This is a genomic window from Paenibacillus sp. 01T443 (genome assembly GCF_056398325.1).
Genome location: NZ_JBFTPE010000001.1, coordinates 288,358 through 401,197 on the forward strand (window position 1 = coordinate 288,358; position 112,840 = coordinate 401,197).

The 112,840-nt window shown below is 46.4% G+C and carries 132 protein-coding genes, 1 pseudogene, 1 riboswitch and 1 other annotated feature (2 of these 135 running past the window's edge); of the genes and pseudogenes, 18 read left to right on the forward strand and 115 right to left on the reverse strand.

The genetic code is table 11. The features are described from left to right. From AC1DLI_RS01330 to AC1DLI_RS01450, 25 genes are all read right to left on the reverse strand, one after another. Positions 1–113: the 5' portion of an HU family DNA-binding protein gene (locus tag AC1DLI_RS01330; RefSeq protein ID WP_053376669.1), read on the reverse strand. Its footprint begins 163 nt before the window's first position; only the first 113 of its 276 coding nucleotides appear in the window; it begins with the start codon at positions 111–113; its stop codon lies off the left edge, out of view. 228 nt (positions 114–341) lie between these two features. Further along, a complete protein-coding gene (gene spoIVA, locus AC1DLI_RS01335) occupies positions 342–1,820 on the reverse strand; it encodes a stage IV sporulation protein A (protein ID WP_308996630.1) in 1,479 nt (492 codons plus the stop codon). Between the two features lie 295 nt (positions 1,821–2,115). Continuing rightward, entirely contained in the window at positions 2,116–2,868 is a 753-nt protein-coding gene (locus tag AC1DLI_RS01340; protein ID WP_477598967.1) for a hypothetical protein, read from the reverse strand. Between the two features lie 205 nt (positions 2,869–3,073). After that, on the reverse strand, positions 3,074–3,421 hold the full coding sequence (locus AC1DLI_RS01345) for a 2Fe-2S iron-sulfur cluster-binding protein (RefSeq protein ID WP_477598968.1): 348 nt from the start codon (positions 3,419–3,421) through the stop codon (positions 3,074–3,076). Continuing rightward, positions 3,421–4,023, reverse strand: a complete 603-nt coding sequence (locus AC1DLI_RS01350) for a nucleotidyltransferase family protein (protein WP_477598969.1) — start codon at positions 4,021–4,023, stop codon at positions 3,421–3,423. The genes AC1DLI_RS01345 and AC1DLI_RS01350 overlap by 1 nt, the downstream gene beginning before the upstream one ends. Positions 4,024–4,052: 29 nt before the next feature. Beyond that, positions 4,053–4,349 carry a 2Fe-2S iron-sulfur cluster-binding protein gene (locus tag AC1DLI_RS01355; RefSeq protein WP_477598970.1) on the reverse strand — a complete coding sequence of 99 codons (297 nt, stop codon included), beginning with the start codon at positions 4,347–4,349 and terminating at the stop codon, positions 4,053–4,055. A gap of 55 nt (positions 4,350–4,404) precedes the next feature. After that, complete coding sequence (locus AC1DLI_RS01360; RefSeq protein WP_183567793.1) at positions 4,405–4,584, reverse strand: DUF2768 family protein; 180 nt, start codon at positions 4,582–4,584, stop codon at positions 4,405–4,407. 140 nt (positions 4,585–4,724) lie between these two features. After that, complete coding sequence (locus AC1DLI_RS01365) at positions 4,725–5,000, reverse strand: stage VI sporulation protein F (RefSeq protein WP_308996635.1); 276 nt, start codon at positions 4,998–5,000, stop codon at positions 4,725–4,727. Between the two features lie 81 nt (positions 5,001–5,081). After that, entirely contained in the window at positions 5,082–6,116 is a 1,035-nt protein-coding gene (locus AC1DLI_RS01370) for an NAD(P)H-dependent glycerol-3-phosphate dehydrogenase (protein WP_477598971.1), read from the reverse strand. Between the two features lie 10 nt (positions 6,117–6,126). Then, positions 6,127–6,723 (reverse strand): glycerol-3-phosphate 1-O-acyltransferase PlsY, encoded by a 597-nt coding sequence (plsY, locus tag AC1DLI_RS01375; RefSeq protein WP_308996637.1) that lies wholly within the window; start codon positions 6,721–6,723, stop codon positions 6,127–6,129. 11 nt (positions 6,724–6,734) lie between these two features. Next, positions 6,735–8,057, reverse strand: a complete 1,323-nt coding sequence (der, locus tag AC1DLI_RS01380; protein WP_477598972.1) for a ribosome biogenesis GTPase Der — start codon at positions 8,055–8,057, stop codon at positions 6,735–6,737. Between the two features lie 77 nt (positions 8,058–8,134). Next, a complete protein-coding gene (locus AC1DLI_RS01385; protein WP_477598973.1) occupies positions 8,135–8,314 on the reverse strand; it encodes a capping complex subunit for YIEGIA in 180 nt (59 codons plus the stop codon). Then, positions 8,307–9,224: a YIEGIA family protein gene (locus tag AC1DLI_RS01390; protein WP_477598974.1), complete on the reverse strand. Its 918-nt coding sequence runs from the start codon at positions 9,222–9,224 to the stop codon at positions 8,307–8,309. The genes AC1DLI_RS01385 and AC1DLI_RS01390 overlap by 8 nt, the downstream gene beginning before the upstream one ends. After that, a complete protein-coding gene (locus AC1DLI_RS01395) occupies positions 9,224–9,871 on the reverse strand; it encodes a YphA family membrane protein (protein WP_477598975.1) in 648 nt (215 codons plus the stop codon). The genes AC1DLI_RS01390 and AC1DLI_RS01395 overlap by 1 nt, the downstream gene beginning before the upstream one ends. A 97-nt stretch (positions 9,872–9,968) precedes the next feature. After that, on the reverse strand, positions 9,969–11,204 hold the full coding sequence (gene rpsA / locus AC1DLI_RS01400; protein WP_308996642.1) for a 30S ribosomal protein S1: 1,236 nt from the start codon (positions 11,202–11,204) through the stop codon (positions 9,969–9,971). Positions 11,205–11,285: 81 nt separating this feature from the next. Continuing rightward, positions 11,286–11,864: a lysophospholipid acyltransferase family protein gene (locus AC1DLI_RS01405; protein ID WP_477598976.1), complete on the reverse strand. Its 579-nt coding sequence runs from the start codon at positions 11,862–11,864 to the stop codon at positions 11,286–11,288. A gap of 3 nt (positions 11,865–11,867) precedes the next feature. After that, positions 11,868–12,536, reverse strand: coding sequence for a (d)CMP kinase (gene cmk / locus AC1DLI_RS01410; RefSeq protein ID WP_477599352.1), 669 nt, complete (start codon positions 12,534–12,536; stop codon positions 11,868–11,870). A gap of 171 nt (positions 12,537–12,707) precedes the next feature. After that, entirely contained in the window at positions 12,708–12,905 is a 198-nt protein-coding gene (locus AC1DLI_RS01415) for a hypothetical protein (RefSeq protein ID WP_477598977.1), read from the reverse strand. Between the two features lie 54 nt (positions 12,906–12,959). Then, positions 12,960–13,613 carry a flagellar brake protein gene (locus AC1DLI_RS01420; RefSeq protein ID WP_477598978.1) on the reverse strand — a complete coding sequence of 218 codons (654 nt, stop codon included), beginning with the start codon at positions 13,611–13,613 and terminating at the stop codon, positions 12,960–12,962. A 59-nt stretch (positions 13,614–13,672) separates the two neighbouring features. Beyond that, a complete protein-coding gene (ypeB, locus tag AC1DLI_RS01425) occupies positions 13,673–15,028 on the reverse strand; it encodes a germination protein YpeB (RefSeq protein ID WP_477598979.1) in 1,356 nt (451 codons plus the stop codon). A gap of 105 nt (positions 15,029–15,133) precedes the next feature. Next, positions 15,134–15,295 (reverse strand): hypothetical protein, encoded by a 162-nt coding sequence (locus tag AC1DLI_RS01430; RefSeq protein WP_308996647.1) that lies wholly within the window; start codon positions 15,293–15,295, stop codon positions 15,134–15,136. Positions 15,296–15,369: 74 nt separating this feature from the next. Next, entirely contained in the window at positions 15,370–16,065 is a 696-nt protein-coding gene (gene prsW / locus AC1DLI_RS01435; RefSeq protein ID WP_477598980.1) for a glutamic-type intramembrane protease PrsW, read from the reverse strand. Between the two features lie 15 nt (positions 16,066–16,080). Continuing rightward, positions 16,081–17,331 (reverse strand): Glu/Leu/Phe/Val family dehydrogenase, encoded by a 1,251-nt coding sequence (locus AC1DLI_RS01440; protein ID WP_477598981.1) that lies wholly within the window; start codon positions 17,329–17,331, stop codon positions 16,081–16,083. Positions 17,332–17,468: 137 nt separating this feature from the next. After that, entirely contained in the window at positions 17,469–18,083 is a 615-nt protein-coding gene (locus AC1DLI_RS01445) for a genetic competence negative regulator (protein ID WP_308996650.1), read from the reverse strand. 202 nt (positions 18,084–18,285) lie between these two features. Continuing rightward, positions 18,286–18,609: a hypothetical protein gene (locus AC1DLI_RS01450; protein ID WP_477598982.1), complete on the reverse strand. Its 324-nt coding sequence runs from the start codon at positions 18,607–18,609 to the stop codon at positions 18,286–18,288. A 183-nt stretch (positions 18,610–18,792) separates the two neighbouring features. Between AC1DLI_RS01450 and AC1DLI_RS01455 the strand changes: the two genes are divergently transcribed. Further along, positions 18,793–19,659 carry a polysaccharide deacetylase family protein gene (locus AC1DLI_RS01455; RefSeq protein WP_477598983.1) on the forward strand — a complete coding sequence of 289 codons (867 nt, stop codon included), beginning with the start codon at positions 18,793–18,795 and terminating at the stop codon, positions 19,657–19,659. Here AC1DLI_RS01455 and AC1DLI_RS01460 read toward each other — a convergent pair. Both AC1DLI_RS01460 and AC1DLI_RS01465 read right to left on the reverse strand, forming a co-directional pair. Continuing rightward, positions 19,649–19,882, reverse strand: coding sequence for a hypothetical protein (locus AC1DLI_RS01460; RefSeq protein ID WP_308996653.1), 234 nt, complete (start codon positions 19,880–19,882; stop codon positions 19,649–19,651). The genes AC1DLI_RS01455 and AC1DLI_RS01460 overlap by 11 nt on opposite strands. Then, positions 19,879–20,472 (reverse strand): lysostaphin resistance A-like protein, encoded by a 594-nt coding sequence (locus tag AC1DLI_RS01465; RefSeq protein WP_477598984.1) that lies wholly within the window; start codon positions 20,470–20,472, stop codon positions 19,879–19,881. Before AC1DLI_RS01465 ends, AC1DLI_RS01460 begins: the two co-directional genes overlap by 4 nt. Positions 20,473–20,583: 111 nt before the next feature. On the opposite strand from AC1DLI_RS01465, the gene AC1DLI_RS01470 reads away from it, so the two are divergent. Continuing rightward, the gene (locus AC1DLI_RS01470; RefSeq protein ID WP_477598985.1) at positions 20,584–21,504 is read left to right on the forward strand and encodes a hypothetical protein; all 921 of its coding nucleotides are present in this window, start codon (positions 20,584–20,586) and stop codon (positions 21,502–21,504) included. On the opposite strand, the gene AC1DLI_RS01475 is transcribed toward AC1DLI_RS01470, so the two are convergent. Next, positions 21,505–21,831 (reverse strand): rhodanese-like domain-containing protein, encoded by a 327-nt coding sequence (locus tag AC1DLI_RS01475; protein ID WP_477598986.1) that lies wholly within the window; start codon positions 21,829–21,831, stop codon positions 21,505–21,507. A gap of 240 nt (positions 21,832–22,071) precedes the next feature. On the opposite strand from AC1DLI_RS01475, the gene serA reads away from it, so the two are divergent. Next, on the forward strand, positions 22,072–23,664 hold the full coding sequence (gene serA, locus AC1DLI_RS01480; protein WP_477598987.1) for a phosphoglycerate dehydrogenase: 1,593 nt from the start codon (positions 22,072–22,074) through the stop codon (positions 23,662–23,664). Between the two features lie 129 nt (positions 23,665–23,793). On the opposite strand, the gene AC1DLI_RS01485 is transcribed toward serA, so the two are convergent. The 36 genes from AC1DLI_RS01485 to AC1DLI_RS01660 all read right to left on the reverse strand — a co-directional run bounded on the left by AC1DLI_RS01485 (position 23,794) and on the right by AC1DLI_RS01660 (position 57,007). Next, complete coding sequence (locus AC1DLI_RS01485) at positions 23,794–25,257, reverse strand: HAMP domain-containing sensor histidine kinase (protein ID WP_477598988.1); 1,464 nt, start codon at positions 25,255–25,257, stop codon at positions 23,794–23,796. Then, a complete protein-coding gene (locus tag AC1DLI_RS01490; RefSeq protein WP_477598989.1) occupies positions 25,258–25,974 on the reverse strand; it encodes a response regulator transcription factor in 717 nt (238 codons plus the stop codon). Positions 25,975–26,001: 27 nt separating this feature from the next. Further along, entirely contained in the window at positions 26,002–27,261 is a 1,260-nt protein-coding gene (gene ccsA / locus AC1DLI_RS01495) for a cytochrome c biogenesis protein CcsA (RefSeq protein WP_477598990.1), read from the reverse strand. Continuing rightward, a complete protein-coding gene (gene resB / locus AC1DLI_RS01500; RefSeq protein WP_477599354.1) occupies positions 27,258–28,916 on the reverse strand; it encodes a cytochrome c biogenesis protein ResB in 1,659 nt (552 codons plus the stop codon). The genes ccsA and resB overlap by 4 nt, the downstream gene beginning before the upstream one ends. A 17-nt stretch (positions 28,917–28,933) precedes the next feature. Continuing rightward, positions 28,934–29,464: a thiol-disulfide oxidoreductase ResA gene (gene resA, locus AC1DLI_RS01505; RefSeq protein WP_477598991.1), complete on the reverse strand. Its 531-nt coding sequence runs from the start codon at positions 29,462–29,464 to the stop codon at positions 28,934–28,936. An 87-nt stretch (positions 29,465–29,551) separates the two neighbouring features. After that, entirely contained in the window at positions 29,552–30,298 is a 747-nt protein-coding gene (locus AC1DLI_RS01510) for a pseudouridine synthase (RefSeq protein WP_477599356.1), read from the reverse strand. A gap of 54 nt (positions 30,299–30,352) precedes the next feature. Continuing rightward, positions 30,353–30,856, reverse strand: coding sequence for a spore maturation protein (locus AC1DLI_RS01515; protein ID WP_183568153.1), 504 nt, complete (start codon positions 30,854–30,856; stop codon positions 30,353–30,355). 25 nt (positions 30,857–30,881) lie between these two features. Continuing rightward, positions 30,882–31,535: a nucleoside recognition domain-containing protein gene (locus AC1DLI_RS01520; RefSeq protein ID WP_477598992.1), complete on the reverse strand. Its 654-nt coding sequence runs from the start codon at positions 31,533–31,535 to the stop codon at positions 30,882–30,884. A gap of 64 nt (positions 31,536–31,599) precedes the next feature. Continuing rightward, the gene (locus tag AC1DLI_RS01525; RefSeq protein WP_477599359.1) at positions 31,600–32,784 is read right to left on the reverse strand and encodes a D-alanyl-D-alanine carboxypeptidase family protein; all 1,185 of its coding nucleotides are present in this window, start codon (positions 32,782–32,784) and stop codon (positions 31,600–31,602) included. A gap of 135 nt (positions 32,785–32,919) precedes the next feature. Continuing rightward, positions 32,920–33,405 (reverse strand): GerW family sporulation protein, encoded by a 486-nt coding sequence (gene ytfJ, locus AC1DLI_RS01530; RefSeq protein ID WP_477598993.1) that lies wholly within the window; start codon positions 33,403–33,405, stop codon positions 32,920–32,922. After that, positions 33,378–34,070, reverse strand: coding sequence for a DUF2953 domain-containing protein (locus AC1DLI_RS01535; protein ID WP_477598994.1), 693 nt, complete (start codon positions 34,068–34,070; stop codon positions 33,378–33,380). The genes ytfJ and AC1DLI_RS01535 overlap by 28 nt, the downstream gene beginning before the upstream one ends. 58 nt (positions 34,071–34,128) lie before the next feature. After that, a complete protein-coding gene (gene scpB, locus AC1DLI_RS01540) occupies positions 34,129–34,731 on the reverse strand; it encodes an SMC-Scp complex subunit ScpB (protein ID WP_308996667.1) in 603 nt (200 codons plus the stop codon). Then, the gene (locus AC1DLI_RS01545) at positions 34,700–35,479 is read right to left on the reverse strand and encodes a segregation and condensation protein A (protein ID WP_477598995.1); all 780 of its coding nucleotides are present in this window, start codon (positions 35,477–35,479) and stop codon (positions 34,700–34,702) included. The genes scpB and AC1DLI_RS01545 overlap by 32 nt, the downstream gene beginning before the upstream one ends. A 35-nt stretch (positions 35,480–35,514) precedes the next feature. Then, complete coding sequence (gene ribH / locus AC1DLI_RS01550) at positions 35,515–35,985, reverse strand: 6,7-dimethyl-8-ribityllumazine synthase (RefSeq protein WP_139994612.1); 471 nt, start codon at positions 35,983–35,985, stop codon at positions 35,515–35,517. A 23-nt stretch (positions 35,986–36,008) separates the two neighbouring features. Beyond that, positions 36,009–37,244, reverse strand: coding sequence for a bifunctional 3,4-dihydroxy-2-butanone-4-phosphate synthase/GTP cyclohydrolase II (locus AC1DLI_RS01555; RefSeq protein ID WP_477598996.1), 1,236 nt, complete (start codon positions 37,242–37,244; stop codon positions 36,009–36,011). Between the two features lie 189 nt (positions 37,245–37,433). Then, positions 37,434–38,093, reverse strand: coding sequence for a riboflavin synthase (gene ribE, locus AC1DLI_RS01560; RefSeq protein ID WP_477598997.1), 660 nt, complete (start codon positions 38,091–38,093; stop codon positions 37,434–37,436). 185 nt (positions 38,094–38,278) lie between these two features. Beyond that, on the reverse strand, positions 38,279–39,376 hold the full coding sequence (ribD, locus tag AC1DLI_RS01565; protein ID WP_477598998.1) for a bifunctional diaminohydroxyphosphoribosylaminopyrimidine deaminase/5-amino-6-(5-phosphoribosylamino)uracil reductase RibD: 1,098 nt from the start codon (positions 39,374–39,376) through the stop codon (positions 38,279–38,281). Between the two features lie 222 nt (positions 39,377–39,598). Then, a riboswitch (FMN riboswitch) is annotated at positions 39,599–39,808 on the reverse strand. A 33-nt stretch (positions 39,809–39,841) separates the two neighbouring features. Beyond that, a complete protein-coding gene (locus AC1DLI_RS01570) occupies positions 39,842–40,273 on the reverse strand; it encodes a peptidylprolyl isomerase (RefSeq protein WP_477598999.1) in 432 nt (143 codons plus the stop codon). Positions 40,274–40,326: 53 nt separating this feature from the next. Continuing rightward, entirely contained in the window at positions 40,327–41,658 is a 1,332-nt protein-coding gene (gene lysA, locus AC1DLI_RS01575; protein WP_477599000.1) for a diaminopimelate decarboxylase, read from the reverse strand. 130 nt (positions 41,659–41,788) lie between these two features. Next, positions 41,789–43,444 carry a spore germination protein gene (locus AC1DLI_RS01580; RefSeq protein ID WP_477599001.1) on the reverse strand — a complete coding sequence of 552 codons (1,656 nt, stop codon included), beginning with the start codon at positions 43,442–43,444 and terminating at the stop codon, positions 41,789–41,791. Positions 43,445–43,469: 25 nt separating this feature from the next. Next, positions 43,470–43,898: a stage V sporulation protein AB gene (locus tag AC1DLI_RS01585; protein ID WP_477599002.1), complete on the reverse strand. Its 429-nt coding sequence runs from the start codon at positions 43,896–43,898 to the stop codon at positions 43,470–43,472. Further along, positions 43,891–44,541 (reverse strand): stage V sporulation protein AA, encoded by a 651-nt coding sequence (locus AC1DLI_RS01590; RefSeq protein ID WP_477599003.1) that lies wholly within the window; start codon positions 44,539–44,541, stop codon positions 43,891–43,893. The genes AC1DLI_RS01585 and AC1DLI_RS01590 overlap by 8 nt, the downstream gene beginning before the upstream one ends. 114 nt (positions 44,542–44,655) lie before the next feature. Further along, entirely contained in the window at positions 44,656–45,411 is a 756-nt protein-coding gene (gene sigF, locus AC1DLI_RS01595; protein WP_308996678.1) for an RNA polymerase sporulation sigma factor SigF, read from the reverse strand. Between the two features lie 19 nt (positions 45,412–45,430). Further along, positions 45,431–45,877, reverse strand: a complete 447-nt coding sequence (gene spoIIAB / locus AC1DLI_RS01600) for an anti-sigma F factor (RefSeq protein WP_308996679.1) — start codon at positions 45,875–45,877, stop codon at positions 45,431–45,433. Continuing rightward, positions 45,874–46,227 carry an anti-sigma F factor antagonist gene (spoIIAA, locus tag AC1DLI_RS01605; protein ID WP_308996680.1) on the reverse strand — a complete coding sequence of 118 codons (354 nt, stop codon included), beginning with the start codon at positions 46,225–46,227 and terminating at the stop codon, positions 45,874–45,876. The genes spoIIAB and spoIIAA overlap by 4 nt, the downstream gene beginning before the upstream one ends. A 261-nt stretch (positions 46,228–46,488) precedes the next feature. Next, positions 46,489–47,640: a D-alanyl-D-alanine carboxypeptidase family protein gene (locus AC1DLI_RS01610; protein WP_477599361.1), complete on the reverse strand. Its 1,152-nt coding sequence runs from the start codon at positions 47,638–47,640 to the stop codon at positions 46,489–46,491. Positions 47,641–47,945: 305 nt separating this feature from the next. Beyond that, on the reverse strand, positions 47,946–49,274 hold the full coding sequence (locus tag AC1DLI_RS01615; RefSeq protein ID WP_477599005.1) for a pyrimidine-nucleoside phosphorylase: 1,329 nt from the start codon (positions 49,272–49,274) through the stop codon (positions 47,946–47,948). 32 nt (positions 49,275–49,306) lie between these two features. Further along, positions 49,307–49,468 carry an aspartyl-phosphate phosphatase Spo0E family protein gene (locus AC1DLI_RS01620; RefSeq protein WP_364148984.1) on the reverse strand — a complete coding sequence of 54 codons (162 nt, stop codon included), beginning with the start codon at positions 49,466–49,468 and terminating at the stop codon, positions 49,307–49,309. A 111-nt stretch (positions 49,469–49,579) separates the two neighbouring features. After that, positions 49,580–50,419: a purine-nucleoside phosphorylase gene (locus AC1DLI_RS01625; protein WP_477599008.1), complete on the reverse strand. Its 840-nt coding sequence runs from the start codon at positions 50,417–50,419 to the stop codon at positions 49,580–49,582. A gap of 56 nt (positions 50,420–50,475) precedes the next feature. Next, positions 50,476–51,669, reverse strand: a complete 1,194-nt coding sequence (gene deoB, locus AC1DLI_RS01630; protein ID WP_477599010.1) for a phosphopentomutase — start codon at positions 51,667–51,669, stop codon at positions 50,476–50,478. 47 nt (positions 51,670–51,716) lie between these two features. Next, positions 51,717–52,607, reverse strand: coding sequence for a site-specific tyrosine recombinase XerD (gene xerD, locus AC1DLI_RS01635; protein WP_477599012.1), 891 nt, complete (start codon positions 52,605–52,607; stop codon positions 51,717–51,719). A gap of 119 nt (positions 52,608–52,726) precedes the next feature. Beyond that, positions 52,727–52,960, reverse strand: coding sequence for a YqzK family protein (locus AC1DLI_RS01640; protein WP_477599014.1), 234 nt, complete (start codon positions 52,958–52,960; stop codon positions 52,727–52,729). A gap of 77 nt (positions 52,961–53,037) precedes the next feature. After that, positions 53,038–54,180: an alanine dehydrogenase gene (gene ald / locus AC1DLI_RS01645; protein ID WP_477599016.1), complete on the reverse strand. Its 1,143-nt coding sequence runs from the start codon at positions 54,178–54,180 to the stop codon at positions 53,038–53,040. A 302-nt stretch (positions 54,181–54,482) separates the two neighbouring features. Next, positions 54,483–54,956, reverse strand: a complete 474-nt coding sequence (gene fur, locus AC1DLI_RS01650) for a ferric iron uptake transcriptional regulator (protein ID WP_477599018.1) — start codon at positions 54,954–54,956, stop codon at positions 54,483–54,485. A 92-nt stretch (positions 54,957–55,048) separates the two neighbouring features. Continuing rightward, positions 55,049–55,669 carry a stage II sporulation protein M gene (gene spoIIM, locus AC1DLI_RS01655; protein WP_477599020.1) on the reverse strand — a complete coding sequence of 207 codons (621 nt, stop codon included), beginning with the start codon at positions 55,667–55,669 and terminating at the stop codon, positions 55,049–55,051. Between the two features lie 774 nt (positions 55,670–56,443). Next, complete coding sequence (locus tag AC1DLI_RS01660) at positions 56,444–57,007, reverse strand: NUDIX hydrolase (RefSeq protein ID WP_477599022.1); 564 nt, start codon at positions 57,005–57,007, stop codon at positions 56,444–56,446. Between the two features lie 96 nt (positions 57,008–57,103). Between AC1DLI_RS01660 and mciZ the strand changes: the two genes are divergently transcribed. Next, on the forward strand, positions 57,104–57,268 hold the full coding sequence (mciZ, locus tag AC1DLI_RS01665; protein WP_477599024.1) for a Z-ring formation inhibitor MciZ: 165 nt from the start codon (positions 57,104–57,106) through the stop codon (positions 57,266–57,268). Between the two features lie 137 nt (positions 57,269–57,405). Here mciZ and AC1DLI_RS01670 read toward each other — a convergent pair whose 3' ends face one another. The 6 genes from AC1DLI_RS01670 to lpdA all read right to left on the reverse strand — a co-directional run bounded on the left by AC1DLI_RS01670 (position 57,406) and on the right by lpdA (position 64,421). Next, a complete protein-coding gene (locus AC1DLI_RS01670; RefSeq protein ID WP_477599026.1) occupies positions 57,406–58,536 on the reverse strand; it encodes a M20/M25/M40 family metallo-hydrolase in 1,131 nt (376 codons plus the stop codon). 183 nt (positions 58,537–58,719) lie between these two features. Beyond that, complete coding sequence (lipB, locus tag AC1DLI_RS01675) at positions 58,720–59,427, reverse strand: lipoyl(octanoyl) transferase LipB (protein WP_477599028.1); 708 nt, start codon at positions 59,425–59,427, stop codon at positions 58,720–58,722. A 17-nt stretch (positions 59,428–59,444) separates the two neighbouring features. Beyond that, positions 59,445–60,767: a dihydrolipoamide acetyltransferase family protein gene (locus AC1DLI_RS01680; RefSeq protein WP_477599030.1), complete on the reverse strand. Its 1,323-nt coding sequence runs from the start codon at positions 60,765–60,767 to the stop codon at positions 59,445–59,447. A 110-nt stretch (positions 60,768–60,877) separates the two neighbouring features. Continuing rightward, the gene (locus AC1DLI_RS01685) at positions 60,878–61,861 is read right to left on the reverse strand and encodes an alpha-ketoacid dehydrogenase subunit beta (RefSeq protein WP_477599032.1); all 984 of its coding nucleotides are present in this window, start codon (positions 61,859–61,861) and stop codon (positions 60,878–60,880) included. Beyond that, positions 61,861–62,895 carry a thiamine pyrophosphate-dependent dehydrogenase E1 component subunit alpha gene (locus AC1DLI_RS01690; RefSeq protein WP_308996697.1) on the reverse strand — a complete coding sequence of 345 codons (1,035 nt, stop codon included), beginning with the start codon at positions 62,893–62,895 and terminating at the stop codon, positions 61,861–61,863. Before AC1DLI_RS01690 ends, AC1DLI_RS01685 begins: the two co-directional genes overlap by 1 nt. Before the next feature lie 98 nt (positions 62,896–62,993). Further along, a complete protein-coding gene (gene lpdA / locus AC1DLI_RS01695; protein ID WP_477599034.1) occupies positions 62,994–64,421 on the reverse strand; it encodes a dihydrolipoyl dehydrogenase in 1,428 nt (475 codons plus the stop codon). A gap of 216 nt (positions 64,422–64,637) precedes the next feature. On the opposite strand from lpdA, the gene AC1DLI_RS01700 reads away from it, so the two are divergent. Further along, entirely contained in the window at positions 64,638–64,931 is a 294-nt protein-coding gene (locus tag AC1DLI_RS01700; protein ID WP_308996699.1) for a DUF2627 domain-containing protein, read from the forward strand. Positions 64,932–65,012: 81 nt separating this feature from the next. On the opposite strand, the gene coaD is transcribed toward AC1DLI_RS01700, so the two are convergent. Beyond that, entirely contained in the window at positions 65,013–65,489 is a 477-nt protein-coding gene (coaD, locus tag AC1DLI_RS01705) for a pantetheine-phosphate adenylyltransferase (RefSeq protein ID WP_308996700.1), read from the reverse strand. A gap of 136 nt (positions 65,490–65,625) precedes the next feature. On the opposite strand from coaD, the gene AC1DLI_RS01710 reads away from it, so the two are divergent. Continuing rightward, entirely contained in the window at positions 65,626–65,793 is a 168-nt protein-coding gene (locus tag AC1DLI_RS01710) for a mechanosensitive ion channel protein MscL (RefSeq protein ID WP_308996701.1), read from the forward strand. A gap of 153 nt (positions 65,794–65,946) precedes the next feature. Here AC1DLI_RS01710 and spo0A read toward each other — a convergent pair whose 3' ends face one another. From spo0A to AC1DLI_RS01840, 26 genes are all read right to left on the reverse strand, one after another. Continuing rightward, positions 65,947–66,759 (reverse strand): sporulation transcription factor Spo0A, encoded by an 813-nt coding sequence (gene spo0A, locus AC1DLI_RS01715; RefSeq protein ID WP_477599037.1) that lies wholly within the window; start codon positions 66,757–66,759, stop codon positions 65,947–65,949. A 297-nt stretch (positions 66,760–67,056) separates the two neighbouring features. Beyond that, positions 67,057–68,385, reverse strand: coding sequence for a SpoIVB peptidase (gene spoIVB, locus AC1DLI_RS01720; RefSeq protein WP_477599039.1), 1,329 nt, complete (start codon positions 68,383–68,385; stop codon positions 67,057–67,059). Between the two features lie 123 nt (positions 68,386–68,508). Continuing rightward, on the reverse strand, positions 68,509–70,221 hold the full coding sequence (gene recN, locus AC1DLI_RS01725; RefSeq protein WP_477599041.1) for a DNA repair protein RecN: 1,713 nt from the start codon (positions 70,219–70,221) through the stop codon (positions 68,509–68,511). A 15-nt stretch (positions 70,222–70,236) separates the two neighbouring features. Then, positions 70,237–70,689: a transcriptional regulator AhrC/ArgR gene (ahrC, locus tag AC1DLI_RS01730; protein ID WP_477599043.1), complete on the reverse strand. Its 453-nt coding sequence runs from the start codon at positions 70,687–70,689 to the stop codon at positions 70,237–70,239. 20 nt (positions 70,690–70,709) lie between these two features. Then, positions 70,710–71,174: a hypothetical protein gene (locus AC1DLI_RS01735; RefSeq protein ID WP_477599045.1), complete on the reverse strand. Its 465-nt coding sequence runs from the start codon at positions 71,172–71,174 to the stop codon at positions 70,710–70,712. 185 nt (positions 71,175–71,359) lie between these two features. Then, positions 71,360–72,190, reverse strand: a complete 831-nt coding sequence (locus AC1DLI_RS01740; protein WP_308996707.1) for a TlyA family RNA methyltransferase — start codon at positions 72,188–72,190, stop codon at positions 71,360–71,362. 16 nt (positions 72,191–72,206) lie between these two features. Further along, on the reverse strand, positions 72,207–74,156 hold the full coding sequence (dxs, locus tag AC1DLI_RS01745; protein WP_477599048.1) for a 1-deoxy-D-xylulose-5-phosphate synthase: 1,950 nt from the start codon (positions 74,154–74,156) through the stop codon (positions 72,207–72,209). Between the two features lie 67 nt (positions 74,157–74,223). After that, a complete protein-coding gene (locus AC1DLI_RS01750) occupies positions 74,224–75,138 on the reverse strand; it encodes a polyprenyl synthetase family protein (RefSeq protein ID WP_477599050.1) in 915 nt (304 codons plus the stop codon). A 2-nt stretch (positions 75,139–75,140) separates the two neighbouring features. Beyond that, entirely contained in the window at positions 75,141–75,395 is a 255-nt protein-coding gene (gene xseB, locus AC1DLI_RS01755) for an exodeoxyribonuclease VII small subunit (RefSeq protein WP_308996709.1), read from the reverse strand. After that, positions 75,373–76,749, reverse strand: a complete 1,377-nt coding sequence (xseA, locus tag AC1DLI_RS01760) for an exodeoxyribonuclease VII large subunit (RefSeq protein WP_477599052.1) — start codon at positions 76,747–76,749, stop codon at positions 75,373–75,375. Before xseA ends, xseB begins: the two co-directional genes overlap by 23 nt. A gap of 8 nt (positions 76,750–76,757) precedes the next feature. Further along, positions 76,758–77,618, reverse strand: a complete 861-nt coding sequence (folD, locus tag AC1DLI_RS01765; RefSeq protein WP_477599054.1) for a bifunctional methylenetetrahydrofolate dehydrogenase/methenyltetrahydrofolate cyclohydrolase FolD — start codon at positions 77,616–77,618, stop codon at positions 76,758–76,760. A gap of 49 nt (positions 77,619–77,667) precedes the next feature. Beyond that, positions 77,668–78,111 carry a transcription antitermination factor NusB gene (gene nusB / locus AC1DLI_RS01770; RefSeq protein ID WP_308996712.1) on the reverse strand — a complete coding sequence of 148 codons (444 nt, stop codon included), beginning with the start codon at positions 78,109–78,111 and terminating at the stop codon, positions 77,668–77,670. Positions 78,112–78,247: 136 nt separating this feature from the next. Next, positions 78,248–78,478 carry a DUF2273 domain-containing protein gene (locus AC1DLI_RS01775; RefSeq protein WP_477599056.1) on the reverse strand — a complete coding sequence of 77 codons (231 nt, stop codon included), beginning with the start codon at positions 78,476–78,478 and terminating at the stop codon, positions 78,248–78,250. 14 nt (positions 78,479–78,492) lie between these two features. After that, positions 78,493–79,050: an alkaline shock response membrane anchor protein AmaP gene (amaP, locus tag AC1DLI_RS01780; protein WP_477599058.1), complete on the reverse strand. Its 558-nt coding sequence runs from the start codon at positions 79,048–79,050 to the stop codon at positions 78,493–78,495. A 101-nt stretch (positions 79,051–79,151) separates the two neighbouring features. Then, entirely contained in the window at positions 79,152–79,559 is a 408-nt protein-coding gene (locus AC1DLI_RS01785; protein WP_477599060.1) for an Asp23/Gls24 family envelope stress response protein, read from the reverse strand. A 135-nt stretch (positions 79,560–79,694) separates the two neighbouring features. Further along, positions 79,695–81,050, reverse strand: coding sequence for an acetyl-CoA carboxylase biotin carboxylase subunit (gene accC / locus AC1DLI_RS01790; protein WP_477599062.1), 1,356 nt, complete (start codon positions 81,048–81,050; stop codon positions 79,695–79,697). A gap of 53 nt (positions 81,051–81,103) precedes the next feature. Next, the gene (gene accB, locus AC1DLI_RS01795) at positions 81,104–81,595 is read right to left on the reverse strand and encodes an acetyl-CoA carboxylase biotin carboxyl carrier protein (protein ID WP_477599064.1); all 492 of its coding nucleotides are present in this window, start codon (positions 81,593–81,595) and stop codon (positions 81,104–81,106) included. A 240-nt stretch (positions 81,596–81,835) separates the two neighbouring features. Next, a complete protein-coding gene (locus AC1DLI_RS01800) occupies positions 81,836–82,453 on the reverse strand; it encodes a SpoIIIAH-like family protein (protein WP_477599066.1) in 618 nt (205 codons plus the stop codon). 31 nt (positions 82,454–82,484) lie between these two features. Further along, positions 82,485–83,117, reverse strand: coding sequence for a stage III sporulation protein AG (spoIIIAG, locus tag AC1DLI_RS01805; RefSeq protein WP_477599068.1), 633 nt, complete (start codon positions 83,115–83,117; stop codon positions 82,485–82,487). A 31-nt stretch (positions 83,118–83,148) separates the two neighbouring features. Then, positions 83,149–83,904, reverse strand: a complete 756-nt coding sequence (gene spoIIIAF, locus AC1DLI_RS01810) for a stage III sporulation protein AF (protein WP_477599070.1) — start codon at positions 83,902–83,904, stop codon at positions 83,149–83,151. A gap of 17 nt (positions 83,905–83,921) precedes the next feature. Then, positions 83,922–85,169, reverse strand: a complete 1,248-nt coding sequence (spoIIIAE, locus tag AC1DLI_RS01815) for a stage III sporulation protein AE (RefSeq protein ID WP_477599072.1) — start codon at positions 85,167–85,169, stop codon at positions 83,922–83,924. A 5-nt stretch (positions 85,170–85,174) separates the two neighbouring features. After that, positions 85,175–85,570, reverse strand: coding sequence for a stage III sporulation protein AD (gene spoIIIAD / locus AC1DLI_RS01820; RefSeq protein ID WP_477599074.1), 396 nt, complete (start codon positions 85,568–85,570; stop codon positions 85,175–85,177). A 39-nt stretch (positions 85,571–85,609) separates the two neighbouring features. Next, positions 85,610–85,813, reverse strand: a complete 204-nt coding sequence (gene spoIIIAC, locus AC1DLI_RS01825; protein WP_308996723.1) for a stage III sporulation protein AC — start codon at positions 85,811–85,813, stop codon at positions 85,610–85,612. A gap of 15 nt (positions 85,814–85,828) precedes the next feature. Next, positions 85,829–86,347, reverse strand: a complete 519-nt coding sequence (spoIIIAB, locus tag AC1DLI_RS01830; protein ID WP_308996724.1) for a stage III sporulation protein SpoIIIAB — start codon at positions 86,345–86,347, stop codon at positions 85,829–85,831. Then, positions 86,344–87,396 (reverse strand): stage III sporulation protein AA, encoded by a 1,053-nt coding sequence (spoIIIAA, locus tag AC1DLI_RS01835; protein ID WP_477599077.1) that lies wholly within the window; start codon positions 87,394–87,396, stop codon positions 86,344–86,346. Before spoIIIAA ends, spoIIIAB begins: the two co-directional genes overlap by 4 nt. Positions 87,397–87,499: 103 nt before the next feature. Continuing rightward, positions 87,500–87,766: a YqhV family protein gene (locus AC1DLI_RS01840; protein WP_169081913.1), complete on the reverse strand. Its 267-nt coding sequence runs from the start codon at positions 87,764–87,766 to the stop codon at positions 87,500–87,502. Between the two features lie 134 nt (positions 87,767–87,900). Between AC1DLI_RS01840 and AC1DLI_RS01845 the strand changes: the two genes are divergently transcribed. Beyond that, positions 87,901–88,614: a 2-phosphosulfolactate phosphatase gene (locus tag AC1DLI_RS01845; RefSeq protein ID WP_477599079.1), complete on the forward strand. Its 714-nt coding sequence runs from the start codon at positions 87,901–87,903 to the stop codon at positions 88,612–88,614. Positions 88,615–88,784: 170 nt separating this feature from the next. On the opposite strand, the gene AC1DLI_RS01850 is transcribed toward AC1DLI_RS01845, so the two are convergent. The 5 genes from AC1DLI_RS01850 to AC1DLI_RS01870 form a co-directional block, all read right to left on the reverse strand. Beyond that, complete coding sequence (locus tag AC1DLI_RS01850; protein WP_477599081.1) at positions 88,785–90,038, reverse strand: aspartate kinase; 1,254 nt, start codon at positions 90,036–90,038, stop codon at positions 88,785–88,787. Positions 90,039–90,167: 129 nt separating this feature from the next. Further along, positions 90,168–90,725 carry an elongation factor P gene (gene efp, locus AC1DLI_RS01855; RefSeq protein WP_053376760.1) on the reverse strand — a complete coding sequence of 186 codons (558 nt, stop codon included), beginning with the start codon at positions 90,723–90,725 and terminating at the stop codon, positions 90,168–90,170. Between the two features lie 28 nt (positions 90,726–90,753). Beyond that, on the reverse strand, positions 90,754–91,827 hold the full coding sequence (locus tag AC1DLI_RS01860; RefSeq protein WP_477599083.1) for a M24 family metallopeptidase: 1,074 nt from the start codon (positions 91,825–91,827) through the stop codon (positions 90,754–90,756). A 25-nt stretch (positions 91,828–91,852) separates the two neighbouring features. Further along, entirely contained in the window at positions 91,853–92,293 is a 441-nt protein-coding gene (gene aroQ, locus AC1DLI_RS01865; protein ID WP_477599085.1) for a type II 3-dehydroquinate dehydratase, read from the reverse strand. 89 nt (positions 92,294–92,382) lie between these two features. Continuing rightward, positions 92,383–92,892 (reverse strand): YqhR family membrane protein, encoded by a 510-nt coding sequence (locus AC1DLI_RS01870; RefSeq protein WP_477599087.1) that lies wholly within the window; start codon positions 92,890–92,892, stop codon positions 92,383–92,385. 215 nt (positions 92,893–93,107) lie between these two features. Here AC1DLI_RS01870 and AC1DLI_RS01875 point away from each other — a divergent pair, with 215 nt between their 5' ends. Together AC1DLI_RS01875 and AC1DLI_RS01880 are read left to right on the forward strand one after the other, a co-directional pair. Next, positions 93,108–94,070, forward strand: coding sequence for a DUF1385 domain-containing protein (locus AC1DLI_RS01875; protein ID WP_477599089.1), 963 nt, complete (start codon positions 93,108–93,110; stop codon positions 94,068–94,070). 32 nt (positions 94,071–94,102) lie between these two features. Continuing rightward, positions 94,103–94,420 carry a hypothetical protein gene (locus AC1DLI_RS01880; RefSeq protein WP_477599091.1) on the forward strand — a complete coding sequence of 106 codons (318 nt, stop codon included), beginning with the start codon at positions 94,103–94,105 and terminating at the stop codon, positions 94,418–94,420. A 73-nt stretch (positions 94,421–94,493) separates the two neighbouring features. Here AC1DLI_RS01880 and mntR read toward each other — a convergent pair whose 3' ends face one another. Next, entirely contained in the window at positions 94,494–94,916 is a 423-nt protein-coding gene (gene mntR, locus AC1DLI_RS01885) for a transcriptional regulator MntR (protein WP_053376766.1), read from the reverse strand. 285 nt (positions 94,917–95,201) lie between these two features. Here mntR and AC1DLI_RS01890 point away from each other — a divergent pair. Then, positions 95,202–95,451, forward strand: a pseudogene (locus AC1DLI_RS01890) (spore photoproduct lyase family protein); the annotation flags it as partial. A 25-nt stretch (positions 95,452–95,476) separates the two neighbouring features. Here the strand turns inward: AC1DLI_RS01890 and AC1DLI_RS01895 are convergent. The 9 genes from AC1DLI_RS01895 to AC1DLI_RS01935 form a co-directional block, all read right to left on the reverse strand. Then, positions 95,477–96,190 (reverse strand): cytochrome c biogenesis CcdA family protein, encoded by a 714-nt coding sequence (locus AC1DLI_RS01895; RefSeq protein ID WP_477599093.1) that lies wholly within the window; start codon positions 96,188–96,190, stop codon positions 95,477–95,479. Positions 96,191–96,211: 21 nt separating this feature from the next. After that, positions 96,212–97,021, reverse strand: coding sequence for a metal ABC transporter permease (locus AC1DLI_RS01900; RefSeq protein WP_308996734.1), 810 nt, complete (start codon positions 97,019–97,021; stop codon positions 96,212–96,214). Beyond that, complete coding sequence (locus AC1DLI_RS01905; protein ID WP_477599096.1) at positions 97,005–97,829, reverse strand: metal ABC transporter ATP-binding protein; 825 nt, start codon at positions 97,827–97,829, stop codon at positions 97,005–97,007. Before AC1DLI_RS01905 ends, AC1DLI_RS01900 begins: the two co-directional genes overlap by 17 nt. A gap of 58 nt (positions 97,830–97,887) precedes the next feature. Then, positions 97,888–98,904, reverse strand: a complete 1,017-nt coding sequence (locus tag AC1DLI_RS01910; protein WP_477599098.1) for a metal ABC transporter solute-binding protein, Zn/Mn family — start codon at positions 98,902–98,904, stop codon at positions 97,888–97,890. A 294-nt stretch (positions 98,905–99,198) separates the two neighbouring features. Further along, positions 99,199–101,202, reverse strand: coding sequence for a methionine--tRNA ligase (metG, locus tag AC1DLI_RS01915; protein ID WP_477599100.1), 2,004 nt, complete (start codon positions 101,200–101,202; stop codon positions 99,199–99,201). A 54-nt stretch (positions 101,203–101,256) separates the two neighbouring features. Beyond that, positions 101,257–101,538, reverse strand: a binding site (T-box leader). A gap of 65 nt (positions 101,539–101,603) precedes the next feature. Continuing rightward, entirely contained in the window at positions 101,604–101,843 is a 240-nt protein-coding gene (gene yidD, locus AC1DLI_RS01920; protein WP_477599363.1) for a membrane protein insertion efficiency factor YidD, read from the reverse strand. A gap of 17 nt (positions 101,844–101,860) precedes the next feature. Further along, complete coding sequence (locus tag AC1DLI_RS01925) at positions 101,861–102,298, reverse strand: Fur family transcriptional regulator (protein WP_477599102.1); 438 nt, start codon at positions 102,296–102,298, stop codon at positions 101,861–101,863. Positions 102,299–102,376: 78 nt separating this feature from the next. Further along, entirely contained in the window at positions 102,377–102,601 is a 225-nt protein-coding gene (locus AC1DLI_RS01930) for a hypothetical protein (RefSeq protein WP_477599104.1), read from the reverse strand. A 390-nt stretch (positions 102,602–102,991) separates the two neighbouring features. Further along, positions 102,992–103,480 carry an Hsp20/alpha crystallin family protein gene (locus AC1DLI_RS01935; RefSeq protein ID WP_477599106.1) on the reverse strand — a complete coding sequence of 163 codons (489 nt, stop codon included), beginning with the start codon at positions 103,478–103,480 and terminating at the stop codon, positions 102,992–102,994. 89 nt (positions 103,481–103,569) lie between these two features. On the opposite strand from AC1DLI_RS01935, the gene AC1DLI_RS01940 reads away from it, so the two are divergent. The 5 genes from AC1DLI_RS01940 to AC1DLI_RS01960 are packed head-to-tail and all read left to right on the forward strand — an operon-like array spanning position 103,570 to position 105,359. Next, positions 103,570–103,797, forward strand: a complete 228-nt coding sequence (locus AC1DLI_RS01940) for a spore germination protein (RefSeq protein ID WP_477599108.1) — start codon at positions 103,570–103,572, stop codon at positions 103,795–103,797. Next, on the forward strand, positions 103,794–103,997 hold the full coding sequence (locus AC1DLI_RS01945) for a spore germination protein GerPB (RefSeq protein WP_477599110.1): 204 nt from the start codon (positions 103,794–103,796) through the stop codon (positions 103,995–103,997). The genes AC1DLI_RS01940 and AC1DLI_RS01945 overlap by 4 nt, the downstream gene beginning before the upstream one ends. Before the next feature lie 39 nt (positions 103,998–104,036). Further along, entirely contained in the window at positions 104,037–104,705 is a 669-nt protein-coding gene (gene gerPC / locus AC1DLI_RS01950; protein ID WP_477599112.1) for a spore germination protein GerPC, read from the forward strand. Next, positions 104,705–104,914: a spore gernimation protein GerPD gene (locus AC1DLI_RS01955; RefSeq protein WP_477599114.1), complete on the forward strand. Its 210-nt coding sequence runs from the start codon at positions 104,705–104,707 to the stop codon at positions 104,912–104,914. Before gerPC ends, AC1DLI_RS01955 begins: the two co-directional genes overlap by 1 nt. 16 nt (positions 104,915–104,930) lie before the next feature. Beyond that, on the forward strand, positions 104,931–105,359 hold the full coding sequence (locus AC1DLI_RS01960) for a spore germination protein GerPE (RefSeq protein WP_477599116.1): 429 nt from the start codon (positions 104,931–104,933) through the stop codon (positions 105,357–105,359). A 110-nt stretch (positions 105,360–105,469) separates the two neighbouring features. Here the strand turns inward: AC1DLI_RS01960 and AC1DLI_RS01965 are convergent, their stop codons facing one another. Then, positions 105,470–106,498: a YeiH family protein gene (locus AC1DLI_RS01965; RefSeq protein ID WP_477599118.1), complete on the reverse strand. Its 1,029-nt coding sequence runs from the start codon at positions 106,496–106,498 to the stop codon at positions 105,470–105,472. Positions 106,499–106,693: 195 nt separating this feature from the next. Here AC1DLI_RS01965 and AC1DLI_RS01970 point away from each other — a divergent pair, with 195 nt between their 5' ends. Together AC1DLI_RS01970 and AC1DLI_RS01975 are read left to right on the forward strand one after the other, a co-directional pair. After that, positions 106,694–107,578 carry a LysR substrate-binding domain-containing protein gene (locus AC1DLI_RS01970; protein ID WP_477599120.1) on the forward strand — a complete coding sequence of 295 codons (885 nt, stop codon included), beginning with the start codon at positions 106,694–106,696 and terminating at the stop codon, positions 107,576–107,578. A gap of 104 nt (positions 107,579–107,682) precedes the next feature. Then, a complete protein-coding gene (locus AC1DLI_RS01975) occupies positions 107,683–109,551 on the forward strand; it encodes a squalene cyclase (RefSeq protein ID WP_477599122.1) in 1,869 nt (622 codons plus the stop codon). A 52-nt stretch (positions 109,552–109,603) separates the two neighbouring features. Here AC1DLI_RS01975 and gntK read toward each other — a convergent pair whose 3' ends face one another. Both gntK and gnd read right to left on the reverse strand, forming a co-directional pair. Further along, on the reverse strand, positions 109,604–111,142 hold the full coding sequence (gene gntK, locus AC1DLI_RS01980) for a gluconokinase (protein ID WP_477599124.1): 1,539 nt from the start codon (positions 111,140–111,142) through the stop codon (positions 109,604–109,606). Positions 111,143–111,248: 106 nt separating this feature from the next. After that, positions 111,249–112,145 (reverse strand): phosphogluconate dehydrogenase (NAD(+)-dependent, decarboxylating), encoded by an 897-nt coding sequence (gnd, locus tag AC1DLI_RS01985; RefSeq protein WP_477599126.1) that lies wholly within the window; start codon positions 112,143–112,145, stop codon positions 111,249–111,251. A 132-nt stretch (positions 112,146–112,277) separates the two neighbouring features. Between gnd and AC1DLI_RS01990 the strand changes: the two genes are divergently transcribed. Further along, positions 112,278–112,840, forward strand: the 5' portion of a protein-coding gene (locus AC1DLI_RS01990; RefSeq protein ID WP_477599128.1) for a MurR/RpiR family transcriptional regulator. The gene runs 283 nt beyond the window's last position; only the first 563 of its 846 coding nucleotides appear in the window; the start codon lies at positions 112,278–112,280; its stop codon lies beyond the right edge, outside the window.

Consider the following 112,840-nt stretch of genomic DNA (forward strand, 5'->3'; position numbering starts at 1 on the left):
CTTTGCAGCGCGTCGGAAATAGCATCAAAAACAGCATCAACTGCTTTCGTTGCGTCTTTCTTCGAAAGATCGGTCAATTCAGCTACCTTCGTAATCAAATCTGTTTTGTTCATTGTTTCACCTCCTCCAAAGTGCAGTTCTGCATTAATCTCATGGCTAGCATATAAAAGCTCATCTTATCCCTCTTATTAACGGAAAACTTCAAAAATATACCTTTTGACCGAACAAACCTATAGTAATACAGCCGTTTGCCAATTTCAAGTGCTAAGCTTCAATTCCTCCAAAACAAATAAAACCGCTCCCTATTTGGCAGCGGCTTATCTGTATACTATTTTTTTTACTTACAAGATGATTGCAATCAATCCGCCAGAGCCCTCGTTTATGATTCGTCCAAGCGTCTCTTGCAGCTTATAGCGCGCATTATCAGGCATCATTGCAATTTTTCCTTGGATGCCTTCACGCACAATGGAATGCAGGGAGCGGCCGAATATATCAGACTCCCAAATTTTGATCGGATCGTTCTCAAAGTCTTGCATTAAGTATCTGACCAGCTCTTCACTTTGCTTCTCCGTACCGATAATCGGAGCGAATTCCGATTCAACATCGACTCGGATCATATGGATGGACGGTGCTGTAGCCTTCAGCCTAACCCCAAAGCGCGAGCCTTGACGGATTAGCTCCGGCTCATCGAGTGCCATTTCCGCAAGTGTCGGCGCCGCAATGCCGTAACCCGTTGTTTTGACCATCTCGAGCGCTTCCGCAAATCGGTCATACTCCCTTTTGGCATGAGAGAATTCCTGCATCAGCTGAAGCAAGTGGTCCTTGCCCCGAATCTCTACCCCAACGACCTCCATAAGAATGCGGTCATACAGCTCATCTGGCGCATACAAGTCAATCTCCGCGACTCCCTGCCCCATGTTCATGCCGCTAAGGCCTGCCCTGGCAATGAAATCATATTCCATGAACTGAGTAACTACTCGATCGACGTCGCGTAATCGGCGAATATCCTTAACCGTATCGCGAACAGAGCTCTCATAGTTGCTGCGGAGCCAATGATTATCATTCAGCACCATAACCCAGCTCGGCAGATTTACATTAACTTCATGAACAGGGAATTCGTAAAGCACTTCCCGCAGAACGGAGATGACTTCTTCCTCGCCCATGGTCGCCACGCTAAGCGTCATAACCGGGATATCGTATTTCGCTTGCAGCTCATTGCGTAATTGCAGCGCTTCTTCACTCTTAGGGCGAGTGGAGTTAATGACGAGCACAAATGGCTTGCCGACTTCCTTCAACTCGTTGATGACACGCTCTTCTGCTACAACATAGGAGCTGCGCGGAATTTCTGCGATTGAGCCGTCTGTCGTTACAACAACACCGAGTGTCGAATGCTCTTGGATTACTTTTCGTGTTCCAATCTCAGCTGCTTCCTGGAAAGGAATCGGCTCATCAAACCAAGGAGTCGTGATCATACGTGGACCATTTTCGTCCTCATAGCCCTTCGCGCCTTCAACCGCATATCCAACACAATCGACCAATCTCACGTTTACCTCAAGTCCATCGGTAACCCTGAGCTGAACCGCTTGATTCGGAACAAATTTAGGCTCTGTTGTCATAATCGTCTTACCTGCGGCGCTTTGAGGAAGTTCGTCCACGGCTCTCACACGGTCTGATTCATTAGCAATGTTCGGAAGTACAACCGTCTCCATAAACCGTTTAATAAACGTTGATTTGCCCGTCCGGACTGCCCCTACAACCCCGAGGTAAATATCCCCGCCGGTTCTTTCGGCTATGTCCTTGAAAATGTCCACTTTCTCCACTGAATATCCCCTCCCAATTGATTTTTCCGGTTCGCCGCCATCCACCGGTCAATAGGGCAGGCCAGCGACGCAACTCGTACATGCTTTTGGACTAGTAACATCATATGTGCAGGCTTTCCGATTATGACGATTCCTTCTGCGAAAACTTTTTTTTCTTACGCTGCGGGCTTTCCTTCCAAGACTGAGTTATATGAGAAAAAATGCAAATCTATGACCCTTGAAAGCAAAAAAATCCTCTCCCAGATATTCGTCTCGGAAAGGATTAAAGCTGAATTTATTAATAAAACGGCATGTCCTATGGCTTTACGGCCTGCGGCTCTTGGTTTACCAAGTGGTATACAGGAGCCTTTACCGGAACAAAGTCTGATCCGTCTACAAGCAGCGCGCGCAAATCAAAATCTGCAGCATAATCTTTTTTGTCGCTTTTTTGAATGTATTGCATGATGTCTATGCCATAGTCGGAATATACGACGCCGTTTTCGTCAACGAGAGCCTGCAGGGTTTGCCCTGTAAAAACGCTTCGTATCGTGGGAGCCGACTTATTCATTTCTTTATAATCGATTTGAAAAAAACCGGGGTAGGTTTGCTCTCCCTTTGGCAGCACACTGTTCGTCTGAATATAAGTCGTTACCCAATTCTGAATATCGTTAATTTGCTGGAAAGCGAGGATATCCAGCAGCTTTACTCTTGGCGAAGTTTCCTCATCGATGACAAGAAAGCTATAGCTGCCTCCTTTTTCAAATGCAGCAGCTGGGATATCGCTTAAATAGCCTGTCCGACCAAGCTTTGCAAAATCCACATAAAACTTTTCATACTTAGGCGTTTCGGCTGTGCTGTTTTTGATCGGCAGCATGCCTGTTTCTGTTTTGTACTGGTCAATGGCTGCCTGCACGTTGCGGACTGCTTCTTTTGGGGCGGTCTGGTTTTGTTTCAACCGATCCTTAGGATACAAGCAGCCCGTCAATGAAATGAGCATAACACCAAGCGCAGTTAGCAATGCTAAAAGACGAATGCCACGCAGCGCACCACTCTTTGTATAACCGTTCACTCGAATAACCTCCCTTAAAGGTTTGTGTAACAAACCTTCTTCGTAAGCATGTGCTTAGGTTTGTGTAACAAACCTTCTTCGTAAGCATGTGCTTAGGTTTGTGTAACAAACCTTCTTCGTAAGCATGTGCTTAGGTTTGTGTAACAAACCTTCTTCGTAAGCATGTGCTTAGGTTTGTGTAACAAACCTTCTTCGTAAGACCTTCCTACCACAAATCGTCGTTTTCCTCCGCTTGGCGCGCGAGCTGTCGCGCTACCGCTGCCCTCAGCGGATCTAACGGTATTTCCACGTTCACCTTGCCCGCTACCCTTGCTTGGCAGGAGAGCCTAATATGGTCGCCATCTAAGCCGGATAGCTTACGTTCCTCATTATCCGCAATCGGCAATAGCTCGCTTCCTGGCCGCACTGTGACCTTGCACATGAAGCATGCGGCTTTGCCTCCGCATCGTGTGCGGATCGGTATATTCGCGCGTCTGGCGGCGTCTAGCAGCGTTGTACCCCGTTTAACCTTAACCGTCTTCCCAGATGGCCAAAAGGTTACCTCTCCTTCCATCACAAACCACCGGCCTCTCGATTTGATAATATAAGATGGAGACTACGCATCGCCTCTGCTGTGAACGAGTTCTTTGCTTCGATAGCGTGCATCGCACGCCCATGCAGCGCAGGTACCTCGGCAAAGGCTTGAACGATGAGATCAACACGGTCCATTCGGTCGCGCAAAAAATTAAACCACAGCTCATGCGCTAGCGGCACGATGGGCACAGTCACTTCAACATCGCTTAAATAGATATGGTCGGAAAAATCCAGCAGCACCTTTCGTACCATGGTCTCATAGTGGCAGCCGCTTGCCTTCACCTGGAAACCTCCGACCAACTCAACCTGTATATCATGGATCAGGTAATGACTCAGAATAGAGCGGTACATGCCGGTTTCGCTTATTGCCGGTTGGTCAAGCGCATAGGGCTCCAACGCCTTGTGGATCGCTGCGATATCCTCTTCATCGCAATATATATCCAAATCACGCGGCAAGGCTGATAATGGGAGGCCCCGAAGCATAAGGCTTGTGCTTCCGCCTAATACCCATTCCGAAGCATTTGCTTCTGTTGCTTTTTTCACGACGGCCAGCGCGTTATGAATGCGTGCATTTTCGGTCATCGCCGGCACTTCCTTCCACGGCATTAACATTAAAAATATGGCTTATTCGCAGCTGTAATTTTTGCGTCAGCGGTTTTGACAATTGCCTGGCAGCCTAGTCGATAGCCTTCTTCAAACTCCTCCGGCTCAAGGCGATCCCACTCTTCGTCCGTGATGCCTTCAAGCTGGTCCGCACCTTCCGTTATCAAGCAGCGACAACGGGCACAAGTTCCGCGTGCGCACGAAAAGCTCCAATCGATATTGTGTTTCATTGCAAGATCAAGCAGTGACAAGCCTGCTTCCGCCTCTACGACAGCCGTTTTGGTTCTACCCTTTAATTCAATCATTATATGTCTAAATCTCCATTTCCGTTAGTAATCTATCGTTCCTATGTAGATCCAGTTAAATAATGGATATTAGTCCGCAAATAAATCCAATTATCAAAATAAAAAAAGCAATGAGAGACAGTACGAATTTCAAAGCGCCTTTCGTTTTCATACGGGCAAACGTAATTAAAAGGGCCGCAATCGCCATCATCCCAATGCCGAAAAGCGAAACCCACATTTTTGTCATTGCATCCATAGTAATTCCATTCTCCTAATCTATATCATAATGAATTCTCATCCATTATAACATCGCATAAAAAAAAGGACAAAAGCTGACAGGACGCTGCACCGAATGATAAAATTCGGGTCGCCTATCGCTTTTGCCAAAACTGCGCTTTATTTTTTGATCATCATTTTCATCAGTGTTTCCATATTGCTTGCGTTCATGCCACTAGCTTTTACAGCCTTCACGATTTCATTGACGGTCGAATCAGCAACCTTAACCTTTGCCATTTCTGACACCTGCTTGATCAGCTTGCGAAGCTCCGCTTCGTCCTTCATCGTTTCTGGTGTAACTCCGCTAGCCAGCTTTTTGACAGAACTCTCGGAAATACCTTTGCCGGTTTTTTTGTTTATCGAGTTGAGAATATCTTTGGAAAAATCCTTCGCCATATCCTACACCTCCAGGATGCGCATGTGTCTTGCTCCATGCATCATATGAGAAGGGCAGATGTTTGGTGTAGGCGCTGGTCCTTAGCCTAGATCCTCAATTTCATGTGTCTTGAGCCTGCCCATTAAGTGCTCAACGGCAGTCCTTGGCGCTTTGTTCGCGAATAATACCTCATACAGCTGAAATGTTATCGGCATTTCAACCTCATATTGTTTCGCTAAATCATAAGCGGCGCGGGTGGTTCTAACGCCCTCCACGACCATCCCCATGCGGCTAAGCACCTCATCGAGCGGCGTTCCGTCGGCAAGCATGTAACCCGCGCGCCAGTTGCGACTGTGCTTGCTTGTACAGGTAACGACGAGATCGCCTACGCCTGCAAGTCCGGCAAAAGTGAGCGGATTCGCCCCCATAGCTGTGCCCAGCCTACCGATTTCAGCCAGCCCGCGCGTAAGCAAAGCAGCCTTTGCGTTATCTCCGAATTGCAGTCCGTCGGTCAAACCCGCTCCCAAAGCAATAATGTTCTTGATTGCTCCGGCAACCTCTACACCAACGACATCAGGATTCGTATACACACGGAAATCCGTATTCATCAAAGCATCTTGTGCTTGCTCCGCTGCTTCAATATTTGCTGAAGCAACAACAACCGTTGTTGGCTGCTTCAGGATGACTTCTTCCGCGTGACTAGGACCTGAGAGCACGACCAGTTGATCTAGCGAGCGGTTTAGCTCTTCCGATAGCACAGCTGTCATCCTCTTCAGCGTATCCGTCTCAAAGCCTTTCGTTGCATGTACCACGAGCGTTTCGCTGGACAAATAAGGCGCCGCTTGCCTTGCCACCTCGCGCATCGCGCCAGATGGCGCTACGAATAAGGCTAGCTCGGCATCCTGCAGCGCATACTCGATATCCGTGGTTGCATGAATAAGCTCAGGCAGTTGGACATCCGGCAGAAACTTGCTGTTTACACGGTTGCGGTTAATATCCTCCGCTTGTTCCTTACTGCGCGTCCATAGCCGTACCTGATAGCCATTATTTGCGAGTACGGACGCAAGCGCAGTGCCCCAGCTCCCCGCAACGAGCACGGCTGCAAATTTCTGTTTTTCTCCACTCTGGTTTGTCATGCGACGCTCACTATCCTTTCTTAGCACCTAGCTTGTTTTCCGTTCCTTGAAACAGCTTTACGATATTCGTCCGATGGCGTACGAAAGCAAATATACAGATCAGAAGACTTGCACAAAGTAAAGGTACGGAAAAATAAAAGATGGAAATGAATAATGGCGTTAAAGCCGCAAACAATAACGATCCCAAAGATACGTACCGGGTTATAGCGATCGTTGCAATCGCAACTACACCTGCACAAAGAGCAGGGATGAACGCAAGCGTGGCAATAACGCCAACTGTCGTAGCAATTCCTTTGCCGCCCTTGAACCGAAACCATATCGGCCAATTATGACCTACTATGGCAGCCAGTCCGCATAGAACCGGAATCCAGTCATTTTCGCCTAGGCCGTGCCCGATCCAAACAGCAGCAACGCCTTTTGCAATATCAAGTACAAACACGAGTAAGCCCGGCCCTTTGCCGAGCACCCGCAATGTATTCGTTGCCCCTGCATTGCCGCTGCCATGCTGACGGATATCGATGCCTTTAACCCATTTTGCAATAACGATACTGAAAGAAACTGAACCTAACAAATAGCTTAAAGCAATCGCGATTACTCCATATAACAAGCTACTCTCCCCTAATCTTCCTCGGACTTACGACGTGAGAATATTCGTATTGGCGTCCCTTCAAAATTAAATGCTGCACGGATTTTATTTTCCAAATAACGCTCATACGAGAAATGCATGATTTCCGGATCGTTCACAAATACAACGATCGTCGGCGGCTTGGTCGCAACCTGCGTAACGTAATTGATGCGCAGACGTTTGCCTTTGTCGGATGGCGGCGGATTAATCGCCACAGCGTCCGAAACGACATCATTAAGAAGATGCGTCTGAATACGCATCGCATGCTGCTCCGATACATGCTTAACGACAGGCAGCAGCTTTTGTAAGCGCTGTTTCGTTAAAGCAGATAGATAAACAATTGGGGCATAAGACATAAACAAGAAATGATCGCGGATATTTTGCGAGAAAACTTGCATCGTCTTCTCGTCTTTCTCGACGACATCCCACTTGTTCACAACAAATATCGAGGCTTTTCCCGCTTCATGGGCATAACCTGCGATATGCTTGTCCTGCTCAATAATGCCTTCTTCCCCGTTTATCAACACGAGAACAACATCCGCGCGCTCGATCGCTTTCATCGCACGCATTACGCTGTACTTCTCCGTTGATTCATACACCTTGCCGCGCTTCCGCATACCAGCCGTATCAATTAGTACATACCGTTGGCCGTCACGTTCAAAAGGCGTATCGATTGCATCGCGTGTCGTACCTGCTACATCGCTTACAATTACGCGGTCTTCACCGAGAAGCGCATTAACGAGCGAGGATTTACCAACGTTAGGCCGTCCAATCAACGCAACGCGAATAACATCCTCATCATAGCCGTCATCCGTTTGCTCCGGCAGCAGCTCGACAGCAGCGTCAAGCAAATCGCCGATGCCTAAACCATGTGAACCGGAAATTGCAATAGGCTGACCGAAGCCGAGCCCATAAAACTCATAAACCTCGTCCATACGGCCATGATTATCAACTTTATTAACTGCAAGTACAACAGGCTTGCCTGAACGGAACAGCATTTGAGCTACTTCATCATCCGCGTGCGTCAAGCCGGTCTTCGCATCGGCCATAAAGATAATCACATCAGCCTCTTCAATAGCGAGTTCAGCCTGCATACGAACAGATTTCATGATTTCATCTTCGCCATCAATTTCAATACCGCCAGTATCAATAATGCTGAACGGTTTTCCATTCCACTCTCCGGTGCCGTAAAGTCTGTCACGCGTGACACCCGGTTTATCCTCAACAATTGCTAGACGGTCGCCGATGACCCTATTGAAAATCGTGGATTTACCCACATTCGGACGACCGACGATAGCGATAACGGGTCTTGCCATAGTTTGTTTTCCACTCCTTCAAAAATACTCACGTTAACCATCATAGCAAAAAAGTGCGTTCTTGGCTAACTTTTCTATTATCGATGATTCACTAGGATTATTGTACCATTCTTCAAATCATGCGCGCTTGCATCCAATATCTTCTCGAGGAGGAACGAGGTTTCCTCCAGCTTGTCCGCACTTTCTACTAGGAAAATGGGCGCGCCTCCTCCTACAGTTTGCGGCTTCATCGATACGACGGCGACAATCTTAGCCATTATCGCTTGCTCCTTTCTTATTGACAGATGCTTCCGTAGGCATGCGAACGGCCGATTCTAATATCGGTACTCGCAAAATAACTTGCTTTCCTTTGTCCGCATCCATTTCCTGGGGCAAAATAAATACAGCCAAGCGACCATCCTTCATATCAAGCTTGGCCATCGGAATTAATGCCGGTTCCCCGTCATCCCGGTACACGCCTAATATCGTAGCCATATCATAAAGAATGGCTTGACGTTGTCCCAGATTGCTTATGGTTACTTTTCCGTTTGAATTGTAGGGCGTCAAAATAAAACCCATTCCCCGTTCAGCGATAATTTCTTGATTGGCTTTTAGCCCCACGTTCATTATATAAATATCTCCTACGAACAAATCAGGACCATCGACTCTAACTTCCGCAGATTGAACAGCAGCGATATGAGAAATAGCTTTGCCTGATTTCAGCTTTTCGACAAGCAGCAGCGATATAATACCGGCAAGAATGCCTATCCAGATATTCAACATAATGCTAAATAAGCTTGTCAGCAAAGCAGTCATGATCACTAAGTAATTCCGACCTTCAAATACCATGGCTATTCCTTCAATATAGGTTGATCCCCGACTAACCAATTCCATACTGTCTATTTTAGTCAATGTTTCGCGTTCCATCTTACGAACATCTCTAAACTGCTGTGCAGCGAGTGAAAGGAAGGTGATTGCCGTATAGTCCTTATTAAACAAAGCGGGGACGGCTACAGCGCCTAAAGCTGCTGCGATAACACCCAATGAAATATGGATGATACGACCATGCGGATATGTCGGATACTGTCGATAATCAGTTCTAAGCATTAGCAAGCGCGAAATAATTCCGAAAGTGATACCTAACAAAACACCAACCAAAAACTTATTTTGGACGAGATAATGCTGCATTATGAAGAACGTCCTCCCTTAATATGCCATAGCTTTACGCTAAGCTTCGATGCACCCGTACGAATCGCTCTGAGGAGCAAGCTAAACACCCTGGCTGTCGCAAGAGCAATCCAAAAGCTATCCCACCAGCTTGATTGACCAATATGAGCCGTAAATGCACCGGATTGAAGGACTGTATTTAACGCTTCACCAAGCACCGCTCCCCAAACCATCATTCCAAATTGATGTTTTATCTGTGAGGTAAAAGCCCCGCAAAATATTCCGGCTAACAATGGTGCATCCCAATTTGGACCTATCCAATAAAATACAGGATCATAGCTATACATCTTGCGAATGAATCCCCAAATGATTGAGATCATAAGGGTGCACAAAATCAAATAGCAAAAATAGCTCCTTACCTCGGACGCTCTATACGACATCAACACTCCAATCACAAGCATCAAACAAACGCTTATATGGATTTCAAGTCGAATGAACTCGGGAAATGGCGACCACCACAGCGGGAAAACGAGCAGCATAACCATAAAAATTCCTAGAAGCGCCATCATGCGGCTGCTTATTTCCGGAGCTAAATAGGTCTTCCAACCTGTCGCGATTAGAATGAAAGTTATCATCATAATCCAGATCGACATAAAACCGGGATTCACGTTATATCACCTCTTGTACCCCCTATTATGCACCAAAAAAAAAGAGCTATTCCTGCGACAGATCGCAGAAACAGCTCTTTTTTATATAAAAAGRTGATTATTTAAGATTTTTAAGCTTATCTCCAAAACGTTCTGCAAGAGAATAGCTCATGCTTTCATTGCTCAAGCTAACATTCGGATTATCGATTTTTTCGATTTTTGGCGAACGTGGAGCTCTATCTGGTCTTGCGCTTGGAGCAGCTTGTTCAGGAGCTTCTTCTGTTTCTTTAATGCTTAGGCTAACGCGTTTTTCAGCAGGGTTGAAGTCAAGAACTTTCGCTTGTACTTCTTGGCCTTCTTGAAGAACCTCATTAGGAGTCGCAATGTGACGGTGAGCGATTTGGGAAATGTGAACAAGTCCTTCAACGCCAGGAGCAATTTCAACGAAAGCTCCGAATGGAACGAGACGGCGAACTGTACCTGTTACGATATCACCAATTGCAAATTGACCGCCTGCAGAATCCCAAGGACCTGGTTGCGCAGCTTTCAGGCTGAGGCTGATTTTGCCAGCAGCTGGATCAACTTTAAGTACTTTAACACGAACAGCTTGACCTTCAGAAACAACATCCTTCGGATGTGCTACATGCTGCCATGAAAGCTCGGATACGTGAACAAGACCGTCAATACCGCCGATATCAACAAACGCGCCGAATGGTGTAAGACGTTGAACAGTACCTTCAAGCTCTTGACCAACTTCAAGCGCTGCAATAACTTGCTTCTTGCTTTGCTCGAATTCAGCGTCAAGCACTTCTTTTTGAGAAAGAATGACTTTGTTGTTTTCACGGTCGATTTCTTTAACTTTCACGCGAAGCGTGCGGCCTTTGTAATCGGAGAAATCTTCAACAAAGTGACGCTCAACCATAGAAGCAGGAATAAATCCGCGAACGCCAACATCGGCAACGAGACCGCCTTTAACAACATCAGCAACAGCAACTTCAAATACTTCGCCGTTGTCAAAGCGTTCTTGAAGAAGATCCCATGCTTTCTCGCCGTCAACTTGACGCTTCGAAAGAACAAGCTTTTCTTTCTCGTCGTCGATGCTAACCACTTTAAGCTCAACCTCTTGACCGATTTGAACAGCATCCGTAGCGTTTTCAATCTGCACCGCAGAAAGCTCGCGAATCGGAATAACACCGTCATATTTATATCCAAGGCTTACATAAGCTTGGTTATCTTCGATTTTGACGATCGTACCTTTAACGGAATCGCCTTTTTTCAAAGACACGAAATTATCCAAAGCGTCTTGGCTTACTTCTTCCGCCACGGATTCTTGCACATTAGTTTCTTCTGACATTGAAATAACCTCCTCAGTTCATACCCCAACTTTATTTAAATCCGCAAGCGCCTAGAGCGAGAGCAGCATTTAAAACATACATTAACGATTGTTCGAAGCAAGCTCGCGAATGCGAGCCATAATGGCATCTGTTACTTGTTCAAGCATGTCTGGAGATGATTCCTCAATAAGTGCGGTAAGATCGACAGGCTTGCCGTAACATACGACGATTTTGCTAAATGGTCTATACTTGCCGACAATGGCTACGGGAACTACAGCAGCGCCGCTTCTAACGGCAATCATGGCCGCGCCCTTCTTGGCTGCACCGGATTGATTGTTGCGTGAGCCCTCTGGGAAAATCCCCATTACATTGCCTTCCTTCAGCAGTGTGATCGCCGACTTAATGGCATCCTTACTTACACCGCCGCGTTTCACGGGAAAAGCGCCAAACGCGCGAATGAGCGGACCAAACACCGGAACTCTGAACAATTCCTCTTTTGCCATAAAATACACCTTGCGTTTTACCTTGACGCCTACCGTAGGCGGGTCAAAATTACTCAGGTGATTTGAAGCAAGCACGACTGGACCAGTGGTAGGTATATTCTCCGTACCCCTTGCTTCCAATCGAAAGAGCAGCGTATACAGAACGCGCAGTAAAAAACGGAAAATAAGATATAACATAGTTTACTTCGCCTCCGCCATTTTGGTTCGGCTTAATTTCACAATTGTCTGAATGACTTCATCAATTGTCATGGCGGTACTATCGAGGACGATAGCGTCAGCAGCGCATATTAACGGTGAAATATCGCGTTGCTCGTCCAAACGGTCACGTTCGGCAATCTCGGATTCCAATTGTTCCAACGTAATGCTTTGGCTGTCCACTATTTCACGGTAACGGCGAAGTGCCCGTTCCTTGACGGATGCGGTTAGAAAAATTTTCAATTCCGCTTGCGGCAGTACATGTGAACCGATATCCCGGCCGTCCATTACGACACCTTTGCGTTCTGCAAGCTTGCGCTGCAGTACTCCGAGAACGTCACGTACAGTCTCGTTCGCTGCAATATGTGATACCTGCAGCGTCACCTCGCGCGAGCGAATCAATGCGGTTACATCTTCTCCGTTCACAAATACGGACTGGCCTTGCTCGCCAGGCTCAAGTTCAATCTCTAAAGATCTTACTAGTTCTGCAAGTTTGGCTGTCTGAGACACCGTTATTCCCGCTCGTTGGGCGCTGAGTGTTACAGCGCGATACATAGAGCCGGTATCGATGTACACATATCCAAGCTGCTCGGCGACTTTTCGTGCAACCGTGCTCTTGCCCGCGCCTGCCGGCCCGTCAATCGCAATGTTCATACGGTCGCTGTCACCTTCGTGATGCACCACTTAAGGTCAACCCCCTTTTAGTAGAGACGGCTGGCCGAATGCATATAAGAATGCGACGCAAACCTCTCAAGAAAAAAGCAGGCTTTGCCTGCGAACGTGAAAATTATACCACACTATAAACGCAGATGCAAAAGCCAAGCGTCAGTTCAAGCGGGTTCCTTCCCACTGATCCACACCCGTTAGCCAATGCCGAACAGCATTATTTTGCAAAGCTGCCTGCGAACATACCAATAAAATAACAAGCGTTATAATGATTTTCCGCAATACCGCACTAACGTCATCTGTTAGCTTTATCATCTGATTGCGGCTTCTTTTCTTGTGCAGCATTTTCTTTATCACCTGGAAATTCCCCTTCCTCTTTCCGGGTAGTTTTCCAAGAATCGCAAATATTATTCACCGATTTCGATATTCTAGCTGCTTCTCAAAACAATACCGGATAACCTTCTGACGTTCTGAGTCGTTAATACTTACATATTTAATCATAGCCTGCTTCCTTCCGGAATCTAGCTCTACTACCCTCACAATTTCTCCTTTAAAGAAAGCATGCTCGATGCTGCCGTTCTTGAAAGGCACGAGCAACCAGCATTCAAGCTGATGCCCGGATGAAAGCGGCCATTTCCCATCGTAAATAAACGAAATTCCGCCGCCGCCCACATCATCCGTCTCACAAACGAATCTTAAGCTACCAGCCGTTTTGACCGCGATTTCCAGCTCTGCCGGCACCCTAAGAAAGCTCCGCCGCTGAACCTTAGTTATGCGGTCCGGTTCAGGCTTGCGGATCTTGATTAGCTTTACGCCRTCTTCCTTAAAACCGAGCACATGCGAATCGAAAAAACTTTTGATGCCATCCTCGGAAATAAAATAAACAGAAAGCTCATCGCCTAAAAAAAGTCGCTTGTAACGTCCGGATTTCTCGCTGATCGGAACTTCAATAAGAAATCCGTCTTCTTGGTCATCAGCAATCCGGGATTTGTATTCAATAGATGCTTCCTCTTCATCTGAAGAAGCGATCTGAAAGTGCAGCATTTGGTTCAATTTAGGCAACAAATTGGCTCCCCCCCATTTACATGCCATTATAACACGTCGATTTGAGGGGAGCCATATCGTTATTTGTCAGAAGCTGCCTTGGAATCGTAGGGAGACATTTCCTCAATGGATTCCTCTAGGCCTGTTTCTGAATTTACATAGATGCGGTAGAGTGAACCATTGATCTTACCTGTGTATTCATAACATAATACTTCTTCGCCCAGATCGTTGTCGATTAGAGCCAATAGCTCCGATTGTACTTTCATTTCTGGATTTAACGCCTTCCTTGCGTCTGCCTTCGTTAGAATTGGGCTAGGAAGCTTCCTTTTGTGATGCTCATATACGAAATCATTTGCCTGCAAGCCAACCGTCTGTCCATTGTCCAGTGCTACCTTCACAGTCAGCTTATCTGGATAAATGAGCACGCCGCTTTGCACACTGACGTAGGTGAATGCCACCATATTGTTATGCAAATCGTAGCTGATGGCTTTCATTCCCGAGAAACCATGTTTGTCCAGGAAAGAATCCGCTGATGCTTTTGCTTTCTCAAGGTCTACCTTTTTCTCGCCAATGTCGCGCGAATTCATAAACCAAATGAGCTGTCCGCCCTTTTGCGTAAAATCCATTTGAAGCTTTTTGTCCTTGCCCTCGTTTACCGTCGCTGAGAAAGAAGCATATTCCGTCCCCTTCGCATTTTCGACAACGCGGATGTCCGCTTTCGGGTTTTGTGTGAATTTTGCGGCAAGCTTCTTGATATCCTCAGCGGTAACCATTTTCCCGCCCAACATCTTAATGGTCCGTTTTTGATACATGCTGCTGACAGAAGGACCCCAGTTGATTTCCGGGTACTCGCTCACTTTTTTGTCGACTGTCTTAAAGCCGTCAACAATCGTATTATCATTATTCGATTTCTCGGATGCCAGAGCAATTTCAACGTCCATCCATCTTAAATTATTCGCAAGCACTTGTTTTTGCATGCCGATTAATTCATTGGAAATTTGCTCGGAATTCGCGTACAGCGTCTTCATCGTCTTGAACTCATCTTGCGTAAGCGGCTGCTTTGTCAGGTCGCGGACAGCTGTTTTGTATGCAAAATTAGCTATACGCGATAAAAAATCTTCCGCCTCGTTGAAAGGGAGCAGCGTAAGAGGAAGCTGGTTGATTTCGTTTTGAGCCTCGCTCGTTAAACGCCATACGTTCACTAGACCCTTTCGATGATAACTTTGCGAGGTGGAGTTAACCGCAAGGGTCGTGCCAAGCTGTTGGTGCAGCTGCTCGACATGATAGGTTAAGTCATGAAATGCCCGTTGATACTGATTTTCGGCTTTAATCAATATCGAGTTCTTTTCCTGATGCTCTTGATAGCCCCAATAAATTGCGCCTATGAAAAGCAAGGACATAATCGGAAATAGGATCGAGCTGAGTCGATGGTACATAATACAAAAGCTCCTTTCTTGTGCAAAACCTGGTTTTAGTTTGGTTTGCCTAAGGGAGCTTTATGCATCCATCTATTTAATTGTAATTACTTCATTTGTTTTCCTTTAAAACATGCCATGCTCCTCAATATCAAGATCATTGGCATTATTACAAATACACTGTTTAAAGCCGGTATCAATCGAGCCCTTTTCTCTCCGTCCGCGGAGCACGAATTTCTCTCCGCACACGTTGCACCGAATGGTTACCTTGATTCTTGCAGCCTCCATATGCGCCTCCTCAGCCATTATTCGAATGCCGTCTTTTCAGGCATTGCTATATAATGTAAGTATGGACGGATCAGCTACAGTTTAATCTCATCTTCACGGACCAAAAATCGAAAAGGAGAGCGTGAATTGGCATGATTCATCTTACGCAGTCCCCATATCCAAAGCGCGATCATGAAAGGAATGATGAACCACATCCAATTCGTCCGGACGGTAATCAAAATCCAATCATAGGTACCGTGTAAAAGGATCGGCAGCAATAGGGATATACTCAAAAAATATACACTTTTGTTCTTTGGAGCAAATTTCGCTTTCCCTAGGTAATACCCCATCATGATACCAAACAAGGCATGACCAGAAACCGGGAGCAATGCACGAACAAGCAGCGTACCGAAGGTTGCCGGCGAGTAGATCGCATATAGCACATTTTCAAGCGTGGCAAAGCCAAGCGAGATGGATGCCGCGTAAACGATACCGTCATAAGGCTCATCAAATTCCGTATGGCTGTATATAACGTGATAAAGCACGAACCATTTTACAAATTCCTCAACGCCGGCTGATTCTCCAAAAGCAAATAATAACGAATGGTCACCAAGCCATAGCTGAAGACCGCGCTGAATAACTATTATCGGAACTACGACGAGAATGCCTAATACAAACATTCTTGCGACCATGTGGATCGGTTCGGCTTCGTAGCGATCTCTCAAATATAAATAAGTAAGCAGTGCTACGCCGGGCGCAACAGCTGCCGTTAAAACAGAGAACAACAGCATTTAGTCCCTACTTTCTTACACCCAGCCGCGATAGCGAACAGCTTCGGCTAATTTGCGAACGCCAGCCATATAGGCGGCCAACCGCATATCAACTTTACGGGTGCGGTGTATTTCGTACACTTGGTTGAATCCTCGGATCATCATAAGCTTCAGCTTATCGTCAACCTCTTGCTCATCCCAATAGTACCCTTGATTATTTTGCACCCATTCAAAGTAGGATACAATAACGCCGCCACTGCTTGCAAGAACATCCGGAATGAGCAGCACACCACTATCGGACAAGATTTTTGTCGCTTCCAGCGTCGTCGGGCCGTTTGCGGCCTCTACAATAATTGATGCGCGAATGCGCGGGGCATTCTGATCCGTGATCTGGTTCTCGATTGCCGCTGGTACCAGAACATCGCAATCAAGCTCCAACAGCTCTGCATTCGTAATCGTCTGCGTGAAAAGATTCGTCACGTTTCCAAATGAATCTCGACGATCGAGCAGATATTCGATATCGAGTCCCTCTTCATTATACAACGCTCCGTTCACATCGGATATACCTATAACGCGCGCACCGGCCTCATGCATAAATTTGGCAAGGTAGCTTCCGGCATTTCCAAAGCCCTGAATGACAATTCGCGCATTTTTCATTTCAATTTGCTTAATGTTTAGCGCTTCTTGAATCATAATGACTACTCCGCGTGCAGTAGCAGTCTCTCTTCCCTTGGAACCGCCTAGAACAAGCGGCTTTCCAGTAATGAAGCCAGGCGAATCAAATTCACGAATCCGACTGTATTCATCCATCATCCAAGCCATAATCTGCGAATTCGTCATGACATCCGGTGCAGGAATATCTTTGCTTGGGCCTACAATTTGGCTTACCGCTCGAACGTAACCCCGGCTGAGGCGCTCTATTTCTCTAAACGACATCGTACGTGGATCGCAAATGACGCCGCCCTTGCCGCCGCCATAGGGTAAATCCGCAATCCCGCATTTTAGGCTCATCCATATCGATAAGGCTTTAACTTCATTTTCGGTGACGGCCGGATGAAATCGAACGCCGCCTTTGGTAGGTCCGACTGCGTCATTATGCTGAGAACGGTAGCCGGTAAATACTTTTGTTGTGCCATCATCCATTCTAACCGGAATGCGTACGGTAAGCAGCCTCAACGGCTCCTTTAGTAAGTCAATCATATCCTGATCATAGCCAAGTCTTCGCAGCGCTTGCTCAATTACAATTTGAGTAGAATGCAAAACATCATTTGCTCCTTTGTCACTCATTCCATTCACCGCCTTTGTCTACATCTAATATGAACGCCTTTCCTCTCCCGTATTCCATTAAAATGGCAGTTTACATACAAGAAGAGCATCGTGCAGACAAGAATCAGCCTGCAGATGCTCTTTCAAGGTACATTTTGTTAAAATTTAAAATGATTACATATTTCCCGAACCGCTTTCTCGGGCATAATCACCTTACCGTATTCTTCCAACATGGCATAAGTAACCGAAGTTGCTTCACCATACTCCGCAAGCAAAGCTATGACAGCATTATGCCTCGAAGACTCAATGAGAGCAGGCTCCAATGCCAAAATGTACTTGCCGTTATAAGAATACAATCGTCCGTCCTCAGTTAGGGCGGAGCTTTGCAATTGCTTGCAAACGGATATTACATCTTCAAATTCGCGGAAGGAGTACATGACGATGTCGCTTTGCTCAAGCGTCACTTCCATCTCGTATATTTCGTCTTCCGTGTCGTCATCTTCGGTTGCCCGATCGCCTGCATGACTGTTCATTTTGCCACGGGTGACAATCACTACCATACCTTGCGCGGGGAGGGCAAACACTTCGACCGCTAACGGGCCGCTGGCATCGAATCCAAGTTCACTATATGCTTGATCCATCATTTCACTGAATAGTTCGTGTACTTTTGGAATTTCGCGCCACATGTCGTCCTTCTGGATCCCCCGTTCCAGCAGGTCGTCGAACGTCAGGAAAATCCGTATCTTATCCTGGCTCAGTCGTTCGATTTTCATGACAGGATCCTCCTCTGCAGCATCTGTTGTAATAACGTATGATTTTATTAGTAAGATGTGATCGATTTGATCAAATCGTGCTATGTAACTACTTTATCATTTCTTTTCGACGATTGCACTAATATTGAACGAAAAAAAGAATCGTTTGACCGCATCGCATTTCTGCTTTGCGTTCCCACGATTCCGCGAACTGACTGATTAATTAATGGGCTAGCGCCGACGATTCCGCTTTGATCTTTTCCGCTTCCTTTTTCAATTGGGGATCACTATTTACAATAGCCTCAATCTGTCCCCAAGCGGCTTCGGATTTTACGGCGGTATCGTCTGAATGCTTTGGGGAAAGCATAGACGTCTCATCCTTTATCGATTTGCTCATGATTTTAGAGATGGATTTCCGGGCAACTGATGAACATAAATCCGATAACGCATGGCCTGCCCAAGAAACTGCGCCTGGCTGCTTCCGAGACACATAAACGGTTGCCGCAGCACCAATTAAACCTCCGACCAAAAAGCCACTTAATTTCATAATCGCATACACCTCTTCCTTGTTCAGCTTTCGTCTTCATCAAATAGTTTGACCGCTTCTCTGTATGCTCATTCCTTATAAAATAAGGAAATCATTCTGGTTCTGAATTCTGAACATGAGCAAATATGATACAATAAGGTCGATTCAGCAGGAATAACAACTGAGTGACGGAGGTTTCATCAAATGAAGAAAAGCCATATAATCATCTCCAGCCTTCTTCTTGGATCGCTTCTGACGGCCTGCACTTCTCAGCAAACCAGCGGGAACCGGTCATCAGCAACTGACATTTCAACCGCCGTAACCCAAGAAACCGCTGCTAGCTCGCCGACCATAACGGAAAATGATGAATCTAAGCTAAACGAAGAAGCTAATCCGACCCCTGAACCATCTGCCGAGACAGAGATCAAGAATACGGCTCCCCTTTATTCGATGAACGAGGTTTACCGTTTCGTCCCAATTGAACAAAACACCTCGAAAAAAGTGGTTTTACTGACCTTCGATGACGGACCAAAGGATCAGGAAGTATTAACTAGCTTATTGGATACCCTTGACAAGCATGAGGCAAAAGCAATATTTTTTGCGAACGGCTATCGGGTGAAACAAAACCCTGATTTATTGAAGCTGATTGATGAACGCGGCCAAACGATAGGCAATCACTCCTGGGATCACATTAATTTAAAAAATGAATCAGAGGCCATCGTTGAAAAGCAAATATACGATGTTCAAGCTGCTGTCGAAGCATTGGTCAATAAAAAGCCTTTATTTTTCCGGCCTCCCTACGGCTCTGGCGGAGATACCGTAAAAAAAATAGCAAAAAACCACGGCATGCTTTACATGACGTGGTCAAATGGTTCGCTCGATTGGGATAAATCAGCCAAGGATAAGCCGGAAGTCGTTATCAAAAACGTGCTGGAGCAGCTTCATCCAGGTGCAAATATTCTCATGCATGAGCTAAAGTGGACCGCCGATTCGCTTGATGAATTGCTTACTGCGCTAGAAAATAAAGGCTACGGCTTTATTGATCCTGCCAGCATCAAGATCAATCCGTAAATTTTAAACCGTACCAGAATAACCCTCCGACTAAGCTTACAAACAACACGAATAATAGATTATAATACCATTTCGTTACTTTATAATTGCTCGAAGGATGTTTTTTTCGCCTGGGCGGCAGAGCTTCTCCTTCATTGGAATTCGTTCCGATGCTGGACGGCGCGGCCGTCTCTTCATGCTGACGTGCTGCTCTCGAATTTCCAAACTTTTCTTTCCTGCTCATGACTCCCTCCTGAAACGTATAATCAACCCCATAATAAAATCAATTAGAAAATGAGCGATAATCGGCGCCAAAATTGAACCAGATTGCATATAAATCCATCCGAGGCCGTAGCTTATCGAGAACACAAGACCTGTTGGGATCCAGTGCTTTAAATATCTAACATGAATAGTAGCAAAAATAATGCTTGTCCAATAGGGACCAATGGCATGTTGTATCGCTCCTCGAAAGAGAAGCTCCTCGCATATCGCAACAACCAAGGATAGAACAGCTATATGCCAAACAGGACGAGTACGGAAAATACGCTCATTTACACCTCCGTCATCGCTTGCTTCCTCCGGCACAAATCGAGATATGAGCAAATCAACGACAATAACTGCAGCCGCCAGTCCCGCTCCCCAATAGGCATATGAAAGCTCCTTTGGCGGTGTAAATAAAGAAAACAAATTTTGGTGCTGAAATAATACCCATATTAAACCGATAATAAAAGTAAACGCTTGAGTCGCGTATAGGTTGATGAGCAGCATACGGTCATCCAGATCGTCAACGGACACCTTTCGGATACGAATATTTCGAATATCAAACTTTTTCATAACTTCCCGCCTGTCTGGAACGTTCGTATTTTCTTTTTCGACCTTTTCACCTATACTGATAGGACAAATCGACAGTATAATTTTTTTACATAGAAGGAGATTGAGATAGAGATGGAAAAACGTTTAACGACAACTGCAATGCTATTCAGTGTAGGCTTTGTGTTCATGCTCGTTTGCTCAGTCGGCGCTTTTTTCTACGGTATCCAAATTGGAACTGAAAAGACAGAAGCCAAGTATGAAAAAGATGAAGAAGGCACGAAACAAGCCTCCGCTTCTGTAAGCCCTTACCAACAGCAGGATTTGGTTTCTTTCTATCATACTGTATTTTTACCTTACCGTGAATTTCAAAACGAATGGTTTACAGCAATGAACAAATTATCGCAAGGAAAAACAAGTGAAGCAACTTCAATGTTTAAAGATTTGGCAAGTTTAGCCGATGATAAAGCTAAGGAAGCGAGCTCGGTCGACATGCAGCGCTCCCCACTGCTTGGACAAGCCCAAATCAGCTATATCCGCAGTCTCAAGCTTTTCAAAGACGCCTCAATAAAAGCGGCGACTAATGCCAAGACTCAAACCTATAATGAGCTGAAGAAAAACATCGATCAAGAAAAAAACTACCTATCTGCTTCACAATTTGCACTGAGCGCGCAGCAAGCTTACTATTCCGCGATGCTGAAATGGGCAGCTACAGTAGATCTAGATATTCCTTCGGACTATAAGTCGCCGGCTCTGCTTGAGTTGACACAGTGGAAAAATCTAACAATTACGATCAAAAATAAATTAATGGCCGATCAGCTGTTAACTCGTAAAAAGCTTACTTCTTATTACCCGCAGGACTTAACTAGCCGCGTTGACGAATTTGTCGAATCGGGACAAGCATCCAAAATGAAGGTTCATACCGTTTCAGCCGTTGTTGATCTCCTTATCAATACGGAAGCTGTCCGGTCAGGTGATTTTACTGAAAGTAAGTCACGCCTTTACGAGCAAGCACTGCTTCCTCAGCTGCCATTTTTCACTTCAGAAACGAATTAATTAGTCATATTGAAATCCATTTAACGAGGCTATAGCGGCCATCCCGCCGGTAACGTTGTGGAGGCCGCTATAGCCTTGTTTTTCTAAATAATCGCAAACCGCTGCGCTTCGCACCCCGTGCGCGCAAATAATGTAGATGGGCTTTGAATCATTCACTTCATTCAAACGTGCGGGTATCGTATTCATAGGTATTAAGACGGTATTCTCCAAATGATAATAATCCCATTCAAAATCTTCTCTCACATCTATAATTTGGCTTGCTTCAACTTGTCCGCTGTTCAGCAAATCAAGCATCAATTGAGGAGTCACATCTTGCCATTTTTCCACGTAAAAAGACCTCCCATGTCATATTTTGTTGTTTATGATGCTAGAATCATAACGAAATTTTCACAATTCAGCAAGTTTGAGGATTGCTTTTCCACACCCCATTGCATTAAAATAGAAAAGTCTGAGATCGATGATCAAACTCTCGTCCCGCTGCTGCACAACGGTGCCGGGTAGAGGGTTTTTCTGTTCATATTAAGCGAAGCCTTCAAGCTTCGCCCCAATTTAGGAGGCATGCTTCACATGTTTAAAGTGTTAGTTTCCGATCCAATTAGCGATTTGGGTATTCAGCAGCTTGTTGATGCGTCAGATGTCGCAGTCGACAAAAAGCCTGGATTAAGTGAAGACGAATTAGTAGCCATCATCGGCGAATACGATGCGTTGCTCGTACGCAGCCAAACGCGTGTTACCGCTAAGATAATGGAAGCTGGTAAACAACTGAAAGTCGTTGGACGTGCAGGTGTAGGTGTCGATAACATCGACCTTGACGCAGCAACCCAACGCGGAATTATCGTAATCAATGCACCAGACGGCAATACGATCACGACCTGTGAGCATACTTTTGCAATGATGATGGCAGTTGCCCGTCATATTCCGCAAGCTTACATGAAAACCGTTGGCGGTACATGGGATCGCAAATCTTTCCTTGGCGTTGAGCTTCGCGGCAAAACATTAGGCGTGCTCGGCATGGGACGTATCGGAAGCGAAGTTGCCAAACGTGCAAAAGCTTTCGGCATGGACATCATGGGCTACGATCCATTTATGACGGAAGAAAGAGCAGAAAAAATCGGTGTTAAGCTGGCTAGCGTGGATGACATTGTTCGCAATGCTGATTTCATGACCGTACATACGCCGCTTACAACGGAAACACGCCATATGATTGGTAAAGCACAATTTGAAGTCATGAAGCCGGGCATGCGCATCGTAAACTGCGCACGCGGCGGAATTATCGATGAAATTGCATTGGTTGATGCTGTAGATGCCGGTATTGTTGCAGGCGCAGCATTCGATGTATTCGAAGTTGAACCTCCTGCTGATGATCATCCGTTCTTGGGACATCCAAAAATTATCGTGACGCCGCATCTTGGCGCTTCAACTGTTGAAGCACAAGAAAACGTTGCAATCGATGTTTCGGAGCAAGTCCTTCACATTCTGCGCAGCGAGCCGTTCATCAATGCGGTTAACATGCCTCCGATTCCTGCTAATCTGCAAAGTATTCTTCAACCTTACTTCACGCTTGGCGAGAAGCTTGGTAACTTTATTGCGCAGTCAACGGAAGGTGCAGTCATTGAAATCGTTGTCGGCTATGCCGGCGAGCTTGCAGAGGTAGATACTCAGCCGCTTACTAGACATATCGTTCGCGGCGTTCTTGCGCATCACCTAGGGTCCGAGCAAGTTAATGTCGTTAACTCCATGCATCTTGCAAAGGTTCGCGACGTAAATATCGTGATTCAGAAATCACACGCTTCGAAGGATTTCACTAACCTTGTAACGGTAGCGCTTCGTACGAAGAAGGAAGAGCGCGTCGTTTCCGGCACATTGCTGACAGGTTATGGTCCTCGTATCGTACAAATTGATAAGTTCCCTGTGGACGTTACGCCAGAAGGCAACCTGATTCTGATCTCGCATAACGATAAGCCTGGTATCATCGGCCGCGTAGGTACTCTTCTCGGCAATAATGACGTCAACATCGCTACGATGCAAGTGGGTCGTCAGCTCGTTGGCGGATCGGCGATCATGGTGCTTAGAGTCGATAAAGCTACACCAAAAGAAGTGCTTGAGCAGTTGACAAGCATGCCTGAACTTAATACCGCAAAAGAAATCACCCTTTTTTAAATTATATACAATAAAATGACAAGAAAAGAGCCAATCGAATCATTCGATTGGCTCTTTTTGTTTCACGAGCAACAAGAATTATCTGCTGTATTCTACAAAAAAAGCGCCCCCTTAGGAGCGCTGTGACAACTACTGATGAGCTTCGACAGGGATCAGTAACGTAAACGAAGTTCCCGTTTCARCACTGCTCTCGACAACTATTCGTCCATGATGCAGGTCGATTAGATTTTTAACAATGGCAAGACCAAGACCGGTACCGCTTGAAGAACCGCGTTTACGCGCTTTATCCGCCTTGTAGAAGCGTTCAAAGATATAAGGCACATCTTCCGATGGGATCCCTTGGCCCTCGTCTCTTACGCTAAGCTGAACATACTGGCTGCCATTGACATTCTCATGCTTGCCGGCAATGGAAATTGATTTTCCTGAAGGGGTATGCCGCAGCGCATTATCGAGCAGGTTCGTTAAAACTTGCTCCAACCTATCTTCGTCCGCTTCTTTAACCAGCAGTGGCTCCTGCGGCAATTCCGCGAGCAGCTTCACCTCGCGTTCCTTTGCGTACACCTGGAATTTCCGATGTACCCGTTTAAGCACATGACTAAGATCGACCTTTTGGAAGTTCATATCAACGTGACCTGCTTCCATGCGGGCAATATCCAGAAAATCATTCACCAGTCTGCCCATTCGGAGCGATTCGTCATAAATAACCTGAACTAGCTCTTTCTTATCTTCTTCAGAAACCACAATGTCATCCAGCAAAGCTTCGCTATAACCTTGAAGCATAGAGAGCGGAGTTCTGATCTCATGAGAAATGTTAGCCACAAAATCTCTTCTGAGCTTCTCGAGCTTATGCTCCTCCGTCACATTCCGAATGACTGCGACTGCACCCCGAATGACCCCTTTAGACTGAAGCGGAGCCATTACGGCTGACCAAACGCTGCTTAATACATGAACCTTATCCGTCGCATCGCGCCCTTCTTCCATGACGCTCTGAAACAGCTCTCGCAGCGGCATAGGAACCTCGCTGTAGGAAGATGAGCTTTCAAATAAATCCTCCTGCCAAGCCTTCTCAACGCCTGACCACTGATTAATCAACAAGTGTCCGCTCGGATTGGTCAGAATGATTTTTCCATCGGCATCAAAAGTTATAACCGAATCGCCCATGCTTCGCAAAATGCTCGAAAGATGATTTTTTTCATGGTTTAAATCATGAATGAGCTTATCCAGCTGCTCCGTCATATGATTAAAGGTTTGCGCCAGCTCTCCTATCTCATCGCTGGAGCGTATATCCACTCTTGTAGAGTAATTCCCCTGCGAGATGGAGACGGCAGCATCTTTCAGCTGCAGCAGCGGCTGCTGAATCTTCTTGGAAAGGAAAAACGCAAAAAAGGTAGATAATAAAAAGCCGATAATCGCAGTTAGGACGAACAGCACTTTCACTTGATGCGTATTGCCTTCAACCCAGATGTCAACGTACTGCAGTAAGAACACACCAACTATCAAAAGTACAACAGCAACAAGCAGCATAATGGTCGCCCAGAGCTTGCCAACTACGCTGCGCCAGAGCTTGCCTGCCAAACGCTGCCACAAGCCCATTTATTTAGGCACCTCTAGCTTATAGCCAACGCCCCACACGGTGGTTATCATTGACGCCGCCTCGGGAGACACCTTATTCAATTTCTCTCTTAAACGTTTGACATGGGTATCAACCGTACGTAAATCGCCAAAAAACTCGTAATTCCAAACATCCTTAAGCAGTTCTTCACGTGAAAACACTTTATCGGGCGACACTGCCAAGTAATGCAGCAGCTCATATTCTTTAGGCGTTAAGCTTACTTCATGTCCCCCGGCGGTCACACGGTGAGCGTCATGCTCGATAATGAGGTGAGGGAACACTATGTTATTACTTGAATTGATCTCTTTGGTTAGAAACGCCGTAGCCGATGAACGTCTTAATATCGCTTTTACACGGTATATGACTTCACGCGGGCTAAATGGTTTAACCACATAATCATCTGCTCCAACTTCAAATCCCTGTACTCGGTTCATCTCTTCGCCTTTTGCAGTTAGCATAATAACTGGGGTTGCCTTTACTTGACGCAAGCGGGAGCATACCTCTACGCCGTCAATTCCCGGAAGCATCACATCAAGCAAGATGAGCGCATAATCGGTATTCGAAGCTAATCTAAGAGCTGTTTCACCGTCTTCAGCTTCATCGATTGTATAGCCTTCCTTCTCTAAATACATCTTGAGCAGTCGACGAATGCGTTCTTCGTCATCTACGACCAATATACGGCTTGAATAATCAGACATAGGGCAATACTCCTCTCAATCTAAATACTAAACACCAGAATAGGAATGTAAACCTGCAATGACAAGGTTAACGCCAACGAGTGTGAACAATACGACGACAAAGCCGATTACTGCGAGCCAAGCGGAACGTTTTCCTTGCCAGCCGCGCGATAATCGGAAGTGCAAGTAAGCACTGTAATACAGCCATGTAATAAGGGCCCAAACTTCCTTCGGATCCCAGCCCCAGAAACGGCCCCATGCTATATTGGCCCAGATCATTGCGAATATCAAGGCTCCTAGCGTGAAAATCGGAAATCCGATCGCTATCGATCTGTAGCTGATCTCATCCAAATCTTCGGGGTCAACACCCTCCATAATCGGATGTATAACTGCGCCGAGCGGCTTGCGGAACACGAGACGCAGCAATCCGTAAAGCAAGGAGCCAGCGATGATTGACCAAACAACGGTATTAAGCTTGCGACCCGAATTCGCGCCATTCATCCAATAAGGAGCTTCAAACAAGGGCTCCTTCATGCCAAGGAAAGAATCATACTTAACGATATCGCTATTATAGGGCTTAACGATTGGCGGCAGCGAATAATCGACTGTTTCCGTAGTCGTCGTCTCAATTCCTTTTCCATCGATACTAGACTTTTCTTGAATAAATTGCGCTTCGTAGCCTGCTCCGCGGAATGCAAAGACAGCTACGATAAAGCCTACGATTAGAATGATCGAGTATAACGAGAATTCCACCCAAAACTGCGCTTTTTTTGCTTCCTTTGTTTTACCTTTAAAATCGACTACACGAAGCAGGTACATGAGGCCTGCGGCGAAACCAACCGCAAAAAACGCCTCGCCCAGCGCTGCTGTAGTGACATGCACTTTGAGCCAATAGTTATTTAGAGCCGGTATCAACGGCTGTACTTCTTGCGGAAATACAGATGCGTATGCAACGATAATAACCGTGAGCGGCAGCGAGAACATACCTAGCAAAGGTTTTCTATAAATGGCAAATACAATTGTAAAAGCAATCATGATTGCCATTCCGAGGAAGGTCATAAATTCGTACATATTACTTGTTGGAATTTGCCCGCTGCCTGCCCATCTTGTGAAGAAGAAGGTCAGATGCGAGGCTAATCCAAGGCTCGACGTGATAAATGCTATGCGTCCCCAGCGTTTCTCGTGCTGCAAAGGGTCACGGTTACTCCATTTCTTACCTGCAATCGCGATTACATAAAACATAAAAGCAAAACAATAAAGAAAAAATGCGACGATAAATGCGTCGCTGCTAAAATCAACTAAACTCACGCGTTGTTCCCTCCGTTATCAAGCGACTTCGGATCTACGGTTATCCCTATTTTTTGAAGGGCTCCCGCTACATCTGAGCGCATACCGTACCAGTTTTTGTTTGTGTGAGCACCCAATGAAAGCTCGCCGTCATCAATGCGCAGCCATATCCGGCGATGCTGCCAATAAGATCCCATCAACAGTCCGATCATCGAAAAGGCTGCTCCGATCCATACATAAGGCAGTGCCTTGTCCATACGCACATTTAAGTAAGTTGACGCTTCCGAAAAATCTACATTTTCCATCCCATCGACGCGTATTTCAATTTTATCCGCGATAGCATGATTGATCGCATCCTGCGAAAACTTTACCTTATCCTTCTGCATAGGAAAATACATATACGGCTCGCCATTCGGATTAAGTCCTGGTCCTTTAACGTTAAAGACGAACGCCGGAGCGATCGGATCACGGGACAAGGTCGTTGGTTCGCCATTGTCGCCAATTGCGAATTCCATGTAATTGGCATATAAATCAAGCGTGTATGGACCAAGCTTATGCTGCAAGGCCGAATCCTTCATGGGAAGATCAAACGGCCCGTATTTTTCCCCTGTCTCCTTATTTACGAGAATAGGATGAACAGCATTTAAACGAGGCGTCGTATCAAAGTCAAATTGATACAGCTTTAACCCCTTATACTTTAACGGCTCGTTCACAATGATATTATGCCGCTTAACTTCTTTGAGCTCCGGTTGTTGCGATTGATCAGAACAGTTGCTCAAGCATTCATAAAGCACCGCTTTTGTTTCAAAAAGCTTAGCGCGTGCTGTGCCTTTAAGCTTATCAGGCAGCTCATCGTCCTTGTAATACTCAACGGTAAACTTTTCATTCTTGACAAAATAATTCGTGTCCGCGATTTGTACGGTATCACCATCGGGAATCGTTATGTAGCTGTCCATTTGCCAGCTAGGAATACTCCTTGCCAAAATAGCCAAGAGAAACAAGATTAGCCCGATATGGTTAATGTAAGGACCCCAGCGGCTAAAACGATTTTTCTCTGCGAGCAGTGCGGAACCATCGCGATGGATGCGGTAGCCCTTTCGCTTGAGCTGCTCTCCGAACCTCTCCACCCAATGCTCCTCATTGCCTTCTATGGACTGCTTGTACACAGTCTTTTGGCGATGAATGAACTGTAAGTGCTTGCGAATTTGCTGCTTGCTCAGCGCACGGTATAACGGCAGCACCCGATCCAAACTGCAAATGACAAGCGAAGTCCCGATCATGACCAGCAACCCAATGAACCACCAGGTCTCGTACGTATGCGTCAATCCAAACAAATAATAAAGCTTGCCCGGCAGTCCGTACGTCTCCTCGTAATAAACTGAAGGATCAAAGTTATTTACAAAGGTGTTTTCCTGCGGATAAATCGTTCCTAACATTGCTGTCAAAAAAGTAATGACGATTAAATAAATCGCAATCTTGACGGAGGAGAAAAAATTCCATATCTTATCAATGAAATTCGGATTACTCTTCTGTGAACGACGGGCAACGCCGTCATACCTCATTTCAAGAGGCAAGTCAGAAATATCATTGTTCTCGAGCGGCTTTCCGCAGCTCTCGCAAAGAACGGTACCCACCGAATTCTGATGGCCGCACTCGCATTTTGTGTTCTCAACCACTAACACAGTAAAACCTCCTACAGCTTAAGCAGCCTTTCAATCCGTTCGTCTATCTCTACTTCTGTCATACCGCCTACTTTGATTTCCATTATTGACCCGTCCGGATTAATGAAAAAAGTAGTCGGATAGGATTTCAACCCATAGCTGCGTTCCGTTTTCCGATTGACGTCACGCAAGATCGGATAATTCAAATCAAAGCGGTGAACAAAATTGTTCACGGTTAACGTATCTTCGCTTAAATTTATAGCTAAGATAACGAGTCCTTGATCCTTCCATTTTGCATACTGTCTCTCGAACTCCGGCATTTCCTTCACGCAGGGCGGACAGAACGTGCCCCAGAAATTAACGACGACAGCTTTGCCTTCATAATCGGACAATTGCCGAGAGTTCCCCTCAAGATCAACAAGCTTAAAAGCCGGCGGCTTGTCGCCTTCTTTCAGAGGACCTTTGTCATCCGCGGCAAATAAGGTAGATCCTATTGCATACCCACCAATGATCAAGACGGCAATCAGTATGACTACTTGAACCGTCTTGCGCGATTTTCCCATAATTGAATTCACCACCAGCTTTTCTCTATGCAGTCACGAATATTACCATTATAACGAAAAGTCGACGGCAATTACTGCCGCCGTCGATTACTTTTTATGAACTTTATGTGTCTTGCTGTTCGCAATGTCAAGCAATTCTTTGATTTCCTGCAGCGTTAAATGACGATATTTACCTCTGCCTAGATTTTCAAGTCCAAGCTCGCCAAAACGTATCCGTTTCAATCTCGTCACCTTATGTCCTATCGCTTCGAACATCCGGCGTACCTGACGGTTGCGTCCTTCAAAGATCGTAATCGTAATCGTTGCTTCATTTCCGTCCGTGTCAACATCATGATATTCCACTTCAGCAGGAGCGGTCATGCCGTCTTCCAGCTTGATTCCCTTTTGCAGCTGCTCCAGTGCCGTTCCATGAGGAACGCCTTTAACCGTTGCGCGATAGGTTTTCGGAACATGATGACTCGGATGTGTTAACAAATTGGCGAATTCACCATCATTTGTTAGGAGAAGAAGCCCTTCCGTATCATAATCCAATCGCCCGACCGGATATACTCTCTCTTTGATACCTGGCAAGAAGTCAGAAACCACTTTGCGGCCTTGAGGATCCTTTGCGCTTGTGATAACTCCCTTGGATTTGTTGAGCATGAGATATAGCTTCTTCTCGCTCCGAATCGGCTTGCCATTAACTGTAATAGCATCGACTGAAGGATCGGCTTTCACGCCAAGCGTCGTGATCTTCTCACCGTTAACCTCAACCATCCCTGCCAAAATCATTTCTTCACACTTGCGACGGGATGCGATTCCCGCTGCGGCTAATATTTTCTGTAAACGTTCCAATGCTTTCACCTCAATCTCCATCATAACGATATGAAAGAGAAAGTACAAGCTTCACTAACCGAATATGTATAAGCAAATTAAAATTGCAGCAAAAAAACCGACTAAATCTGAAAATAAGCCAACTTTCAACGCATACCTGGATTTCCGGATGCCTACAGCTCCAAAGTAAACCGTTAGAACATACAAGGTGGTATCCGTGCTGCCTTGAATGGTTGAAGCAATTCTGCCGATCATGGAATCAGGTCCAAACGTCTGGATAAGATCGGTCGTAAAGGCTAATGAGCCTGCACCTGTAAGCGGGCGTAATATACCTAAAGGAAGCACTTCGCTTGGAATCCCTGCCCAATCGAATAGCGGTCTTACCGCCGAGAGCATTAACTCCAGTGCCCCTGAGGAACGGAACATGCTAATCGCGACCATCATGCCTACTAAATGTGGAATTATGTTTATGGCTGTGCCAAAACCGTCCTTTGCCCCTTCGACAAAGGTCTCATAGACGGGCACCTTGCGCCTAAGCGCTGCGTATAACGGAATAAAAACTATGATTGCCGGAATCATCCAAGCCGATAAACTGGTAAAAAGGTTATACAACGCTCTCACCTCCAGCAGCAGGCAATGCCCCCTTCATACTGATTGGTTTAGGAGGAGGAGTAATTGGCGGTGGTGACTTTCTCCTGTACCAGCGGTCGGCAAGAATTGCAGCGGAGGTTGCGACGAAGGTTGCGGCAAGCGTCGTTCCAATAATTTCTGCTGGATTAGCTGAGCCGTAATTCATCCGAATTGCGATTAACGTGGTGGGTATAATCGTGATACTCGAGGTGTTGAGCGCTAGAAGCGTGCACATGGCAGGAGTTGCCGTAGCAGGGTCAGGATTAAGCTTTTGAAGTTCCTGCATCGCTTTTATTCCCATAGGTGTTGCGGCGTTGCCAAGTCCAAAGAGATTGGCGCTTAAATTGCTCATAATGTAGCCGATTGCCGGATGATTAGGAGGAACATCAGGGAACAGCTTCCTCACAATGGGTCCGAGCATTCGGGCCAAAGTTTGAAGCAGACCTGCGTCCTCCGCGATTCGCATCATACCGAGCCAAAACACCATGATGCTTATTAAACCAAAGCTGACGGTGACGCCAGATTTAGCTCCCTCAAAGGCAGCTTGCGTCACCGCATCCATCTTTCCTGTAATCGCAGCAACAACAACACTCGCTACGATGAAAAACAACCATATCCAGTTTACCATTAAGGTCGCCTCCCCAACTGTGCAGCTTGCGGTATTCCATCAACGTCTCCCGCGCTGATAGGAATTAATGCTCAAATAATGCATCCAATACTTTTATGACCGAACCAAAAATCGGCTTTCGCAGATCTTGGTTTGTTGCCTTTTGAAAATCAGCAAGCGATTGTAAAGATTTTTGCGATTTCATCGATTGCTCAAGCTTTGGGCTTGCCACATCATAAACGGGTACTGCTCCGATTTTGACGTTTTTCATATGCCATTCCAATATTCCGCGTTCACCTAATGTGTAACGAATGGAATCCATTTCGTGCAGAACCAGTCGTGATTGAATTTCGTTTGCTTCTTCCTCTGCAAGCGGATATTTGAAGGATTGTCCAATCGTATAGGGATATCCGGAAATTTGCTGTCCTTTGGCAGCAATTTCCTTTAGGGGATAATTGCCAAAGCCCCAATCGAGCATTTTACGATGATCCGCCCAATCGTCTCCGTCATTAATCGTAACAGCCGCAAGCTGCTGCCCCTCTCTTGTTGCGGAGCTGACTAGACAACGAAGCGATTTTTTTGTATATCCCGTTTTCACCCCGTCTGCGCCTTCGTACATAGACAACATTTTGTTTTTGTTCGTATAGCTGTATTCCCATTTTTCATGCGGATTGGGCACCTTTTTGACTCGTGTGCTCACGATTTCGGCAAATACCTCGTTTTTCAGAGCATATGCGGTCAGCTTGGCCAAGTCATTAGCTGAGGAATAATGACCTTCCTCATCCAGGCCATGTGGATTTTTAAATTGTGTGTGCGTCAGCCCCAAAAAGGTTGCTTTTTCATTCATCAGATGTACGAAACCTTCCTCGGATCCGCCTACATGCTCCGCGATAGCCGTTGCGGCATCATTTCCGGATCTGAGCATTAGCCCATAAAGCATATTAAGCAGGCTCATTTCTTCGCCCAGCTGAAGATAAATCGAGGACCCTTCCTTACCGACAGCGCGTTTGCTTGTCTTGACCATGTCGGTCAGCTTGCCGTTATCGATGGCTACGATCGCCGTCATAATTTTCGTTAAGCTCGCTATCCGCATCGAAGTGTCGCCGTTGCTGCTGAACAATAGCCGGCCGGACTCAACATCAACCAGAGCCGATGCTCTTGCATTCGTATGGAGTGGACCTGGGTTTGCCAAGGCTGTTGTCGGAAGGTTGCTTGTCCCAACCAGTAAAGCTGCTAATAAACTTAAAGCAGCAATCCTCCGCAGTTTCATGAAGTACATATCCAATGTTGCTCCTCTCGCAGCGTTTGTAGATAAAGCTTGTGTCTATTTCAGTATATGCCTGTACACCCTGCTCTAGACGAAAAGCCCAATAAAAATGAAAAACTGCCCTCTCGGGCAGTTATGTCATAAGAGGTGATCGTTTACTTCGACATGTCCACTTATTACGGTAGGGGACGGATCGACGTATGCAGATGTGCTGGAAGGCTGCTTCATCATCGATTGCAGCTTATCGAAGACATGAGGTGCGGAGTCGATTACCCGCTCAAGCAAATGCGTTTGGCTGTCGAGCGGTACAATTTTCACGCCATGCGTACCTACAACCAAGAATGCGATAGGTGTAATGGATACGCCGCCGCCGCTACCACCGCCAAACGGCATGGATACCGAGGCATGCTGCGCATCGGACTGGGAACCGTTTTTATGATCGGCATCATCTAAACGAATGTCACTGCCTCCTGCTACAAATCCAAAGCCTACTTTCGAAATTGGCATAATAATGCTGCCATCAGGCGTTTGTACAGGGTCACCGACGATCGTATTGACGTCAACCATCTCTTTAATATTTTCCATTGCGGTTTGCATTAAACCTTGAATAGGATGTTCTGCCATGCTTTGACGCCTCCTTTCATTTTCCTCATCCGAACTAAAAGTTGCAGTCCGGCAAGGATAGCATAACCGAAGCGTATTTGGGCTATACATGACCACTCCGTCGTAAAAGCAGATCGTTGATAATTGGGCTGAACATTCATATTCGGTTCTGTTTTCAGCTTAACCATTTGCGACAATACTCCGATAATCGATGTTTTCACGGACCAGACAAGTCCTGTTGACATTGCGGTCCACATCGCATCGCCGGTACCTACTGACGTCGACCAATTCCACTCCAATAGCCGCACCTTCGTTAAAGTCTTTCTAACCCAACCCGTCAAATTACGTGTCATTTGCAGCAGATGCTTAAATTTATCAATGGCATTCGCGACTCTGTCGGCATCAATTTCCTCATTGAATTGCTTCCATGTGTTGATTCCCGCGCTCGTCTTCGAGACCTCTTCCTTCAGTTGGACGGATGTACCGGTAAATTGCATAATCGGCACTTTCATGGTGTAACGGATAATTCCGAAAAGTGCTTTTATGTTTACTTCTGCATCATCATTATTACCAACTCGCCGCATATGGCCTTTAATAACAACCTGCGAACTTAAGATAACAACTAAAATGAGCAAAAAAAAGAGACTGGCCGCCGTTATCCAACCGTAAGGGTAACCGAGCATCATGATGCTTCCTCCGTTTCCCTAATATGGGTTGAATATAGTATGACCCGGCGGCCAAATCTCATTCTTTTATTTCTTCAATTGTCATCTGCTGACCATCAAGCCGATCGAAAAGTAACTGAGTCTGCTCCTCAAGCGCATCATCGATATCCACGTTTCCTGGCTCTGGCAGTTCTTTGATGGAAGGTAATCCAAAGTAATCTAAAAATGATTTCGTCGTTCCATATAATATCGGACGGCCAATCTGCTCGGCACGGCCAACCTCTTCGATTAGATCTTTTGATACGAGCGATTGAATCGCCCGATCGCTCTTTACACCACGAATTTCTTCAATTGAAATTCTCGTGATGGGTTGACGATAAGCTACGATAGAGAGTGTCTCTAGTGCAGCCTGTGAAAGCTGTGATCGAGTAGGTGTATAAGCCATCCGCTCAAAATACGGAGCGTGCTCCAAATGAGTCGTTAGCCGATATGAAGCAGCAACCTCCGCAATTTGAATGCCGCGTCCCTCGCGTTCGAGGTCACGCTGCAAATCATATACCAGATCGGACGCAAGATCCGCGTCAAGCTCTAAAATATCTGCAAGCTGCCGCTTTGTCAGACCCTCATCGCCTGCCATAAACAGCAAACCCTCAATAATTGTCTTCAACTTCTGATAATCCAATTTGAGACGACTCTCCTCTCCAATGAATAACGATGTCGTCAAAGAGCTGATGCTGAAAGCAGCGTACTTGCTTCATTTTCATAAGCTCCAGAATCGCAAGAAAAGTGACCACGATTTCGTGCCTGTCCATATTTTCACGAATGAGACGCGAAAAACGAACCGTTTCAAATTGCTTTAGCACATCCACGATATCTCGAATGCGATCCTTGACAGAAATCTCGTCACGCTGAACCGTTGCAACGACATTGCGTCTTGCTGCCCGTCGCAGTGCCTTCTGAAAGGCAGAAATTAAATCAGACAGATGGACGCCCTCCACTGGGTTAACCTTCTCTTCCTTCATGAATGGCGTCATATCTTCCGGTTCACGTGAATAAACAAGGCTGCGCTCGACTTCCTTCTCGCGCAGCTGTTCGGCAATTTGCTTGAACTTTCTGTATTCTACGAGCTTCTGTATGAGCTCGTCTCGCGGATCCAGACCATCATCAGGCCAATCCTCGTAATGATCCTCAAATACGGGAGGCTTAGGAAGAAGCTGCTTGCTCTTTATCGCCAAGAGGGTAGCCGCCATCACTAGAAACTCACTCGTAACCTCCAGCTCCAGCTCCTTCATCGCATGCAAGTAATCCATATATTGAATCGTAATCTCGCTGATAGACACTTCATGGATATCGATTTCGGCTTTGTCGATCAAGTGAAGCAATAGATCAAGCGGCCCCTCAAAAGAATCCAGCTTATAAAGCACCGACACTTACATTTCCTCCCGCCTAGCCTTAACTTCGCAGCTTAACCTTGCAATTGCTTTGTCAAATTCGCCATTTCAATTGCGCTGGCAGCAGCCTCGTAACCTTTATTTCCTGCTTTTGTGCCAGCACGCTCAATAGCTTGCTCAATCGAATCCACTGTGAGTACGCCGAAAATCGTTGGGATACCTGTTTTCAGCGCGATTGCTGCAACGCCCTTAGCCGCTTCATTGCAAACAAAATCAAAATGCGGCGTTGATCCGCGAATGACCGCGCCAAGGGTGATAACCGCGTCGTATTTTCCGCTCTCCGCCATTTTTTGTGCGATTAGCGGAATTTCGAAAGCACCTGGTACCCAAGCGACTTCAACGTCAGAATCCTGTGCACCGTGGCGCTTAAAAGCATCCAATGCTCCTCCAAGAAGCTTGCTTGAAATAAACTCGTTGAAACGTCCTACTACTACTCCATATTTTAAACCTTCTGATACTAAATGTCCCTCATAAATACGTGCCATTTTGTCATCTTCCTCTCGTTATATTAAATGATATAGTCAATATCTTCAAAGCTAAGTAAATGTCCCAGCTTAGATTTCTTGGTTCGCAGATAGCTTTTATTATCTTCCTTCGTCTCCATTTGAATCGGAACTCGTTCCACGACCTCTAAGCCATAACCCTCGAGCCCTTTAATTTTGCGCGGGTTATTTGTCATCAAACGCATTTGGCGTACGCCAAGATCCTTCAAAATTTGAGCGCCAATACCATAATCGCGCAAATCAGCCGGAAAACCCAGCTTTAAATTTGCATCAACCGTATCCAAACCTTGCTCTTGCAGCTCGTAGGCCTTTAATTTGTTGATCAAACCAATGCCTCTGCCTTCTTGACGCATATAGAGCAGCACACCGCTCCCTGCTTCTTCAATTTGCTTAAGTGCCGCTTCGAGCTGAGGACCGCAATCACAACGATGAGAGTGAAATACATCCCCCGTCAAGCACTCGGAATGGACTCTTACCAGCTGTGGACGTTCAGGCTCGATGTCGCCTTTAATAAGCGCAATATGCTCCTTATTGTCAACAATATTCGTATACGCAATCGCGCGGAAAGTACCGAAATCCGTAGGCAGATTAACATCAACCGCACGCTCTACCAGCTTTTCCTTTGCATTGCGGTACTGAATAAGCTCTTGAATCGTAATGAGCTTTAGATTGTGCTTCTCTTTAAAGACAATCAGATCAGGCAACCTGGCCATCGTACCGTCTTCATTTATAATTTCACAAATTGCTCCAGCCGGTGCTGATCCGCACATAACAGCCAGATCGATGGCAGCCTCGGTGTGACCTGCGCGGCGAAGCACGCCACCTGACTTTGCAATGAGCGGGAAAATATGGCCCGGTCTGCGGAAATCAGATGCTTTTGTCGATGGGTCAATTAACGCCTTGACCGTTTCCGAGCGCTCGAACGCCGAAATACCGGTGGTAGTCCCTACGTAATCGACGGACACGGTGAACGCTGTGCCATGATAATCCGTATTATGCGTGACCATTGGCGGCAAATCAAGCTGTTCCGCACGTTCCTGCGTTATAGGTACACACACAAGGCCCCGGGCTTCGGTGATCATAAAATTAATGACCTCCGGTGTCGTTCTATCAGCTAGCGCGATAAGATCACCCTCGTTTTCCCGATCTTCGTCATCTACGACAATAACCGGCTTTCCGAGCTTAAGATCCTCCAACGCATCCTCGATTCTATCAAATGGACTTTTTTCTGTATGTTCCATATGGGATTCCCTCCTTTGTGACAACCAAACTTCAAAACTTCAACCAGACCTTTAATGATTCAAAGGGATTTGGTTACTTTTACGATCAGCTTCTGCAGCAGTCGGCTTACGTTGACCTGCAATGGAATGGCGAATGAATTTTATTAACTAACAATAATATTCAAATAAAAATAATTCACTTAAATTAAGTTATAAGAAACCATTTTCCAACAGGAATGCCGTGCTGAGCTTGGACTCGGCTTTGGCAGCCTCAGGCTTTTTGAAATGAAGCAGATGATCGACATATTTGCCGATCACATCGCATTCTATATTGACGGTATCGCCCGCATGCTTGTGCTGTAAGGCAGTCTCGCCAAGCGTATGTGGAATGATCGACACAGTTAAGGAATGTCCGGAAGTATCCACAACAGTTAGACTAATTCCGTCGATGGTAATGGAGCCCTTAGGAATGACATAGCGCAGCATTTCGGAATCCTCTAATTGAATCTTATACACGACCGCGTTCGCATCCGAATTTCGATTGACGATTTTGCCAGTGCCGTCTACATGGCCCTGAACAATATGACCGCCAAATCTTCCGCCAGCTTGCATTGCACGTTCTAGATTCACTCGTTCACCAGCACGAAGCTGGTGAAGATTGGACTTACGGTACGTCTCTGGCATGATGTCAGCAGAAAACGATGAAGAGTCAAACGATGTAACGGTTAAACAAACACCGTTGACCGAGATGCTGTCCCCAAGCATGACACCATCAGTCACATGAGCTGCCCCGATCACCAGACGCATCGCCTCGCCTTGCTTCGTAATTCCTTTCATTTTCCCCACTTCTTCCACTAATCCGGTAAACATGAGCGTCCTCCTCAAAGGTTTTGCGACTGCAAAACCTACTTCGTAAGCATGATCCAAGGTTTTGCGAATTTATGTCGCCTGGTTCAGCGAACGTAAAATCTATTCTTCAATTTTAAGCGGAGATGTGCAAAAAACAGACTTATAAGCTATGAACAATATTAGGTTTAACCCGCATGCCTTAACTATTAATAAACGGGATATCCGGAGACGCAAATATCTTCGCCAGCCATTTCTACATTCACACGTTCCAATTGAACGGCATCTGCCATTTTCTCAAAACCAGCAAAGGTGAAAGCGCCTGGCGCGTCAACTCCGCCAATAATTTTTGCTGCGTAATAAAGAACGATTTTATCGATAAGACCCGCTTCCAGCATTGCACCGTTTAGTTGTCCTCCGCCCTCAAGCAAGATCGAACCAATCTCAAGCTCACCTAGCTTTTTCATGCCGGCTATAAGATCAACCTTCTCATCAGACCCGCATGTCACGACTTCAATGCCCGCTGCTTCCAAAGCATGTCGGCGTTCTTCGCTTGCTTGGCCGGAGGTCAAAACGATGGTACGAACGGAGCGATCGACTACTACCCGAGCATCCAATGGCAGCCGCAGAGTAGAGTCCACAATTATGCGCACAGGATCAATAGCCGGGACTGCTGCTCTCGTATTTAAGAGCGGATCATCTGCGAGTACAGTACCGATACCAACCATAATGGCCTCATGCTGATGACGCAGCGTATGAACCTGTTCCCGAGCAGCCGTCCCCGTCACCCAGCGGCTATCGCCGGTTCGAGATGCGATTTTCCCATCAAGCGTGCTTGCTGTCTTAAGGGTTACAAAAGGAAGACGCGTCGTAATGTACTTATTGAATTTCTCGTTAAGCTGCTGTGACCGCTGCTCGAGCACCCCTACTGTAACGTCGATGCCTTCTTCACGAAGCCTTGCAATTCCTCGACCGGATACCTCCGGGTTTGGATCGCCGCTTGCGACTACAACCCTCGCAGCCTTTGCATCGATAATGCGCTCACAGCATGGCGGTGTTTTACCGAAATGACTGCAGGGCTCAAGTGTCACATAAACTGTTGCGCCTTCCGCCTCTGCGCCTGCCATTTGCAGGGCATGCACTTCGGCATGACCCGTGCCGCGTTTCAGATGCGTTCCAATTCCAATAATTCGTCCATCCTTCACCACAACACAACCGACCACAGGGTTAATTCCGGTTTGACCAGAAGCCTTTGAAGCCATCTCCAGCGCTAATCCCATGTAATACTCATCATTTAATACGTCCATGAACAACAAAACACCCCTATCGGCAAACGATCCGACAGGGGTGATGAAAGACAAACTGAGAACTACGACAAAACCGATCGACGTTGTCGGCTTTAATGGCCGAATAATCGTAAACCGCAAAAGCTGCGATAACGGTTTGTAAAATACGCTAAAAAAACAAACCAGCTTTACATGTGAAATAAAACACACACGCAAACAAGCGGAATGTTATAGCTGTCGAAGCATCCCCTTCTCCCATCCAGACTGTACTGTCGGTCCCGGATTTTCACCAGGTCCACCGTTCTAATTAGCTTCTATCGTAATGTATCCGAATAAAAAGCTGCTTAGACCGGGTCACGGACTGACGAGCATCACAGGAGTTCGGTTATCCGATGCTCCTGTGTTTACTCGATCACCGCCGGTTAGGAATTTCACCTGACCCCGAAGGAAAGCTGCACTTACATAATTATAGTTAGTATATTAACACTAAATCGTTTCAACTTCAACCTTTTCCATTTTGTCTCCGCCTTTGAAAGCATCAACAAACTCCATACCCTTAGAAACCTTACCGAAAACCGTGTGACCGCCATCCAAATGCGGCTGTGGAGCGTAACCGATATAAAATTGGCTGCCGCCTGTGTTACGGCCGGCATGTGCCATTGCAAGCGTACCGCGCTCATGCTTGTTAGGGTTGATTTCACAATCAATTGTGTAACCAGGACCGCCTGTACCATTTCCTTTTGGACAGCCGCCTTGTGCAACGAAGCCCGGGATTACGCGGTGAAATGTAAGACCGTTGTAGAAACCTTCGCTAGCTAGTTTTTCAAAGTTTGCTACTGTGTTCGGAGCGTCTTGATCAAATAGATCAATTAGAACCTCTCCGCCGTTTGTTAATGTAATTTTTGCTTGTTTTGCCATTGCTGCATCTACCTTTCTTTTATCCGAATAAGACTACGTTACCAATTTCGTCCTTATTTCGCAAGCGATGATTTTTGAAGTCTAGCCGGAATGACGTCATTGCATACGATATTTTCAAGCGACTCACGCTTAACCGCTAGGTCTGCTTGACCATCTTTAACGAAAACGACAGCCGGACGACGAATACGGTTATAGTTACTCGCCATTGCATAATTATAAGCACCTGTACAGAAAACAGCAAGCAGGTCACCATTTTCAGCTTTAGGCAATTCCAAGTCCCAAATCAGCATATCGCCGCTCTCACAGCATTTGCCGGCAATCGAAACTGTTTCTTCAGCAGCGTCATTTGCACGATTTGCAAGTACTGCTTCATATTTGGACTGGTAAAGGGCTGGGCGAGGGTTGTCCGTCATACCGCCGTCAACCGCAATGTATTTACGTACGCCAGGGATATGTTTGCTTGTGCCTACCGTATACAAAGTCGTTCCTGCATCGCCAACCATACTGCGGCCTGGCTCTACCCAAATCTCAGGCAGCGGGAACTCAGCATTTGTGAAGTTTGTAATAATCGCTCCTGTAATTGCCGCTACATATTCGCTTATTGGAAGCGGAGTATCGCCTTCCACGTAACGAATACCGAAGCCACCGCCAAGATTGATTACCTTAAATGTAAGTCCAAGCTCGTTACGGATTGCAACCGCGAAATCAGCAACTTTATCAACCGCCATACGGAAGCCCTCGACTTCGAAAATTTGCGAGCCGATATGGGAATGAACGCCCAAAATTACTAGGTTCGGCAAAGCAAGAGCTTCTTGAATCGCTTGTTTCGCAGCACCGTTTCCAAGGTCAAAGCCGAACTTGGAATCTTGTTGGCCCGTAGAAATATAATCATGGGTATGTGCTTCTACACCTGGAGTAATACGCAGCAAGATGTTTACTTTCTTGCCTTTATCGCCAGCTAGTGCGTTCAACAGCTGAAGCTCCATAAAGTTATCGACTACGAAACAGCCGATTCCGGCGTCAAGCGCCATATTGATTTCTTCAGGTGTTTTGTTGTTTCCGTGGAAGTGGATACGCTCTGCCGGGAATCCGGCTTGCATAGCCGTATAGAGCTCGCCGTCAGACACAACATCAAGAGATAACCCTTCTTGCTCGGCAATTGCGCACATAGCCATTACGCTGAATGCTTTGCTTGCGTAGGCAACTTGAAATCTTAAACCAGAAGCTTTGAAAGCCTCGACATACTCGCTCGCACGTTGACGCACTAGAGCCTCATCCACAATATATAGTGGCGTGCCAAACTCCGCAGCCAAATCAGCTACATCGCAACCGCCAATTTCCAAATGACCTTTTTCGTTAATTTTACTAGTTCCATGCAGGTACATATTTTCCCCTCAGCTTTCTTCTAACTGCAAGCAGGTAGAATGGATAGAATTTGCATCAATAGAACAAGTATAACGCAAATTCCCCGCCCTGCGTAATGGATAAATCAACATTTCATTTGCATTTTATGAATCACTCTGTTTTTGGCATCTTATCGCGCTGCTGCGGCCTCAAGTTATTTGGACGGGTTCGATTGTACAAAACGGGCTGGCGGACCATGATACTCCAAACCGCTCTCACATCAAATGGTATAATTGGCCACATATAGGGACGATTGAAGGAACGTTCCATAGTAAGCATCAGCATAATGGCTGTCGTTGCTATGACGAAGCCAGGCACGCTGAAGGCGGCCACCGAAATAATGAGCACCAATCGAACAATTCGGTTTGCGAGCCCAAGCTCGTAGCTGGGCGTTGCAAACATGCCAATCGCCGCAACAGCCATATACAAGATGACTTCATTCACGAATATTCCGGTTTGGACCGCAATATCACCAATTAGAATCGCAGCAACGAGTGACATCGCCGTTGCGAGTGAAGTTGGGGTATGTACGGATGCCATCCGCAGTAAATCCACTCCGATCTCGGCAAGCAGGAACTGGACGACTAACGGCAGTTTTGCCGTTTTATTCGGACCTAAAAATTCTAGCGCTGGCGGCTTCAATTCAGGATGCATTACAAATAACAGCCATAGCGGCAGCATAAACAAGGAGGCAAAAATACCAATAAATCGCACCCAGCGTAAATAAGTACCGATAAATGGCGTTTGCCGGTTCTCCTCTGCATGCTGCATAAGATCTGAATAGGTAGTCGGAAGGGTCATAACGCTTGGCGAAGTATCAACGAATACCGCGACGTACCCCTCAAGTAAGTGTGCGGCAACCGTATCGGGTCTTTCCGAGTAACGGACGAGCGGGAAAGGACTCCAACCCCGCTTAACGGTTGACTCTTCGAGCTGCTTATCCGCTAGCGGCAAGCCATCGATCTTCACCATCGAAATTTTATCTTTAATCGATTTGAGCAGCTCTTTATCAACGATATCATCGATATATGCTATACAAACATCCGTTTGCGTCCGCTCGCCCACACGAACGATCTCGTAACGCAGCTGCGGATCGCGGAGCCGTCTCCGAACGAGCGATACATTTACCATTAACGTTTCCACGAAGCCGTCTCTGCTGCCGCGTACGACTTTCTCCAGTGACGGTTCCTCTGGTCCGCGAGCAGGAAAAGCCTTAGCATCAATCATCACTACGCTCGACTCGCCGTCGATAAACAAAGCGGTTCCGCCGGATAACACACCCGTCAGCATATTATTCCAATTATCTTCTTTTGTTACCTGAGCAGCTGGAACGTACAAGTCTAAAAAAGAATGGAACGCATGAGCCGAAAGATCTTCCGGCTRCAGGAATGTCAAACGCTTGAGCACCTCGGTCAGCAGCGTATCCTTGACCAAACCGTTCATGCATAACATAGCTGTTCGCCGCTCACCGAATGTCATTTCTCTCACGACGACATCGAAGCTCGTTTTATAACCGATCTCATGCTCCAATCGCGCCAGGACTTCGTCTAAATCAGATGGAATCGGTTCTTTGTCCGGCTTTTCCTCATTTTTTCTTGTAGATTCGGAAACCGCGCTCCCAATCTTTTTTCGTTTGTTTGAGTGAACAAATGATGCTTCATCTACCGCAATGCCAGATTCCTCCTGCTGCTGCTCCGGAATATTTAAAATGGGAGGCACGATGTGCCGATCCTTTCCGTGTCCTTCGGAATTCTGATTATCCTTCATTCGCCTTCACCTCGTCCTTTATGTATCACCATTGAAATACAAGCCAATCAAACAAAGAGCCTAATGTTTTCCCAAGTACCATAGCCATAACTAGCGCGACCATATAATCAGATAAATTCATTCTTTTTGCCAAAATGGGAAGTACGTTCATTACCTCTGTCAAAGCTGCGGCAAGCATCCCAACAAACATCCCGTCAAACAGCCCTGCTGTGCTCAAAAATAAACCTGAAGGCAATGACAGCTTCCAATTCATGAAATCGGCAAACGTCCAATACAATGATCCGCAAATGACGGCTGTCTCGAACCACACTGACATGCGATATGCATTCGCAATCTGAGCAAGCCGAGGAATAAGATCAAGAACAATAAGCAGGGCGACCAATCCGCTTCCTACAGCAAGGCCGCCCGCCAGCCCAAGCAGTGCAACAAAAATATTAGCAAGCGCGCTAATCATGCTCTTTATCCTTTGTCTGGTCGTAATCCGACTTTTTGCGCATTTCATCGGCAATGACATATGCATTTACATTTTCTTGATACATATAAAGCTCTACCTCAAGCGGATTCGGTTCCTCATTGAATCTTTTCCGGAAGATGTGGTTAAAGAACAACACCATTCCAAGGCCTATCCCAAGCGAATAAGGAATTTGAAACCAAAGCGGATGCTCCGTTCGTTTACCGGTAATCAGCTCGACAATGCGTATATGAACCTCCTTCATGCTGACATCTGTATGAAAGTTCATGATCGCGAGGCCAGCACCGAAAAAAAGCAGAAGCCAAGCTAGAATAAGGATAGGAATCCGCGGCTTTACCGGTTTTTCCGCTATCATCACTAGCACCTGAGGGTCTCCATAGGCTTCGACAGTTAATCCTGGCTCAAGCTCGCGAATAGCTTTGACGATCTGCAGCAAATCGATCACGACGCGATTGCCGTCCGCTTTCTTATGCTCGTAAAGCACAAGCGACTTCAGCTTTTTTTCGAGATTATCGTCCTTAGCCAGAAGCCTGGATGCCTGACCTAAAGTGACCTGCTGATTTGGTTTCGTGTAGATTCGTTTTTTTAGACGCAGATAGAGGACCGAATGGTTTGGTATTGCCATCTGTCAGCTTCCCTTCTGCTTAAACTTTGGAGTATGTTTCCCATTTAGTATGAGAAAAGGACGATTCGGATACTCATGCAAAATGAGGTAAAAAATAGAAAAAACCAAATCGCCTTAAAGGGCGATTTGGTCTTTTATGGACTGTAATATTTTTTTCTCGAGACGTGAAACCTGAACCTGTGATATTCCCAGCCTGCTAGCCACCTCGGATTGCGTTTTGTCGCGGTAATAACGTAAGTATACGATTAATCTCTCGCGTTCGCTTAGACCTTCTATGGCTTCAACAAGCGCAAGCTTGTCAAACCACCGATCCTGGGATTCATCCGCTATTTGGTCCATTAATGTGATGGGGTCGCCGTCATTTTCAAACACTGTTTCGTGTATTGAAGTTGGCGGTTTATTTGCTTCTTGGGCGAAAACGACATCCTCAGGTGTAATACCCAGCCGCTCCGCAACCTCACTAATGGTGGGCAAACGACCTAACGTTTTGGAGAGCTCATCCTTCATCTTGCGCACCTTATTGGCGGTTTCTTTGAGGGATCTGCTTACCTTTAACGTACCATCATCGCGTAAAAACCGTTGAATTTCCCCAATAATCATGGGAACCGCATACGTGGAAAACTTCACATCATAGGACAAGTCGAATTTGTCTACTGACTTAAGCAATCCAATGCAGCCGATTTGGAACAAATCCTCGGGCTCATAACCGCGATTGATGAACCGCTGCACTACTGACCAAACTAGCCGTATGTTGCACTGTACGAGTGTATCCCTTGCAAGCGTATCGCCGGATTGACTTAACGCAATAAGCCGCTTTACTTCCGCGTCATCCAAATATGGCTGGGCCGTCTGCTTTAGATTGACATCCATGAGGTTCAACCCCTATACGCTAATTGTAAAGCGCTTTTTTCGATTCGATTCGTTTTAGCATGGCTACGCGCGTCCCGCCGTCTATCTTACTTGAAACTTCAAAACGGTCCATAAAGTTTTCCATTATCGTAAAGCCCATCCCAGAACGCTCAAGCTCAGGCTTCGATGTGTATAGCGGCTGCCGAGCAAGCTCCAAATCTTCAATGCCACGGCCATTATCCGACACGGTAATCGATACGGAATCACCCTCGATTTGGGCTTCAATTTTAACCTCGCAGGTGGGATCATTCTCGTAGCCGTGAATAATAGCATTCGTTACGGCTTCGGAAATCGCTGTCTTCAAATCATTCAGCTCCTCGAGCGTCGGATCGAGCTGCGACACAAATGCAGCGACTGCAATTCGTGCGAAGGCCTCATTTTCCGATCGGGCGCTGAAGGAAAGCGTCATCTCATTAGATCCGTTCATGACACCACCTCCAAACTGGAAATTGCGTTTCGCTCATTATCATGTATCGTCAAAATCTTGAACAAGCCCGACATTTCGAATAAACGATGAACATTTGGATTCACATCACAGACGACCATCTTGCCACCCTTGCTCTTCACCTGCTTGTACCGTCCCAAAATGACGCCAAGACCGGAGCTGTCCATAAACTGCAGCTCCTTCAAGCTGAGAATGACATGCTCGCTGCTCCCCCGGAGAATGGCTTCCTCCATCTTATAACGCACGACATCGGCTGTATGGTGATCCAACTCGCCCCGAAGCCTTACGATCAGCACATTACGGTATTGCTCCAATTCAGTTTGCAGACTCATTATGCTGTTCATCTCCTCTAGGTTTTTTCAAACATAAGAAAGAATAGGTCAATCCTTTATACCTTCCTTACATTCCACCGTGCAACACGGGCTGATCTGCGGTGAGTCAGAATCAGACAGTTACACATGCCGAGATAGAACTAGCAATTCTCCAAATTGATGGCCTTTTCCTGCATGCCGACAAAACTAGAAGCATACCGCTAACAGCTGACAAAATGTGAGTTGTTTTCAGCATGTATTCGCATGGATTACCGCATTACGTTACGAGAATAATCCTGAGAAGGAACGCTTAAGTAATTTCCACCAGCCTGCACGCTCGACCGACAGTGGCGCGTCCACGTCAAATTCTTTAAGCACTTGATTGCCTTGGTAGACTACGAGCTTGCCGATTGGCTGACCGAGTTGAACCGGCGCTTTAAGAGGGCCGTCGATTTTTAGCTCATACCGAATGTCCTTGGTTTGGCTGCCTTTCTTCAAAAGCACGCTGTAAGCATGTTTAGCAACGAGCGGCAGCTCCGGTGCTACACCCTTCTCTATTTGCAGTGTCCCCATGGATTCACCCTCTTTAATAATCGAGTGATTCATATATTGCGCGAAAGTATAATCAAACATTTGGGATACTTCAGCGTTGCGGGTCTTCGTGTCAGGCTCGCCCATTACAACAGCTATAACACGCATATTATCACGCTTGGCAGTTGCCGATAGACAATACTTTGCTTCACTCGTAAAGCCTGTCTTCAAGCCGTCTGCTCCGCTGTAGAACCGCACGAGCTTATTCGTATTTACAAGCCAGAAAGGCTTCTCAGACGTTTTACGCAAGTAATCCTGGTAAAGACCTGTATATTTCGTAACCTCGGAATGCTTCAGAAGCTCTCTAGACATCACTGCGATATCATGCGCTGACGAGAAATGGTTGGCTATGGGTAATCCGTTTGGATTAACAAACTGTGTATCGTTCATTCCAAGCTCCTGTGCCCGCTCATTCATCATCGCAACGAATTGCTGCTCTGTACCAGCAAGCTTCTCCGCCATCGCCACGGAAGCATCGTTCCCAGATGCCAAGGCAATTCCTTTAATCATATCATCTACGGTCATTTCTTCTCCCGGTTCAAGGAAAATTTGCGAGCCGCCCATAGAAGCAGCGTATTCACTCGTCTGGACCTTGTCAGAAAGCTTGATCTTCCCGTCATCCAATGCTTCCATGATCAGCAGCAGCGTCATGATTTTTGTAATGCTCGCCGGCGGCAGCTTATCATGACTATTTTTCTCATAAATAACCGTGCCGCTATCGGCATCCATTAGAATGGCAGATCGCGCAGATGGCGCCAGATTTGCGTTAGGCGCCTGATTGGAAGGCGCAGGTCCGGGGGCCGGCGTCGGCTCCACAGCAGCAAAAGCAGCTGCTGGCAGCATGAGCGTGAATGCGAGAATAATTAAACATAGCTTGATAGAACGATTTTTCAACTAGATCTCCTCCTAAAAAGTTTGTGAAGCAAACTTACTTCGAAAGCATTCTCTTAAGTTTTGTGAAGCAAAACTTGCTTCGCAAGCACTCGCTTAAGTTTTGTGCAGCAAACGTAGATGCGACACAATTCGCTTATATTTCTCTTTTCAGTGTTGACTCTTAATCTGGAAATTATTCCAAATAGCTAGAGAATGATTTGCGCAACAAAAAATCCGCCCCTATATAGGAGCGGATTACTTTTATGTTTCCAGAATTAATAACGTTGTACGCCCTCAGCTGTAATTACCGATAGAAGCAAAGCTCGCGGCTCTGGCTTCTCAGCCGACAGGGAATATGCCTGCCTTACTTTTACAGCTACTTCCTTTGCGGATTCATTAGCGTCCCGAACATGAAGCAGCGCAAGGGTATCCCCAGTATTGACGGTGTCTCCTACTTTTTTTCGAAGTGTAACACCAACGGCATAATCAATTATTGCATCCTTCGTGGCTCGGCCTGCGCCTAACAGCATTGCAGCCAAACCTAACTGTTCTGCTTCAATGGCGTTTACGAAGCCCGATCCTTCGGCTGTCACCTCGATGATGATAGGTGCTTGCGGCAGTCTAGATGGATCATCGACAATCGATGCGTCACCGCCTTGAGCGGCTATGAAAGCTTTAAATTTCTCCAAAGCTGCTCCGCTCTTAATCTGGTCGCGAAGCAGCTCCTTCGCTGACTCTACTGAATCCGACTTCCCGCCCAATACGACCATATGAGCGCCTAATGTTAGACAAAGCTCCGTAAGATCATCTGGACCGTTTCCTTTGAGTGTTTCAATTGATTCCTGCACTTCAAGGGCGTTGCCAATCGCGAAGCCCAGCGGTTGATCCATATCACTAATGACAGCAGCCGTATTTCGCCCGACTTCCGTCCCGATATCTACCATCGCTTTCGCCAATTGCTCGGAATCCTCCAGCGTTTTCATAAACGCCCCGCTTCCCGTTTTTACATCAAGCACAATGGCGTCTGCCCCGGCGGCAATCTTCTTGCTCATGACTGAGCTTGCGATCAGCGGAATCGACTCCACCGTTGCGGTAACATCCCTAAGCGCATATAGTTTCTTGTCCGCAGGCGCGAGATTTCCGCTTTGACCAATAACAGATAATCCGATATCGTTCACCTGCGTCATAAACTTCTCACGGGAGAGCTCTGTACGAAAGCCTTCAATGGATTCAAGCTTATCTATGGTTCCGCCGGTGTGACCTAAGCCGCGACCGGACATCTTTGCAACAGGAATGCCTACTGATGCAACCAATGGCGCAAGGATTAAGGTAGTTTTGTCCCCAACGCCGCCTGTACTATGTTTATCCACTTTAATTCCGCTAATGGGACCGAGATCTACCTGATCTCCCGAATTAGCCATTGCCAGCGTGAGCGCAGCCGTTTCCTTCGCAGTCATTCCTCGGAAAAAGACAGCCATTGCCCATGCCGAGAGCTGATAATCAGGAATATCTCCGCGAGAATATCCGTCAATTAAAAAAGTTAACTCAGAAGCGGTCAGCTCGCCACCGTCTCTTTTCTTCTGTATTATGTCTACCGACCGCATATTTCCCTCTCCATTCGCCATTCCGTTGTTAATTAACTATAAGCGCGTCGCTCCCTCTGCACCTGGACAATAATCTCATCAAGTGATTGGCTAAGCATAATTACGTCCAAATGCTGAAGGCTTTCATTCAATAGAGCCGCTTCTATCATCTTTTTACGCAACTGCTCCATCTGTGTGATTAATTGCTTGTCCATATTCTTTGTCCACTCCATCTTCCTGTAATCAGGGACATTATACGACGAAACATAAAAAAAACACTGTCATATTGAGTCGACGGAATTATTACAATTGTGTTACAAAAAATATTACATAGCTGCTATCAAAGCAGTAACAAGTCCCAAAAATTGGGACTTGACTCGTTCTGTCGTTTCCATAACTTCCCCATGTGACAAAGGCTGATCCAAAATACCTGCGGCCATATTGCTTATACAAGAAATTCCAACGACCTCAATTCCCGAATGACGCGCAGCTATAACTTCCGCAACAGTCGACATTCCGACAGCATCGGCGCCAAGAACTCTCAACATTCGAATTTCTGCTGGCGTTTCGTATGTAGGACCAAGCAGTCCCGCATAGACTCCTTCACGCAGCGTGAAGCCTTGGGCTGTTGCAATATCGCGTGTAATTTCTCTTAATCGTTTGCTGTATGCTTCGGACATGTCAGGAAAACGTACGCCTAACTCATTATCGTTCGGCCCGATTAGCGGATTTTTTCCCGTAAAATTAATATGATCGGAAATCAACATCAGGTTTCCTGCTTCATAATTAGTATTGATGCCGCCCGCAGCATTGGTTACAAGCAATGTCTTTACGCCTAATGCCTTCATGACGCGAACCGGGAAAGCTGTAAGCTCCGGACCATAGCCTTCATACATGTGAAAACGCCCGCGCATGAGCAGGACCGTTTTTCCCGAAATCGTTCCGATTAACAGCTCGCCTGCATGGCCCTCTACCGTCGAGATCGGAAAATATGGAATGTCATGATATTGAATCGATACGGCATTTTCCAAGTGGTCACCTAACACGCCAAGCCCCGAGCCCATAATTAAGCCAATCTCCGGCCGCTGCTCTGTTTTTGCTTGAATATAGGCTGCCGCTTCTTTTATATGTGCTGCCGTTAGTCCTGGTGATGTAATTGTAGTCATTTCAATTCCTCCTAAAATAAATTCAGTAACTCATTAATACCCTAATCCGCTGTTTTTTAAGCTTGTTTTTCTACGATCAATTCCGAGAGGAAGCTTCTTCCATTCGGAGGTGCCTGAACACCGAAATTATCAGCTATCGTTGCGCCAAGATCCGAGAAGGTTGAACGAACTGGAAGTAGGCCCGGCTCATTAAACGCAGGGCTGTATAAAAGAATAGGCACATATTCACGGGTATGGTCTGTACCTGGATGCACAGGATCATTCCCGTGATCGGCTGTCACGATAAGAAGATCTCTCTCGCCCAATTGCTGCTCCAAAGCAGGTACCGCCTGATCAAATTCCTCTAATGCGGCAGCATACCCTTTTGGATCGCGGCGATGTCCGTAAAGGGAATCAAAATCAACAAGATTAGTGAACAAAAGACCTTTAAATGGCTGCTTAAGCTGCTCAAGCGTTTTTTCGATTCCATCGGCATTGCTTTTTGTAGGCGACGAAGCCGTTATACCCTCGCCATCAAAGATATCATTAATTTTGCCAATCGCGATGGAGTCAAAGCCTGCATCCTTCAAAGCGTTTAATACGGTAGGCTGCGGTGGCTTCACTGCGTAATCATGTCGATTCGGCGTGCGCTTGAAAGCGCCAGGCTTGCCTATGTATGGCCTTGCAATGACACGGCCGACCGTAAAACGGTCATCCATGGTGAGCTCTCGGGCAATTTCACAAGCACGATAAAGCTCTTCAAGAGGAATGACATCCTCATGGGCAGCAATTTGAAACACGCTATCTGCCGATGTATAGACGATCCAAGCGCCTGTTTCCATTTGCTCCGCTCCAAGCTCGTCCAAAATCTCTGTACCGCTAGCAGGCTTATTGCCGATCACTTTCCGTCCTGTGCGTTCCTCAAAGGGAATAAGCAGCTCTGGAGGGAAGCCCTCGGGGAAGGTTTGAAACGGAACCGTCAACTTCAGACCCATAAGTTCCCAGTGCCCCGTCATCGTATCCTTTCCTACCGAAACTTCGGCCATTTTTCCATAATAAGCAGTTGAAGATTCGGCTGCTGGCTGCCAATCATGAATCGGAGCGATTCGGTCTAATCCCCATCTTCTTAAATGCGGAAGCTTCGTAGTTTGTACACTCTCCACGATATGACCAAGCGTATGGGATCCTAAATCCCCAAATGTCTCCGCATCAGGAAGCTCGCCAATTCCCACGCTATCCAACACAATTACCGTGATGCGATCAAATTTCATATGTATGATTTCCTCCTCTGTGTCTAATCCATCATTGCTCCCCTGCCTTAAGCGCGCGGATGAGCACGGTTATACGTATCCTTTATACGCGTTGTGGATACCTGCGTATACTTAAGCGTAGTCGAAATATCGGCATGTCCGAGAAGCTCTTGGACCGCTCTAATATCCGCCCCGTTATCCAGTAAGTGCGCAGCTACAGAATGCCTAAGGGTATAAGGGGTAATATCCTCATTGATTCCCGCTTCCTTCGCATGCTTCTTTATCGTCTTCCAAAATCCTTGTCTTGTCAAACGCGTACCTAAATGATTTAAGAATAAAGCAGATTCCGATTCTCTTTCCGTCAATAATTCAGTTCTTCCCGAATCGAGATAATCAGATAATGCTTTTGATGCCAACCGCCCAAAAGGAACAATTCGCTCCTTAAGGCCTGTGCCAATACATTGAATAAATTCCAGCTGCATGTTGATATGTTCAATATTCAGTGCCACAAGCTCAGATACCTTAATTCCCGTGGCGTAAATGAGCTCCAGCATCGCTTTATCACGTTTACCTGCTGCGCTGGCACTGTCAGGCGTCTCAAGCAATGTGCTGGTGACAGCGACACTCAATATGCTTGGAGGCTTTTTTTCCTGCTTAGGCGCTTCCATATAGATTGATGGGTTAGACAAAATATAGCCCTGAGCGACTAAGTAGTGAAAAAAAGCCCGGACAGAAACAATATGCCTTGAAAGCGTCGCGGCTTTTCTACCCTGCTCCTTCAAATGAAGCATATACCTTGAAATAAGATGTCTTTGTACGGCAGTAATATCATTAATGCCTTGCTCCTGCACATAAAGAATAAACTGATTCAAATCCCGTTCATAAGAAGATAGGGTATTTTCGGACAACCTTCGTTCCGTTCGCAAATAATGTATATAGTGATTTAAATGAGCTTTCATTGGACTCCCTTTCACTTAAGACACACGGCATGGTTAACCATACTTTTCTACAAAAATATTCAACATTCGACTCTATTAATCCTGCTTGCATGGATTTTCTGTACAATCTGCACAAAGAGCTACTCGCCGTACCAATAAAACCATCGGAGCCGATCAGCAACATCTTTGGTATCGGGTGAATCCGGATCTGTGAGAAAAACCTTCATTGCAGCCCCTTTCGGTTCGCGATAAGGGTGTACAGGCGATATTGCATCCGCAAGCCAGCGGTAGCCGCCGGTGACAACGAAAAGCAATATGGTGAAAACTACAATAAAAACGATACGGCTCGTCCATCTGCGGATCGAAAAAACCATACAAACCAGCCTCCTTAGCATGCCGATACGATTGTTCATCCGTATCACCATATGAGGAGGCTGGCACGAATATGCCATTAATCCTGCAAACCTTCGTAAGGCACGCTGTCCAACCATTTCTCAAGCGGTACATACGGAAGACCGGTTGCTGCGGCAACAGGCTCGTAGGTCACTCTGCCCGCATGCGTATTCACACCTTTTTGCAAAGGTATGCTTTTTCGAACAGCTTCCATGCCATGGCTTGCCAAATCGAGCGCATAAGGTATCGTTACGTTCGTTAAAGCAAACGTAGACGTCCGCGGCACTGCTCCCGGAATATTAGCAACCGCATAATGGACGACGCCATGCTTGATGTAGATTGGATCCTTGTGCGTTGTCGGCCGATCGACTGTCGCGATAGAGCCGCCTTGATCAACCGCTACGTCTACGATAACCGAGCCTTTCTTCATAGCTTGCACCATGGGCTCCGTTACCAAGTGAGGCGCGCGCGCTCCCGGTATGAGAACCGCTCCAATGAGTAAATCAGCTTTGGAAACCGCTTCGGCAATATGGTAAGGACTAGACATCAGCGTACGAACTCTCCCGCCAAAAATGTCGTCCAAATATCTCATTCGGTCAGCGCTTCTTTCCAGAATGACGACATTGGCCCCCATGCCTAATGCGATTTTTGCAGCATTTGTTCCCACAATCCCGCCGCCTATAATTACAACCTCTGCCGGTGGAACGCCAGGCACTCCTCCAAGCAGTACGCCTCTCCCTCCATTAAATGCTTCCAGGAATTGCGCCCCTACTTGAACGGACATTCTTCCCGCCACCTCACTCATTGGAGTTAAGAGCGGCAGACTGCCATTGGCCAGCTGAATCGTCTCATAAGCAATCCCCGTGACACCTTTATCAATCAGCGCCTTCGTTAATTCGGGCGCTGCTGCCAGATGCAAATACGTAAACAGCAGCAGTCCCTCGCGAAAATAAGCAAACTCCTCCGCAAGCGGTTCCTTCACTTTCATAATCATTTCGGCACGTGCCCAAACCTCCGCAGCGGTCATGATAATCTCGGCACCCTCACGTAAATAATCACTATCTTCAAATCCGCTGCCGCTGCCCGCCCCAGATTCCACAATCACTTTATGACCGGCAGAAGAAAGTACGGTTACGCCTGCAGGGGTTAAAGCAACACGGTACTCACTTTGTTTGATTTCCTTAGGGACTCCCACAATCATATCTAATACCTCCTTCAGGTTTATTCTAAATCAAGCGGCATAAAATATCGCTTTCTATGTTGTATGAGAGTTCGAGACGGAATGATCGTCCATTTGGAGAAGAGTTATAGCAAAATGTTCGCTCAGCATTTGTTACGTTTCTATACTTTGTTATATTTCAAAAAATATGTGTGCTCGTGCAACAATCATATATGTGTAAAATGGCTAATCCCACAGACTATGTAAGAAAATGCTTGAATGTCGGTACCTTATAAAATGCCAAAACGGCTTTGCCGTCCAGTTATGCTGGGCAGCCAAGCCGTTTAAGTGTGATTTTCATTAGGGTTAGCAATATCGTTTTTCTCTTTGCAACGACGACAAATGCCTTGAAAGTCAAGACGATGGTCGATGACAAAAAATCCGTACTCCTGCTCTAGCCGTTCTTCTAATGGCAAAAGCCAATCTTCTTTAATCTCATCCATTGATCCACATTGCACACATATTAGGTGATGGTGATGATGTTTGTTGCTGTCCGTACGCAGATCGTACCTGGCTACCCCATCGCCGAAATTCAATTTTTCGACAACATGCATTTCGCTTAGCAATTCCAATGTCCGATAAACCGTTGCAAGTCCGATTTCCGGGGCCTTATCCTTTACTAGCATAAATACATCTTCAGCGCTCAGGTGGTCGTCTTCGTTCTCTAACAAAACACGCACCGTTGCTTCGCGCTGCGGGGTTAATTTGTAGCCCTGCGACTGCAACTGTTGTTTAATTTTCTCAATCCGGGCTTCCATGATTTCCCCCCTACCACATGTCTGCGCCTATTTCAGGAAACGTTACCTCTCATTATAGGTGCTACCATGCAGTAAAGTCAAACATTTTGGTGTCAGATTGTGGCGCTCGCAGACGAAAGCAGCGGTGAAACCCAGCTGATTAATGCAGGTGAAATATACGCTTCAAACAGGGCTGCGCCTGCAAAAAAGATCAGCATCAGTATGGCCGTAGATGTAAAGGAGCCCAGCTGGGGAGCAAGCTCCCCCTTCTGCATAAGAAGCCTATTCTTGATAACAAACATGGAGAACGAAATCGCAGCCGCACTCATAATGACCATTGCCGGAACAGCTATCATGTTTTGCGGGGCAATCGAGACCAATGAAAATAGTACGCCTTTCCATGCATATTGATTGATGAGTGTTCCTACCGAAAATCCGACCAGTGCTCCCTTTAAGAAATTAAGGGCTAGCACCCCTGGTATGCCAACAACTGTGATGCCCAAAAGCCACAATAACAGCAGCCATTTGCTGTGGAAGAAAAAACGATCCCAAAAGGAATGGGCCGCTCCTGAACCAATGCCGTCATTCATGAGCTGAACATATTGATCGACGTCTTGTGCAAGCTCCTGCTGCTGCTCAAGCGTAAGAGCATTGACCATTAACGCTCCGAAAATAACACCCACGACAAAAAGTACGGATACGAATACATACAATGACAATTGATTTTTTATCATGGTCACCAAACCTTTCACGATTGTGGAACCCAGCCCTTTATAAAGGATTTCTCCCTGCCCTCAAGGGTTATTATTTTTAAGAGCTATTCTAAGAGCTATTCGAACCCACCCAAACCCTCCCTTCCAAGGGAGGGCCCCAAGGGTTGCACCCTCTGGACACCCGCAATTCGACTAACGTTGGAGATCATCCGGCATATGTAACCTTTGTTTACGGAGGAGCGCTTTCGTCCCTGGGGGACACGCTTAACGTTTGATGGACGAGATTGGGCTACTCTTACGGATTAATACCAATATATCTTTAAGAGTTTCAAACCCCGTCAAAACCTTCCCTCCAAAGGAGGCCTCAAGAGTTGCACCCTCTGGACACCTGCAATGTAACAGGAATTTCTCCAGCTATTTCGTTGGTATCAGCTGAATTTATGCGATTAACTGGAAAAACTCCTTCTAAACTTAATCAGCTGATCCAATTTAGCATAATTCAGCTTATTTAGATGGGGAATTTCCAGTTAAACGAAACAACTAAACCACCGAAGCGTGATTAACGGTATATTTTCAAGTTAATTGCTCTTGAACTACATCTGCTGTTCTCAAAATAGAAATTTATAGTTAAAACTAAACTTGGAGTCTATTTTATTTTCATCTATTTCAATAATCATCGATTTCCTCATATGGGTAAAACATCGAAATTTTACAAAAAGGGGTTGTCTTTTTTATTGTATTGTATGAAGAGTTATAGCGGGGTATGACGGGTATGTAGATAGAAAAGAAGGTCGGCTACAGCCGACCAGTTAGAATATATAGTTTCCATGCATAGACTGCCAAAATCGTTTTGGCATCACTGATACGACCCTCTAGTATGTAGGCTTCGGCTTGCTCTAGTGTAATGGCTTCAACTTTGAGATCTTCATCGTCGTCCGGGTTTTGCACGCCTTGCTCTACCTTGTCCGTGAAATAGATATATAGTTTCTCATCAGCGAAACCTGGGGAGGTGTAAAATGCGCTCAATAGCTTCAGTTCGTTGGAGCGGTAACCCGTCTCCTCCTCAAGCTCGCGAGCTGCAGCCGTTAACGGATCTTCTCCAGGGTCTAGTTTGCCTGCAGGAATTTCGATTTGAAATTTTTCAAGCGGCTTGCGAAATTGCTCAACCACAAGGAGCTTTCCGTCTAATAATGCCATAACGGCAGCCGCTCCGGGATGCTTCACGATTTCTCTTGTCGCTGTTCTGCCATCCGCAAGCGTTACGGTATCAACCTGCAGAGTTATCATTTTACCTTCAAATATAGGCTCAGTATGAATGGTTTCTTCACGCCATAGAACAGTCGGTTGTTGCTCTTCCAATCGTAATCTCTCCCTTAATTGTTGTTTGTTTACTGCGCATAACTTGTCCAGCCGCTGCATAACTATCATTATATCAAAACGACAGGGGCGAATAATATGAAACAATACATTGCGTTGAATCATTTACGATTAGTAGGTAAAGGTTGGGAAATTAAGCATCAGCTGCGCAAACTATCTGCTTCATCTTTATCCAAGACACCTATGTCCGAATATACAGGCGTTATCAGCGTGCGCCGTGTTCCTTTAGAGAAAACAAATTAAATCCGTCTTATAAAGCAAAAAGACAAAAACCCTCCATCCGCGTTCAGCCTAAGCTGAGCCGTATGAATGAAGGGCTTTCTGTCATGTTCGGCAAGCTAATGCATTTCAGCAATCGGCGAAAAATCTTTTTCGTTTAATTATTCAGCTTGTGCTGCCTGCTTAATGATTTCTACCACAAGCTCGGTCGTTTTGACTAAGTCTTCGACCTTAATTTGTTCTTTCGTTGTATGAATATGTTCGTAGCCAACGGCCAGATTGACCGTAGGAATGCCTAAGCCGTTAAAAATATTCGCATCGCTGCCTCCGCCCGAGTGGAACGTGCGCGGTGTGCGGCCGATAGCGATGATCGCTTTTTTCGCCAATTGTACGACTGGATCCTCATCATCATACTGATATGCCGGGTAAATTACTTCGCTCTCCAGCTCTCCTCGCGCCCCAAACTCTTCCGCTGCGCTTTCTACCGCTTTTCGCATCGCTTCGATTTGATTGTCCAGCTTATGCTGTACGATACTTCTTGCTTCAGCATCCAGCTTTACATAATCACACACGATATTTGTAGCGCCTCCGCCTTCAAAACGGCCAATGTTCGCAGTTGTCTCCTCATCGATACGTCCAAGAGGCATTCTTGCAATCGCCTTTGCCGCAACTTGAATAGCGCTTATGCCATCCTCTGGATTGACACCTGCATGGGCCGAACGACCATACATTTTAATCGTTACCTTCGCTTGTGTCGGTGCTGCTACAGCAATATCCCCTATCGCTCCGTTCGAATCCAGGGCATACCCAAACTTCGCTTCTAGCTTTGATGAATTCAGAGAGCGAGCGCCCAGTAGTCCTGATTCTTCACCGACTGTAATAACGAATTGAATGCGCCCATGCGGCAGCGATTGCTCCTGTACAACACGAATAGCCTCAAAAATCGCGGAAATACCGGCTTTATCATCCGCGCCTAAAATCGTCGTGCCATCGCTCCGTATGTAACCATCCGCATCCAATTGCGGCTTAATGCCAACGCCTGGCGTAACGGTATCCATATGACAGGTAAAAAATATAGTTGGCGCTGCTTCCACACCCTCAGCTTCCCATATGGCAAACATGTTTCCTGCTCCATGACCTGTCTTAGCTGCCGCATCATCTTCACTAACCTTTAAGCCAAGCGCCTCAAATTTCAGTTTAAGCACACGGCTGATTTCTTGTTCATTTTTTGTTTCGCTATCCACTTGTACTAATTCCATAAATTCATTCACTAATCGGTCTTTTGCAATCATTAACGTTTCCTCCGTCCATTACTTTCGTATACAATAGAGTAAATGACAAGCTCAGAACATTCGATGATGTTCCAAATCAAGAAAGGGGTTTTCCTAATGCGCAGACAACGTTTGATTAGACTCGTTGCCATTTTAGTCGTAACCGCACTCATTGTAACAACCTTGTTGGCCGGTATTGGCTCGCTATTTCTTTATTAAATCCAATTCACATTTAAATTCTCTGACAAAATGAGGGAGCAGCTGCTTGGCCGCTTCCTCTACCGATAGCTCGAGACCCGTTAAATCATTGAAGGAGGTTACTCCGTATTGTTGGATTCCGCAGGGAATGATCCCGCTAAACCCCTCCTCAGCAATCCCTGATTTAATATTGAGCGCAAAACCATGACTTGTAATAAAGCCCCGCCGATGCCGGGCTTTATTAAATTTCACTCCAATGGCTGCAATCTTGAGATTGCCAACCCACACTCCAGTATATTCCGGCTTTCTGCCTGCATCTATACCATACTCGTTAAGCCAATTAATAATGACCTGCTCCAGGCTTCGCAAATACGCATGTAAATCAAGACCCTCGGCTTCCAGATACAGAAGCGGATAGCCCACCAGCTGCCCTGGACCATGATACGTAATGTCTCCGCCGCGATCGATTTGGAACAAAGTAATTCCGCGTTCCTTAAGCTGCGCCTCATCGAGGAGCAAATGTTCTGGATGCTTGTCGGAGCCCATCGTATAAGTAGGCGGATGCTGAAGAAGGAGCAGCGATTGTTCCCGCTCCTCCTGGTCTATTTGCTTTACGTATGCTTTTTGCAGCTCCCACGCCTGAGCGTAATCGAGCATGCCGATATAATGGGCATCCAGCCGTCTCAAGCTTTTTGCGTTATCCGCTTCAGCCATGATGGTGTTCCCCTTTTCTAATACAATTTGCTTTCTAAATTAAAGCTTTCCAAATTATCCTTAACGCGCTGTAAGAAACGTCCGCAAATGACACCGTCCAAAATCCGATGATCAAGAGATAAGCATAAATTAGCCATGGAACGAACCGCAATCATATCATTAATGACAACAGGGCGCTTCACGATCGATTCAAACGTCAAGATTGCAGCCTGCGGGTAGTTGATGATCGGATAGGACAAAATCGAGCCAAACGAGCCCGTATTATTAACGGTAAAGGTACCGCCTTGCATATCAGACAAAGTCAGTTTACCTTCTCTTGTCTTACGGGCAAGCTCTTCGATTTCTTTAGCCAAACCTGCAACGTTTTTGTGGTCGGCATTTTTGATAACGGGCGTAAGCACGGAATCTTCCGTTCCTACAGCTAGAGCGATATTAATATCACGCTTCACTATTATTTTGTCTACCGCCCACATCGAATTCATGATCGGCACATCTTTAATCGCATTTACGACTGCTTTGAGCAAGAATGCTAAATAAGTTAAATTAATGCCCTCACGCTTCATAAAGTCGTCCTTAAGCTTGTTTCTAAGCAAAACAAGATTAGTCACATCCACTTCAATCATCGTCCAAGCATGTGGAATTTCAGTCACGCTTTGTCTCATGTTGCGTGCAATCGTATTGCGAATAGGCGTTACATCGATGAAATTATCTCCGCGGCCTGTTCCGGACGCACCCTCCACCTCAATTTTCGGAAACTTTGGTGTTTCCGTCAAGTGAAGACCAGAGGAGCGAACCTGTGCTGCTGCATCTACTGTACGTGGCGCCGGTGCTGCGTTATTTCCGCCTGATGACTGACTTCCCTTGCCTGCACCAGCTTCAAGATACGCAAGAACATCCTTGCGTGTAATGCGCCCACCTAAACCTGTTCCGGGAACATCGGTCAGACGGATTGCATGTTCGGCTGCCAGCTGCTGTACGGCAGGTGAGAAACGATTGCGCATAGGAGCGTCTTCTACTACAGCTTCGTTTGTTTGAGGTTGCGCTGCATGTTTCGATGGAACCGACTTGGTCTCCTGACCGGCATTTCCTGCGGATCCTTCTGTTTCGATAATGCAAATAGCTGTGCCAACTGGAACAGTCTCGCCTTTGCTTACCAAAATTTCCACGAGCTTGCCTGCAACGGTTGAAGGCAATTCCGCATTTACTTTGTCTGTAATAATCTCGCAGACCGGTTCATAGATATCGACCCAGTCACCTGGCTGCTTCAGCCATTTATCAATTGTGGCCGATACGAGCGATTCCGCAAGCTGCGGAACGACGATTTCCGTCATAGTTTTCATAATTCACATCTCCCTACTGGCCCAAGCGTAAACGGCTACTGCCGTCCTCTGGCGGCGCAGCATACGTTTCGCGGTGACATATAAGCTTAAACCTTATATCTTCTAGTATTCTAATAGAGCGCTAGCTGACGCATCGCTTCTTTTACTTTTTCTTTATTGAGCATAAAAAATTTCTCGCCTGGCGGGTTGATCGGCATCGCCGGTACATCTGGTCCGCATAGTCTCATAATCGGTGCATCCAGCTCGTAAAGCAGCTCTTCGGCTATAATTGCGGACACCTCAGCACCAACGCCGCCTGTCTTATTATCTTCGTGGATAATGAGCACCTTACCAGTTTTCCGAACCGCTTCCAGAATCCCCTCTTTATCGAGCGGCTGAAGCGTACGCAAATCAAGAATATGAGCGCTTATGCCTTCGCCTTCGAGCTCAGCCGCAGCCTGCTCTACAAAATGAAGCGGCAGACTATAACCGATAACGGTAATATCGTCGCCTTCGCGAAGAACATTTGCTTTCCCGATAGGAACAATATAATCATCATCGGGAACCTCGCCTGTGATCAGCTTATAGCATTTTTTATTTTCAAAATAAATCACTGGGTCAGGATCACGCACAGCGGCCTTCAGCAAGCCCTTTGCATCATAGGCCCGGTATGGAGCAACGATTTTGAGGCCTGGTGTACCGAAAAACACGGATTCCGGACATTGTGAATGATACAATCCGCCAAACACGCCGCCTCCGATTGGCGCGCGGATAACAAGCGGACAAGTCCAGTCATTATTGGAGCGGTACCGTATTTTGGCCGCTTCGCTAATAATTTGATTCGTCGCCGGGAACATGAAATCGGAATACTGCATTTCTGCTATTGGCTTCATGCCGTACATTGCCGCACCGATCGCAACGCCAGCAATAGCAGACTCTGCAAGCGGTGTATCAAGCGTGCGCAGCTCGCCGAATTGCTCCTGCAGACCTTTGGTCGTTGTGAATACGCCGCCCTTGAGACCAACGTCCTCCCCGAGTACGAAGACATCCTCATCGCGTTCCATCTCTTCTTTCATCGCTTGCCGAATGGCGTCAATATATTCGATTACTGCCATTATTCCTTACCTCCTTGCTCAGCATCATCCGCATAGACATGCAGCAATGTAGATTCCGGCGTCGGGAACGGCGCTTTGTCGCCATATTCAGTAGCCTCATCAAGCAGCTTGCGAATTTTGGCTTGAAGCTCAGTCTCAAGCTCCTCGTTCCAAATACCGCAATCTATTAGGTATTGTTTATATTTAGGTATGCCGTCTTTCGCCCGGTTAAGATCAACCTCTTCCTTCGTGCGATAAGCCAGATCATTATCTGATGTTGAATGTGGAGAGATCCGGTACATTAACGCTTCAATTAGCGTCGGGCCTTCACCAGCAATGGCGCGTTCACGCGCATCCTTGACTACGCTGAAGACTTCAAGCGCATCGTTGCCGTCTACCTGGAAGCCGGGAAAGCCATAGCCGATCGCACGATCAGCGACCGTTCCAGCCAGCTGCTTATGTACAGGCACCGAAATGGCGTATTGATTATTTTCGCACATGAAAATAACGGGCAGCTTGTGTACGCCTGCAAAGTTGCAGCCTTCATGGAAGTCGCCTTGATTGCTTGAACCTTCACCAAAAGTTACAAAGCTGACCAGTGACTTATTTTTCATTTTCGCAGCAAGCGCTATGCCCACCGCATGCGGTACCTGTGTGGTAACTGGACTTGAACCTGTTACGATTCGGAGCTTCTTAGAACCGAAATGGCCCGGCATCTGGCGCCCGCCGCTGTTTGGATCTTCTGCTTTGGCGAATACTGATAACAATAAATCACGCAGCGTCATGCCAACAGAGAGCACAAATCCATAGTCACGGTAATAAGGTAAAAAATAATCGTTTTCACGATCAAGCGCATAAGCTGCGGCTACCTGAGCCACCTCTTGGCCTACTCCAGAAACGTGGAAATTAATTTTGCCGGCGCGCTGCAGCAGCAGCATGCGCTCATCAAACTTACGTGCGGTCACCATAGTTGCGTACATATCAATTGCTTGCTCATCGCTAAGCCCTAATTCCAAATGACGAACATTTTGCCCAGTGGAAGCAGATTGGGTCATAAGGTGTTCCTCCTTTTTTAAACTCTATTATAACCTGGTACTAAGACTTGATCATATATATTATAACTCCATTTGATTCAAAAAGAAAACAGTCTTCCTTAGAACGATATTGCATTGCCATCAACCGCAAGCATCGCTTCACCAAGCGCCTCTGCAAGCGTCGGGTGTGGATGGATCATTTGTCCGACTTCCCAAGGCGTTGCGTTTAGTACGCTTGCCAGCGCAGCCTCTGATATCAAATCAGTGGCATGGGCGCCTATCATATGAACGCCAACGATGTCATTCGTCTTCCGATCGGCTATTACTTTTACGAAACCATCCTTCTCTCCTAATACGAGAGCTTTGCCGATCGCTTGGAACGGTATTTTTCCCGTTTTGATATCATGACCTTTCGCCCGGGCTCCATCCTCTGTTAAACCGTAGGAAGCGATTTCGGGACGAGAGTAAATACATCTTGGAATGAGATGCGCCTCTACAGCTGCCGGCTTCTCACCGCTTATATGCTCAGCCGCAATTAGCCCCTCGTGTGCAGCAGCATGCGCGAGCTGAACGCCGCCTATGACATCACCGATCGCATAAATATGCGGCTCGCTCGTTTGACCGAACGCATTGACTTCAATCATGCCGTTTATTGTGCGGATATCCGTGTTTTCAAGGCCGATTCCTTCCACATTCGCTTGACGGCCAATAGAAACCAGTAGTTTCTCGGCCGTTAGCACGACATCTCCATCCGTTGTAGCAGCTACGATAGAAACTTCACCGTTCTCACCTTTATACTGGTCAGTTTGCAGCTGTACGCCTGTAAGTATACGTACTCCCCGCTTGCTCAAAAGTCTAGTAAGCTCCGCAGACACCTCAGTGTCCTCACCTGGCAGCAAACGTGAACCCGCCTCCACCAACGTGACTTGTACACCGAAATCCTGCAGCATTGAAGCCCACTCAACGCCGATTACGCCTCCGCCGACAATAATGATTGAGCTCGGCAGCTCGTCCATCACAAGCGCTTCGTCACTAGACATAATGTATTCACCATCCGGTATCAAACCTGGCAGTGAACGGGGTCTTGAGCCTGTCGCAATAATGAGATTAGTTGAAACAACCGATTCCATTTCTCCATCTGGCAGCTCTACCGCCAACGAACCGCTGCGAGGTGAGAAAATGGAAGGTCCGATTACTCTTCCTTTGCCTTGAATAATTTGAATCCCGTTTTTCTTCATCAAGCTTTTAAGTCCGCGGAACAGCTGATCTACTGTTTGCGCTTTGCGGTCCTGCACTTTCCCGAAATCCAATGAAATAGCTCCATCAGCGACTTGAATGCCATATGAGCTTGCTTCAAGCAAGGTAGAATAAACCTCCGCACTGCGCAGCAGCGATTTACTTGGAATACATCCTTTATGTAAGCAAGTGCCTCCGAGTTTGTCCATTTCAATAATCGCAACCGATTTCCCTAATTGAGCAGCACGAATGGCCGCCGTGTATCCGCCAGGTCCGCCCCCGAGTACTGCTACGTCTACCTGTATTGCCATAATATCATTCCCTCCGTCATTACCTTCAATATATGCTGGTGTTGCCTATTCTTTTCATCCCAAGAAGTGCCCATTGGCATTGTAACATGACATTCATCCCTATTGTACCTGTTTTTACCGCTGAAGGCATCGTCGTTTATGAAATAGACACTCTTAGCGTAAAAAGGTATGATAGAGCTAACTGTATATTTTGACCGATAAGGAGACACTGTATTTATGAAATTAGTTGCTGCCCGATTTATTGCAATCCTCATGTTGGTAATTCCCGGCCTGCTTGCATGCTTTGGTTTTTTAAAAATGAAAGATTCTATATTCGTTTATTTTTCTGAATTTGGTGACACAACCATTACGCCTGATTTTGAATGGCTGAAATTTTTACTCGGCTTTATTATGTTCGCGGCAGGCGCAGGCTTTATCGCAGGCTGGACTTTTTTCCGGGATCGAAAACGCAATTATGTAGCTCCACGCTTCAAACAGAAGCGACCTCGCCCACCAAAACCGCAAAGCTAATTTATTAATAACTTAAACCGCCAAACAAGGATCTAAATGATCCCTGTCTGGCGGTTTTTTCATTTGATTGCATGCTAATGGCTACTCCACGTAATCCAGCATCTGCAAGTATGCTTTGGGTACCATATAGGAAGCAGCAAGTTCTGTCTTGTCTGACATCAAAAACATTCTGACTAGCGAGCTGCTTGTTTGCATGTAGTGCGTATAGGGCGATAAGTAAATCGTATCCGCCATCGTCGTATTTCGGATATATTGCTCAAGCTGCAGCTCATATTCAAGATCCGTCGCATTCCGGATACCCCGAATGACTACGTTAATATCATGTTTATTAATATAATCCGCTACTATTCCCTCATAAGGAATAATTTGCAGCTTTTCGTCCTGTGGAATGGACAACGCAACAAGCTCTGTTCGCTGTTCAATTGTAAAATGATGTCTTTTTGAACGGTTGTTTGCAACTATAATGTGAACCTCGCTAAATAATTGAAAAGCTCTCTCGATAACAGATACATGGCCAAGCGTAATGGGATCAAAGCTCCCTGCATATACCGCTCTCATCCTGTCACCTCTATTCGATTAATTTACATTGCGATGATGATTATTAAATAAAATTACATTTGTCAGCATTCCATTTTATGATCTCTAAATACATCAGGATTATGATAAGACTATCCTAAGAAGAAGAGGTGCAAAGATGATCATCGTGTTCGACGTTACCGTAGATGGTAAAGTAAAAGAAACGATTCAGCCAAAGACACAACGCCTAAAAGAAATTCATAGCTTTATAAAAGCAGAATCTACGGGATTAATCAAGAAATATGGAAGCAATGTTTATTTAAACAGAAGAGTTGTTTACAACTAAGGCATCCTGACAGGGCCTTTTTTTGTTTTTACGGAATCTATTTTCGTATCGAAAACAGAAAAAACCGAGACAATAAATGTCCCGGCCTCCGTCGTGATATCAGTATCGTTCACCTTCAAGATCTGTAACCCCTTACAAATCCCCCTCTTACTCTCAGCTTACTTTATGCTCAATCCGCAGCTTATCAGCCACCATCGCAATGAATTCCGAGTTCGTAGGTTTTGATTTGCTAATATTGATTGTATAACCGAACAGGTGTGAAATACTGTCGATATTGCCGCGCGTCCAAGCGACTTCGATCGCGTGACGGATCGCACGTTCTACGCGGGATGGTGTAGTTTTGAACTTTTCGGCGATAGCAGGATAAAGTGTTTTGGTAATTGCGCCAAGGATTTCGATGTTGTTGTACACCATCGTAATGGCTTCACGCAAATATTGGTACCCTTTAATATGCGCTGGTACACCGATTTCATGAATGATGCTCGTAATATTGGCATCCAAATTTTTCCCTTTAGCAATGGGAACAACATTTGACTTCAGCGAAGAGGAGCTCGTCGTGAAGCTGCCTGTTGAGGAATACGTTGGATTCCCAGCCAACTGACGAATACGATTAGCTAAAATATCCATATCAAATGGCTTTAAGATATAATATGAGGCACCAAGCTGTACAGCTTTTTGCGTAATATTTTCTTGACCAAAAGCAGTCAACATAATGATTTTTGGCATTGGGGATAAATTCATTTCTTTCAAACGCTCGAGAACACCCAGTCCGTCTAAATGAGGCATAATAATATCAAGGATAAGTACATCTGGAACCTTTCTTGTTTCCTCCAAATGTCTAAGAACCTCTTCTCCGTTGTACGCGACTCCACTCACACTCATATCACTTTGTTCTGATATGTATTCCGATAACAGGTTAGTAAATTCACGGTTGTCATCTGCTAATAATACTTCGATCTTATGCAAGTTGTGGTCCTCCTCTAAATGATATTGATGATTACGCTCACTAGTTGTCTGCTTAAAGTTTTCGACATGTGAAGTTGAATTCCTTCTGTCGAAAATTATTTTTCTTTATTTTTTTATGGCGATTCGATATAATAAAAAATTTATTACATGGAATGATTCGATTCGTTCTTCTTCGACAAAATTCATGGCCATTCCGTTCATTCACGCGGTTTTTAATTTAGCTGGGTTTCTTCATAAAAAAAACGTCTGCTTTAGCTTAGTATCAGCTTAAGCAGACGTTTTGTTATCAAACGTTAATTATGCAGCTTCACCGATATATCCATTTGCTGATTTCAACAGTACACCTGCATCTTGAAGCATCCACTCGATAAAGCAGCCATAACCAGAAGAGGGATCATTGACGAATACATGGGTTACAGCTCCAACTAACTTGCCATCCTGTATTATGGGGCTGCCCGACATTCCTTGAACAATACCACCGGTCTTACTCAACAGACGCTTGTCCGTTATTTTGATAACCATGCCTTTCGTTGCCGGACCAGATTGCTTGGATACGTGAACGATCTCGATATCAAAGCGTTCAACCTTCTGTCCATTCACAACAGTCAAAATTTGCGCCGAACCTTCTTTCACATCTTCGGCAAAAGCGACGGGAACCGATTTCTCGCTGTAGCTATGCGTTGGAACTTCATTCATTTTGCCGAAAATACCAAATGGAGTATTACGCTCCACATTGCCTAATATTTTGCTTTCTTTCACAAAATGCGCTCTTTTTTCTCCCGGCTCGCCATTTTGGCTTTTGTTAATAGACGTAACGCTGGACTGTAAGATCTGGCCTTCTCCAACATCGATAGGGGTTTGCGTGTCCATGTCTGTAATTACATGCCCGAGTGCTCCGTAAACTCCTTGATCAGGAGCATAAAAAGTCAGCGTGCCTACTCCCGCAGCCGAATCACGGATATACAAGCCTAATCTCCAAGCCTTATCCTCCGCATCAAAAACGGGGTTCAGGAGCGTTTTATTTAACTGCCCGTCTCGCTTGTAAGTGACCTCAAGCGGCCGCTTATCATTGCCAGCCTTCTCACTTAGCTCTGCAACCCTGTGAACTTGATTAATGCTTGTTCCATTGATCTTAACAATCAAATCACCTAGACGGAGTCCTGCGGCCTCGCCTGGGGATTGCTTCATCCCGTCACTTCCAGCCACTTGATGATGACCTACAACTAAAATGCCGGATGATTTGACTTTGACGCCAATCGTTTGACCTCCTGGAATAACACGTAAATCAGGTACCACATTAACTTTTACAGTTTTAAATGGAATTTTACCAAATAATTTCACTTTCATCTTGGTTTGACCACTTTGACTCGACTGAAGTKACAGTGGTTCGTTCAAATTTACGGATAAAGAATGACTGGTTGATCCGTTAATCTGAAGCATTTGTGGGTCGACCGTTACTTCTGCATGAACGGGCACTCCGTATTGTAATCGTTTCAGCTGCCCGGAGAATAAACGAAGTTCATTCGGGATTGCGGCAAAATGTTGAAACGGAGTGGAGCTTCCGATCACGCAAATGAAGAAAACGAGAACTAGGCCAAACCATCGCTTCCTTTGACTGGAGTTCAATGATTTCACGCTCCCTGTAATTCCATCGCATGACGAAAAAGGTTAAGTCGCCATTGGCGTACCTTTAAGTTACCCTCACCCGCATGTTTTATGTCCGCAAAAAGATTCCCGAATTGGCTTCCATTACGCCCCCTTCTGTCTATGAGCCAAATCAAGCATTTCTTGTGCATGATGCCTTGTTTTTTCCGTAACTTCCACACCGCCGAGCATACGGGCAAGTTCATCAATGCGTACTGTATCAATTAGCTCGCTAACAGAAGTCGAAGTTCTTGCTCCAATAACCTGTTTGCGAATTTCATAATGATGATCGGCCATGCATGCCACTTGAGGCAAGTGAGTAATCGAGAAAACCTGGCACTTTAATGCGAGCTTAGACATTTTCTCTGCAATGGCTTGTGCTGCCCGTCCGCTAACTCCTGTATCAACCTCATCGAAAATAAGCACAGGGACTTGATCAATTTCCGCAAAAATACTCTTAAGGGCGAGCATAATTCGTGACATTTCTCCACCGGAAGCAATCTTACTTAGCTGCTTCATCGGTTCGCCCGGATTAGTGGAGAGCATGAATATCGCTTCGTCCATGCCATTCGAATGAAGACGAATTTGCTTCGTCTCACCGGAGCCTCCGACAGTGGTATCAATTTGGACACAGAACTTCGCGGATGGCATTTGGAGCTGTCTCAGCTCATTCTCAATCGCCTCAGACAGCTTTGTAGCAGCATGTTCTCGCAGCTGAGATAATTCCTGTGCTAATACCAAGGCCTGATCGTACAGTTTTGTTTCTTCTAGACGAAGCTCCTCAAGCAGCTGGTCTCGATTTTCTATTTTGTCGCGATCAATTATTGTCCGATCTAAATAAGCCAAAATATCTGGAATCGTCTCTCCGTATTTACGCTTCAAACCATTGATCAAATCAAGCCTGTCTTCCACTTGTGAAAGCTGATCAGGATCAGAATCAATTCCATCTCTATAGTCCCGCAGCTGGAATGCAGCATCCTCTGCTTGATAAAAAGCAGATTGCAGCTGTTCTAGCAACGGGTTTAATTTAGCAGGATCATAGGTTTGAATATCGATCAGTTTCGCAACTGCCTTACTGACCATATCAAGCCCTTTGCCTCCATAAAGCAAATCATAGGCCTCAGAAACCGAATCCATTCTTTTCCCCGCGTACATTAGCTTGCGCCGTTCTTCAGCTAGCAATTCATCCTCTTGCGGCTTTAGCTGTGCGTTCGTGATCTCCTCAATCTGAAACCGATAAAGATCAAGCATTTGCACATTATGTCTGGTCGAGTTTTCTAAATCCCGTAGCGAAGCCCTTGCCTGCTGCAAACTACTGAATACGCTGCGATAAATTTGTTTGCGTTCGATGAGCAAATCGCCGGCAAACAGATCAAGCCATTCCAAATGCTGCTCTGTACGAAGCAGCGATTGATGCTCATGCTGGCCATGTATGTTTACAAGACATTCGCCGATTTCCCTTAGCATGGTCATTGTAACGAGCTGCCCATTCACTCTGCTGCTGCTCTTCCCGTGTGCTGAAAGCTCTCGTCTAATGACCAGCATCTCTTCACATAAAGCATGCACGCCCAGTTTGTTAAGCACACCCCATACCGGATGGTTGCCTTGAAGATCGAATAAGGCCTCCATCTCAGCCTTGTCACAGCCATATCGAACCATGTCTGCGGAGCCTCTGCCGCCTACCAGCAAGCTAAGTGCATCGATCAATATCGATTTGCCTGCACCTGTTTCTCCTGTCAACACATGAAAGCCATGATGAAAAGTAACGTTCACTTCTTCAATTACCGCTAAATTCCTTATAGACAACTCACGCAGCATGGTTAAATACCTCCCTTAGTTCAACAGCTCAAGTATTCGTTCTACGACTTCGCCGCTTTGCGTCTTCGTCCGGCAAATCATCAAAATTGTATCATCTCCGCATATTGTACCCATAACCTCTGACCACTCCATGTTATCGACTAATGCGCAAATCGCATTCGCAGACCCAGGCAGACACTTCATCACTACGAGGTTATCTGTATAGTCAATATGTACAAAATGATCAAACAAAGCACGCTTTAGCTTATGGATCGGATTTTGTTTTTGATGCTCTTGGGGAATGGAGTACTTGTACCTTCCTTCACCTGCGGGAACTTTGATGAGCATTAATTCCTTCATATCACGAGAAACGGTTGCCTGAGTTACCTGCATACCTGAGCCGCGAAGTGCCTCCACCAGCTCCTCCTGTGTCTCAATTATGCTATTGGTAATAATTTCTTTGATTCGATACTGACGAATCCCTTTCATGCAATAACCTCCGTGAATTATTATTCTGAGATGTGAAACGTGATTTTTCGAATGAGCTTTTCTTTCGCATCCACGAACAAAACACCGTCGCATTCCGGGAGAAGGAGCGAATACACAAGTAATCGGTCTCTCACTCCGCTTGGCGTCCAATCGATCGGCATGCGATCACGAGCAGTCTTCACGATGAACGTGTGATTATCCATTTCCGCAATATAGTCAATATATAACCGACTTCCCTTCCCAAGCGGAATATCATTCAGCTTGATCGGTATCGGCACTAAATGCTTGCCTGAGCTTACCTCATATCCTGCTTGCTCCAACAATATAATATTTTCATCATCTGCCGCAAGCGCGCCGCCTTTGCCTAGCTTTAAACGATTAACGCTCGCAGGTGCATGCAGCCATCGGTGAAAGACCCTAAACAGCCAGACCAAAAATAAACCGCCTGCAAACAGCATAATTATTAAATCCCCGTACGTCCCCATAAGCATCCCCCATTCGTAAATGGATTGTTATCTTAATCGTTCGCTATGCTGGGGGCTTTTTCCTTTATGCGGAGATCACCGAACGTTTGTTTGCTTTTCTATAGTTTATCAAAAGGTGCATACTGCTGTAAAGTAAAAAAGATGCCGGCAGCTAAAACACTGCTCGACACCTTCCTAGTTAACTATTATTTATTCGTAGTAAAGGTTTCATTCGCTTGTTTGACTAAATCAGCCAACGATTCATCGTTTGGAATTGCGGCATTCGGCTCAGCTGACCAAGTCCAATAAGCCAAAAACTCGATATTTCCTTCTCCTCCAGTAATTGGAGAGAAGGTGATATTCTGCAAAGAATAACCAAGCTCCGCTGCAGTAGTCAAAACCGTTCGGAGCACATCTCTATGCACGCCGGAATCGCGAACGACGCCCGATTTACCGACTTTCTCACGGCCAGCTTCAAATTGCGGCTTAATTAGCGCGACAATGCCGGAACCAACCGACAATAATGTAGATAATGCAGGCAATATATGCTTTAACGAAATAAAGGAAACATCAATGCTTGCAAACGTTGGCTGCGGACCTAACAAGTCAGCAGGCTGTGTATACCGGAAGTTGGTACGTTCCATAACGTGGACGCGTTCATCTTGTCTAAGCGACCAATCAAGCTGATTATAGCCGACATCAATCGCATAAACATAGGATGCCCCGTTCTGGAGAGCACAATCCGTAAAACCGCCTGTCGAAGCACCAATATCAAGCATTACGCGGCCGTTCAACTCAATCCCGAATACCCGTATGGCTTTTTCAAGCTTCAAGCCCCCACGGCTAACATAAGGATGAAGTGCGCCTTTAACCTTTATGTCCGCTGTTCTAGGTACTTTCATCCCGCTTTTGTCAACAGGCTCATCATTGACAAGAACAAGACCCGCCATCAAAGCGGCTTTTGCCTTTTCCCTGCTTTCATAAAAGCCGCGCTCAACCAGCAGCACGTCAATCCGTTCTTTCGCTGTTGTTGTCATCTTTCTCCCTCAGTCGTCACTGTTGTCCAGTAACCCGCTTCATACGCCTTGGATGCATTGTTTTCAATTCGGTAGCCACTCGCTCAGCAGTTAACCCGATTTCTTTTCTTTGTTCCTGAATGGTTCCATGCTCAACAAATATATCAGGCACGCCTATGATCCGAATTGACAATCCGTAAATGCCTTTAAGTGAATAAAATTCCAGCACTGAGCTTCCTAAACCGCCAAGCTCTGCATTCTCTTCCAATACGATCATATGCTTGCCCTCAGCTGCAAGGGCTAGTAGCATTTGTTCGTCAAGCGGCTTAATAAATCGTGCATTTACGATTTGAACGTTAATACCTTCACGCTTGAGAAGTCCTGCAGCTTCTTCGGCAACTTGAAGCATAGGACCGATGGCCAATATTACTCCTGAATCACCTTCGCGTACTGTTTCCCACTTTCCTATAGGAAGTGCTTGCGGATTGGGATCCATCTCTACGCCTAAACCCGCGATTCGAGGATAACGTACAGCGATCGGTCCGTCGTCGTAATCAACGGCTGTCTTAAGCATCTGTCTAAGCTCATTCTCATCCTTAGGCATCATAATGACCAAGTTGGGAATATGTCTCAAAAAAGAAATATCGTATACGCCATGATGCGTTTCGCCGTCCGGTCCAACAAACCCTGCACGGTCAATCGCAAAAATAACATTGAGATTCTGACGGCAAATATCGTGAACGACCTGATCGTATGCACGCTGCAAGAATGTCGAGTATACAGCAAACACAGGCTTCATGCCTTCCATGGCAAGCGCCGCAGACATTGTAGCCGCATGCTGCTCAGCAATTCCGACATCTATCATCCGGTTCGGGAATTTTGCCGCAAAAGGAAGCAAGCCAGATCCGCCCGGCATAGCCGGCGTAACAGCAACGATCCGATCATCCTTCTCAGCGAGCTCGATTAGCATTTGACCGAATACGTCCGTATATACCGGCGGGCCTACAGCCTTAACAACTTGGCCGGACTCAATTTTGTATGGAGTAATGCCATGCCATTTGAAAGAATCGGCTTCGGCAGGCGAATATCCTTTACCTTTAACAGTTAGTACATGAACCAGTACAGGTCCAGGCATCGAATCGGCTTGTTTCATAATATCGATCACTTGCTCAATATCGTGTCCGTCAACCGGTCCTAGGTATGTGAATCCAAACTGCTCAAACAAAATCCCGCTGACAAGCAAATATTTCAAGCTGTCTTTGAACCTTTCAGCCGTCTTGGCCAGCTTGCCACCAATTGCCGGAATTTTGTTCAATAACTGCTGAAGCTCGTCTTTCGCTTTATGATAATGACGATCTGTTCGTATTTTCCCTAAATAATGATGCAAAGCACCGACATTCGGCGCAATGGACATTTCATTGTCATTCAAGATAACGATCAAATCTTTTTTCTCATGACCGATATGATTAAGCGCCTCTAAAGCCATGCCGCCAGTAAGGGCGCCATCGCCGATTACGGCAACTACGCGATTGCTTTCGCCTTTCAAATCACGAGCTAGCGCCATTCCCATTGCCGCAGACAATGAAGTGCTGCTGTGACCGGCCTCCCAAACATCATGTTCGCTTTCAGCACGTTTGACGAAACCGCATAACCCTTTATATTTACGCAGCGTATCAAACCGATCCATTCGACCAGTTAAAATTTTGTGCACATATGATTGATGTCCAACATCAAATATGAATTTATCTTCAGGACTATTAAATAAATAATGCATGGCTAGGGTCAACTCTACAACTCCTAAATTCGGAGCGAGATGACCACCCGTAACGGAAAGCTTCTCAATAAGGAACTGACGGATTTCAGCGGCCAGTTGCTCTAGTTGAGCGGTTGTCAAAGCTTTCAAATCTTGAGGTCCGTTAATCTGGTCAAGCAGCACGTTACTTTCCTCGCTTTCGCGGACAGCTAATAAATACCGTCCCATGAACATCTACATTTTTCCTATTATAACATACTGCGATTTTTTTCCCAACCAAAATGGAAAAAGCACTTCATTCTCAATGGTCCCGTTGAACGAGATAATCCGCAATTTCAAGAAGTCGGTCTGGCATTTTAAACTCTGCTTCCAGTATGGACGACTTGGCTTCTTGGGTTAATCGCTCAACCTGAGCTTTGCTCTCTTCTATTCCGATAAGGAAAGGATAGGTTACCTTATTTTGTGCAACATCGCTATTCGTTTTTTTACCAAGCTTTTGCTCGTCTCCAATCAGATCGAGAATATCATCCTGAATTTGGAATGCAAGCCCGATATTGCGCCCATAACGAGCAAGAAGTTCAAGCTGTTTTTCCGTCGCCCCTCCGATACGGCCCCCTGCCGTTACCGAGAAAGCGATCAAATCGCTTGTTTTGTGAAGATGAATATATTCCAGTTCCTCAATGGAAGTAATACCTTGCTCGCCAAGCATATCGGCTACCTGTCCGCCAACCATGCCGGGTGCGCCAGCAAGCTTGGCTAAGTCCTCAACTATGGCAAGAGCAGTATCTGCGCCGACGCCTCCTTGACGTGCAGCCTGAGGAATAAGATGGAATGCGTGAGTAAGCAAAGCATCTCCTGCCAATATCGCCATGGCCTCGCCAAACACCTTATGGTTCGTCAGCTTGCCCCTGCGATAATCATCATTATCCATTGCAGGCAAATCATCATGTACCAGAGAATAAGTATGAATAAATTCAACCGCACAGGCAACAGGCATCGCAGCGTCAATGATTGTCGCTTTGCCATGTACCGCTTCGGCAGCCGAGAGAACGAGGGCTGGTCTAAGACGTTTGCCGCCAGCTTCTAACGAATAAATCATCGCTTCCCTTAGTCGCTCGGGAACATCCCATGAGCTAGGTAACGATTGTTTAAGCGAAGCTTCAATTTGCTGCGCGCATTGCGATAAATACGTTTTTATTGCGACCTTCTCGTTCAAGCTTATTCCCCTTTATCCTCGTTCACGTCTGTAAACGGTTTTTTCTGAAAACCTTGCTCCGTCTCTATCAACAATTCAATCTTACGTTCAACTTGCTCAAGCTTGCCCCCACAAAGCTGCGATAGCTTCATGCCTTCTTGAAACAGCTCGATTGCGGTCTCAAGAGGAACGTCGCCGTTCTCAAGTTTAGATACAATAGAATCTAATCTTTCCATCGCTTGCTCAAAAGTAAGCTCACTCTGATTCTTTGCTGCCATCCATCCGAGCTCCCCTCAATGAGTCTACATGACAATCCAGCTGGCCGTCTGCTACCTTCACCTTAACGATATCGCCAGGCTTCACATCTTGAATCGATTTAATCAATCGTTGTTCCTGCTCGTCATAAACAAGACTATATCCTCGTGACATAACCTTTAATGGACTTAAAGCGTCAAGCTGCTTCATCGTGCTGAAAAGCTTATGCTTATTCTCCTTAACGGATATGCTCATGGCATGCTCCAACTGTTTATGTGCTGTCTGCCACCTTTTTGAGGCAAAAGCTACCCTGTCACCGGGATGATGACCTGCCAGTGTCGTTTGTAATCTGGCGAGCCTTGTATGACCACGATCGGTTATTCGCTTTGTACGCTGCTCCAGACGTTCTGTCAAACGATCCAGTCGTTCGGCCTGCTCCAATAAATATTTCCGCGGATATAAGAAAAAAGGTGAACGACGAATGCGCTGTAGTTTTTCCTTTTCGTCTTGAACACGATAACGAATACCTTGCACGAGCCGCTGCTGCTGACGGCGAAGCTGCTGCTGTAATTCTGAAGTACTCGGTACAGCAAGTTCTGCCGCAGCTGTCGGAGTCGCAGCTCGCAAATCCGCTACAAAATCCGCTATCGTAAAATCCGTCTCATGCCCCACAGCGCTGATTACAGGAATCACGGAAGCCGCAATGCTTCGTGCGACAGCTTCCTCATTGAAAGCCCAAAGCTCTTCCAGTGATCCGCCGCCGCGCCCAACTATTAATACGTCAACCTCGCCAAAACGGTTCATTGCTTCTATCGCTTTAACGATAGCAGGCGCAGCCTGCGTCCCTTGCACCAACACGGGGTAGACATAGATTGGTATTAAAGGATAGCGTCGTTGTAAGGTTATTATTATGTCTCTAACCGCCGCCCCTGTCGGAGAAGTAATGACCCCGATTGCACTTGGAAAAAGAGGAATTGGCCGTTTTCGTGATTGCGCGAAAAGCCCCTCATTACTCAGCTTGCTTTTGAGCTGCTCAAAAGCAAGATATAAGCTTCCAATCCCGTCCGGCTGCATGGAATTGACATAAAACTGATAATTGCCATCGCGTTCGTAGACGGAAATGTTACCTCTGGCAATTACCTTGGTCCCTTCTTTAGGGATAAAGGGAAGGCGTTGGTTTTGCGAGGCAAACATAATTGATTTTATTCGGCTGTCGCTGTCCTTCAGCGTAAAATACATATGACCGCTGGAGTGATGCGTGAAATTAGAGATCTCACCGCGCAGCCACACATCGCCTAGAAGCAAATCCGACTCCATTTTCATCTTAATGTAGCGGTTAAGCTCTTTTATGGAATAAATTCGAGGCTGATCTGCCATGCCTGCCATCACTCCTTGATTCCGTTAGCCCTTTTTGCTGCTGTAATTGTATTTTTCATTAGCAGGGTAATGGTCATTGGACCCACTCCGCCAGGTACCGGCGTGATATAGCCCGCTGTTTCCAAGCAATCCTCAAAATCAACATCGCCAGCCAACTTCCCGTCAGGTAAACGGTTAATGCCTACGTCAATGACAATCGCGCCTGGTTTAACGAAATTACTTCCGATTGCCTTAGCTTTACCAATCGCAACGACGAGAATATCTGCTTGCTTAGCAATCTCTTCCATGTTAGCCGTACGGGAATGACAAATCGTCACTGTGGCATTCTCGCGAAGAAGCAGCATGGCTACTGGTTTGCCGACAATATTGCTTCTGCCGATTACAACGGCATGTTTTCCAGCTATGTCCACGCCGCTGCGCTTAATAAGCTCGATCACTCCTGCAGGCGTGCAAGGCAGCAAGCTGTCATCGCCAATAACTAGATTGCCTACGCTTTCCGGATGGAAGCCATCTACATCTTTATCCACGCTAATGGCATCAATAACAGCCTTCTCGTTAATATGCTTAGGCAGCGGCAGTTGAACGAGAATCCCGTTTATTGATGCTTGATTGTTAAGTCGGTCAATAACTGCAAGCAGTTCTTCTTCGCTGGTATCAGCGGATAAACGATGGACCTCGGAGTAAAATCCGAGCTGCTGACATGTTTTTTCCTTCGAACCTACATAAACCTTAGAAGCAGGATCCTCCCCAACGAGTACAACCGCTAACCCGGGAATAATACCTTTTTCTTTCAAGGCTGCAGTTTCCGTAATCATTTCCTCACGGATAAGGTCGGAAATTTTCTTTCCTTCAATGATTTGTGCGCACATAGCTCCAGTCTCCTTTAGCATCGATGAATGTGTGGATTTTGTATCTCATTTAAGATTTCAGTTCTTCAATCTCCAGAAGCAGTTTACCAAGCACTCCGTTTACGAACTTGCCCGATTCCTCTGTGCCAAAATGCTTAGCAAGCTCAATCGCTTCGTTAATCGTAGCCTTCGGCGGTACATCATCCCGGAACACCATCTCATAGCAAGCAAGTCTCAGGACTTGACGGTCAACACGCGATAAACGGTCGATCTGCCAGCCTGTCAAATACTGCTGCAGCATCCCGTCAATGGCTTGTCTGTGTTCCATCACGCCAGATACGAGCTCACGCGAGAACTCGTCCGTGCTGCTAGCCTCGGAAGGGTCTGCGCCGATTTCATTTTCATGACGAAGCTCATCCATCAGCATATCAACCGCATCCGATGCCGAAACCTCATTCATTTCCATTTGATACAAGCTTGAAATTGCTATTTCTCGTGCTAATCTTCGTTTCATGTTACCTCCGCGGCAGCTTAATGCCGATAAAATATTTTTATCTTTTATACTCTTTATTCCAAAAAAAACCTATGATCTCCTCCCTGCCCCGAATAAGCGGCTTTCCGAAATCCGGAGTACGGAGGAGACCACAGGATCATCTAAACGGCCGAAATCTTTCTAACAACGAATACCAAAGCCGCTGCCATGGAAAGATAGGTCCGCTGCTTGTTTCCTTCTGAACGCCGATCCAATAACCAATTGAGACAAGAAGCCCTACAAAAAGCATGTCCCAAAAACCGACAAACAAATAAAGCAACCCGAAAAACAGCCCTATCGCGGCGCCAGCTGCGCGTTTTCCATAGATGGCCCAGAATTCTCTCCACATCAGCAAACTCACCTCTATTCCACGCGACTCTTAAATGTGCCTGTTTGAATGATGTTTGCAACATATACCGCTACGTTTGTTACAGGTATACCCGCTATATCCTCCACATGCTCTTTCACAGTGCGTTGAATCTCTTCCGTAAGCACCGGTATTGAGCTTTCGCCATCTACGACAGCACGTATTACGATATCAAGTCCGGCATCCGTTGCTCGAATGCGTGCGCGTAAATCCTTTACGCCGCGTTGACGTGATGCTGCCTTCAATGCCAGGTTCTCAATGGTTTCAATAGAAATTCGAATGTCACCGAAGTCGGTTCTTTGGTCGATCGAAGGAGCGGAAGCCGAACCGCGATGCAGCGATACCATAAAAAATCTAAGGCTGAGTACAAAGAGGATGACACCTGTTGCGATCAAAGTGATTTTCAGTGAATCGAGCCGGTAGAGCTCATCTATCCAATCATTCAAGAGTCCACTGGACAACCAACCGAAACCAATGCACACCAGAACAACGGAAATACAGCCAATTACAATGCTATACAAAAACAAAAGCAGCTTGTCCACGACCTTAATCAAGCGTAGCGCCTCCTCCTGCCAAGCCGAATGAAAACCCCCTTGCGCCGAGCGGCATGCCCATTCACGAGGGGGTTGTACGGGATTTATTAAACCAGCTTTATTTATTTAACTCTGTGTAGAAACTCTTCTTCTTCCGGTTTATCAGGCGTCTTGAAATGTACATCGTGAATATGTACGTTCACTTCAACAACGTGGAGTCCCGTCATCATCTCGATCGAACGTTTCACATTCCGTTGAATTTCCGAAGCGATTTCCGGAATCCGATTGCCATACTCAACGATAATAGATACATCAACCGCAGCTTCACGCTGACCCACTTCAACTTTTACACCTTTGGATAAATTTTTACGACCAAGAAGCTCAACAATGCCTCCAGCAAATCCGCCGCTCATTCCCGCGACGCCATCCACTTCAATCGTAGCTAATCCAGCGATAACTTCAATGACTTCGGGTGCAATTTGAATCGTGCCAATGTCCGTTTTCTCATACTCCGCAGCGATCGTACTCATGATGGCTGTACACCTCCTTAAAGTTGCGCGTACTCGGCGAAAAGCCAAGCAAAAAACCGCATCTTGTTAATATACTATAACATTCGGCAAGAAATATGACAAACTATACTACTTGTTCACATTTTTGTCGCAACCTCACTCGGTAGCGTTAATATCATGCTCCTCGAGGAACTTAATGTCGAAGTTTCCGCTCACGAATTTCGGATGATTCAAGAGCTTTAAATGGAAAGGAATCGTGGTCCGAATGCCTTCGATGGCAAATTCGGATAATGCCCTTTTCATTCTTGCAATGGCTTCTTCACGTGTCGCGCCCCACACAATCAGTTTCGCGATCATCGAGTCGTAATGCGGTGAAATCGTGTAGCCGGGATATACTGCGCTATCCACTCGCACACCCGCGCCACCCGGCGGCAAGTAAAAAGGAATTAATCCTGCAGACGGCATGAAATTTCTTTCAGAATCCTCTGCATTCACCCGGCATTCGATGGACCAGCCATTGATTTTCAAATCGCTTTGAGCAAACGAAAGCGGATTTCCTTCTGCTACGGATATCATTTCTTTAATCAAATCTACGTTAGTGATCATCTCGGTTACGGGATGTTCAACCTGTATGCGCGTATTCATTTCCATAAAATAGAAATTACCATCCGGTCCAAGCAAAAATTCAAGCGTTCCGGCTCCGGAATAGTTAACAGCTAACGCAGCGCGAACTGCAGCCTGTCCCATCCGTTCCCGAAGTTCGGGTGACAGTACGGAACACGGTGCTTCCTCGACGAGCTTTTGACGTCTGCGTTGAACGGAACAGTCACGCTCAAACAAATGAACTGCGTTGCCGTGCTTATCAGCCATAATCTGAATTTCTACATGCTTCATACCCGTTAAATATTTCTCCAGATATACGCCAGCGTTACCGAAGGCTTTCTGTGCCTCCTGCTGTGCAGTTGATATTTGTGCAACAAGCATCGTCTCGTCATCTGCAATTCGAATGCCTTTCCCGCCGCCGCCCGCCGTTGCTTTAATAATCACGGGATATCCGATTTCACGTGCAACGCGGATGGCATCCTCCATGTTCTCAACAAGACCGTCTGAACCCGGAATGATCGGCACATCAGCCGTTCTCATTGTCAGCTTAGCGACAGCTTTGTCACCCATCTTATTGATCGCTTCCGGGGATGGCCCGATAAATGTGATGTTGCATGACTCGCAGATCTCCGCAAAGTCAGCGTTCTCAGCAAGGAAACCATAACCGGGATGAATCGCATCACATTCGGTAATCGTTGCTACGCTCATAATGTTCGTTAAGTTTAAATAGCTGTCTTTCGATGCCGTAGGCCCGATGCAGTAAGCTTCATCGGCTAACCGGACATGAAGCGAATCACGATCCGCTTCCGAATAAACGGCAACAGTGCTAATACCAAGCTCGCGACAAGCGCGTATAATTCGAACCGCAATCTCACCGCGATTTGCAATTAATATTTTGTGAAATTTCACGTAGGAACCCCTTTCAAACGACAGTTTCCCTGTTCGGACGTTAACTCACTTCATTACTCTGGCTTTACAAGGAACAATGGCTGACCATACTCAACAAGCTGGCCATTTGATACCAAAATTTCAACGATTTCTCCACGAACCTCTGCTTCCAGCTCATTCATCAGCTTCATCGCTTCCAAGATGCAAACGACACTCTTGTCACTGACGCGATCGCCGATTTTGACGAAAACGGCTGCGTCCGGAGTCGGCGAGCTGTAGAATGTGCCTACCATCGGGGAAACAATTTGATGCAAATGATCTGTTGAAGGAAGGACTGCCGCAGCCTCTTGCACGGCTTGAGCCTGTGCAGCAGGAGCCGCTTGCTGGGTTTGTAAAGGTGCAGGCGCGTATGTATGCGTAACTGGAGCCGCTTGCACATTCACCACTTCTGTTTTCCCTGGCTTGCGGATGAGCAGGCGAGTCCCTTCGTTTTCAATTTCCAGCTCATGAACGGAAGTTTGATCAACCAATTTGATCAACTCTTTGATCTCGCTCAATTTGAACATGAATATTTTCACTCCTTAAATTTGCGATAGCTAAATGCTTCTACAGCACGCAACCCAATAAGGTTACCATGCCAATATAACCAATTCTTTCACATAACGTTTAACATTATATCATAAACAAGCCTGAACACGAATCATTTTTTGTTCGCTGGAAGTTAACCACGAAAAAAAAGACCTTGGCGCCACCAGCTCATATGCTGGAACGCTAAGGCCTTTTCTCTATTGTGAAGCGTAAACTCTTTATGGAATATAGCGGACGGACACTTGATCCGCGCCAACCTCCATCGTGGTCATCACCAGTTTGATAATATCAGCAGCTTGCTTTTTCTCAAGTTTATCGCTGGAAACGACAACATGGTATTTATCGCTTTGCTCGTCGATCACCACGTTTTCATATTGCTTCAGCAGTTCTGATTCAATGCCTGTCAATTTAGAATTTTTTTCTTCAAGCATTTCAAGCTCCGCGATCGCGGCGGATGCTTCTTCCGGTTTTTTCTGCGTGTCGTTAATTGCGGCCATGATTCTGTTATCTTCTTCGGTGTACTTGAGCTCCCGTTTTGCAAGCAGCTCACTGAACAAGCCGCCCGCCGCCAAGCCTTGCTCTTCAATCTGGTTCAATGCCTCTTTGTCCGCATCGCTTAAGATTTCTTCACCAGCTGGCTGCTCCACTTCATTAACCACCAGGTCGTTTCCGCTAGCTGCCGCCTCAGTAGCATTGTTGGCAGCTTGCTCCGTTTGCGATCCGTCTGTAAGTACATCTGGTGACTCAACATCCTGCGTGAATAAGTAATAAGCCGACAGAACCACCATTAAGCTAAGCATCGATACAAGCCATACCGTTTGTCTTTTCGTGTTCATGAGAACACCCTCCCCAACATTTCAATTTGGTTTATTGCTTGCTTGGAACAACAGAAATCCGATTAATCGGCACGCTAATGCCTTTCTCCACCGCATTTGTGATGAGACGCCTGACCGTTGCATTTTCAGCACCTTTAGCGACTATGAGAATTCCGCGTATACGCGGGTTAATCGTTTTTTTTACAATGGGCTTTTGGTCACCGGAAACCTCATACAAAACAACCTGTCCTTCTTTCGTAATGGAGGTTATATGCCGTTTCCCCCCGTTTGGGTCATTCTCATCTGTAACCTGCTGAGATTCCTGCGTATTTTGCACGATCTCTATTTCTTCCGTGGAATCGACGGTAACAAGCACATTCACGGTTCCTACTCCTACGATTTTCTCCAGTATATCTTTCAGCCTGGTCTCCATAGAGTGCTCGATTGCTGTAAACAAAGATCCAGCTGATGAATCCGAACTACTCCAAACCGTCTCGGATTGAGGCGGCGGATTTGGATCCTGCACCGAGGGCTCAACTCCCTTATATGGCAAAAATGAATTTAAAATCATTAGCGCTGCGCCAATCCCCCCAACGATTAGCAATATTCGCAGCGTCCGTACTCGCTTCGGGCCGCCTGGACCGCCGCCAACCGCTGATTCTAAGCTTTCCAGCCATTTGGCCACCGCGCCTTACCTCCTCTCCATTCCCAACCTTTTACTTAGGCAACCGCTGCTCTGCTGGCTGCCTAATGATGATTTGATCCTCAGCCAATCCCCAGCCTTTCGTAATCAAGCTGCTTATTTGGGATGCCGATGCAGGGTCTGCTCTCGACCATTCCCCATCTGCCTGCTCCGTCTCCTTAGATCGACCGTTTACAGCTTCTGCTGCTTGGCTGCTAGGAAACGAGCCGTCAGCTTCTACTGGCTCGATATCTACATCGACGATGACAGGCTGAACCTCTTCCACTGGATCACCTTCCTTTACCAGGCCTTTATTCTGCTTTTTCGTTTGGAGCGTCACGGTTACTTGACTGATGTAAGGCGTCTGATGGCCGGATACGCTGACCCACTTGAGCGTTGCATCCACATCAGCTATCCCTTCGTCCGTTCGCTCGACCAACTCATTTAAAATAGAGGCCTCAAGCGTTCGTTCCGTTAATTTGGCGGCTTCTAGGCTGCGTTTCTCGCTCATCGCTTCGGCATCTCGATTGATTTGACTTAGACCGGCCATCTGATTCTCGCCAGCCATCGCTGATTTACTCCAATTCTCCATGCCTTCATCCAACTTTTCTCCAATATCGCTTTGAATTAGCTTAAGGATCGGCGAGAGAATGGTCAGGAGGATAAATAAGCCGATAACGAGCCGTGCATAACGCTGCATCGCTCGATTTGGGAGCAGCAGTTCAACGAATACCGCCAGCAGAATGACTGCAATGATATCTCTCAGCCAGTCGCTTAACCAAGCAACCACAACCCTCGTCCCCTTCCTTACCTCACCATCAATGCCGCATTGCCTRCAGTCAAAATGATCGTAACCGCAAGAAAAAACATGAGACTGACTGCAGCCAGTGCTGCGAATACATAGATCATCGTCTTGCCTATCGTTTCCAGACAGGTTACGATCGGCGAATCTCCAAGCGGCTGCATGACGGCAGCGGCTACATTATAGATAAGCGCCAGCGTCAATATTTTGATTGCAGGGAACGCGCTGATGAATAGTAGTACAATTACGCCAGCCAAACCTATGGCGTTTTTGGCGAGCATCGATGCTGAGATTACGGTATCCGCCGCATCGGAAAACATCCTCCCCACAACGGGAACAAAGTTTCCAGTGACGAATTTTGCCGTTCTCAGCGTAACACCGTCTGTAACCGCGCCCGTTACGCCTTGTACCGAAATAACACCAAGAAATACGGTTAACAGTACACCCATAATGCCGACGCTGATGTTCCTGAGCAGATTAGCCAGCTGCGTAACCTTAAACTTCTCGGAAAGTGCGCTCGTGATATGAAGCACAGCAGAGAAGAAAAGCAGCGGGAATACCAAAGTATAAATGAGCGTGCCTACTGCATGGATCATAAAAATAATGAGCGGATGAAGCACCGAAACCGTCACGACGTTTCCCATTGAGGCAAGGAGCGTTAGAAGAAGCGGAACCATCGCCAGCATGAATTGAATCATGCTCTCGATTGCCCCCTTCGCATAACCCATTGCAACATGGAAGCTGTTCACCGCGATGATGATGAGAACCATGTAAGTAATTGAATAGGCAACCTTGCTTACCGCATTTCGTTCAAATGCGTTCTGAAGTGTCTCCAAAACCATACTGAATACCGTTAGCATGACGATCGTTACGAGCAGCTTTCCGTTATAAAGCACCTCGTGCCACAAATACTTTACAAGCCCTTGCAGCATGTCCGTTAATTTAAGTCCGTCGCCTCCTGGCAAAATCATTTCCATAAAGCTAGGCACATGCTGATCCGGAAAGTAACCGCCGTACTCACTTGAAAGCTTATTCCAGTACGACTCAACGGCTTCTGTTTCAAGATTTCCCAGCTGCTCGTTTGCCAGCTCTTGCGAAAGCTTATCGGCTTCCGCTTGATTGCCGGTAGGAAGCGCCGCGCTCTCATCGCTCATCGCATATCCAATGTGAGGTACAAAAGAAAATAAGAAAGTCGCAATTAGTATAAATAGCAACAGCTTGGCTCTTTCTCGGGCAGGAGCGAGCTTTATCATTGGCATCAACTCCCATCCGGCAGCAGACCGATCACCGTCTCGACGATAACGCTGATAATGGGAACGGCCATTACGAGAATAAACACCTTGCCTGCAAACTCGATTTTGGACGCGATGCTTTCTTGACCTGCGTCTCTGACGATCTGGGCACCAAACTCCGCGATATACGCGATTCCGATGATTTTTAAGACCGTCTTCAAGTAAATGGAAGGGATACCTGATCGATTAGCCAGATCCTCAAGCACAGAAATGACAATTTCGATTTTGCCAATCAAATACAGGAATATGAACAATCCCGTAAATGCGGCGAGCAGAAAAGCGAACATCGGCTTTTGCTCCCGAATGACAAGTATGAGTACCGTAGCCATCAGACCCAGTCCGACGATTTGAATCATTTCCACTTCGCTCACCTGCTTGCATGAACGTCCTTTAGAAGACGTCTACTGAAACAAAAATATCGATTTAATTTCCTGGAACAATTCATTGAGGAGCCGGACAACCATAAACAGAACGACTATAAAACCAATAACGGTAACCCATTGCGCCATATCTTCCTTCCCCATTTGCTTCAATACAGAATGTACCATTGCGATAACAATTCCGATCCCGGCAATTTGGAAAATGGCGCTCACATCCATGTTCATCTATGCGGCACCCCACTACACCATCAAAATGACGACCAGCACAGCAATCAAAATCCCGAGACTTTTCCACATCTTCTCGTAACGCCCCTGATCGTCTCTCGCTGCGTCCTCCTCAGCCTTCAGTTGCAATAACGCAAGATGGATATGCTTCATTTGATCTTCCTTATCGCTGATCCCAAGCGTTGAGCCAAGACGAATAAGGACAGCCTGCTCGTTTTTTTTCATCGAAGTCATATCCCACTGCGTTTTGATTGCCTGCTCCCAACTATCGCGGAAGCTAAAGCTCTCCGTTTCCCACACACCGCTGGCCGCTTTCCGGAATATTCCTGCTAGCGGTTCCGGCGTTGCTGATGCCGTTCTCTCCAGCGCTTCCGGCAGCGGTGTATGTCCGTAGCCGATTTCGGTCTCCAGACGCTGTAGGGCATGTGCGAGCTGCCGCAGCTGCCTTGGCCGTTCAGCGAATTTCGCAGCCTGCTGAAAGCCGATCATCGTCCCTGCAAACAAGAGCAGAACCGCGCCAATCAGCTTTATCACGGGTCATCAGCTCGATGTCTGCCTGTCAAGGCATGTACAGCATCCGGCGGTACAGAACGGCTTAAGGTTGAGTGCTCGCGCGTGGATAGCCGTGCCGCAATCGCTTCTGTCGGTACTACACGGTGCATGATGCCCTGCTCCGTACGCTTTAGCTCAACCACATACGTAAATGCCCCTTCTTCCAGCAGCTTAAGCAATACCGGCCTGCCTCTTGCGTCCTGTAAATCATAGGCATGCGCGGTGGCGACTACGCTAATGCCCGCATGGCTTGCTTCCCGGATCGCTTCGCCGTCCTCAGGTCTGCCGATTTCGTCTATAATCAGCACCTCGGGCGACATGGAACGAACCAACATCATCATGCCTTCTGCCTTGGGACAAGCATCCATCACATCGGTTCTTGGACCAACATCAAAGGTGGGCACGCCGCGAACGCAAGCCGCGATTTCCGAGCGTTCATCCACGATGCCGACCTTTCTACCTTGCCAGCCGCTTGCTTCTAAAGTGGGCCATAAGCCATAGCTGACGGATCTCGCAATGTCCCGCACTAGCGTTGTCTTACCCTGTTGTGGTGGAGCTAAGATTAACGTAGAATGCAGCGTCTTCCTTGTTCGGTCAATAAGCTTAGGCAAAAGATGGGCACTTGCGCCAATCACCTCTCTAGCTACCCTTATATTGAATGCGCCGATATCACGGATACCGCGTACCGAACCGCCGTCCAATATCGTTCTGCCCGCAAGGCCGATGCGATGGCCTCCTGATACGGTTATAAAGCCCCTTCGCAGCTCCTCCTCCATCGCGTATAAGGAATAGTTGGTAATGCGTTCAAGCAGCTTGCGGCAGGTATCTGCCGAGGGCTTGTATGCTCCATCAGCAGCCTGACGCAGCGAGCCGTCAATCATCATAAATCGAGACTGTCCGCGAAAGCCTATTTCAAGCGGCCGTCCCTCTCGAATCCGAATTTCCTCCAGCTGTTCCTGCATTGGTTCAGGAAGGCGCTCCAGCAGCGTCTTCAGCTCCAATGGCAATAAATGCGCTACGCGTGCCAGCATGTGATTATCACTCCCGGGTGTTTGTCCTTCGTAGTTCCTATTTGTATGCGTGCATCTCGAAAATATGTCTGCTTCGTTTGGGAATTGCTAGAGTTGAAATCTATTATTTTTTTAAAATACCGATCATTAAACAAATCACGCCTGCTCCAACCCATAAAAACTTGGACGGAGACAGCTTGTCAGACATCCCGACGAGCCCCACCGTTGTCGTTGCAATTAGAATGAGCGGACCTACTAGAGCAAGCGATGAATTTACGACAAGCGCTTTGTCGATTTGGTTTAATCTAAGCATCAACAGCGCGGCGCAAATTTCAATCGTTCCGGAAGTGAGCCGCAGCGAGGCCATCGTCAATACGATTTTATTTAACATGAACGCGAACCTCCTTTCTTAATCCAGATGTTCCTTATTCATATGCAGGCTTGTCTGGCTTTCATACCGGACACCTGCCCAGAGGCAAACGCATATCATAAGGTATTGAGCTTAAGAAGGGCGGAATACACATCATGCATGTGCAGGTCATTTCCAGTGTTAACGAGGCAAGCTCCGCAAGATTTCATCACAAAACGGCTATCATTATCGATGTATTGCGAGCTACAAGCACCATCATAGCCGCTTTATCCGCAGGGGCTTCCTGTGTAATCCCTGCTGAAACGGTTATGGAGGCCAGGGCACTCCAGCGCCCTGGCGATTTGCTTGGAGGCGAACGTTTTTGCCGAAAGATCGCAGGTTTTGATTTGGGGAACTCGCCTGAGGAATATACCGAACAGATTGTCGCTGGTAAAAGAATTGTGCTGACGACCACAAACGGTACGAGGGCCATACACAAATCGATGAGAGCGGATTATGTGCTGACAGCGTCTCTTCTAAATGCGGAAGCTTGTGCGCGGGCCGCGATTGATCTTCGCAGGGATGTTGTCATTTTATGTGCGGGAAGCCACGATGAATTTGCTATTGAGGATGGCCTATGCGCCGGACTCGTGCTGGATAAACTTCACTCCATAAGCCTGGTCTCGATCGAGATGGATGATTTTGGAACAGCTATGCTCGCGCTTTACCGGAACCGGTCACAAAACGTGAAAGAAACGATTATGAATGGCATGACGGGGAAAAAGCTCTTGAAGCTTGGCATGAAAAAAGATATCGAGGCTTGCTCCGCCATCGATATTTATCACGATGTTCCAAGACTAAACGGCGATCAGCTAACGAGGAACGGTTAATGTCTCAGCGCATAAGCATAAACGGCTGTTGCCGTCCTATGTCGGGAAAGCATACGTTTTGCAAAGCAATATAGGCCCATTTATATGTGAAATCATAAATGCCTATATATTAAAAAAAGGCATGCCCCGGTATTCCGGAGCATGCCTTTTTGATAGAGATTCTTTTTTTATTAACGACGATCCTGAGGACCGCCTACGAAAGCCTGCTCTGCTGTATCTAGTCCGTATGCGGTATGAAGCGCACGTACAACATCACTCAAAGGTTCAGCGCTAATCACGCAAGAACATTTGATTTCAGAGGTACTAACCATCTTGATGCTTACGCCAAGGGATGAGATCGATGCGAACATTTTTGCCGCTACCCCTGGGTTGCTAACCATGCCTGCACCTACGATCGATACTTTAACAAGATCCGATTCCGATGTAGTTTCACGGAAAGGAACCGTGCTGCGTATTCCCTCGATTACCGAGATCGCTTTATCCTTGTCGTCGCCAGATACGGTGAAGGAGAAATCAGCTTTGCCGTCCTGCACACCACTTTGAACGATAATGTCGACATCGATGCCGTTCGCAGCCAATGCGCCAAACACATTTGCAAGCACACCCGGTACATCCTCAACACCCAATATGCTTATTCTTGCTACATTTTTGTCAAACGCGATGCCGCGAACGACCACGCCTTGCTCCATGACCGCTTCCTCCTTCACACTAGTACCTTCGTTTTGGGTAAAGCTCGAACGCACAACCAGCTTAACATTGTTGTGCTTTGCATACTCCACCGCTCGCGGATGCAATACGGCAGCGCCCAAGTTAGCGAGCTCAAGCATCTCATCATACGAGATTTCAGTTAGTTTGCGTGCATTCTTCACGACACGGGGATCGGTTGAATAAATGCCGTCAACATCCGTATAAATCTCGCAAACGTCTGCATTCATCGCAGCTGCCATCGCAACTGCCGTCGTGTCAGAGCCGCCGCGGCCGAGTGTCGTAATTTCCCCGTCCTCTGTCATCCCTTGGAAACCGGCAATAATGGCTACGTTGCCTTGCTCCAGCGCTTTGAAAACACGCTCAGGATTAATATTGGTCATCTTTGCCTTGCCATGCACCGCTTCTGTGCGAATGCCTGCTTGCCAGCCCGTAAAGGACACGGCCTTAGCTCCTAATTGATGAACGGTCATCGACAATAATGCTATCGATATTTGTTCACCAACGGTTAACAGCATATCCATTTCCCGCGCCGGCGGATTTGGATTAAGCAATTTCGACTGATCGATTAAATCGTCCGTCGTATCTCCCATGGCAGAAACGACGACAACGATATCGTTGCCCTCTTTCTGCCTTTCAATTATTCGCTTCGCTACGCGCTGCATCCGCTCCGGCGTTCCCACGGAGCTGCCGCCAAACTTCATCACTATCAACGACAAAGCTGATTCACTCCCAACCCTGACATGTACATACAAGTCAATATTATACCACAACGAGCGTCGTCATGGGTATATCCACCTACAAAAAAACCGTCCGATACGATCCGGACGGTTTTTTTGATCTGCTTACTAAGCGCGCGAGATGTATTTACCTTCGCGTGTATCGATAAGCAAAACGTCGCCTTCGTTAATGAACAATGGCACTTGAACATTAAGGCCAGTCTCAACCTTAGCTGTTTTTGTTGCGCCTTGTGCTGTATTTCCTTTAACGCCTGGCTCTGTCTCAATAACTTTCAGCTCAACGCTGTTTTGCATTTGGATACCAAGAATCTCTCCTTGGTAACTTGAGATGTTTACGTTCATGTTTTCTTTCAAGAAGTTAAGCTCCCATTCAAGCTGCTTCTTGTCCAAATTAAATTGGTCGAAAGTTTCATTATCCATAAACGTGTACTCCGAGCCGGAGTTGTACAGGTATTGCACTTCACGGTTTTCGATAATTGCGCGTCCGATGCTCTCGCCCGCACGGAAGGTTTTCTCAACAACGTTTCCGTTGCGGAGATTTTTCAGCTTGGAGCGAACGAATGCCGCGCCTTTACCTGGCTTAACGTGCTGAAAGTCAAGAACGGTGAAAATATCTGTGTCTACTTGCACGGTCAAGCCTGTTTTAAAATCGTTTACTGAAATCATTGCTGATTCCCTCCTGAATGAATAGTCCTTAACCCAGAGTGATCAAGTCCTTCGGGGATGAGGTTAATATTTTAATACCGGTTTCCGTAATAACGATGTCATCCTCAATGCGCACGCCGCCGAAGCCTGGTACGTAAATGCCGGGTTCAACCGTAACCGTCATGCCGGGGGTTAAAATCGTTTCGCTTAGTTTGGACAATCTCGGTGCTTCGTGAATTTCCATGCCGAGTCCATGACCCGTTCCATGTCCGAAGAGATCGCCATAACCGTATTTCGTGATGATATCGCGAGTTAGCGCATCCGCTTCACGACCAGTCATGCCCGGTTTAATATGTTCTAGAGCGTGTAGTTGTGCTTCGAGAACGATATTATAAATCTCCAAATGCTTGGCTGTTGGCGTTCCGACAACTACGGTCCGAGTCAAATCGGAGCAGTAGCCGTTATAGTAGGCGCCAAAGTCTAGCTTCACAAACTCATTATTACCGATAATGCGGTCGCTGGCTACTCCATGCGGCAATGCAGAACGTTCGCCGGATGCTACGATGGTGTCAAAGGAAGAAGATGTAGCGCCGTGACTGCGCATATACACTTCCATTTCCAGAGCAATATCCGTTTCACGCACGCCTGGACGAATCAGCTTCAGAATATGATTGAAGGTGCTGTCTGCAAGATCAGCTGCCTCCTGCATAATTTGCAGTTCGGCTGGGTCCTTGATCTGGCGCAGCTGCTCGACTAATCCTGACGCAGGCTCCAGCGTAATGCCGCTGAGCGTTTTGGTCCATGACGTAAATTCACTATACACGACATGATCCTGCTCGAAAGCAAGCTTTGATAACTTCTGCTGTGTTAGAATCTCCAGCACATCAACAAGCGGGCTGGCCCCATGCTCGACAATCTGAAAACCGACTGCTTGCTGCGGCGCTTGCGTACGATAACGGAAATCCGTAAGCAAAAAGCTTTCGCTAAGCGTAATCAGCACCATACCTGACGAACCCGTGAAGCCGCTTATGTAGCGTCGGTTATACTCGCTACCAATTAGTATCGCTTCAAAGCGATGTTTTTCCATCAGCTGGCGAAGTCGCTTTACTCTTTCGTTTGGCATAACCGTTCCACCCTTTCATGACTTCTTACAATTTGTCCAAGTGACGCACGAGTGCAGTTAATCCGAGCTCATAGCTGTGTGAGCCAAAGCCTGCAATTTGTCCTACTGCAATTGCCGCAACAACGGATACATGACGGAACGATTCCCGTTTATGGATGTTCGACATATGTACCTCTATGATTGGCACCCCAATGGAACTAAGCGCATCGCGAAGCGCATAGCTGTAATGCGTCCAAGCGCCGGGATTAATCACAATACCGTCCGCTTTGCCAAACGCGCTATGTATTCGATCAATCATTTCGCCCTCATGATTCGTTTGGAAAAATTCAACGGAGACGCCAAGCGTCTCGGCTTTATCCTTCAAGAGCGATTCGATGTCTGCCAGCGTTTCTGACCCGTATACATCAGGCTCACGAATCCCGAGCATGTTTAAGTTCGGTCCGTTCAATATAACGATTTTGTGCATGAATGCACCTCCCAAGCAACCGAATCCATCATAGGTTCAAAGATCATTAGCCATTTTACCACAAATGTCTGCTGCTTGAGAAGTAGAACTCATGACTGCACTTTAATTGGCTCCCTTGAAGCTTCATCCGTGAACTCGAATGCTATCGAATATCCAATGAATACACCCCAAAGAAGAAAGACGCAAAGCTCGGTAAACAGCGTATTCCAGCCGACTTGTCTTATGCCTCCCATGATTCCAAGCATCGGACCGACAACAATAAATAAAATAGCCCACCAGACGGCACCGTATAATACTCCCGGCCATGGTCCTCGCAATTTGCCCAGCGCTATTTTGTAAAGAAAAGCAGCAGCTATTGAAAAGAGAATGAAAAATGCGATTCCCAGTACCTCCCCCCATCCCGTCTTTAAAAATGATTCCTTAAAAAACGGATCGGCAGCAAACCCCGGAAGTATCGTCGTAAATTTCATCTCATAGAACATCCAGCGTATAATACCCCAAATAAGCCCCGCAAAAAAACCAATTTGGAGTGAGTAAAGCCAAGGGTTCGTATGATGCTCCTGCTCATGATGTCTGTTTTTTTGCTTCTTGTTTGCCATTTTGAATTCCTCCGCTCCTGTTTCCTGTGTAATCCGAATTAGTATGTGAAAAAATTCCGATTCATAACCGTCCGTACGCTTTCTCTTAACTTGCGCTTCCCATATGCTTACGTTGGCAATTAGCTAATAGATCAAGTACAATAGACTTACAAAGTTCAAGGTACATTAGATGTATCAGCTAAGACGATATTCCACTCAAGGAAGGTGACAAGCACTTGCCGCAAGACTCCCGAAACATATATGGCGGACAAGCAGTTATCGAAGGCGTAATGTTTGCTGGCAAACATGTTAACGTAACCGCTGTAAGGCGCAAGAATGATGAAATCGTATTTTATGAAGTTCCTCGTACAACCAAGACATGGATTCAAGCTCTAAAAAAAATCCCGCTCGTTCGAGGCGTGGTTGGCATACTTGAATCAAGCGCCAAAGGCTCGCAGCATTTGAACTTCTCAATGGAGGCTTATGCGGAGGATGAGGCGGGCGAAGAAAAAGAAACAAATTCGGCAGAGCAAGCCCCAATCGTAAAAGAAGAGAAAAAACAAGGCTGGAGCCTTAGTATGGTTGTTGGTGTGGCTGTTGCGGGTGTGCTGTCCTTTATCTTTGGAAAGCTCATTTTTACTGCAGCTCCTGCAGCACTTGAAGAATTGCTTTTCTCTGGGGTATTTGTTAACAAAATCGGTCATAATTTATTAGAAGGACTTATCAAAATCATTTTATTGCTCGCTTATTTGTATTTCATTTCCATGACACCGTTAATTAAGCGTTTGTTCCAATATCACGGCGCCGAGCATAAAGTAATTAGCGCTTATGAGGCGGGCGAAGAACTAACAATCCGGAATGTACAGAAATACAGCCGTCTCCATTACCGCTGTGGCTCCAGCTTTATCGTATTCACGGTGATCGTCGGCGTTGTTGTCTATTCACTGCCGTTCTTTACGTGGGATTCCATTTGGGAGCGCGTATACATCCGTATTTTATTGCTGCCTTTGGTACTTGGTCTCTCCTACGAAGTTTTGAGATGGACCAACGCATTGCGTGATATACCGGTATTGCGCTATCTCGGTTATCCCGGCCTATGGCTGCAGCTGCTAACGACGAAAGAGCCTCGCGATGAGCAGGTTGCCGTATCCATTGCTTCTTTCAGCCGCATGCTCGAGCTGGACAAACAAATAAAATAGTTTTTCGAATGTAAGGAAAGGCGGTATTTAAAATGAGCAGAACATCAGGCAAATGGAATATTTGGTCCATTACATTTTTGGCGCTGCTAGTAATCGGACTCGTTTACAGCGTTATCTTAAGTCCACTAACATTTATCATTCCTATTGTGGTGCTTGGCGGAATCTTCTGGTTATATAAATATCCGCCTTCTTTTTTAAGAGGATACAATTCGCAGCAAGGACGAACGCAGGTCAAGCAAAGCCGGGCAACTGCTGCTAAAACCAAAGCAAACAAGCCGCGTTCCAAAACGGTTCCGTTCCGCGTCATCGAGGGCGGCAAGGAAGACGATGATTTGCCCAAATACCATTAATCAAGCCATTAAAATAAAAAAAGGTCTGAGGCAGCGATGCCCAGACCTTTTTTTTGTCCATTTTTTGTATGTATTACTCGCTGTCCATTTCCGCCCGAACGGCGCGGAGCTCGTCCATTCTCTGCGAATCTCTACGGAAATATTCAACCAATGTTTCAATACAGGTAATGGAATCCCAGCTTAAATGATGCTCGATCCCTTCAACATCCTGGTAAATGTTCTCGTCCTGTACGCCAATCGTAGTTAAAAAAGATTCTAACAGCTGATGGCGATCGACAAGCCTTTTACCCATTTTCTTCCCTTTATTCGTCAGGACCAGCCCGCGATACTTCTCATAAATCAAATAATTATCCTTGTCGAGCTTCTGAATCATCTTGGTGACGGAGGACGGATGAACCTCTAGTCCTTCTGCAATGTCCGAGACACGCGCGTAACCTTTTTCATCAATTAACTTATAAATTCTTTCCAAGTAGTCTTCCATGCTCGGTGTCGGCACTGAAGAACCCCCTAACCATACATCTTCACCTTACTACGCAGGCGTTACTCATAGTATCATACACTGTTCGCAGCATTCACTGCAACCCGTTCGGCATTCCAAAGTCGTTTTCCAAACCCGAATGTCGCTTGAACAAACCAGTTTCAACAACGCCCCTACTCCACTCCAAAACAGATCGCTCCACACTCTCCTTCGTTCCTGAGCTTGTCTATTTTGAGCCTTCTGCTCTAAATTATCCAAAAGGACAGCGAATTTTTGAATGGGTCAAAAAAGAAGGTATTCTGGCGCATCGAGGTGGCTGCAAAGGTAGCCAGGGCAGGTTATCCGATGGGCTTCATCAATTGCTCTGATTATTTGTATGAAGGGTAGGAGAATGGCTATGGCGAGCTTATAGCTAGGCTTGCAGATCAGCTCCCGCCCGATGCGACCAAGGGAATACGTTTATCCCGATGAACAGGCAAATGCGCTCCGCATCTATTTATCGGAGCGCATTTCTGAACATTTTTCGGAATTGAAAATTGAATACTTTACTTAGGCATCTGACTTTGACCAAGCTCCTTTTAGAAAGCGAGCCATTCCGGAGTAATGACATTTAACCAGATGGTAATCTTGGTCATTTGGTCCGTAAACAATAGGAGACCCATCAAGATCATGACGGCTCCGCCAATTTTCATAACGGAAGCTGAATATTTCAAAATCCACCTTGCCGTACCTAAGAAAAAGGCGAGTACAAAAAAAGGAATAGCAAAGCCGAGCGCATAGGCTGTCGTCAATTGGAACCAGGTTCCCGGTTCAGTTGCAGCCAAGCCTAATATAGCGGTCAATGCAGGCCCCATGCATGGGGTCCAGCCGGCAGAGAAGCCGATACCAAAAATAAACGAACTGACATAGTTGGCTTTTTTGGGGATCAAATTCATTCGCCGTTCTTTCAGAAGCAGCTGCGGCTGGAATAGCCCAATCAGAAAAAGTCCCATTAGAATAATCAAGATAGCGGATAATTGCCTGATGAGCTGCCTGTATTCGCTAAAAAATTCAGCAAACACATTCGTCCCATAACCTAATGCATAATAAACCGTGCAAAATCCCAAAATGAAGAACAGCGTATGCGACATCGTGCGCATGCGTTTTTGTTTTGCATTCGAATTTTCCTTCAAATCCGCCACTGAAATTCCCGTTATGTATGATAAATACGAGGGATATAGAGGCAAGCAGCAAGGAGAAATAAACGATGCAAAGCCGGCGCCGAAGGCCAGCCAAATGTTAATGTCTGACAAACCTTTTTCCCCCTATCCAAATCAACTGCCTGCGCGCACGCCGCGGCGGAATATAAGCAGCAAAAGCAGGACTGCAATGAGCAGCAGCACAATGGTACCGCCAGGTGCCAGATTCCATACACCAGCAATGATTAAACCTGCGATAACGGCAAGCTCGCCAATAATKACAACAGTGATCACACTTTGACGGAAGCTTCGAGCAATAATTAAGCTGCAAGCAGCCGGTATGGTCAGCAGTGCGGAAACAAGCAGCGCACCTACAATTTTTATAGATACACTAATAATTAAAGCGGTAAGCACGCTAATCATAACATTATAAAATTTAACGGGCAAGCCGCTGACTGCTGCTGCATCCTCGTCAAACGTGATTAAGAAAAGCTCCTTCACCTGCAGCCAAATCGCAAGAAGCACGATGATTGTGACCACGCCTATTACGTATAGATCCGTATTGTTCAGCGTATAGATACTGCCAAATAAATAACTGTTCACATTATTGTTGAATCCTTTTCCCATCGTGAACAACAATGACGCAAGCGCAACCCCGCCTGACATTATGATAGCGATGGACAGCTCTGCATACGATTTATATGCTTTGCGGAGCTTTTCTATGGCAAAGGAAGCAGCGATTGCGAATATTAATCCTACTGCTATCGGATACACGCCGATCAAAAATCCGAGCGCTACGCCGGCAATCGAGACATGAGATAAGGTGTCTCCTATCATTGACAGCCTGCGAAGCACAAGAAATAAGCCCATAAGCGGGGCGGTTACGCCAATGAGCAACCCGCCTATAAGGGCTCGTTGAAAAAACTCACTAGTTACGATCTCCAATCAAAACAACCTCTTTCCTGCTCTCCATTTGCTCCCTAAGCCCTTTCAAGCTGTGCGCCAGGTCATTTTCCACGCAATCCTGCGTTTCATGCGAGTGCTTAATATGAAACTTTAGCTTTCCGTTTGCTGCGGCAGGCTCTTGTCCCAAATAGGAACGAATCATATCCAAATCATGGGAAACCATCAGAAACGTAATATTGTGATGTTGATGCATGTGCTTGATCATGTGGAAGAAGCTCTCTTGCGTTTCGGTATCAATACCGACTGTAGGTTCATCCAAAATAAGCAGCGACGGATTGTTGATTAATGCTCTTGCTAAAAATACGCGCTGCTGCTGTCCGCCTGACAGCTGGCCTATGCGCTTATCTTGTAAATCATTGATCCCCATTGCATGAAGTGCATCGTCGCATTTTTTATAATCCGCTTTGTTCATTTTCTTGAACAGCTTGCTTCTCCCATAAAGCCCAGAGAGTACAACTTCCCGCACCGTAGCTGGGAACAAAGGGTTTAACGAATTTTTCTGCGGAACATATCCGATTCGTTCCCAATTCTTAAATCGGTCTACTTTCTCTCCAAACAAACGAATCGTGCCGCTAGTCGGTCTCAACAGCCCTACAATCATTCGCAGCAGCGTTGTTTTCCCTGCGCCATTCGTACCAATCAAGCCTATAAAATCCCGTTCCTTCACCGCAAAGCTAAGATTTGAAATGACCGTCTGCTGTTGAAAAGAAAAGGAGACATCCTCCAATGAAATAACCTCTTGGTGACAACTGGCGTCGGCATTTGCCATTCGATTTGATTGCGCCATAATTTCTCTCCTCACAGCAATACGGAGCTTTTTCAGCTCCGTAGGTTTGCCTTTTGTTCTATTGTAATGCTTGCACAAGATTTTGCAAGTTTCGTTCCATAAGCGTAAGGTAAGTTTCTCCGTCTTTATCCTGGTCCGGCGTTAAGCCTTCAAGCGGGTTGAGCACCATCGTTTCTACGTCAGCCTCATTCGCCAATGTCTTGGCAAGCTGATCCGACACGAGCTCCTCGAAAAATATATATTTCACATCATTGGCTTTAACGAACTTTGATATTTCCAGCAAATCCTGCGCACGCGGCTCCGCATCAGGGCTTAGTCCCATGATCGATACCTGCTTCAAGCCATAGTCGCGAGCGAGGTAGCCGAACGCCTGGTGCGAGGTCACGATATTCTTGTTCGTGATTTGCGCTAGCTTAGTCGTATAGTCCGCATCGATTGCTTCCAACTTCGTTTTTAATACGGCATAGTTTTTCTCGTAATCTGCTTGGTTTGCGCTATCTGTCTCTATTAAGCTGTTTTTAACATTTTCCGCCAGCGTGAGCGCTGATTTCGGGCTGACCCAGGTATGAGGATCAGAGCCTTCATGATCATGCTCTTCCTCACCAGCATGCTCCTCTTCATCCTCATGCTCATCCTCAGAGCCTTCGATTAGCGTAATTCCATTGCTAATTTCTTTCGTAACCACGGTACTGTCCTTGGATAACCCTTTCAGGAATCCATCAACCCAGCCCTCAAGTCCCGCTCCATGATATAAAAAAAGCTGTGCCTTTGAAGCGGTGTCCAAATCACGGCTCTTCGGAGTCCAATCATGCGGCTCTATACCTGAAGCAACGAGGTTAACTGCATTTACATGGTTGCCGCCAATCTCGGATGCTAGAAAATAAAGGGGATAAAAGCTGGTTACTACGCTAACCTTCTCTTCATTTCCTTTGCCCGATGCAGCATTGTTATTCGCAGCATTTGTCGATGAACCCGAATTGTCCGTATTATTGCCGCATGCTGAGGCAAACAGCAGCATCGCTGCCAAGAAAAGGCTTAGCGCCGCTGTACGTATCGATTTTAGCGAATCTTTCATTCCGATATCTCTCCATTCTATCTTTTCTTCTTCGTAATCGTTATTATTACGTTTTGTATTATACGATGCCGTTTAAGAGACTGTCAACCCTGTTCAATCGTTATTATTTCTGCTGCAACGCCTATTGCCGGCTGCTTCTTTCTTATTTATTTTAATTATCTGTATTGACTAAATGAAGCAGATTTATGATTGAGAGCATCAAGCGTATGGAATTTGGATAGAAAAAAGAGGTGTTCCTTTGTCATCATGACATTTGGAACACCCCTGTTAGAGATTTTACGAGTTTTGTTGCAATTATTTCACTACTGCTCCGTTTGGCATATCATCCGGCACAGTTGCAAGCGTCAGTTGATCACCATGCGATGCAGCGAGAATCATTCCTTGCGACCATTCACCGCGCAGCTTAACGGGCTTCAAGTTCGTTACGCAAATGACTTTCCGGCCGACCATTTGCTCCGGCGTGTAAAACTTTGCTATGCCGGATACGACCTGTCTTTGCTCAAATCCAAGATCCAGCTGAAGCTTGAGCAGCTTATCCGCCTTGTGAACGGGTTCTGCAGCAATAACCTGCGCAACGCGCAGCTCAACCTTAGCAAAGTCATCAATTGCGATTTCTTCTTTGGTCTCGACTGGTGCTTGCGAAGCTTCATTTGGTGCTTTTGTTTCCGTACTTGCAGCGACCGATTGCTCGGCAGACTGATCAGGCTGAGTGCCCCCGCCCATCGCAGCAGCGATAAATGCAGACTCCTCTAACGTATCCAGGCGCGGGAACAACGGCGAACCTTTAATCACTTTCATTCCGTCTGGCAGGGAACCAAATTGCTTGGTGCTCTCCCATGTCGTTAACTCGCCTTGTACCAGACCTAGCTGTTTCCACATTTCCCGCGGGGAATGGGTCAAGAACGGCTGAAGCAAAATAGAAACAATACGCAGTGATTCTGCAAGATGATGCATGACCGATGCCAGTTCAGCATTTTTAGTCTCGTCCTTAGCCAAAGCCCACGGCTGCGTTTCATCGATATATTTGTTCGTACGGCTTACAAGCTGCCATAACGAAGCCAGAGCTACAGAAAACTCCATATTTTCAAGGGCAGCTTCAACCTGGTCTATCGTTTCACCAGTCAGCTTCTGCAAGGATTCATCAAAATCCGTCACTACGCCGGCAAATGTCGGAACAACGCCTTCAAAATATTTATCGATCATCGCAATTGTCCGATTAAGCAGATTGCCGAGGTCGTTTGCCAAATCAAAATTAATGCGCTCGACAAAATTTTCCGGCGTGAATGTCCCGTCGGCACCGAATGGCACTTCGCGCAAAAGGTAATAACGAAGAGCATCCAGGCCATAACGCTCAATAAGCATGACCGGATCAACGACATTCCCTTTGGATTTTGACATTTTGCCATCCTTCATTAGAAGCCAGCCATGGGCAAACACTTTCTTAGGTAGCGGCAAATCGAGCGCCATCAGCATGATTGGCCAATAAATCGTGTGAAAACGAACGATTTCTTTCCCGACCAAATGAACATCAGCAGGCCAGAAATCACGGAACTTTTGATCGCCGCCTTCATTGCCATAGCCTAACGCTGTTATATAGTTCGACAAGGCGTCTATCCACACGTAAATGACATGCTTTGGATCTCCAGGAACCTTTACGCCCCAATCGAACGTCGTCCGTGATACAGCTAAATCCTCAAGACCCGGTTTTATGAAATTGTTGATCATTTCGTTTTTACGCGATTCCGGCTGTATGAAATCCGGATTATCCTCGTAATACTGCAGCAAACGATCGGCATATTTGCTCATGCGGAAGAAATAGCTCTCTTCCTTCACGAGTTCAACTGGTCGGCCACAGTCAGGGCATTTACCGTCGTCGAGCTGACGCTCTAGAAAAAACGATTCGCAAGGCGTACAGTACCAGCCTTCATAAGTTCCTTTATAAATATCATCCTGCTCCACAAACTGCGCGAATATTTTTTCCACGACAGACTTATGGCGCTCCTCGGTTGTACGGATGAAATCATCATTCGAGATTTCAAGCTTTTCCCAGAGATCCTTTATGCCTACCACGATATCGTCCACAAATTGCTGAGGAGTCTGATCCTTCTCCTTCGCTTTGCGTTCAATCTTCTGACCATGCTCATCCGTTCCAGTCAGGTACCATACGTCAAAGCCGCGAAGCCGCTTGTAACGTGCCATTGCATCGCCAGCCACCGTCGTATAGGCATGGCCGATATGAAGCTTATCGCTTGGATAATAAATTGGCGTCGTAATGTAAAAATTATTATTTTTAGTCATCAGAAATCCCCCATCCTAATTTTGTTAAAAAAAAACGCAAAAAACTCCCGTCCATAATGGGACGAGAGTTTGAACTCACGCGGTACCACCCAAATTTCAATCAGGAAATGACCGTTTTCACCGACATTTCAAGAAAGCTTCGTGTGCCGCCCGCTGGGCGGCTAACGCCGATAACGCTAGCTTCGCGTCACTCCCTTGCCAGCCCCTAATGCTGCTGCAACTCGAAAGCGAATCCTCCCGGACCATTTTCTAATAGTTTCCCTTACCGGCTTGCACCATAAATCCCGGCTCTCTACGAAGGTTCTGCTATTATACTTATCCGTTCCACGGATATATAAAGAAACCTAGAATTCATTTTAACCGTTTATTAATCAAAATATACCGAAATAAGCCCCTCCCTGTCAAGGAGCATCTGCCCTCTCTTCACTGACTGGCGGTACGGGGTCATATCCCCCGGAGTTAAACGGGTGACAGCGGGCAATTCGTTTGACCGCAAGCCAGGACCCCTTGGCTGCCCCATGCTTTTCGATAGCCTCAAGCGCATACATCGAACAGGTCGGATAGAAGCGGCAGGAAGGAGGCGTGAGTGGCGAAATAACTTTGCGGTAGAAATGGATCGGAGCCTGGGTCACTCTTCGCATGACTCGATTTTTAGACATTAAGCTTGGCTAACCGCGGACTCTTCTTGAATACAGGCTTTGCAATAGCCAAACACCTCGAATTTATGTTTCACCACGCGAAAATCATCGGGTACGCTGGTTTGTTCCATCGGGCAAAAGATGATCGGATACGTCATGCCGCATTGAAGGCAAATCATATGATGATGATGGTCATGCTCTCTGCAGTGCAGTTTGAACTTACCGCCATCTTCGAAAATGACCTGCTCCAAAACGCCTAGCTCTTCCATGACGCGAAGATTGCGATATACAGTATCAAAGCTGAGCCCTGTATAGGATTTCCCCATATATTCATAGACTTCTTTAGGTGCCAAATAGCCCTGAGTCTCCGAAAACAGCTTCGCCAGCGTTTTTCTTTGATCCGTTATTCTCAATCCTTGACTAGACATGCGTCGTATAATGTCTTCCATTGTATGCATTATGTCGAACCTCCGGACTAAAAATGGTATATCTCCATAATGACGAAAAAAAAAGCTCTCGTCAATGAGAGCCTTCTTTTAACCGTTTAATCTCATATTAATCATAAAACTGGCCGACATCGCCAAGAATAGCACGACGCTCAAAATCCCAACCAGCACCCGCCTTGCATTTAACCGTTTATGGAGTTCGGAGTCGTTAGATTGCCGCTTCGCTTCCGCGTATGAACGATGCATAAACATATAAGTAATAATGGATACAACAAACAGCATGTTAACGACAAACCAGATCAATGTCCAGGTCAAGCTCTTACCTCCGCTCGTGATCAACTATAGAACGGCTATAGATACCACTTGTTTAATATAAACATAAAAACGACGAAACTTACGGCCGCTCCCGCAAAGCTAACCCAGCCTGTACGAAATCTTTGCTGAAACATGCGCAAAATTCCAAAGCTAAGCAATCCGAAAATTAGCATTAAAAAAACAATTCCGAGTATGAATAACGAAGCAGAAACACTGCTTACATCGACTAATGACACTCAACACACTCCCTTTTTTTTGCTGATATGTACATGTTCATTAGACATTATAAGGGATAGAGATGCCATTAGCCAGCCGTAAACCCTGTCGATTTCGTGACAAAAAGAGCACATATCAAACGACATGCGCCCTCGCCCACTTGAACCGATACCTCTACCAACGTACGACAGCTTCATGGTAAGTACGATTTATCGGCCGCTTCTGCAGCTTTACTTGCAGCACTTTATCCTTCAGCAGCGTTTTGCAGATTCGCGGCTTCACCAGCTTCGGCAGCTTAATCGTCTCGTTTTTACCGCCGGGCAGACCCTCAAGCCTAAGCCGATCCTCCCGCACGAACAAGCGCAGCTGCTCCTTATCAAAGCCGTCCGGTAAATTTATTTTCACATGAACAAAGTGTCGAGTCTCGGAAAAGGTAGCTGATCCCCCGCCAATTATAACACCAGCCGCTTCGGGCAGCGCTTTTGTCATCATTTTACGCACATACTGCTCAACCCAATCCGGCTCGCGAAGCAGCTCAAACCCTTTAGGAAGCTGCTGCCTCTCCATCCATCGTTCCATATCATCCCATTTGGATGCCACAAGCAAACACCCGCCTTCCAGCACTTCTGCCAGTATATGCGCCCAGCATCGCTCACGATACATCCAATAAGGGAACCTCTGGGCGGATGCCGCATAAGATATAGCACGGTCATCGACTTCATCAAACACCCATAAAAAAAAGGAGGATACTCATGCCAGCTGTTGTCGGCTTTGTCAAAATTGTAAGCATAGGCTCCGGCTCCATTGTCCAATTCGGCGATTCCTTGGAAGTTTCTCCTACAAGCAGCTCCAAGACATATGCCGGATCAGGCTCGTTTTTAACCGGCAGCCTAACCAACTCAAATAATGCGGTTAGCGCCACAAACACCATTGATCCGGACGTTCAAGACAATACGAGCAATGAAGTGAATGCGATATGAATCTGACCATTCATCAGCAAATTACCATTCATCAGCTTCGTGTCGAAAGCGTATCGAACAGCTCTGTCTTGCAGGTCGGCAGCGCAGGTTCCATTCGCTCGTTGACGCAGATGTATAACACCGGAGGGTTCACTGAACCCGCTCCAGAGCTCGGTGGAGATGATCCGCTTTCTTTCGTGCCTCTGCCAAACCCATCCTAGGGTATGTTCAATCCCATCATAAGAAGGAGGAGCAGTCACATGCAGCAGCCTAATCCACTGTCGCCTTGGCAAATGTGGTCTCTTGAAGTTCAAAATAAACTCAAAGAGCAGCAGGAGCAGCTCGATGCGCTTAACGCAAAGGTCCTCGCTTTGTGTGATCAGATCAAGCAGCTCGAAGCACGTCCTACGTACAATATCGAGAGTATTGAATATCATTTTGATCAATTGAAGGTAGAGAAGCTGGACGGCACGTTAAATATCGGCATGACTGCTCCCGGTATGGGTGGAGATTCCTTTCCTGGCAATATTGAACAGCTATCCGTACCGAAACCGGAGGTTTTCCCTTCCGCCAGTTCTTCTATTCCAACCCCAAGCGGCGAGTACGACGATATTTTCAATGAAATGACCCGTTATTTGGATGTTGAAGTCCCGCAAAAGCTGCTTTCTTACGAGAATGAGCTCTGTACTCCGCTCGACCCTTATCATAGAAAGATTATTATAGAAGATATCCGTAAACAGGTACCTTCGCGCATACATTACTATTTGCATAAAACGGATCAAAGCACGGATGCTCAGAAAGCGAAAGCGGATGACGATTCGAAAACGGCTAGCATCCTAGCCAAAACAAGAAGGGATACCGATGCTGCGCTTCTCGCCTACATGCGCCAGCTGCAGACGGGCACGCCTTCATCTGGAGGAATGGCATAATGCTGCAATTCAAAGTGATCAATCATTATTTGAGCGTTGGGCAAATAGAAATACTTGGTGTGTCCAGCGCATCGATGCTGCAAGTTGGTGATACGGATAATGTAGCTTTATATTCCATGTTCGATACGCCGCCAGAATCCGTTATCGTAGGCCCTCTGGCACCGTTTCCGCTTCCTGAGGAAGCAGACGACACACAAGGCGAATCATAGAAAGCGAATGAGTCGAATGAATGTACAATCAGAGAACAGCTACCCGATACGTACATCGAATGTAGGATCGATCTGTATCATCAGCGTCRCATCAGCAGGTGCGGTTCAGTTTGGCGACCGCGCCGAGACAAAAGGCATGATTCGTGCGCTTGCTCTTCAGCGGAAAGAGGATCATACGACAGCAGGGGATGTTTTTTTTGAATCGTACCCGATATTTTACCGTCCCCTTCCCGTTCTGGTCGATCCTGAGTTTGAAGACGGACGAGGCGTTCAGTTGATACGCACCAACTGTTCACCTAACATTATCGTCGGAAACATACATGTCATAGCATCCGGTTCATCCGCCAGCATCCAGATCGGTAATGGGATGAAGCTTACCGGTGAATCACGAATCAAGCATATTCGCCAGTATCCCCGGCCTAGTACCGTGCCACCCACTGGTTAATAATCCTATCAATTCTAAATGCAAGGCTCTTGTCCTTCGTAGGCGGGGGTCATATTTGACCCCCTTTCTTATCGGATTATTTATTCGTTCCGGTCCTATTTTGTGACGAGCTATGCCAATTGAAAACCGTGGACAAGCAGCAAACCAAGTCCTGCTAGCAATACAGAACCAATAAAACCGGCGATAAAAGGCTTCTTTCCTAATTTTCTAAAAATAACGATATCTACGCCAAGACCAAGACCCGCCATCGCCATTGCAAGTAGTATATAAGCGGCGGCAATGAGGTATTCCGTCAATGCGTCGGGAACAATGCCTAAAGTATGAACACCGCTCATCACGAGGAAACYAACGATGAACCACGGAATCGGAAGGTTTTTCAGGTTAACCTTTTGAGTTTTATCTGCCTTGCGACTGTGCCAAATTCCTAAGATAACAGCGACCGGGACAAGCATTGCTACGCGTGTCATCTTAACGATAACAGCTAAATCTATAGCTTCTTGACCGCCAGGCGCAGCCGCGGCAATGACATGGGCGACCTCATGCAGCGTGGCTCCCGAGAAAATGCCATAGCCTGCAGCGCTTAATTTTAATACTGGATAAAGTGCCGTATAAACCAGCGTAAACAACGTCCCCAGAATGGCGACTGTCGCCGCGCTAATCGCTGTTTCATTATGATTGGCCTTCACCTGTGGAGCAATGGCAACAACGGCGGCAGCGCCACAGATTGCTGTCCCGCATGCGGTTAATATCCCGAGCTTTTTGTCTATGCCAAGCCATTTGCTTAATCCATACACAACAAATATCGTAAACGCGATATTAATAACCGCAATGGCAAGAACTTTGGGGCCTGCATGAAATATATCGAACAAATTAAGCCGCATCCCAAGCAGAATAATGCCGATGCGCAGCAGCTTTTTACTAGAGTACGCAATTCCAACCACCGCTATATCCGGAACTCCCGCCCAAGCTCGAAAAACGATGCCGAGTAAAATAGCAACAACCAGTTGCCCCATTATGCTAAAAAAAGGAATCATTGCAATCATTTTTGCTAGAACGGCAATGAGCAGCGTCATTGCGATCCCCAGCGAGAACCCTATCCTTTTATAGGAATGATTAACTAGCATATCCTTGTAAATCATGCCCTTCACCTCTGCTTCGATACGATCTTTGCTGTCCTATTTGTTTTTACTATACGTCTCTTTCCGCAGGTTGTGAAATACGTATTCCCTATGTTAATCATAAAGAATACTTATGATTATCGTTGCATCGCCGTCATATATGCCTTATATTGGGCAAATAGTCTTTAAAAACATTATCAATAATGAGGGATAATAATGATAATTGAAGCGCTGCGTGTCTTTGTAACTGTGACGGAGCAAAGCCATTTTTCAAGAGCGGCCGAATTATTGAATCTTTCCCAGCCCGGCGTCAGCCAACATATCCGCAACTTGGAAAATGAGCTTGGCGCGAAGCTGCTCCATCGATCTCCCAAGCATGTCCGCCTTACAGAAGCCGGTGATATCATGTATCACAAAGCTAAACAGATTTTATCTTTATATGAGGAAGCAAAACAGGATATACAGCTCCTTCAAGATCAAGTGACCGGATCACTCATGATTGGAGCAAGCTTTACGATAGGCGAATACGTGCTTCCAAAACGCCTTGCAGAATTTGCAGCCATGTACCCGCATGTTGCTATGCAAGTCACAATCGGAAACACAGAGGAAATCGTGCAATCCGTCCGGTCAAATGAGCTGGACATCGGACTCATTGAAGGTGAAGCACATGCCGCTGATTTGATTATTACGCCTTATATGAGAGATGAAATGATTCTTATTGCTCCCTCCTCACATCCTCTCGCCGCTGCCCGGATTGTAAATGGCGAGATGCTTCAAAATCAAGTGTGGGTACTCCGAGAAAGCGGATCAGGCACTCGAGCTTTCAGTGATCGTTTTTTTTCGGATGCCCGAATTGTCCCGAAACGCTCCTATGTGTTCAACAGCAGCCAAAGCGTGAAAGAGTCGGTTGTATCCGGCTTAGGTATCGCCCTGCTCTCAAGATGGATCGTACGCAAAGAATTGGAATCCGGGGATTTACTCGAGCTCCCGCTCAATAAGGGACGCTTCGAGCGGCATTTTTCATTGATACGTCATAAGGATGCTACGAAARCCATGGCTTTAAAGATGTTCATTCAAACGCTGTTATCAACCAATCGCTAAGCCCAGCGGACAGGCAGACTCATTACAGCCTTGATCTTCGACTTTCATCGCATGCCTCCGCATATACATAAAGCAATTACGGTTGCAAAGGATGAATGCGCCATATGGATATGAACCGAATCCGTGCACGGATAGATGATTTAACAGCAGAACTGCTTAATCAGCAATCACGGGACGGCGCTTGGCGAATGTGCTTTGATTCCGGCACAATGACGGATAGCTACCTGATCATATTGCTTCGCTTGCTGGGTAGAACGGATGAGCATCTCATTCGGCTGCTTGCTGCGAGAATTGCCTCCAAGCAAGAAGCAAATGGCTCATGGAAGGTGTATCCCGATGAATCCGAGGGGAACCTGGAGGCCACTGCCGAGGCTTATTTTGCATTATTGTATGCGGGATACTACGCTGACTACGATCCGCGCATGGTGCGTGCTAAGCATTTTATTTTGCAGCGCGGCGGATTATCAGAAGCCAGAACCTTGCTCACACAGGTTATTTTCGCCGCTACTGGTCAAGCCGACTGGCCGCGTTTATTACGTATCCCGCTCGAAGCGTTCTTTTCTGATTTGGGAATCGGCCTTGATCTATTCTCGCTTTCCGGCCACGCGCGCGTTCATCTTGTCCCGACACTAATCATGGCCAACAAACAATTTGTACACAGAACGGTCACAATGCCTGATTTATCCTCTTTATTTACGGGCACCTCGCGTGCATTTGCCAATGATTCTACCTGGATATCCGCTTTAAATAGCTTCATCTCCAGCTTGCCGCTCACAAGCCTGCTGCCTGGCAGCTCCAACACCGCTTTAGAGCAAGCGGAACGGTTTATGTTCGACAGGTTAGAGCCGAACGGCACCTTGCTTACGTATTCGACAGCGACGATTTTGATGATTTTAGCTTTGCTGGCTCTTGGCTATTCCCCTCAATCGCCACCCGTTAACCGATTATTAGGAGGAATCCTATCGTTAATATGCGGTGATCGGCCTCATCTGCAGGTCGCATCCTCTGAGGTGTGGGATACCGCCATGATTACATATGCTTTGCGGGAGACGGGTCTTCCGTCTCAACATGCAGCTATGGAACGGGCAGGCGCTTATTTGCTGGAAAGACAACACGTTCGATTAGGCGATTGGGCAAAACGCATGCCGAATACGCCGCCAGGAGGCTGGGGCTTTTCCCAAGTCAATACGCTGTATCCGGATGTTGACGACAGTGCTGCAGCGCTTCGAGCCATTCGTCCTTATGTATCAGAAGAAAATGGATTACAAGCCAACTGGCAGCGAGGACTTAACTGGGTATTAACGATGAGAAATGATGACGGGGGCTGGCCTGCTTTCGAGCGCAATGGGCAGCAGCTGCCTGCCAGCTTCTTTACTTTTGAGGGCTCTGCCGATATTTCTACGGATCCGTCTACCGTTGACTTAACGGGCCGCATGCTAAGCTTTATTGGGGATGAGCTCGATATGACCATCAGTCAGAAATGGGTCGAAGACAGCGTACGCTGGATGCTATCCCAGCAAACCCGGGACGGCAGCTGGTACGGACGGTGGGGTATTGCTTATATCCACGGCACTGGCGCTGCTGTCCAAGGCATGACCGCAGTTGGCGTTTCTACAGATCACCCCGCCATAAAAAAAGCGATCAAGTGGCTTCAGGCCATTCAAAACGAGGACGGCGGCTGGGGAGAGTCCTGCCTAAGTGATAAAGAGAAGCGTTATATTCCGCTGAACGCAAGCACTCCCTCTCAAACTGCTTGGGCACTGGATGCTCTCATCGCTGCTCATGCGAAACCGACCGCCGCCATGCAAAAAGGGGTCGATGCTCTTCTCCAGTCGCTCGAACGACGTGATTGGACATACGGCTACCCAACCGGAGCAGGGCTGCCGGGAAGCGTATACGTCAACTATCCGAGCAACAATTATATTTGGCCATTGCTTACCCTCACCTCCGTATTGAAAAAATACGGAACATAGTTCTCATGGCACAAAAAAACAGCCGAGACACTCGGCTGTTTTATTTGCAATGCTATACGTATTTTTGCTGAAATGCCGCAATACTTGCGTATTCCTCTGTCAATAGTCTTGAAACACGGATATAGATACGCATCAGCTCGGCATAGATTTTGGCGTTTTCCTTGTTTGGCAAATGGAAATGCGAGCCTCCTACCATGTCAGCAACCACGTCTAACGAGTCGATCTCCCCTAAGCTGTACAAGCCAAGAATTACGGCCCCAAGACATGAGCTTTCAATGCTTTCGGGCACATGGAGCTCTTGATCGAAAATATCAGCCATCATTTGGCGCCAAAGCTCCGATCTTGCAAATCCGCCTGTCGCTTGTATCTTAGTTGGCTTGCCTGTAAGCTCCTCTAACGCCATCAGAACGCTGTATAAATTAAAGATAACGCCTTCTAATGCCGCTCGAATAAGATGCTCCTTCTTATGATGCAAGCCAAGACCAAAGTATGAGCCTCTTGCATTCGCATCCCATAGCGGTGCGCGCTCACCCGACAGATAAGGGTGGAAAATGAGGCCATCCGAGCCCGGATTCGCCTTCGCGGCAAGCTCAGTCAGCAGTTCATAAGGATCGATGCCTCGCTGCTTCGCCGTTGCAATCTCTTCCGTGCCGATCTGATCGCGAACCCATCTGAAGATCATTCCCCCGTTATTAACGGGACCGCCGATCACCCAGTGATTCTCAGTCAGCGCGTAACAAAAAATCCTTCCCTTCGGATCCGTTACCGGCTTGTCCGTCACCGCGCGAATCGCACCGCTCGTGCCAATTGTAACGGCAACGACACCGGGATCAATTGCGTTTACGCCGAGATTCGAAAGCACGCCGTCACTTGCACCGACCACAAACGGTGTAGAGGCCAGCAAGTTCATTTGCTGCGCGAAATTTTCGCCTAAGCCCTCGATCTTAAAGGTTGTTGGAACAAGCTCAGACAACCGATCTGGCGTAACGCCAGCGACAGACAATGCTTCCTCATCCCACTGCAGGTTGTTCAGATTGAATAACCCTGTTGCGGATGCAATAGAATAATCGATGACATAACGGCCAAACAGCTTGAAAAAGACATATTCTTTGATCGAAATAAACTTATAAGTACTCTCAAAAAGCTCCTTATGATCATAGCGAAGCCAAGTAAGTTTGGATAACGGAGACATTGGATGAATCGGCGTACCTGTGCGCAAATAAATATTATGGCCGTTCCATTCGTTTTTGATCTTGTTTGTCCATTCCATGCTGCGATTATCAGCCCACGTAATACATTTGGTTAATGGGACACCTTCCCGATCTACGGCGATGACGCTATGCATAGCTGAGCTAAATGACACGCATAAAATATCCTCTGGCTGAACGTTACTTTTTTTAACGGCTTGTCCGATCGTACCCAGCACCGCATTAAAAATCTCATCAGGATCCTGCTCCGCGATGGCCGGTGAAGGAGAATGCAGCGGATATTCTATACCATGGCTTGCTACAATAGCTCCCTTTGTCGTAAAGAGAACCGACTTCGTGCTCGTCGTGCCGATATCTACACCGATTACATATTTTGTTTTCATCTCCGTACCTCCCTATGCTTTTGCCAGACTATCAGCTGTTTTGCTTCTTAGAGAATCTATAACTATTACAATAACATCTCTTCCGATATATATTCAATTCAGAGCCTTATGAGCTTACGACGCTATGTCCGCCGAATTCATTACGCAGTGCTGCCACAACTTTGCCGGAGAATGTATTTTCCTCTAATGAGCGGTATCTCATCAGAAGCGATAAAGCGATAACGGGAGTCGCGGTTTGCAGATCCAAGGCGGTTTCTAGTGTCCATTTCCCTTCGCCTGAAGAATGCATGATGCCTTTTAAGCCTTCAAGACGAGCATCCTTTGCAAATGCGTTTTCCGTGAGCTCCATCAGCCATGAGCGAACAACGGAGCCGTTATTCCACACCCTCGCCACTTTCTCGAAATCGAAGTCGTATGCACTTTTTTCCAGAAGCTCAAATCCTTCTGCAATCGACTGCATCATGCCATATTCAACACCGTTATGCACCATTTTCAAAAAATGGCCGCTGCCGCTTTCACCTGCGTGCAAATAACCGTTCTCTACACAAATATCGTGAAACAGCTGTTCAACGGATGCAAACGCTTCTTTATCCCCGCCAATCATCGTGCATGCGCCGTCTCTTGCTCCTGATGTCCCGCCGCTTGTGCCGACATCCAGGTAGTGAACGCCTTGCTCCAATAGCTGTTTTGCTCTTCTAATCGTATCCTTGTAGTTGGAATTTCCGCCGTCAATCAGAATATCGCCAGCTTCCAGTGATTGGCTTACCTCCTCGATAACCGATTCCGTAAGCTCGCCAGCCGGTACCATCATCCAAATTACGCGCGGTGCGTTTAGCTTTTTTACCAACTCCGCTATAGACTCTGCCCCTTGCGCTCCATCCGCTGCAGCTTTCTCGACTGCTTCTGCATTCACATCGAAAACAACGGCTTTATGCTGATGTTCCATAATATTACGCATTAAATTGTAACCCATTTTACCTAACCCGATTATACCTATTTGCATCTTTATTCATCTCCTAAAAGGTTTTTTAAACAGCGCTGTTTGCATGCTTATCAGCATGCGATATAGGATCATTGTGCCATTTATGTTATACTTCTCATGAAAAAAGCTGCTACACGAGGGGAAGCAACTACCATGGTGCAAAACATGCTCGGTAAAATCCGTTCTTATTATGCAAGGTTCAGCGAAAAAGAAAAGAAAATTGCTACATATATCCTAAACAATCCGGAAAAAATCATTCATAGCACAATAAACGAGGTGGCTGACGATTTAAATGTCGCAGAAGCTACCGTTTTTCGCTTTTGCAAGCATATCGGCTATAAAGGCTATCAAGCGATGAAAATTGCGCTGGCATCTGAGATCATGACACCGATGCAGCAGATTTATGAAGAGATTAACGAGAACGACAATGAAAAAACAATTGCCGAAAAGGTTTTTAAATCAAACATACGGACCTTGGAAAATACATTTCAAATTTTGGACGGCGACAACTTTGCCAAAGCCGTAGGTTATATTGCACGTGCGAACCGCGTTCATTTCTACGGGATCGGCGGCTCTGGCGTCATTGCAATGGACGCCTTTCACAAATTCATACGTTCCGGCAAACAAGCCTTTGCTTTTACAGATGCGCATTTCCAGCTCATGTCTGCCGCGCAGTTGACGAAGGAGGATGTCGCTGTTGTGATTTCGCACTCGGG

What these genes read in the sequence shown, in the direction of transcription:
- AC1DLI_RS01345 (WP_477598968.1), bottom strand. Translation starts at nt 3,421, where the DNA reads ATGGAAGGAGAGGTAACCTTTTGGCCATCTGGGAAGACGGTTAAGGTT.
- AC1DLI_RS01350 (WP_477598969.1), bottom strand. Translation starts at nt 4,023, where the DNA reads ATGACCGAAAATGCACGCATTCATAACGCGCTGGCCGTCGTGAAAAAA.
- AC1DLI_RS01355 (WP_477598970.1), bottom strand. Translation starts at nt 4,349, where the DNA reads ATGATTGAATTAAAGGGTAGAACCAAAACGGCTGTCGTAGAGGCGGAA.
- AC1DLI_RS01360 (WP_183567793.1), bottom strand. Translation starts at nt 4,584, where the DNA reads ATGGATGCAATGACAAAAATGTGGGTTTCGCTTTTCGGCATTGGGATG.
- AC1DLI_RS01365 (WP_308996635.1), bottom strand. Translation starts at nt 5,000, where the DNA reads ATGGCGAAGGATTTTTCCAAAGATATTCTCAACTCGATAAACAAAAAA.
- AC1DLI_RS01370 (WP_477598971.1), bottom strand. Translation starts at nt 6,116, where the DNA reads ATGACAAACCAGAGTGGAGAAAAACAGAAATTTGCAGCCGTGCTCGTT.
- der (WP_477598972.1), bottom strand. Translation starts at nt 8,057, where the DNA reads ATGGCAAGACCCGTTATCGCTATCGTCGGTCGTCCGAATGTGGGTAAA.
- AC1DLI_RS01385 (WP_477598973.1), bottom strand. Translation starts at nt 8,314, where the DNA reads ATGGCTAAGATTGTCGCCGTCGTATCGATGAAGCCGCAAACTGTAGGA.
- AC1DLI_RS01390 (WP_477598974.1), bottom strand. Translation starts at nt 9,224, where the DNA reads ATGCAGCATTATCTCGTCCAAAATAAGTTTTTGGTTGGTGTTTTGTTA.
- rpsA (WP_308996642.1), bottom strand. Translation starts at nt 11,204, where the DNA reads ATGTCAGAAGAAACTAATGTGCAAGAATCCGTGGCGGAAGAAGTAAGC.
- AC1DLI_RS01405 (WP_477598976.1), bottom strand. Translation starts at nt 11,864, where the DNA reads ATGTTATATCTTATTTTCCGTTTTTTACTGCGCGTTCTGTATACGCTG.
- cmk (WP_477599352.1), bottom strand. Translation starts at nt 12,536, where the DNA reads ATGAACATTGCGATTGACGGGCCGGCAGGCGCGGGCAAGAGCACGGTT.
- ypeB (WP_477598979.1), bottom strand. Translation starts at nt 15,028, where the DNA reads ATGTACCATCGACTCAGCTCGATCCTATTTCCGATTATGTCCTTGCTT.
- AC1DLI_RS01430 (WP_308996647.1), bottom strand. Translation starts at nt 15,295, where the DNA reads ATGGAGGCTGCAAGAATCAAGGTAACCATTCGGTGCAACGTGTGCGGA.
- prsW (WP_477598980.1), bottom strand. Translation starts at nt 16,065, where the DNA reads ATGCTGTTGTTCTCTGTTTTAACGGCAGCTGTTGCGCCCGGCGTAGCA.
- AC1DLI_RS01440 (WP_477598981.1), bottom strand. Translation starts at nt 17,331, where the DNA reads ATGAGTGACAAAGGAGCAAATGATGTTTTGCATTCTACTCAAATTGTA.
- AC1DLI_RS01445 (WP_308996650.1), bottom strand. Translation starts at nt 18,083, where the DNA reads ATGAAAATCGAACGACTGAGCCAGGATAAGATACGGATTTTCCTGACG.
- AC1DLI_RS01450 (WP_477598982.1), bottom strand. Translation starts at nt 18,609, where the DNA reads ATGAAATTAAGTGGCTTTTTGGTCGGAGGTTTAATTGGTGCTGCGGCA.
- AC1DLI_RS01455 (WP_477598983.1), top strand. Translation starts at nt 18,793, where the DNA reads ATGAAGAAAAGCCATATAATCATCTCCAGCCTTCTTCTTGGATCGCTT.
- AC1DLI_RS01460 (WP_308996653.1), bottom strand. Translation starts at nt 19,882, where the DNA reads ATGAGCAGGAAAGAAAAGTTTGGAAATTCGAGAGCAGCACGTCAGCAT.
- AC1DLI_RS01465 (WP_477598984.1), bottom strand. Translation starts at nt 20,472, where the DNA reads ATGAAAAAGTTTGATATTCGAAATATTCGTATCCGAAAGGTGTCCGTT.
- AC1DLI_RS01470 (WP_477598985.1), top strand. Translation starts at nt 20,584, where the DNA reads ATGGAAAAACGTTTAACGACAACTGCAATGCTATTCAGTGTAGGCTTT.
- serA (WP_477598987.1), top strand. Translation starts at nt 22,072, where the DNA reads ATGTTTAAAGTGTTAGTTTCCGATCCAATTAGCGATTTGGGTATTCAG.
- AC1DLI_RS01490 (WP_477598989.1), bottom strand. Translation starts at nt 25,974, where the DNA reads ATGTCTGATTATTCAAGCCGTATATTGGTCGTAGATGACGAAGAACGC.
- resA (WP_477598991.1), bottom strand. Translation starts at nt 29,464, where the DNA reads ATGGGAAAATCGCGCAAGACGGTTCAAGTAGTCATACTGATTGCCGTC.
- AC1DLI_RS01515 (WP_183568153.1), bottom strand. Translation starts at nt 30,856, where the DNA reads ATGATTCCGGCAATCATAGTTTTTATTCCGTTATACGCAGCGCTTAGG.
- AC1DLI_RS01520 (WP_477598992.1), bottom strand. Translation starts at nt 31,535, where the DNA reads ATGGTAAACTGGATATGGTTGTTTTTCATCGTAGCGAGTGTTGTTGTT.
- AC1DLI_RS01525 (WP_477599359.1), bottom strand. Translation starts at nt 32,784, where the DNA reads ATGAAACTGCGGAGGATTGCTGCTTTAAGTTTATTAGCAGCTTTACTG.
- ytfJ (WP_477598993.1), bottom strand. Translation starts at nt 33,405, where the DNA reads ATGGCAGAACATCCTATTCAAGGTTTAATGCAAACCGCAATGGAAAAT.
- AC1DLI_RS01535 (WP_477598994.1), bottom strand. Translation starts at nt 34,070, where the DNA reads ATGATGCTCGGTTACCCTTACGGTTGGATAACGGCGGCCAGTCTCTTT.
- ribH (WP_139994612.1), bottom strand. Translation starts at nt 35,985, where the DNA reads ATGGCACGTATTTATGAGGGACATTTAGTATCAGAAGGTTTAAAATAT.
- AC1DLI_RS01555 (WP_477598996.1), bottom strand. Translation starts at nt 37,244, where the DNA reads ATGGAACATACAGAAAAAAGTCCATTTGATAGAATCGAGGATGCGTTG.
- ribE (WP_477598997.1), bottom strand. Translation starts at nt 38,093, where the DNA reads ATGTTTACCGGATTAGTGGAAGAAGTGGGGAAAATGAAAGGAATTACG.
- ribD (WP_477598998.1), bottom strand. Translation starts at nt 39,376, where the DNA reads ATGGACGTATTAAATGATGAGTATTACATGGGATTAGCGCTGGAGATG.
- AC1DLI_RS01570 (WP_477598999.1), bottom strand. Translation starts at nt 40,273, where the DNA reads ATGGCAAAACAAGCAAAAATTACATTAACAAACGGCGGAGAGGTTCTA.
- lysA (WP_477599000.1), bottom strand. Translation starts at nt 41,658, where the DNA reads ATGTACCTGCATGGAACTAGTAAAATTAACGAAAAAGGTCATTTGGAA.
- AC1DLI_RS01585 (WP_477599002.1), bottom strand. Translation starts at nt 43,898, where the DNA reads ATGATTAGCGCGCTTGCTAATATTTTTGTTGCACTGCTTGGGCTGGCG.
- AC1DLI_RS01590 (WP_477599003.1), bottom strand. Translation starts at nt 44,541, where the DNA reads ATGGCAATACCAAACCATTCGGTCCTCTATCTGCGTCTAAAAAAACGA.
- sigF (WP_308996678.1), bottom strand. Translation starts at nt 45,411, where the DNA reads ATGGATGTCAATCTAAAGCAGACGGCCCAGCCATATTTGGATGACGCG.
- spoIIAB (WP_308996679.1), bottom strand. Translation starts at nt 45,877, where the DNA reads ATGAACGGATCTAATGAGATGACGCTTTCCTTCAGCGCCCGATCGGAA.
- spoIIAA (WP_308996680.1), bottom strand. Translation starts at nt 46,227, where the DNA reads ATGAGTCTGCAAACTGAATTGGAGCAATACCGTAATGTGCTGATCGTA.
- AC1DLI_RS01610 (WP_477599361.1), bottom strand. Translation starts at nt 47,640, where the DNA reads ATGCTGCCAGCAGCTGCTTTTGCTGCTGTGGAGCCGACGCCGGCCCCC.
- AC1DLI_RS01615 (WP_477599005.1), bottom strand. Translation starts at nt 49,274, where the DNA reads ATGCGGTCGGTAGACATAATACAGAAGAAAAGAGACGGTGGCGAGCTG.
- AC1DLI_RS01620 (WP_364148984.1), bottom strand. Translation starts at nt 49,468, where the DNA reads ATGGACAAGCAATTAATCACACAGATGGAGCAGTTGCGTAAAAAGATG.
- AC1DLI_RS01625 (WP_477599008.1), bottom strand. Translation starts at nt 50,419, where the DNA reads ATGACTACAATTACATCACCAGGACTAACGGCAGCACATATAAAAGAA.
- deoB (WP_477599010.1), bottom strand. Translation starts at nt 51,669, where the DNA reads ATGAAATTTGATCGCATCACGGTAATTGTGTTGGATAGCGTGGGAATT.
- xerD (WP_477599012.1), bottom strand. Translation starts at nt 52,607, where the DNA reads ATGAAAGCTCATTTAAATCACTATATACATTATTTGCGAACGGAACGA.
- AC1DLI_RS01640 (WP_477599014.1), bottom strand. Translation starts at nt 52,960, where the DNA reads ATGGTTTTTTCGATCCGCAGATGGACGAGCCGTATCGTTTTTATTGTA.
- ald (WP_477599016.1), bottom strand. Translation starts at nt 54,180, where the DNA reads ATGATTGTGGGAGTCCCTAAGGAAATCAAACAAAGTGAGTACCGTGTT.
- fur (WP_477599018.1), bottom strand. Translation starts at nt 54,956, where the DNA reads ATGGAAGCCCGGATTGAGAAAATTAAACAACAGTTGCAGTCGCAGGGC.
- spoIIM (WP_477599020.1), bottom strand. Translation starts at nt 55,669, where the DNA reads ATGATAAAAAATCAATTGTCATTGTATGTATTCGTATCCGTACTTTTT.
- mciZ (WP_477599024.1), top strand. Translation starts at nt 57,104, where the DNA reads ATGAAACAATACATTGCGTTGAATCATTTACGATTAGTAGGTAAAGGT.
- AC1DLI_RS01670 (WP_477599026.1), bottom strand. Translation starts at nt 58,536, where the DNA reads ATGATTGCAAAAGACCGATTAGTGAATGAATTTATGGAATTAGTACAA.
- lipB (WP_477599028.1), bottom strand. Translation starts at nt 59,427, where the DNA reads ATGGCTGAAGCGGATAACGCAAAAAGCTTGAGACGGCTGGATGCCCAT.
- AC1DLI_RS01680 (WP_477599030.1), bottom strand. Translation starts at nt 60,767, where the DNA reads ATGAAAACTATGACGGAAATCGTCGTTCCGCAGCTTGCGGAATCGCTC.
- AC1DLI_RS01685 (WP_477599032.1), bottom strand. Translation starts at nt 61,861, where the DNA reads ATGGCAGTAATCGAATATATTGACGCCATTCGGCAAGCGATGAAAGAA.
- AC1DLI_RS01690 (WP_308996697.1), bottom strand. Translation starts at nt 62,895, where the DNA reads ATGACCCAATCTGCTTCCACTGGGCAAAATGTTCGTCATTTGGAATTA.
- lpdA (WP_477599034.1), bottom strand. Translation starts at nt 64,421, where the DNA reads ATGGCAATACAGGTAGACGTAGCAGTACTCGGGGGCGGACCTGGCGGA.
- AC1DLI_RS01700 (WP_308996699.1), top strand. Translation starts at nt 64,638, where the DNA reads ATGAAATTAGTTGCTGCCCGATTTATTGCAATCCTCATGTTGGTAATT.
- coaD (WP_308996700.1), bottom strand. Translation starts at nt 65,489, where the DNA reads ATGAGAGCGGTATATGCAGGGAGCTTTGATCCCATTACGCTTGGCCAT.
- AC1DLI_RS01710 (WP_308996701.1), top strand. Translation starts at nt 65,626, where the DNA reads ATGATCATCGTGTTCGACGTTACCGTAGATGGTAAAGTAAAAGAAACG.
- recN (WP_477599041.1), bottom strand. Translation starts at nt 70,221, where the DNA reads ATGCTGCGTGAGTTGTCTATAAGGAATTTAGCGGTAATTGAAGAAGTG.
- ahrC (WP_477599043.1), bottom strand. Translation starts at nt 70,689, where the DNA reads ATGAAAGGGATTCGTCAGTATCGAATCAAAGAAATTATTACCAATAGC.
- AC1DLI_RS01735 (WP_477599045.1), bottom strand. Translation starts at nt 71,174, where the DNA reads ATGGGGACGTACGGGGATTTAATAATTATGCTGTTTGCAGGCGGTTTA.
- AC1DLI_RS01740 (WP_308996707.1), bottom strand. Translation starts at nt 72,190, where the DNA reads ATGACAACAACAGCGAAAGAACGGATTGACGTGCTGCTGGTTGAGCGC.
- dxs (WP_477599048.1), bottom strand. Translation starts at nt 74,156, where the DNA reads ATGTTCATGGGACGGTATTTATTAGCTGTCCGCGAAAGCGAGGAAAGT.
- xseB (WP_308996709.1), bottom strand. Translation starts at nt 75,395, where the DNA reads ATGGCAGCAAAGAATCAGAGTGAGCTTACTTTTGAGCAAGCGATGGAA.
- xseA (WP_477599052.1), bottom strand. Translation starts at nt 76,749, where the DNA reads ATGGCAGATCAGCCTCGAATTTATTCCATAAAAGAGCTTAACCGCTAC.
- folD (WP_477599054.1), bottom strand. Translation starts at nt 77,618, where the DNA reads ATGTGCGCACAAATCATTGAAGGAAAGAAAATTTCCGACCTTATCCGT.
- nusB (WP_308996712.1), bottom strand. Translation starts at nt 78,111, where the DNA reads ATGAAACGAAGATTAGCACGAGAAATAGCAATTTCAAGCTTGTATCAA.
- AC1DLI_RS01775 (WP_477599056.1), bottom strand. Translation starts at nt 78,478, where the DNA reads ATGTGGAGAGAATTCTGGGCCATCTATGGAAAACGCGCAGCTGGCGCC.
- AC1DLI_RS01785 (WP_477599060.1), bottom strand. Translation starts at nt 79,559, where the DNA reads ATGAGTACGATCGCTGCGGAGTATGAGAAAACGGACATTGGCACGATT.
- accB (WP_477599064.1), bottom strand. Translation starts at nt 81,595, where the DNA reads ATGTTCAAATTGAGCGAGATCAAAGAGTTGATCAAATTGGTTGATCAA.
- AC1DLI_RS01800 (WP_477599066.1), bottom strand. Translation starts at nt 82,453, where the DNA reads ATGAACACGAAAAGACAAACGGTATGGCTTGTATCGATGCTTAGCTTA.
- spoIIIAC (WP_308996723.1), bottom strand. Translation starts at nt 85,813, where the DNA reads ATGAACATGGATGTGAGCGCCATTTTCCAAATTGCCGGGATCGGAATT.
- spoIIIAA (WP_477599077.1), bottom strand. Translation starts at nt 87,396, where the DNA reads ATGCTGGCACGCGTAGCGCATTTATTGCCATTGGAGCTGAAGACGCTG.
- AC1DLI_RS01840 (WP_169081913.1), bottom strand. Translation starts at nt 87,766, where the DNA reads ATGTTAAATAAAATCGTATTGACGATGGCCTCGCTGCGGCTCACTTCC.
- AC1DLI_RS01845 (WP_477599079.1), top strand. Translation starts at nt 87,901, where the DNA reads ATGCATGTGCAGGTCATTTCCAGTGTTAACGAGGCAAGCTCCGCAAGA.
- efp (WP_053376760.1), bottom strand. Translation starts at nt 90,725, where the DNA reads ATGATTTCAGTAAACGATTTTAAAACAGGCTTGACCGTGCAAGTAGAC.
- AC1DLI_RS01860 (WP_477599083.1), bottom strand. Translation starts at nt 91,827, where the DNA reads ATGCCAAACGAAAGAGTAAAGCGACTTCGCCAGCTGATGGAAAAACAT.
- aroQ (WP_477599085.1), bottom strand. Translation starts at nt 92,293, where the DNA reads ATGCACAAAATCGTTATATTGAACGGACCGAACTTAAACATGCTCGGG.
- AC1DLI_RS01870 (WP_477599087.1), bottom strand. Translation starts at nt 92,892, where the DNA reads ATGGCAAACAAGAAGCAAAAAAACAGACATCATGAGCAGGAGCATCAT.
- AC1DLI_RS01880 (WP_477599091.1), top strand. Translation starts at nt 94,103, where the DNA reads ATGAGCAGAACATCAGGCAAATGGAATATTTGGTCCATTACATTTTTG.
- AC1DLI_RS01905 (WP_477599096.1), bottom strand. Translation starts at nt 97,829, where the DNA reads ATGGCGCAATCAAATCGAATGGCAAATGCCGACGCCAGTTGTCACCAA.
- AC1DLI_RS01910 (WP_477599098.1), bottom strand. Translation starts at nt 98,904, where the DNA reads ATGAAAGATTCGCTAAAATCGATACGTACAGCGGCGCTAAGCCTTTTC.
- metG (WP_477599100.1), bottom strand. Translation starts at nt 101,202, where the DNA reads ATGACTAAAAATAATAATTTTTACATTACGACGCCAATTTATTATCCA.
- yidD (WP_477599363.1), bottom strand. Translation starts at nt 101,843, where the DNA reads ATGCGAAGAGTGACCCAGGCTCCGATCCATTTCTACCGCAAAGTTATT.
- AC1DLI_RS01925 (WP_477599102.1), bottom strand. Translation starts at nt 102,298, where the DNA reads ATGCATACAATGGAAGACATTATACGACGCATGTCTAGTCAAGGATTG.
- AC1DLI_RS01935 (WP_477599106.1), bottom strand. Translation starts at nt 103,480, where the DNA reads ATGTATCGTGAGCGATGCTGGGCGCATATACTGGCAGAAGTGCTGGAA.
- AC1DLI_RS01940 (WP_477599108.1), top strand. Translation starts at nt 103,570, where the DNA reads ATGCCAGCTGTTGTCGGCTTTGTCAAAATTGTAAGCATAGGCTCCGGC.
- AC1DLI_RS01945 (WP_477599110.1), top strand. Translation starts at nt 103,794, where the DNA reads ATGAATCTGACCATTCATCAGCAAATTACCATTCATCAGCTTCGTGTC.
- gerPC (WP_477599112.1), top strand. Translation starts at nt 104,037, where the DNA reads ATGCAGCAGCCTAATCCACTGTCGCCTTGGCAAATGTGGTCTCTTGAA.
- AC1DLI_RS01955 (WP_477599114.1), top strand. Translation starts at nt 104,705, where the DNA reads ATGCTGCAATTCAAAGTGATCAATCATTATTTGAGCGTTGGGCAAATA.
- AC1DLI_RS01975 (WP_477599122.1), top strand. Translation starts at nt 107,683, where the DNA reads ATGGATATGAACCGAATCCGTGCACGGATAGATGATTTAACAGCAGAA.
- gntK (WP_477599124.1), bottom strand. Translation starts at nt 111,142, where the DNA reads ATGAAAACAAAATATGTAATCGGTGTAGATATCGGCACGACGAGCACG.
- gnd (WP_477599126.1), bottom strand. Translation starts at nt 112,145, where the DNA reads ATGCAAATAGGTATAATCGGGTTAGGTAAAATGGGTTACAATTTAATG.